102 protein-coding genes, 10 tRNA genes, 1 other RNA gene and 4 pseudogenes are annotated in these 114,609 nt (G+C 69.4%); 57 read left to right on the top strand and 60 right to left on the bottom strand.

The annotated features are described in order from the left end of the window. Positions 1-230: 230 nt before the first annotated feature. The 7 genes from OG953_RS20955 to OG953_RS20925 all read right to left on the bottom strand — a co-directional run bounded on the left by OG953_RS20955 (position 231) and on the right by OG953_RS20925 (position 3,893). Positions 231-1,103 carry an RNA polymerase sigma factor SigF gene (locus OG953_RS20955; protein ID WP_405686070.1) on the bottom strand — a complete coding sequence of 291 codons (873 nt, stop codon included), beginning with the start codon at positions 1,101-1,103 and terminating at the stop codon, positions 231-233. A gap of 197 nt (positions 1,104-1,300) precedes the next feature. Then, complete coding sequence (locus OG953_RS20950) at positions 1,301-1,594, bottom strand: Dabb family protein (RefSeq protein ID WP_405686068.1); 294 nt, start codon at positions 1,592-1,594, stop codon at positions 1,301-1,303. 9 nt (positions 1,595-1,603) lie between these two features. Continuing rightward, entirely contained in the window at positions 1,604-1,768 is a 165-nt protein-coding gene (locus OG953_RS20945; RefSeq protein ID WP_176740478.1) for a hypothetical protein, read from the bottom strand. Positions 1,769-2,226: 458 nt separating this feature from the next. After that, positions 2,227-2,311 (bottom strand) — tRNA-Ser (locus tag OG953_RS20940). Between the two features lie 78 nt (positions 2,312-2,389). After that, positions 2,390-2,911 (bottom strand): tRNA adenosine(34) deaminase TadA, encoded by a 522-nt coding sequence (gene tadA / locus OG953_RS20935; RefSeq protein WP_405686066.1) that lies wholly within the window; start codon positions 2,909-2,911, stop codon positions 2,390-2,392. Positions 2,912-2,920: 9 nt separating this feature from the next. Beyond that, positions 2,921-3,478 carry a hypothetical protein gene (locus OG953_RS20930; RefSeq protein ID WP_405691956.1) on the bottom strand — a complete coding sequence of 186 codons (558 nt, stop codon included), beginning with the start codon at positions 3,476-3,478 and terminating at the stop codon, positions 2,921-2,923. Between the two features lie 187 nt (positions 3,479-3,665). Further along, positions 3,666-3,893: a hypothetical protein gene (locus tag OG953_RS20925; RefSeq protein ID WP_383976996.1), complete on the bottom strand. Its 228-nt coding sequence runs from the start codon at positions 3,891-3,893 to the stop codon at positions 3,666-3,668. A gap of 103 nt (positions 3,894-3,996) precedes the next feature. Here OG953_RS20925 and upp point away from each other — a divergent pair, with 103 nt between their 5' ends. Next, the gene (gene upp, locus OG953_RS20920; protein ID WP_350988165.1) at positions 3,997-4,632 is read left to right on the top strand and encodes a uracil phosphoribosyltransferase; all 636 of its coding nucleotides are present in this window, start codon (positions 3,997-3,999) and stop codon (positions 4,630-4,632) included. Positions 4,633-4,681: 49 nt separating this feature from the next. On the opposite strand, the gene OG953_RS20915 is transcribed toward upp, so the two are convergent. Beyond that, on the bottom strand, positions 4,682-5,275 hold the full coding sequence (locus OG953_RS20915; RefSeq protein WP_405691955.1) for a LytR C-terminal domain-containing protein: 594 nt from the start codon (positions 5,273-5,275) through the stop codon (positions 4,682-4,684). Between the two features lie 164 nt (positions 5,276-5,439). Next, positions 5,440-5,736, bottom strand: a complete 297-nt coding sequence (locus OG953_RS20910; RefSeq protein ID WP_072488263.1) for a type II toxin-antitoxin system VapB family antitoxin — start codon at positions 5,734-5,736, stop codon at positions 5,440-5,442. A gap of 184 nt (positions 5,737-5,920) precedes the next feature. Here OG953_RS20910 and OG953_RS20905 point away from each other — a divergent pair, with 184 nt between their 5' ends. Beyond that, positions 5,921-7,534, top strand: a complete 1,614-nt coding sequence (locus OG953_RS20905; protein WP_405691953.1) for a helicase HerA-like domain-containing protein — start codon at positions 5,921-5,923, stop codon at positions 7,532-7,534. Positions 7,535-7,567: 33 nt separating this feature from the next. Here OG953_RS20905 and OG953_RS20900 read toward each other — a convergent pair whose 3' ends face one another. Continuing rightward, positions 7,568-8,185: an HhH-GPD-type base excision DNA repair protein gene (locus OG953_RS20900; protein ID WP_405686065.1), complete on the bottom strand. Its 618-nt coding sequence runs from the start codon at positions 8,183-8,185 to the stop codon at positions 7,568-7,570. A gap of 143 nt (positions 8,186-8,328) precedes the next feature. On the opposite strand from OG953_RS20900, the gene OG953_RS20895 reads away from it, so the two are divergent. After that, on the top strand, positions 8,329-8,694 hold the full coding sequence (locus tag OG953_RS20895; RefSeq protein WP_405686063.1) for an SMI1/KNR4 family protein: 366 nt from the start codon (positions 8,329-8,331) through the stop codon (positions 8,692-8,694). 190 nt (positions 8,695-8,884) lie between these two features. Beyond that, positions 8,885-9,700 (top strand): DUF4157 domain-containing protein, encoded by an 816-nt coding sequence (locus OG953_RS20890; protein WP_405686061.1) that lies wholly within the window; start codon positions 8,885-8,887, stop codon positions 9,698-9,700. A gap of 34 nt (positions 9,701-9,734) precedes the next feature. Here OG953_RS20890 and OG953_RS20885 read toward each other — a convergent pair whose 3' ends face one another. Then, positions 9,735-11,072 (bottom strand): hypothetical protein, encoded by a 1,338-nt coding sequence (locus tag OG953_RS20885; protein WP_405686059.1) that lies wholly within the window; start codon positions 11,070-11,072, stop codon positions 9,735-9,737. Between the two features lie 211 nt (positions 11,073-11,283). On the opposite strand from OG953_RS20885, the gene OG953_RS20880 reads away from it, so the two are divergent. The 4 genes from OG953_RS20880 to OG953_RS20865 all read left to right on the top strand — a co-directional run bounded on the left by OG953_RS20880 (position 11,284) and on the right by OG953_RS20865 (position 17,071). Beyond that, on the top strand, positions 11,284-11,910 hold the full coding sequence (locus OG953_RS20880; RefSeq protein WP_405686057.1) for a response regulator transcription factor: 627 nt from the start codon (positions 11,284-11,286) through the stop codon (positions 11,908-11,910). Between the two features lie 220 nt (positions 11,911-12,130). After that, positions 12,131-14,179 carry a VWA domain-containing protein gene (locus tag OG953_RS20875; RefSeq protein ID WP_405686055.1) on the top strand — a complete coding sequence of 683 codons (2,049 nt, stop codon included), beginning with the start codon at positions 12,131-12,133 and terminating at the stop codon, positions 14,177-14,179. Positions 14,180-14,207: 28 nt separating this feature from the next. After that, complete coding sequence (locus OG953_RS20870) at positions 14,208-15,029, top strand: DUF4255 domain-containing protein (protein ID WP_405686053.1); 822 nt, start codon at positions 14,208-14,210, stop codon at positions 15,027-15,029. Continuing rightward, a complete protein-coding gene (locus tag OG953_RS20865) occupies positions 15,026-17,071 on the top strand; it encodes an ATP-binding protein (protein WP_405686051.1) in 2,046 nt (681 codons plus the stop codon). Before OG953_RS20870 ends, OG953_RS20865 begins: the two co-directional genes overlap by 4 nt. A gap of 69 nt (positions 17,072-17,140) precedes the next feature. Here the strand turns inward: OG953_RS20865 and OG953_RS20860 are convergent, their stop codons facing one another. Both OG953_RS20860 and OG953_RS20855 read right to left on the bottom strand, forming a co-directional pair. Continuing rightward, positions 17,141-17,458 (bottom strand): helix-turn-helix domain-containing protein, encoded by a 318-nt coding sequence (locus OG953_RS20860; RefSeq protein WP_317864088.1) that lies wholly within the window; start codon positions 17,456-17,458, stop codon positions 17,141-17,143. Then, positions 17,455-17,838 carry a type II toxin-antitoxin system RelE/ParE family toxin gene (locus OG953_RS20855; protein WP_405686049.1) on the bottom strand — a complete coding sequence of 128 codons (384 nt, stop codon included), beginning with the start codon at positions 17,836-17,838 and terminating at the stop codon, positions 17,455-17,457. The genes OG953_RS20860 and OG953_RS20855 overlap by 4 nt, the downstream gene beginning before the upstream one ends. Positions 17,839-18,085: 247 nt before the next feature. Here OG953_RS20855 and OG953_RS20850 point away from each other — a divergent pair, with 247 nt between their 5' ends. Together OG953_RS20850 and OG953_RS20845 are read left to right on the top strand one after the other, a co-directional pair. Beyond that, on the top strand, positions 18,086-18,883 hold the full coding sequence (locus tag OG953_RS20850; RefSeq protein WP_405686047.1) for an alpha/beta fold hydrolase: 798 nt from the start codon (positions 18,086-18,088) through the stop codon (positions 18,881-18,883). Beyond that, positions 18,880-20,148 carry a cytochrome P450 gene (locus OG953_RS20845; protein ID WP_405686045.1) on the top strand — a complete coding sequence of 423 codons (1,269 nt, stop codon included), beginning with the start codon at positions 18,880-18,882 and terminating at the stop codon, positions 20,146-20,148. The genes OG953_RS20850 and OG953_RS20845 overlap by 4 nt, the downstream gene beginning before the upstream one ends. 72 nt (positions 20,149-20,220) lie before the next feature. On the opposite strand, the gene OG953_RS20840 is transcribed toward OG953_RS20845, so the two are convergent. Then, positions 20,221-20,898 carry a hypothetical protein gene (locus OG953_RS20840; RefSeq protein WP_405686043.1) on the bottom strand — a complete coding sequence of 226 codons (678 nt, stop codon included), beginning with the start codon at positions 20,896-20,898 and terminating at the stop codon, positions 20,221-20,223. Positions 20,899-20,903: 5 nt separating this feature from the next. Then, positions 20,904-24,596, bottom strand: a complete 3,693-nt coding sequence (locus OG953_RS20835; protein WP_405686041.1) for a hypothetical protein — start codon at positions 24,594-24,596, stop codon at positions 20,904-20,906. A gap of 232 nt (positions 24,597-24,828) precedes the next feature. Here OG953_RS20835 and OG953_RS20830 point away from each other — a divergent pair, with 232 nt between their 5' ends. From OG953_RS20830 to OG953_RS20770, 13 genes are all read left to right on the top strand, one after another. Beyond that, complete coding sequence (locus OG953_RS20830) at positions 24,829-26,370, top strand: phage tail sheath family protein (RefSeq protein WP_405686039.1); 1,542 nt, start codon at positions 24,829-24,831, stop codon at positions 26,368-26,370. Positions 26,371-26,425: 55 nt separating this feature from the next. After that, positions 26,426-26,869, top strand: coding sequence for a phage tail protein (locus tag OG953_RS20825; RefSeq protein ID WP_072488539.1), 444 nt, complete (start codon positions 26,426-26,428; stop codon positions 26,867-26,869). After that, positions 26,869-27,330: a hypothetical protein gene (locus tag OG953_RS20820; protein WP_405686037.1), complete on the top strand. Its 462-nt coding sequence runs from the start codon at positions 26,869-26,871 to the stop codon at positions 27,328-27,330. The genes OG953_RS20825 and OG953_RS20820 overlap by 1 nt, the downstream gene beginning before the upstream one ends. Beyond that, positions 27,327-27,470 carry a DUF6760 family protein gene (locus tag OG953_RS20815; protein ID WP_093896703.1) on the top strand — a complete coding sequence of 48 codons (144 nt, stop codon included), beginning with the start codon at positions 27,327-27,329 and terminating at the stop codon, positions 27,468-27,470. Before OG953_RS20820 ends, OG953_RS20815 begins: the two co-directional genes overlap by 4 nt. Positions 27,471-27,499: 29 nt before the next feature. After that, positions 27,500-29,263 carry a hypothetical protein gene (locus OG953_RS20810; RefSeq protein ID WP_405686035.1) on the top strand — a complete coding sequence of 588 codons (1,764 nt, stop codon included), beginning with the start codon at positions 27,500-27,502 and terminating at the stop codon, positions 29,261-29,263. Between the two features lie 66 nt (positions 29,264-29,329). After that, positions 29,330-29,767 (top strand): phage tail protein, encoded by a 438-nt coding sequence (locus OG953_RS20805; RefSeq protein WP_072488542.1) that lies wholly within the window; start codon positions 29,330-29,332, stop codon positions 29,765-29,767. A gap of 5 nt (positions 29,768-29,772) precedes the next feature. Continuing rightward, the gene (locus tag OG953_RS20800; RefSeq protein ID WP_405686033.1) at positions 29,773-30,576 is read left to right on the top strand and encodes a peptidase M23; all 804 of its coding nucleotides are present in this window, start codon (positions 29,773-29,775) and stop codon (positions 30,574-30,576) included. Then, positions 30,576-32,618, top strand: a complete 2,043-nt coding sequence (locus tag OG953_RS20795; RefSeq protein WP_405686032.1) for a VgrG-related protein — start codon at positions 30,576-30,578, stop codon at positions 32,616-32,618. The genes OG953_RS20800 and OG953_RS20795 overlap by 1 nt, the downstream gene beginning before the upstream one ends. A gap of 36 nt (positions 32,619-32,654) precedes the next feature. Beyond that, a complete protein-coding gene (locus tag OG953_RS20790) occupies positions 32,655-32,948 on the top strand; it encodes a PAAR domain-containing protein (protein ID WP_405686030.1) in 294 nt (97 codons plus the stop codon). A 6-nt stretch (positions 32,949-32,954) separates the two neighbouring features. Further along, positions 32,955-33,368, top strand: coding sequence for a GPW/gp25 family protein (locus OG953_RS20785; RefSeq protein WP_329839130.1), 414 nt, complete (start codon positions 32,955-32,957; stop codon positions 33,366-33,368). Then, positions 33,365-35,323 (top strand): putative baseplate assembly protein, encoded by a 1,959-nt coding sequence (locus OG953_RS20780; protein WP_405686029.1) that lies wholly within the window; start codon positions 33,365-33,367, stop codon positions 35,321-35,323. Before OG953_RS20785 ends, OG953_RS20780 begins: the two co-directional genes overlap by 4 nt. A gap of 5 nt (positions 35,324-35,328) precedes the next feature. After that, positions 35,329-35,862, top strand: coding sequence for a phage tail protein (locus OG953_RS20775; protein ID WP_093896032.1), 534 nt, complete (start codon positions 35,329-35,331; stop codon positions 35,860-35,862). A gap of 650 nt (positions 35,863-36,512) precedes the next feature. After that, entirely contained in the window at positions 36,513-37,043 is a 531-nt protein-coding gene (locus tag OG953_RS20770; protein WP_405686028.1) for a discoidin domain-containing protein, read from the top strand. Between the two features lie 73 nt (positions 37,044-37,116). On the opposite strand, the gene OG953_RS20765 is transcribed toward OG953_RS20770, so the two are convergent. The 3 genes and pseudogenes from OG953_RS20765 to OG953_RS20755 all read right to left on the bottom strand — a co-directional run. Continuing rightward, the gene (locus tag OG953_RS20765; RefSeq protein WP_405686027.1) at positions 37,117-38,475 is read right to left on the bottom strand and encodes a diaminopimelate decarboxylase; all 1,359 of its coding nucleotides are present in this window, start codon (positions 38,473-38,475) and stop codon (positions 37,117-37,119) included. Between the two features lie 132 nt (positions 38,476-38,607). Next, positions 38,608-40,302: a PucR family transcriptional regulator gene (locus OG953_RS20760; protein WP_405686025.1), complete on the bottom strand. Its 1,695-nt coding sequence runs from the start codon at positions 40,300-40,302 to the stop codon at positions 38,608-38,610. A 51-nt stretch (positions 40,303-40,353) separates the two neighbouring features. Further along, positions 40,354-40,749, bottom strand: a pseudogene (locus OG953_RS20755) (cytochrome P450); the annotation flags it as partial. Between the two features lie 219 nt (positions 40,750-40,968). On the opposite strand from OG953_RS20755, the gene OG953_RS20750 reads away from it, so the two are divergent. Further along, the gene (locus tag OG953_RS20750) at positions 40,969-41,205 is read left to right on the top strand and encodes a hypothetical protein (protein WP_405686023.1); all 237 of its coding nucleotides are present in this window, start codon (positions 40,969-40,971) and stop codon (positions 41,203-41,205) included. Positions 41,206-41,577: 372 nt separating this feature from the next. Here the strand turns inward: OG953_RS20750 and OG953_RS20745 are convergent, their stop codons facing one another. The 3 genes from OG953_RS20745 to OG953_RS20735 all read right to left on the bottom strand — a co-directional run bounded on the left by OG953_RS20745 (position 41,578) and on the right by OG953_RS20735 (position 47,314). After that, positions 41,578-43,524, bottom strand: a complete 1,947-nt coding sequence (locus OG953_RS20745; protein ID WP_405686022.1) for a YncE family protein — start codon at positions 43,522-43,524, stop codon at positions 41,578-41,580. 421 nt (positions 43,525-43,945) lie between these two features. Further along, positions 43,946-46,717: a hypothetical protein gene (locus tag OG953_RS20740; protein WP_405686021.1), complete on the bottom strand. Its 2,772-nt coding sequence runs from the start codon at positions 46,715-46,717 to the stop codon at positions 43,946-43,948. 87 nt (positions 46,718-46,804) lie between these two features. Further along, complete coding sequence (locus OG953_RS20735; RefSeq protein ID WP_405686020.1) at positions 46,805-47,314, bottom strand: hypothetical protein; 510 nt, start codon at positions 47,312-47,314, stop codon at positions 46,805-46,807. Between the two features lie 73 nt (positions 47,315-47,387). On the opposite strand from OG953_RS20735, the gene OG953_RS20730 reads away from it, so the two are divergent. Next, positions 47,388-47,714: a hypothetical protein gene (locus OG953_RS20730; protein WP_405686018.1), complete on the top strand. Its 327-nt coding sequence runs from the start codon at positions 47,388-47,390 to the stop codon at positions 47,712-47,714. A gap of 8 nt (positions 47,715-47,722) precedes the next feature. Next, positions 47,723-48,196, top strand: a complete 474-nt coding sequence (locus OG953_RS20725; RefSeq protein ID WP_405686017.1) for a hypothetical protein — start codon at positions 47,723-47,725, stop codon at positions 48,194-48,196. 288 nt (positions 48,197-48,484) lie between these two features. On the opposite strand, the gene OG953_RS20720 is transcribed toward OG953_RS20725, so the two are convergent. From OG953_RS20720 to OG953_RS20710, 3 genes are all read right to left on the bottom strand, one after another. Then, positions 48,485-48,910 carry a hypothetical protein gene (locus OG953_RS20720; RefSeq protein ID WP_405686016.1) on the bottom strand — a complete coding sequence of 142 codons (426 nt, stop codon included), beginning with the start codon at positions 48,908-48,910 and terminating at the stop codon, positions 48,485-48,487. Next, a complete protein-coding gene (locus tag OG953_RS20715) occupies positions 48,907-49,188 on the bottom strand; it encodes a CopG family transcriptional regulator (RefSeq protein WP_381359860.1) in 282 nt (93 codons plus the stop codon). Before OG953_RS20715 ends, OG953_RS20720 begins: the two co-directional genes overlap by 4 nt. 78 nt (positions 49,189-49,266) lie before the next feature. Next, positions 49,267-50,511: a plasmid pRiA4b ORF-3 family protein gene (locus OG953_RS20710; protein ID WP_405686014.1), complete on the bottom strand. Its 1,245-nt coding sequence runs from the start codon at positions 50,509-50,511 to the stop codon at positions 49,267-49,269. 106 nt (positions 50,512-50,617) lie between these two features. Here OG953_RS20710 and OG953_RS20705 point away from each other — a divergent pair, with 106 nt between their 5' ends. Further along, the gene (locus OG953_RS20705) at positions 50,618-51,346 is read left to right on the top strand and encodes a hypothetical protein (RefSeq protein WP_405686013.1); all 729 of its coding nucleotides are present in this window, start codon (positions 50,618-50,620) and stop codon (positions 51,344-51,346) included. On the opposite strand, the gene OG953_RS20700 is transcribed toward OG953_RS20705, so the two are convergent. Continuing rightward, positions 51,328-52,008 carry a hypothetical protein gene (locus OG953_RS20700; RefSeq protein ID WP_405686012.1) on the bottom strand — a complete coding sequence of 227 codons (681 nt, stop codon included), beginning with the start codon at positions 52,006-52,008 and terminating at the stop codon, positions 51,328-51,330. The genes OG953_RS20705 and OG953_RS20700 overlap by 19 nt on opposite strands. A gap of 106 nt (positions 52,009-52,114) precedes the next feature. Here OG953_RS20700 and OG953_RS20695 point away from each other — a divergent pair, with 106 nt between their 5' ends. Then, positions 52,115-52,714, top strand: coding sequence for a helicase-associated domain-containing protein (locus OG953_RS20695; protein WP_405686011.1), 600 nt, complete (start codon positions 52,115-52,117; stop codon positions 52,712-52,714). 211 nt (positions 52,715-52,925) lie between these two features. Here OG953_RS20695 and OG953_RS20690 read toward each other — a convergent pair. After that, a tRNA-Ser gene (locus tag OG953_RS20690) sits at positions 52,926-53,013 on the bottom strand. 131 nt (positions 53,014-53,144) lie between these two features. Between OG953_RS20690 and ffs the strand changes: the two genes are divergently transcribed. The 6 genes from ffs to OG953_RS20660 all read left to right on the top strand — a co-directional run bounded on the left by ffs (position 53,145) and on the right by OG953_RS20660 (position 61,797). Beyond that, an RNA gene (gene ffs, locus OG953_RS20685) (signal recognition particle sRNA small type) lies at positions 53,145-53,241 on the top strand. 70 nt (positions 53,242-53,311) lie between these two features. Next, on the top strand, positions 53,312-55,504 hold the full coding sequence (locus OG953_RS20680) for a DNA polymerase III subunit gamma and tau (protein WP_405686009.1): 2,193 nt from the start codon (positions 53,312-53,314) through the stop codon (positions 55,502-55,504). 92 nt (positions 55,505-55,596) lie between these two features. After that, complete coding sequence (purD, locus tag OG953_RS20675; protein ID WP_405686007.1) at positions 55,597-56,847, top strand: phosphoribosylamine--glycine ligase; 1,251 nt, start codon at positions 55,597-55,599, stop codon at positions 56,845-56,847. A 391-nt stretch (positions 56,848-57,238) separates the two neighbouring features. Continuing rightward, a complete protein-coding gene (locus OG953_RS20670) occupies positions 57,239-59,005 on the top strand; it encodes a hypothetical protein (protein ID WP_405686005.1) in 1,767 nt (588 codons plus the stop codon). Between the two features lie 303 nt (positions 59,006-59,308). Further along, complete coding sequence (locus OG953_RS20665) at positions 59,309-60,772, top strand: N,N-dimethylformamidase beta subunit family domain-containing protein (protein WP_405686004.1); 1,464 nt, start codon at positions 59,309-59,311, stop codon at positions 60,770-60,772. 110 nt (positions 60,773-60,882) lie between these two features. Beyond that, positions 60,883-61,797, top strand: coding sequence for a phosphoribosylaminoimidazolesuccinocarboxamide synthase (locus OG953_RS20660; RefSeq protein ID WP_405686003.1), 915 nt, complete (start codon positions 60,883-60,885; stop codon positions 61,795-61,797). A gap of 60 nt (positions 61,798-61,857) precedes the next feature. On the opposite strand, the gene OG953_RS20655 is transcribed toward OG953_RS20660, so the two are convergent. The 8 genes from OG953_RS20655 to OG953_RS20620 all read right to left on the bottom strand — a co-directional run bounded on the left by OG953_RS20655 (position 61,858) and on the right by OG953_RS20620 (position 66,558). Further along, positions 61,858-61,930, bottom strand: a tRNA-Gly gene (locus OG953_RS20655). 22 nt (positions 61,931-61,952) lie between these two features. Further along, entirely contained in the window at positions 61,953-62,564 is a 612-nt protein-coding gene (locus tag OG953_RS20650) for a response regulator (RefSeq protein ID WP_405686001.1), read from the bottom strand. After that, a complete protein-coding gene (locus OG953_RS20645) occupies positions 62,561-63,814 on the bottom strand; it encodes a sensor histidine kinase (protein ID WP_405685999.1) in 1,254 nt (417 codons plus the stop codon). The genes OG953_RS20650 and OG953_RS20645 overlap by 4 nt, the downstream gene beginning before the upstream one ends. A 19-nt stretch (positions 63,815-63,833) precedes the next feature. Beyond that, entirely contained in the window at positions 63,834-64,604 is a 771-nt protein-coding gene (locus tag OG953_RS20640; RefSeq protein WP_405685998.1) for an ABC transporter permease, read from the bottom strand. Beyond that, positions 64,601-65,641: an ABC transporter ATP-binding protein gene (locus OG953_RS20635; protein ID WP_405685996.1), complete on the bottom strand. Its 1,041-nt coding sequence runs from the start codon at positions 65,639-65,641 to the stop codon at positions 64,601-64,603. The genes OG953_RS20640 and OG953_RS20635 overlap by 4 nt, the downstream gene beginning before the upstream one ends. Before the next feature lie 154 nt (positions 65,642-65,795). Beyond that, positions 65,796-65,868: transfer RNA gene (locus OG953_RS20630), tRNA-Gly, on the bottom strand. Between the two features lie 98 nt (positions 65,869-65,966). Beyond that, positions 65,967-66,038 (bottom strand) — tRNA-Gly (locus OG953_RS20625). Between the two features lie 184 nt (positions 66,039-66,222). Further along, entirely contained in the window at positions 66,223-66,558 is a 336-nt protein-coding gene (locus OG953_RS20620) for an Lsr2 family protein (RefSeq protein WP_383850435.1), read from the bottom strand. Between the two features lie 392 nt (positions 66,559-66,950). On the opposite strand from OG953_RS20620, the gene purS reads away from it, so the two are divergent. From purS to purL, 3 genes are read left to right on the top strand one after another with little or no spacing between them, the layout of a single operon-like run. Next, positions 66,951-67,211, top strand: a complete 261-nt coding sequence (gene purS, locus OG953_RS20615; RefSeq protein WP_176729353.1) for a phosphoribosylformylglycinamidine synthase subunit PurS — start codon at positions 66,951-66,953, stop codon at positions 67,209-67,211. Then, a complete protein-coding gene (purQ, locus tag OG953_RS20610; RefSeq protein WP_405685994.1) occupies positions 67,208-67,888 on the top strand; it encodes a phosphoribosylformylglycinamidine synthase subunit PurQ in 681 nt (226 codons plus the stop codon). The genes purS and purQ overlap by 4 nt, the downstream gene beginning before the upstream one ends. After that, positions 67,885-70,134 carry a phosphoribosylformylglycinamidine synthase subunit PurL gene (purL, locus tag OG953_RS20605; RefSeq protein WP_405685992.1) on the top strand — a complete coding sequence of 750 codons (2,250 nt, stop codon included), beginning with the start codon at positions 67,885-67,887 and terminating at the stop codon, positions 70,132-70,134. Before purQ ends, purL begins: the two co-directional genes overlap by 4 nt. 34 nt (positions 70,135-70,168) lie before the next feature. Here the strand turns inward: purL and OG953_RS20600 are convergent, their stop codons facing one another. Then, positions 70,169-70,714, bottom strand: a complete 546-nt coding sequence (locus tag OG953_RS20600) for a hypothetical protein (RefSeq protein WP_405685991.1) — start codon at positions 70,712-70,714, stop codon at positions 70,169-70,171. Between the two features lie 181 nt (positions 70,715-70,895). On the opposite strand from OG953_RS20600, the gene OG953_RS20595 reads away from it, so the two are divergent. The 5 genes from OG953_RS20595 to purM all read left to right on the top strand — a co-directional run bounded on the left by OG953_RS20595 (position 70,896) and on the right by purM (position 76,641). Beyond that, positions 70,896-71,534, top strand: coding sequence for a TetR/AcrR family transcriptional regulator (locus tag OG953_RS20595; protein WP_405685990.1), 639 nt, complete (start codon positions 70,896-70,898; stop codon positions 71,532-71,534). Between the two features lie 71 nt (positions 71,535-71,605). Next, positions 71,606-72,406: a sterol carrier family protein gene (locus OG953_RS20590; RefSeq protein ID WP_405685989.1), complete on the top strand. Its 801-nt coding sequence runs from the start codon at positions 71,606-71,608 to the stop codon at positions 72,404-72,406. 37 nt (positions 72,407-72,443) lie between these two features. Continuing rightward, positions 72,444-73,265, top strand: coding sequence for an META domain-containing protein (locus OG953_RS20585; RefSeq protein ID WP_405685987.1), 822 nt, complete (start codon positions 72,444-72,446; stop codon positions 73,263-73,265). Between the two features lie 715 nt (positions 73,266-73,980). Beyond that, a complete protein-coding gene (purF, locus tag OG953_RS20580) occupies positions 73,981-75,507 on the top strand; it encodes an amidophosphoribosyltransferase (RefSeq protein WP_405685986.1) in 1,527 nt (508 codons plus the stop codon). Positions 75,508-75,567: 60 nt separating this feature from the next. Further along, positions 75,568-76,641, top strand: coding sequence for a phosphoribosylformylglycinamidine cyclo-ligase (gene purM / locus OG953_RS20575; protein WP_405685985.1), 1,074 nt, complete (start codon positions 75,568-75,570; stop codon positions 76,639-76,641). Between the two features lie 174 nt (positions 76,642-76,815). On the opposite strand, the gene OG953_RS20570 is transcribed toward purM, so the two are convergent. Then, a complete protein-coding gene (locus tag OG953_RS20570) occupies positions 76,816-77,073 on the bottom strand; it encodes a DUF3073 domain-containing protein (RefSeq protein ID WP_030929682.1) in 258 nt (85 codons plus the stop codon). Between the two features lie 311 nt (positions 77,074-77,384). Then, a complete protein-coding gene (locus OG953_RS20565) occupies positions 77,385-78,467 on the bottom strand; it encodes a Leu/Phe/Val dehydrogenase (RefSeq protein WP_405685984.1) in 1,083 nt (360 codons plus the stop codon). 177 nt (positions 78,468-78,644) lie between these two features. Here OG953_RS20565 and OG953_RS20560 point away from each other — a divergent pair, with 177 nt between their 5' ends. Next, on the top strand, positions 78,645-79,490 hold the full coding sequence (locus tag OG953_RS20560; RefSeq protein WP_405685982.1) for a hypothetical protein: 846 nt from the start codon (positions 78,645-78,647) through the stop codon (positions 79,488-79,490). 523 nt (positions 79,491-80,013) lie between these two features. Further along, positions 80,014-80,220, top strand: a complete 207-nt coding sequence (gene bldC, locus OG953_RS20555; protein WP_003949541.1) for a developmental transcriptional regulator BldC — start codon at positions 80,014-80,016, stop codon at positions 80,218-80,220. 512 nt (positions 80,221-80,732) lie between these two features. Here bldC and OG953_RS20550 read toward each other — a convergent pair. From OG953_RS20550 to hrpA, 3 genes are all read right to left on the bottom strand, one after another. Next, on the bottom strand, positions 80,733-80,975 hold the full coding sequence (locus tag OG953_RS20550) for a DUF6274 family protein (RefSeq protein ID WP_405685981.1): 243 nt from the start codon (positions 80,973-80,975) through the stop codon (positions 80,733-80,735). 137 nt (positions 80,976-81,112) lie between these two features. After that, positions 81,113-81,187: transfer RNA gene (locus OG953_RS20545), tRNA-Asp, on the bottom strand. Between the two features lie 115 nt (positions 81,188-81,302). Next, positions 81,303-85,244, bottom strand: a complete 3,942-nt coding sequence (hrpA, locus tag OG953_RS20540) for an ATP-dependent RNA helicase HrpA (protein WP_405685980.1) — start codon at positions 85,242-85,244, stop codon at positions 81,303-81,305. A 155-nt stretch (positions 85,245-85,399) separates the two neighbouring features. Between hrpA and OG953_RS20535 the strand changes: the two genes are divergently transcribed. From OG953_RS20535 to OG953_RS20525, 3 genes are read left to right on the top strand one after another with little or no spacing between them, the layout of a single operon-like run. Next, on the top strand, positions 85,400-85,834 hold the full coding sequence (locus OG953_RS20535; RefSeq protein WP_405685978.1) for a hypothetical protein: 435 nt from the start codon (positions 85,400-85,402) through the stop codon (positions 85,832-85,834). Between the two features lie 59 nt (positions 85,835-85,893). Then, positions 85,894-86,694, top strand: a complete 801-nt coding sequence (locus OG953_RS20530; protein ID WP_405685977.1) for a DsbA family protein — start codon at positions 85,894-85,896, stop codon at positions 86,692-86,694. Next, positions 86,691-87,539: a cytochrome c biogenesis CcdA family protein gene (locus OG953_RS20525; protein WP_405685975.1), complete on the top strand. Its 849-nt coding sequence runs from the start codon at positions 86,691-86,693 to the stop codon at positions 87,537-87,539. Before OG953_RS20530 ends, OG953_RS20525 begins: the two co-directional genes overlap by 4 nt. A gap of 38 nt (positions 87,540-87,577) precedes the next feature. On the opposite strand, the gene OG953_RS20520 is transcribed toward OG953_RS20525, so the two are convergent. The 3 genes from OG953_RS20520 to OG953_RS20510 all read right to left on the bottom strand — a co-directional run bounded on the left by OG953_RS20520 (position 87,578) and on the right by OG953_RS20510 (position 87,862). Further along, positions 87,578-87,654: transfer RNA gene (locus OG953_RS20520), tRNA-Phe, on the bottom strand. A gap of 22 nt (positions 87,655-87,676) precedes the next feature. Continuing rightward, positions 87,677-87,751: transfer RNA gene (locus tag OG953_RS20515), tRNA-Asp, on the bottom strand. Between the two features lie 38 nt (positions 87,752-87,789). Continuing rightward, positions 87,790-87,862 (bottom strand) — tRNA-Glu (locus OG953_RS20510). Positions 87,863-88,196: 334 nt separating this feature from the next. Here OG953_RS20510 and OG953_RS20505 point away from each other — a divergent pair. The 7 genes from OG953_RS20505 to OG953_RS20475 all read left to right on the top strand — a co-directional run bounded on the left by OG953_RS20505 (position 88,197) and on the right by OG953_RS20475 (position 97,505). Further along, entirely contained in the window at positions 88,197-88,547 is a 351-nt protein-coding gene (locus tag OG953_RS20505; protein ID WP_405685973.1) for a metallopeptidase family protein, read from the top strand. A gap of 160 nt (positions 88,548-88,707) precedes the next feature. Continuing rightward, complete coding sequence (locus OG953_RS20500; protein ID WP_405685971.1) at positions 88,708-89,277, top strand: hypothetical protein; 570 nt, start codon at positions 88,708-88,710, stop codon at positions 89,275-89,277. A gap of 239 nt (positions 89,278-89,516) precedes the next feature. Continuing rightward, complete coding sequence (locus OG953_RS20495) at positions 89,517-91,712, top strand: DEAD/DEAH box helicase (RefSeq protein ID WP_405685970.1); 2,196 nt, start codon at positions 89,517-89,519, stop codon at positions 91,710-91,712. A gap of 326 nt (positions 91,713-92,038) precedes the next feature. Beyond that, positions 92,039-94,090: an FG-GAP repeat domain-containing protein gene (locus OG953_RS20490; protein WP_405691952.1), complete on the top strand. Its 2,052-nt coding sequence runs from the start codon at positions 92,039-92,041 to the stop codon at positions 94,088-94,090. After that, positions 94,090-95,643, top strand: coding sequence for an FG-GAP-like repeat-containing protein (locus OG953_RS20485; RefSeq protein ID WP_405685968.1), 1,554 nt, complete (start codon positions 94,090-94,092; stop codon positions 95,641-95,643). The genes OG953_RS20490 and OG953_RS20485 overlap by 1 nt, the downstream gene beginning before the upstream one ends. Positions 95,644-95,784: 141 nt before the next feature. Next, positions 95,785-97,338 (top strand): amino acid permease, encoded by a 1,554-nt coding sequence (locus OG953_RS20480; protein ID WP_405685967.1) that lies wholly within the window; start codon positions 95,785-95,787, stop codon positions 97,336-97,338. Positions 97,339-97,429: 91 nt separating this feature from the next. Beyond that, positions 97,430-97,505: transfer RNA gene (locus OG953_RS20475), tRNA-Lys, on the top strand. A gap of 31 nt (positions 97,506-97,536) precedes the next feature. Here the strand turns inward: OG953_RS20475 and OG953_RS20470 are convergent. From OG953_RS20470 to OG953_RS20460, 3 genes and pseudogenes are all read right to left on the bottom strand, one after another. After that, a pseudogene (locus OG953_RS20470) lies at positions 97,537-99,044 on the bottom strand (JmjC domain-containing protein). Between the two features lie 13 nt (positions 99,045-99,057). Beyond that, positions 99,058-99,225, bottom strand: coding sequence for a hypothetical protein (locus OG953_RS20465; protein WP_266359515.1), 168 nt, complete (start codon positions 99,223-99,225; stop codon positions 99,058-99,060). Between the two features lie 307 nt (positions 99,226-99,532). Beyond that, complete coding sequence (locus OG953_RS20460; RefSeq protein WP_266359513.1) at positions 99,533-99,925, bottom strand: hypothetical protein; 393 nt, start codon at positions 99,923-99,925, stop codon at positions 99,533-99,535. A gap of 125 nt (positions 99,926-100,050) precedes the next feature. Between OG953_RS20460 and OG953_RS20455 the strand changes: the two genes are divergently transcribed. Beyond that, complete coding sequence (locus OG953_RS20455; RefSeq protein ID WP_405685966.1) at positions 100,051-101,400, top strand: hypothetical protein; 1,350 nt, start codon at positions 100,051-100,053, stop codon at positions 101,398-101,400. Between the two features lie 391 nt (positions 101,401-101,791). Here the strand turns inward: OG953_RS20455 and OG953_RS20450 are convergent, their stop codons facing one another. The 14 genes and pseudogenes from OG953_RS20450 to OG953_RS20385 all read right to left on the bottom strand — a co-directional run bounded on the left by OG953_RS20450 (position 101,792) and on the right by OG953_RS20385 (position 112,802). Beyond that, positions 101,792-101,944 (bottom strand): hypothetical protein, encoded by a 153-nt coding sequence (locus tag OG953_RS20450; protein WP_327278472.1) that lies wholly within the window; start codon positions 101,942-101,944, stop codon positions 101,792-101,794. A 92-nt stretch (positions 101,945-102,036) separates the two neighbouring features. After that, complete coding sequence (locus tag OG953_RS20445; RefSeq protein WP_327368876.1) at positions 102,037-102,348, bottom strand: SCO5918 family protein; 312 nt, start codon at positions 102,346-102,348, stop codon at positions 102,037-102,039. A gap of 54 nt (positions 102,349-102,402) precedes the next feature. Then, the gene (locus OG953_RS20440) at positions 102,403-102,807 is read right to left on the bottom strand and encodes a CBS domain-containing protein (protein ID WP_266359507.1); all 405 of its coding nucleotides are present in this window, start codon (positions 102,805-102,807) and stop codon (positions 102,403-102,405) included. 44 nt (positions 102,808-102,851) lie between these two features. Beyond that, entirely contained in the window at positions 102,852-104,366 is a 1,515-nt protein-coding gene (locus OG953_RS20435; RefSeq protein WP_405685964.1) for a DEAD/DEAH box helicase, read from the bottom strand. 320 nt (positions 104,367-104,686) lie between these two features. Further along, the gene (locus tag OG953_RS20430) at positions 104,687-104,890 is read right to left on the bottom strand and encodes a cold-shock protein (RefSeq protein ID WP_030304224.1); all 204 of its coding nucleotides are present in this window, start codon (positions 104,888-104,890) and stop codon (positions 104,687-104,689) included. 765 nt (positions 104,891-105,655) lie between these two features. Then, on the bottom strand, positions 105,656-105,994 hold the full coding sequence (locus OG953_RS20425) for a MerR family transcriptional regulator (protein ID WP_266359503.1): 339 nt from the start codon (positions 105,992-105,994) through the stop codon (positions 105,656-105,658). A gap of 1,589 nt (positions 105,995-107,583) precedes the next feature. Next, positions 107,584-108,063, bottom strand: a pseudogene (locus tag OG953_RS20420) (tyrosine-type recombinase/integrase); the annotation flags it as partial. Between the two features lie 348 nt (positions 108,064-108,411). After that, positions 108,412-108,780, bottom strand: coding sequence for an ArsR/SmtB family transcription factor (locus tag OG953_RS20415; RefSeq protein WP_405685963.1), 369 nt, complete (start codon positions 108,778-108,780; stop codon positions 108,412-108,414). Between the two features lie 274 nt (positions 108,781-109,054). Further along, positions 109,055-109,411, bottom strand: coding sequence for a zinc ribbon domain-containing protein YjdM (locus tag OG953_RS20410; RefSeq protein WP_405691950.1), 357 nt, complete (start codon positions 109,409-109,411; stop codon positions 109,055-109,057). Positions 109,412-109,459: 48 nt separating this feature from the next. Next, positions 109,460-109,867 carry an anti-sigma factor antagonist gene (locus OG953_RS20405; RefSeq protein ID WP_405685962.1) on the bottom strand — a complete coding sequence of 136 codons (408 nt, stop codon included), beginning with the start codon at positions 109,865-109,867 and terminating at the stop codon, positions 109,460-109,462. Between the two features lie 34 nt (positions 109,868-109,901). Then, a complete protein-coding gene (locus tag OG953_RS20400; RefSeq protein ID WP_405685960.1) occupies positions 109,902-110,327 on the bottom strand; it encodes an ATP-binding protein in 426 nt (141 codons plus the stop codon). Next, positions 110,324-110,740, bottom strand: a complete 417-nt coding sequence (locus tag OG953_RS20395; RefSeq protein WP_405685959.1) for a pyridoxamine 5'-phosphate oxidase family protein — start codon at positions 110,738-110,740, stop codon at positions 110,324-110,326. The genes OG953_RS20400 and OG953_RS20395 overlap by 4 nt, the downstream gene beginning before the upstream one ends. Further along, complete coding sequence (locus tag OG953_RS20390; protein ID WP_405691948.1) at positions 110,737-112,392, bottom strand: SulP family inorganic anion transporter; 1,656 nt, start codon at positions 112,390-112,392, stop codon at positions 110,737-110,739. The genes OG953_RS20395 and OG953_RS20390 overlap by 4 nt, the downstream gene beginning before the upstream one ends. A 68-nt stretch (positions 112,393-112,460) precedes the next feature. Then, entirely contained in the window at positions 112,461-112,802 is a 342-nt protein-coding gene (locus OG953_RS20385) for an ArsR/SmtB family transcription factor (RefSeq protein ID WP_405691946.1), read from the bottom strand. Positions 112,803-113,420: 618 nt separating this feature from the next. Between OG953_RS20385 and OG953_RS20380 the strand changes: the two genes are divergently transcribed. Both OG953_RS20380 and OG953_RS20375 read left to right on the top strand, forming a co-directional pair. Further along, positions 113,421-113,948 carry a GNAT family N-acetyltransferase gene (locus tag OG953_RS20380; RefSeq protein ID WP_405685957.1) on the top strand — a complete coding sequence of 176 codons (528 nt, stop codon included), beginning with the start codon at positions 113,421-113,423 and terminating at the stop codon, positions 113,946-113,948. Positions 113,949-114,086: 138 nt separating this feature from the next. Continuing rightward, positions 114,087-114,561, top strand: a pseudogene (locus tag OG953_RS20375) (IS200/IS605 family accessory protein TnpB-related protein); the annotation flags it as partial. Positions 114,562-114,609 lie beyond the last annotated feature (48 nt).

The raw sequence follows: 114,609 nt of genomic DNA, 5'->3' as shown, positions 1-114,609 counted from the left end.
CCCCTTGAGGTCGCGGACGGTCGCGTTGAGCCGCGACCATCGGAGGAACGCAGCCTCCACCTGAATACCGGCGGCGAGGCCACGCCAAACGCGGTTCCCGCAGAATGTCACATGTCGGCAACACGCTGTAGTGACATGTCGACAAGTCTTTGTGGCGTCTGTGCAGTTAACAGGGGGTGTGTGCCATTTCGGCCGCCCGAACCGGACTTCGAGTGCTCTACCCGTTCCGGTTACGCCTCGATCCTGTTTGCGGATCGAAGTCGGGCGAAACTACGGGCCAGCAGCCTTGACACATGCATCTGGGAGACACCCAGCTCGGCGCTGATCTGCGACTGCGTCAGATTGCTGTAGTAGCGCAGCAGCAGGATGCGCTGCTCGCGCTCGGGCAGCTGTACGAGCAGATGCCGGACCAGGTCGCGGTGCTCGACCCCGGCGAGGGCCGGGTCCTCGTAGCCGAGCCGGTCCAGCAGGCCGGGCAGTCCGTCGCCCTCCTGCGCGGCTTCCAGTGAGGTCGCGTGGTAGGAACGGCCGGCCTCGATGCAGGCCAGCACCTCGTCCTCGGAGATCCTCAGCCGCTCGGCGATCTCCGCGGTTGTGGGAGAGCGGCCGTGAGCGGTCGTCAGATCCTCGGTGGCGCCGGTGACCTGGACCCAGAGCTCGTGCAGCCGGCGCGGGACGTGGACGGTCCGTACGTTGTCCCGGAAGTACCGCTTGATCTCGCCGACGACGGTCGGCATCGCGAAGGTCGGGAACTGGACGCCGCGTTCGGGGTCGAACCGGTCGATGGCGTTGATCAGGCCGATCGTGCCGACCTGGACGACGTCCTCCATCGGCTCGTTGCGGCTCCGGAAGCGCGCCGCGGCGTACCGCACCAGGGGGAGGTTCGCCTCGATCAGCGCCGCCCGTACGCGGCCGTGCTCCGGGGTCCCCGGCTCCAGGTTCTTGAGTTGTCCGAAGAGGACCTGAGTGAGCGCCCTGGTGTCGGCGCCCCTGGTCCTGGTGGGCGGTGTCGTGCTGTCGGGCGTCTCGGTCTGGACCGTCTGGACCGTCTGGGCGGTCTGGGCGGTCTGGGGAGGCACTTGAGGCGCTGCACTGGCCGGCACGGTGACGCCACCCCTTTGCGGTCAACTTCGGTCAACTCATCCGTCAAAAGCGGTCATAGCATCACAAGACATGTCCACTGTGTGCAAGCACCGTATAGCTTCGTGTTGGGGTCAACTTGGTTTAAACACTAAGAAAAGCCCCTCGCCGTGGTGGCGAGGGGCTCAGGGGACCGGCCGGATCAGGCGGACCGGGCGAATCAGAACGGATAGTCGGCGATCACCCAGGTGGCGAACGCGCGCCACTGGCCGGCGGCGGCCTGATGGGCGGGGTGCTCGATGTACCGCTTCAGGGCGTCCTCGTCGGCGACCGCGGAGTTGATGGCGAAGTCGTACGCGATCGGCCGGTCGGTGATGTTCCAGGCGCACTCCCAGAACTCCAGCTCGGGGACCTGCCCCGCCAACTCCTGGAAGGCCTTCGCCCCGGCGACGACCCGCGGGTCGTCCCGCTCGATGCCGTCGTTCAGCTTGAACAGGACCAGATGGCGGATCATGGGGTACTCCTACTTCACGAGCTCGGACATGAAGTCGCCGACGCCCTGTGCGGCACTCGAAACGCCCTCGAACCCTACCTGGACAAGATCCGCCGCCCGGGCCGGAGACGTGATGATCGTGTACAGCACGAAGACGACTATCGCGTAGAGAGCTATCTTCTTCGCTTGCACCATCAGCCCCTGCCTCGCCTTCGATCCCCTGTGCAGTCGGGCGATTCTATCCGCACGGATGGCCGTATCCCTTTGGTGTTTCCGACCACTCACGGGGCCTTTAAGGACCAAGGGCCCGGCGATCGGGGCCCTTTGCCCGCTCGTAAGGCTTCCGCGAGGCCGCAGGATGGACGGTGAGCCCCGCAGATCCGGCAGGAATCCGCGGGGCGAGGAACGGGACCTCACTGTGGGGTTCTCGCCGCGAGCTTCCCCCCTGACTGCGGCGAGGGCTTGAGGGGCCTGTTCTCATCGGGGGGAGCGGCTTGTCCCCCAGATGCCGCTCCCCCCGGCCAACACTTCGCGGGCTGTGGTCCCGGGCGCGACGACCGACGCGCCCGGGACCACAGCCGTGTCCGTATCCGCGCGTGCAGGTGCGGAAAACCCGAAGGGCCCGACGCGATGCGCCGGGCCCTTCACAAGAGCGGTAGCGGAGGGATTTGAACCCTCGGTGAGTTTCCCCACACTCGCTTTCGAGGCGAGCTCCTTCGGCCGCTCGGACACGCTACCGAGAGAGAGCTTAGACCATTTTGGCCGTCCGTCGAAATCCGATTCGCCGCAGCAGGCCGCGGACGAGCGGAAGCCTGGTCAGAGGCCGCGGAAGAACGCCGTCAGCTGATCGGCGCAGACGTCCTCCAGCACTCCGTGGATCACCTCGGGGCGGTGGTTGAGCCGGCGGTCGCGTACGACGTCCCAGAGCGAGCCCGCCGCGCCTGCCTTCTCGTCCCGCGCCCCGTAGACCACCCGGTCCACGCGGGACTGCACCAGCGCGCCCGCGCACATCGTGCAGGGCTCCAGGGTGACCACCAGGGTGCATCCGGACAGCCGCCATTGACCGAGCGCCGCTGCGGCCCGGCGGACGGCGAGGATCTCGGCGTGCGCGGTCGGGTCGCCGGTCGCCTCGCGTTCGTTGTGTCCCGTGGCGAGCAGGGAACCGTCCGGGCCGAGCACGACGGCGCCGACCGGCACATCGCCGGCCCGCGCCGCCAGGTCGGCCTCGGCCAGGGCGCGGCGCATGTGCGCCCGCCACGGGTCTCTCACGGGATCGTGCGGGTCTCTTACGGGTTCGTGCGGTTCCGGCGGTCCTTGCGGGTGCGGTGGTTCGCTCACCCGCGGACCCTAACGGACGGTCTCCAGGACCTCGGCCGCACCCAGCGCGTCCGCGATCTCCACCAGTGCGTCCGTGCGCAGCATCAGCAGCTCCGCCTCGGGGAGCCCGAGGTCGGCCAGGATCCCGGTGTCACCGAGCGGGCCTGCCGGTACTGCGTCGGCATCGTTTTCGTCGTCGTTGTCGTTGTCATCGTCGTTGTCGGGGGTGATGTCCGGCTCGCCGTCCTCCGTACCGTCGAGGCCGACGAGCTCTTCGAGGGCGGCAATCGTGTCCTCGGCCCCGGGTTCGCGGCCGAGCAGTTCATCGGTGAGCAGGATCTCCCCGTACGAGGAGCGGGCTGCGGCGGTGGCGTCCGAGATGAAGATCCGGGGGTCCTCCTCACCGTCCACCCGGACGACGCCGAACCAGGCGTCCTCCTGCTCGATGAAGACGAGCACAGTGTCCTCGTCCACCGAGGCCTCACGGGCCAGATCCGTCAGGTCGGACAGGGTCTCCACATCGTCGAGTTCCGTGTCGCTCGCTTCCCACCCGTCTTCGGTGCGCGCGAGCAGTGCGGCGAAGTACACCGTGACTCTCCCACTGGTCATAGGGGTGTCGGTCCGGCGGGAGGGCAGCCGGTGGCCCGGCTGTCCTGCGTCCCGCCCATCGGAATCGTGGCAGAAACATAGGCCTTGCGAGAGGAGTTCGGCCGTTGCGTCGGCCATCAGTTCTCCTGGACGCCGCCACCAGGGGGACACCGGGCCGCCGTCCGACCTACCAGCGGAAGGTCCGCATCCGCATGGCCTGGCGCATCCGGGCCGCCCTGGCCCGGCGCGGCTGGACCCGATCGCGGAGCGCCTTCGCCTCATGAAGCTCGCGCAGGAACTGGGCGCGCCGCCTGCGGCGTGCCGCGTCGGCCTCCTGCGGGTCCTGTTGGACCTCTGCGTCCTGCGGGGCCGGCGTGTCCGGCCGGCCCCGCTTCCGCTGTTCTCCGTCCGGCATCGGCTCATCACCCCAAGGCTGGGTCCGTATGCCCCCACCTTCCCTCCGAACGTGTGGTTGATGCCAGCGCACGGGTGCGGGAGGCCCGGTTACTGTTGAACCCATGCGGATCCACGTCGTCGACCACCCACTGGTCGCGCACAAACTCACCACCCTGCGCGACAAGCGCACCGACTCCCCGACCTTCCGGCGGCTCGCCGACGAGCTGGTCACCCTGCTCGCCTACGAGGCCACCCGGGATGTGCGCACCGAACAGGTCGACATCGAGACCCCGGTCACACCGACGACCGGTGTCAAGCTGTCGCACCCGCGCCCCCTGGTCGTACCGATCCTGCGGGCCGGTCTCGGCATGCTCGACGGCATGGTCCGGCTGCTGCCGACCGCCGAGGTGGGCTTCCTGGGCATGATCCGCGACGAGGAGACGCTGCAGGCGTCCACGTACGCGACGCGGATGCCGGAGGACCTCTCCGGTCGCCAGGTGTACGTCCTGGACCCGATGCTGGCCACCGGCGGCACGCTGGTCGCGGCCATTCAGGAACTGATCAAGCGCGGTGCGGACGATGTCACCGCGGTCGTGCTGCTCGCGGCGCCCGAGGGCGTCGAGGTGATGGAACGCGAGCTGGCGGGTACGCCGGTGACCGTGGTCACTGCCTCGGTCGACGAGCGGCTCAACGAGAACGGCTACATCGTCCCGGGCCTCGGTGACGCGGGCGACCGGATGTACGGCACGGTCGGCTAGAGCCCCGAGCGGGATGTGCTGACGGCTGCCGGGGTCGACCCGGCAGCCGTCAGCAGGACGGTGAGGGGGCGGGCTTCGCCAGGGCGGCGAGGGCCGCGGCGGCCGACTGGGGCGTACTGAACGCCTTGAACTTCGTACCGAGAATCAGATCGACGTCTGCCGTCTTGCGGGCGTCGGTCTTCGCAACGGCCCCCTGCAGCTGTGTAGCGAGGACCGGGAACGAGCCGTTCGTGGCCGACGGGGCGCCCAGCAGCACCCCCGGACCTGTGACCTTCTTGTCGTACGCGGCCGAGGCGTTCCCCACCTTGCCGATGGTGAAGCCGCGCTTCTTCAGCTCGTCGGCGGCCTTCTTGGCGAGCCCGCTGCGCGGTGTCGCGTTGTAGATGTTGACGGTGATCTTCGCGGGCTTCGGCAGCGCCTTGGCGGGCGCGGACGGCTTTGCTGACGCGCAGTCCGTCGAGTGGTCGGCGGCGCCGGCCTTCCTGTTGCTGCCCGTGAAGACATCGATGAGCTGCAGCGTGCCCCATCCGGCCAGCCCGAGGGCAACCACGGAAGTGGTGGCAGTGAGGATCAGTTTGCCGCGACGCCGGGGGCGGCGCATGCGCGGGTACTTGTCGCCCGTGATGCGGTACTTTCCGCCCATGCCGGGGGGAGTGAGCATGCTCATGGGCGCAGCGTAGTGCGACCCGGTGATGATGCCTACTAAATGATCAATGGATCGCACCCGTCCGGGTGTGAAAGCACCCGAACGAACCCGGAGCGGCCCGCAGGGCTTGCGGGTCCGAGGAGGGAACCCGCCGGGCTCCGTCAGCCGAGTTCGAGTACCCGGGCGTGCAGTACCTGGCGCTGCTGGAGCGCGGCGCGGACCGCGCGGTGCAGTCCATCTTCCAGGTAGAGGTCGCCCTGCCACTTCACGACGTGCGCGAACAGGTCGCCGTAGAACGTCGAGTCCTCGGCGAGGAGGGTCTCCAGGTCCAGATTGCCCTTGGTCGTCACCAGTTGATCGAGGCGGACCGGGCGCGGCGCGACATCCGCCCACTGCCGGGTGCTTTCCCGGCCGTGGTCGGGATATGGCCGCCCATTTCCGATGCGCTTGAAGATCACACGGAAAGCCTACCGGGCAGGAGCCTCCGGGCGCAGCCAAGGGGTGGGACTGCGATGCTGGCAAGAACGCCATAAAAGCGGGCATTTCGGGATAGGGGCCGTGGTGAGTGACAGCGACAGCACGGGCGGAGACGCGGGTTCGGGCACTGGCGGAGGTTCGGACACCGACGAGCCGGACACGGGCGTGGCGTCGGGCGGAGGTGCCGGGGTTCTGCCGCAGCCGGCGCAGGAGATCGCTGCCGGGTACGCCGTCTTTGGGGCCGCCCTCGATCTGGGCGCGTTGCTCTGGGACGGTGTGTGCCTGCCGGATGCGCAGATCCGGATTCCGCTGGCGATGCTCAACCGGCACGGACTCGTCGCGGGCGCCACCGGCACCGGCAAGACCAAGACGCTCCAGCTGATCGCCGAACAGCTCTCGGCCAACGGTGTTCCGGTCTTCCTCGCAGACATCAAGGGCGATGTCTCGGGCATTGCCGCTCCCGGCGCGCCGGGCGACAAGGTCACCGAGCGGGCCGGGCAGGCCGGACAGGAGTGGGAGGCCAAGAGCTTCCCGTGCGAGTTCTACGCGCTCGGTGGCATCGGGCCCGGCATTCCGCTGCGGGCGACGGTCACCAGCTTCGGTCCCGTACTCCTGTCCAAGGTGCTGCAACTCAACCGGACACAAGAGCAGTCGCTCGGCCTGATCTTCCACTACGCCGATGCCAAGGGCCTGGAGCTGGTCGATCTCAAGGATCTGCGGGCCGTCGTCGCGTTTCTCGTCTCGGACACGGGCAGGGCCGAACTCAAGGAGATCGGCGGGCTCTCCACGGCGACGGCCGGAGTGATCCTGCGGTCGGTCACCGCCTTCGAGCAGCAGGGCGCGAGCGACTTCTTCGGCGAACCGGAGTTCGATACGGCCGAGTTCCTGCGGCAAGCGCCGGACGGGCGTGGGCTGGTCTCCGTACTGGAACTGGCGGCCGTGCAGGACAAACCCCAGCTCTTCTCAACGTTCCTGATGTGGCTGCTCGCCGATCTCTTCCACGATCTGCCGGAGGTCGGCGACCTCGACCGGCCGAAGCTCGTCTTCTTCTTCGACGAGGCGCATCTGCTCTTCAGTGGGGCTTCGAAGGCATTCCTGGAGTCGATCACCCAGACGGTGCGGCTGATCCGCTCAAAAGGCGTGGGCATCTTCTTCGTCACGCAGACGCCGCGCGACGTGCCCGGCGATGTGCTGGCCCAGCTGGGCAACCGGGTGCAGCACGCGCTGCGCGTCTTCACTCCCGACGATGCGAAGGCGCTGCGGTCGACGGTGAAGACGTTTCCGAACTCGTCCTACGACCTGGAGGAGTTGCTGACCCAGCTGGGTATCGGCGAGGCCGCGATCACGGTGCTGAGCGAGAAGGGCGCGCCGACTCCGGTCGCCGCGACCCGGCTGCGGGCGCCGCAGTCGCTGATGGGGCCGTATCCCTCCGCCGAGCTGGACGCGGCTGTGAAGGGCTCGTCGCTGTACGGGCGTTACGCGCAGGCGGTGGACCGGGAATCGGCGTACGAGAAGCTGAGCGCCGAACAGGAGGCGAAGCAGCGGGCCGAGGCGGAGGCTGCGGACAGGGCGGCGGTGGAGGAGGCGGTGAGGGGAGGGGAACGGGCCGGGGGCAGGGCTTCCTCGGGTGGGGCCGGGAAGGCGTCCAAGGAGGATGCCTCGCTGGTCGAGCAGGTGGTGGCGAGCGGGATGTTCCGGTCGCTGGCACGGTCCGTCGGGACACAGTTGGGGCGGGAGATCTCGCGGTCGCTCTTCGGTACGGCCCGCCGCAGGCGGTAGTTCTCGGCGGCGGGCGGCGCTGTTGTTCGTCGGCTACTTCTCGACTGCGCGTTTGGTCGCCCTGGCCGCCTGTTTGGCCTGCTGCTTGAACGCGCGGACCTCGGCGAGTGATTCCGGGCCGGTGATGTCGGCGACCGACCGGCGCGAATCCGCCGCGCCGTACGGCCCGGCCGCCTCCCGCCAGCCCGAAGGCCGGACCCCGAACTGCTTGCCCAGCAGCGCCAGGAAGATCTGCGCCTTCTGGGTGCCGAACCCCGGCAGGGCGTTCAGCCGTTTCCGCAGCTCGGCCCCGCTGGAGACATCGCTCCACACTGCGCTCGCGTCGCCGTCGTACTCCGCCACCAGGTACTGGCACAACTGCTGTACCCGCTTGGCCATGGAGCCCGGATAGCGGTGCAGGGCCGGTTTTGCGGTGAAGAGTTCGGCGAAGGCCTCCGGGTCGTACGCGGCGATCCCATGGGCGTCCAGGTCGTCTCCGCCCATCCGCCCGGCCAGGGTGTACGGGCCGGAGAAGGCCCATTCCATCGGCACCTGCTGGTCCAGCAGCATGCCGACCAGAGCGGCGAGCGGGCTGCGCGCGAGGAGCTCGTCCGCCTCCGGCTGCTGGGCGATCCGCAGGGTGATGTCCTGGTCCTTGTTGCTCTTGGTCATGTCTTCGATCATCCCGACGGCGGCGCGGCCCGGCCACCCCACTCCCGCCGATGCAGCCGTTTGCCGCTGGATTCCGTTCGAGGAGGCGACGCGACGGCGGCTACCGAGTGTGACTGTCAGTGACGGCTGGCAGTCTCGGAAATGTGGACATCGACAACTGGAGGTTCTTTCCGGAGTGTTGGAGCAGGTACTGGATCGCCGCCCGGGACCTGGTCGATCCCGAGGAGGCCGATGAGGAGGCCGACGACGAGGCGGTGGTGGTGGGATCGCTGGGTCTTCCGGCCGCCGGTGAGGAGCAGATAGCCGCGCTGGAGCAGCGGGTGGGGCTGGTGCTGCCGCCGTCGTACCGGACGTTCCTCCAGGTCTCCGACGGCCGGCGACACGCGAGCCGTTCGGTCTGCCTGCCGGGTGTCGCGGAGCGCGTCGAGGCGCTCGTCCGGCAGGCCACCTTCAGTGACCCCTCCTGTCGCGCTCATGGTCAGAGAGTGGCCGGCGGACCCGGAGTGTGACATCCGGGGCGGCTGCGGGGCCGACGTGATTCGCGGGACCGTACGAACGGTCCGGATGCCCGAAGGGGCAGCGCCGGCTGCCCCTGGCCGGCGGGGTCCGGGCTGGACGAGGCAGTGACACGTCGTGAAGGTGGAGTGGTGGGGCCATCACGACGCGCCTTCGACCGGGGCGCGGTCAGGGGAGATGACGATGCACGCACAGGAATGGGACCAGGAACACGACCACGAGCGGGATCACGGGCACGGGCAGGAGCACGACGAAGCCCTGCACGCGTCCAGGGCGACCGAGGGCCGGGAAGCGGCGGACACCCCGCACCTCTACCGTGCGGCCGTCGCCGGGCGGGCCGATGTGGTCGGGGCCGGCGGCATGAGCGTGCTCCAACGGGCGGTCGGCAACAGCGCCGTGGGGTCGATGCTCCAGAGGCGGGAGGAGGAAGAGCGCTCCCCCGTGCACGACGTGGTCTCGTCCGGCGGCGGGCAGCCCCTGGACACCGATACCCGCACCGATCTGGAGGGGCGGATGGGTGCGGACTTCTCCGACGTACGCATCCACACCGGTTCCGCCGCGCACGAGTCGGCGAAGGGCGTGGGCGCCCATGCGTACACGGTCGGCAACAACGTGGTCTTCCAGCGGGACGCGTACGATCCGTCCTCGCCGCAGGGCCGCACCACGCTGGCCCATGAGCTCACCCATGTGATCCAGCAGCGCAACGGCCCGGTGGAGGGTACGGAGGCGCCGGGCGGTATCAGGGTGAGCGATCCGTCCGACCGGTTCGAGCGGGAGGCCGTCGCGAACGCCGACCGGGTGCTGTCGGACCCGGCCCCTGCCCCGGTTTCGGCGGCTGCGACAGGGGCGCCCGGTCATGACTCGTCCCCCATCGCGAGGCCTGCTGTGCAAAGGGCGGCGACGGAGGACGAGGACGAGCAACCTGCCGATGTGCAGGGCTCCTTCGTCCAACGGGCGGAGGAAGGGGCCGAGGAGGAGGAAGAGGCTCCGCCTGCTTGACGGGTCCGCGGACCGGCCGGCCCGATCCGCGCTGTCAGCCCGCGGTGTCCGTCCGCATCGTGCCGCCGAGGAACAGCGACTCCGCACACCGCGAAGGCGTCGGCGCGTTCACCGGCTTGCCCACCTTCCGGCAGTCGACGGTCATCGTGACCTTGCCGCCCGCGGGCACCAGGATCGGCGTGACGAAGTGGTAGTCGGAGTCCCGGAAGTTCTCCAGCGCGAGTCGGAGCACGGGCGCGTTACGCCCGGAGGAGACCATGAGCGTTCCCGCGTCGCCCTGCGGGTTCTGGACCACGATGTCCGTCAGCTGGAAGGTGTGCCCGGTGGGCACCTGAAGGGCCGTCGAGGTGTTCGACCCACCGCCCACCGAGTCCCTGACCTGCACCTGCGCACTGGTCGGGGCGGCGGCGGCCGCGGCGGCCGCGCCGTCGGATGCGCCGGGGCTCGGTGAGGGGCTGGGCTTCGGCGAGCCCCCGTTCGCACCGGAGGAGTCGCCTCCGCCCGATCCCGGTCCGGCCGTCGAGCCGTTGTCCGGGGCCTTGCTCTTGTCGGCCGCGGCCGCGGCGGCGGACCGGACCGCGTCCGGCGTGATCGCCTCCCGGGCCGCCGACTTCACGGCCGGTCGCAGCAGCGCGTACCAGAGCCCGACCAGCGCGATCAGCAGCACAGCCGCGGTGATGAGGGCCCGGGGAAGCCAGCGCGGCAGGATCGGCTCCTGCTGGTACGAGCCGTCCAGGACCACCGGTGCGACCGGGTCCTGACCCTCCGCCACAACCGGTGTGGCGACCACCTGGAAGGGATGCGTGACCGGCGTACCGCGCCACACGCGCTTCGCCGGCCGGATCCGCAGCTTTCCGAACTCCGCCCGGCCGGGCGCGATCTGCAACGTGTCCGCCGCGAACGTGACCCGGGCCCGCTCCGTACCCGACTGGGCCCCCAGCCGCACGGTCGCGGGGGTGTTTCCCCGGTTGTCGACGGCGAGTTGGTGCCTGCCGCGCCACGCACCGTGCGAGCTGCGCGGTACCAGCTCGGCGGTCGTCTCGGTGAAGGGGAGTACGGTCACCCGCCCTTCGGGCACCACCGTGTCGCCCTGCTCGCTGGTGGGCACCACCCGGATCCCGAAGGGCGTCTCACCCGCGAGTACGGTCGAGTCCCGGGGCGGACGCAGGACGAGAGAAACGGCCTGGGTGTCGCCCGGATACAGCGACAGGCTCGCCGGTTCCACGGTCGACCAGGCGGCACAGGCACCGACCACCTCGAAGCGGTATTCCTCGACGGTGTTGCCGGAGTTGAGGATCCGCAGGGGGAGGGCCGTCTCCTCGCCCGGTGCGGCAGTGACGGACGAATCGTCGAGGCTTGCCGTGAGACTCATAGGGCGCACCGTAGGGTCGGCGCCAAACGTCGACATCGGCCGTGAAGGAACACTTCCGGGCAGATCCTGTGCCCGGATCGGCTTTTTTGTTTCCCTGTAGGTATACGCGGGAATCGTTTGACCGCCTCAAGACGAATGAGGCACACAAGAACAGCCGTGATGGTTGTGTTCAGTGTGATGCCATCGGCTGTTGCCCAGGGGGAGCATTGCCATGGAGCGCACCACTGTCGCATTAAGGGCCCAGGATCCGATCTCGCAGGCGGGCGTGGCCAGTCAGTTACGAGCCCGGCCGGAGGTCAGCGTGACGGACTGGGGGGAGGGCGACTCCTCACCCCAGATCGTGGTCGTCGTCGTGGACGCGGTCGATGACGAGGTGCTGACGATGCTGCGCCACATTCAGCGCACCAGCACCTCACGAACCGTCCTCGTCACCACGGACATCGACGAGCAGAAGCTGGTGAGCGCCGCGGAGTGCGGCGTCGCCGGTGTGGTCAGGCGCTCCGAGTCGACCCCGGAGCATCTGGTGCAGGTCATAGGGACGGTGGCGCGGGGCGAGGGCCATCTGCCCTCCGACCTGCTGGGAAGGCTGCTCGAGGAGGTGGGTCGCCTCCAGGGACAGGTGCTCGGTCCGCGCGGCCTGCACTTCACCGGTCTCGCGGCGCGTGAGGTGGATGTGCTGCGCCTGGTCGCGGAGGGGTACGACACCGCGGACATCGCGACGAAGCTGGCCTACTCCGAGCGCACGATAAAGAACGTGCTGCATTCGGTGATGACCCGGCTGCAACTGCGGAACCGGTCGCACGCGGTGGCGTACGCGATGCGGCAAGGGCTGATCTAGCCGTCCGGTACGGGTGCATCCGGCAGATACAGCAAGCCCCCGCTGCCCGAAAGGGCAGCGGGGGCTTCCCGGGGGTGTGACTCCCGCACCGCTGCGGGCCGGCTGCGCGTACGGGACCGTGGGGTCCGGTACGCCGAACGGCCGAGGGTGGGGGAGGACTTCCGTGCGCTGGTTCCAGCCGCATCAGCGGTCGCCGCGGTCAGGGTCGCGGACGGGTCCGGTGGCCACGTCCCGGTTGTCCGCCCCGCGCAGGCCCTTCGCCGTGCTCCGTGTCCCGGCGCTGGCCCTTCTCCTCGTGGCCACCGGTGTCGCCCCCGGCTCGGCCGTCACTTCCGGGGCGCCGGCGGTGGGGGTACCCGAGCCCTGGGTCACCCCTGCCGAGTTCACCGACGCGGTCGACCCCGGCGGCTCCACCGGCGTGGACAAGCAGGTGCGTACGCCCGCGATTCCGCCGAGGCCCGATGTGGTGCTGCTGGTGGACGGAACGAAGAGCATGAAGGACCCGATTACTAGCGTGCGGGAAAACCTGACCCAGATCACCGACGCGATCCGGGCCGAGCAGTCGGACTCCCGGTTCGCCGTAGCCACCTTCGGGGACCAGGAAGGCGATGCGAACGCCGGATTCCAGGTGCTGACCGAGCTCACGACCGACGACACCAAGATCAGAGAGGGTGTCGGCGGCCTCGACATCGGACTGGGCGGCGAGAGCCGCGGTCCGTCCGAGGACTGGATCAACGGGCTGTGGCAGATCGCCAACGGCGCAGGCGGGAAGACCGTGTTCCGCGAAGGGGCCAGCCCCGTCATCGTGGTGGTCAGCGACGCGTCCAGCCACTCGCCCAGCAACGGCCACTCCATCGACGACACGATCTTCGCCCTTCAGGACAAGAACGTCCGGGTGATCGGTGTGGACGTGGAGAGCAAGGTCGGCGACGGGATGAACGGCAACGGTGACGCACACAACCCCGACAACCCCGACTACGTCGAGGACCCGCCCACCACACCCGGTCAGGCGACGCGCATCGTTGGCGCCACCAACGGCCGACTGCTGGAAGGCATCGACGGGAAACAGGTGGCGGACGCGATCATCGAGGGCTTCAACAACCTCCCCACCTCCGTCGGCTACCGCCTCGACAACTGCGACCCTCACCTGTCCGTCAGCCTCGACCCGCCAACCCGGCAGCTCACCAGCGGAGAAACCGCGCACTTCGCGGAGAACATCGACGTCTCCGCGGACGCGCCCCAGGGCACCCGGCTGAGCTGCACCGTCCAGTTCCTGATGGGCACCCAGGTCCCGGGTACGGACACGATCGGGCCGGCCGCGGCGGCCGATCCCGACTTCCAGGAGCAGATCCACATTGATGTGAACGACATCGACGCGCCCGTCGTCACCGTGGACGATCTGACCGTCCGGGCCAAGGACAAGAAGGGCGCGCGCGTGACGTACGACGCCACCGGCCAGGACGCCACCGACGGCACGCTTCCGGTGACCTGCGCCCCTGCCTCCGGTTCGCTCTTCCCGGTCGGCCGCACCACGGTGACCTGCTCGGCGACCGACTCGGCGGGCAACACGGGGACGGACACGGCGGAGATCGAGGTACTGGAGGCCCCCGTCCCGCCCTCGGCGGATGTGGCGATGAAGGCCGACGTCAGCCCGGACCGTACGTACACCGGCCGCCCGGCCCGTGCCCGCTTCGTCGTCACCAATGCCGGTCCGGACCCGGCGACCGGCGTGGTCATCGGCTCCACCTGGCCGAAGCCGTCCAAGGGGAAGGACCGCAGCCTGCCCGCCCTGACCCGTTGCACAGCGGCGAAACCGTGCACCATTCCGGCCGGTGGCCGCATCGAGGTGACCCAGACCGGTACGTACCGCGCGGCGATCACCGGGGACGTACGGGCCACCGTGCGCGGCACGCTGCCGGACCGCCGCAAGGCCAACAACCAGGACACCGACCGGCTGCGCGTCCTGAAACCCTCGCTGACCGTCACCCCGCAGGTCGCCAAACCGGGCCAGCCGGTGCTGGCCCGCGGCAAGGACTACCCGCCGGGCGCGACCGTACGTTTCACGTGGAACACCGGGATCACCCCCGGGGGAGCGACGGTCACGGTGGGCCGCGACGGCACCTTCGAGGTCCAGGTCCTGGTCCTGCGCAAGGACAAGCTGGGCCCGCGCGAGCTGCGGGCGGACTCGCGCGACCTCGTCCGGCTGAAGAAACCGGTCCTTGTGGTGCAGCGGAATCTGCAGCCACCGGACTTCGCGGGCCGCGCATGAGCGCCGGTGACCATATGGGAGTGATCGGGTGATCCACGAGGTCGACGACGTACTGCGGGCGTTGATCAGGGCGGAGGTACTCGAAGGCGGCCAGATCGCGGTGGTCTTCGACGCCCCGACCCGGGAATGGGCGGCGAAGGTCAACGCGCCCATGGTCAACCTGTATCTCTACGACATCCGCGAGGACATGCGCAGGCGCGAACGGGGTCTGCACAACGACTACGACGAGCGGGGCACGATCATCGCCCGCCGCCGCCCGCCCCGGTTCTTCAAGCTGTCGTACCTGATCACGGCATGGACGAAGCGCCCGGAGGACGAACACCGGCTGCTCTCGTCGCTGCTCGGCTGTCTGCTGCGTTACGAGGCGCTGCCCCCGGAGCGGCTGGCGGGCACCCTGGCCGAGATCGGGGCGCCGGTACCGATGTCGATCGCGCTGCCGCCGCCGGAGGACCGCTCGTTCGCCGACGTGTGGAGCGCACTGGGTGGCGAGTTGAAACCCTCGCTGGACCTGGTGATCAGCGTGCCGGTGACGGCGTCGCCGAGCTATGTGGTCGGGCCGCCGGTGGGGGACGAGGGGTTGCAGGCCCGCTTCGGGGACGTACCCGAGGGGGCCGAGCCGGTGTCGGAACCGATGCCGGGGCGCGGGGGCCTCCCGGTGTATGGAGGCCGCCCGGGGCGGCCGGGCGGGGGCGCAGCCTCGCGCATCCCCGACGCGGAACGGCGACGCGGTCTGTCCCTCCGCATCGTGGAGACCCGGAAGGCCCGTACGGGGACCGGGCGGGCTCGCACGGAGGCCGGGGACGCCCGCGCGGAGTCCCGGAAGGCCCGTACGGAGGATGGCGCCGAATGACCACCGCTGGTGATCCGAACCTGAGCCATCTCCTCGCCCGCGCGGTGGCGGTGGAGCAGCGCATCCGACGGGCGGTCGAGGCCCGGCAGCGCACCGATCCGGACCCGGACGACGCCTTCCGCGGTCTCTATCTCACGGACGAGAACATTGCCCGCCTGCTGGACGAGAACGAGGCCCGCGCCTTCCCGTACCCCGTACCGTCCGCTGCCCCCGACTTCGACGGGGAGTCGGCGGAACACTCCAGACTGGCTTCCCTGGCGGGCGAGTTCGGCCTCACCGACCTCGATGTCGAGATGCTCCTCATCTCGCTCGTACCGGATCTCGACGACCGCTTCGAGGCGTTCTACGGCTACCTGAACGACGATGTCACCCGCCGCCGTCCGTCCATCGGCCTGGCGCTGGGCCTGTGCGGGCTGTCCCCCGCCGACCAGGTGGCGCGCGGCCGGCTGTCGGCCCGTGCCCCGCTCCGTGAGGGCCGCCTCCTCCTGGTCGAGGACCTGGACCGGCCGTTCCTGACCCGGGCGCTGCGCATCCCCGACCGGGTCACCGCACACCTCCTGGGCGACGACACCCCCGACCCGCGGCTGGCCGATCTCCTCGCCCCCTGGCACGCCGTACCGGGCGTCGGAGACCCGGCGCCGCTCGCCGGGGCCCTCGCCCACGGCGCCTCGCTGGCCTACCTCCGCGAGGACCAGGGCGGTGCGGGCACCGCCCTCGCAGCCTCCGCGCTGACCCGCGCGGGCCACCGGGTCCTGGGCCTGGACCTGGCGCGACTGGCCGAGGACCCGTCACCCGCCGAGGCGGTCCGCTCCCTGGTCCGCGAGGCCAGGCTGACCGGCGCGGGCGTGGTCTGCGCCCCGCTCGACGCGGTCTCCCGCGAACACCCGGAGCTCCTCCGGCTGCTCACCGGCACCCCGGTCCCCACGATCCTGGTGGGCCGGGCCCCCTGGGACGCGGCCTGGTCCGCCGCCCCGCCCCTCCTCCTGCACGCCCCACGCGTGGAACCCTCGACCAGAGCGGCCCTCTGGACCGACGCGTACGACGCCCCCGTCCCCGAGACCATCGATGTGGACCGGCTGCTCTCGCCGTTCCTCCTCACCCCGGAACAGATCACCCGCGCGGCCCGGGGCGCCGCCCAGACCACCCACCTGGACGGCGGCACCCTCACCCCCGACCACGTCCGCCAGGGCGCCCGCGCCCAGAACGCGGCGGGCCTGGACCGCCTGGCCCGCCGCATCGAACCCACCGTCACCTGGAACGACCTGGTCCTCCCGCCGGACACCCATGCCCAGCTCCGCGAACTCACGGCCCGCGCGAGACATCGCGACCGGGTCCTGGGGGAGTGGGGCATGCGCCCCGGCGGCGGCCGGGGACGGGGCGTGTCCGCCCTCTTCGCGGGCGACTCCGGCACCGGCAAGACGATGTCGGCGGAGGTCATCGCCGCGGACCTGGGCCTGGACCTCTACACGGTGGACCTGGCGACGGTGATCGACAAGTACGTGGGCGAGACGGAAAAGAACCTGGAACGCATCTTCTCGGAGGCCGCAGGCGTGAATGGCGTCCTCCTCTTCGACGAGGCCGACGCGATCTTCGGCAAGCGCTCGGACGTGAAGGACGCCCACGACCGCTACGCGAACGTCGAGAGCGCGTACCTCCTCCAGCGCATGGAGTCCTTCGACGGCCTGGCCATCCTGGCCACCAACCTCCGGGCCAACCTGGACGACGCGTTCACCCGCCGTCTGGACCTCGTCATCGACTTCCCGGTCCCCGACCCCGAACAGCGCCTCGTCCTCTGGGAGCGCTGCCTGGGCCCCGTACTCCCCCGGGGCAAGGACCTGGACCTCGCCTTCTGCGCGGAGAACTTCGAGCTGGCGGGCGGCAACATCCGCTCGATCGCGGTGACGTCCGCGTACCTGGCGGCGGACACGGACGAGCCGGTGACGATGCCGACGCTGATCCACGCGATCCAGCGCGAGTACCAGAAGCTGGGCCGGCTGACCCTGGCGTCGGAGTTCGGCCCGTACCTGGAGCTGCTGGCGTGAGCGCCCGACATCTGTCGACCGCCTGGAAGATCCGCTTGCTGTGCCCGGACGAGCCGGTCGGGCACAGCGTCAGACGATCACGACACGGGAGCCGTTGAAGTTGGCAACGATCTCCAACTGCCCGCCGAGCGCGGCAATGTACGCGGCGATGGTTCCGACTTCCGTGGCTGTTGTCTTCCCACGTTCAATGGCCGACACCCGCTCCTGCCGCACGTGCATACGATCAGCGATCTCGCTCTGGGTCAGACCCAGCTGTTTCCGCATTTCGACCAGTCGATGCGCTCGCGCCTCGGCCACCATGCGATGGGCTCCGCGCTCGATCTCCTCAAGATCCTCGGCATCGAAGACCTCATTCTTCACTTCGTCCCAGGAATGGAAAGTAGTCATTTCGACGTGCCCTTCTGCCGCTGAGCCAAGTGTGCCAACCAGTCGTCGTACCGCCCCTCGGCTACGGGGATCGACTGGCTGTACCACTCACGCCACCTTCCCGACTTGTTGCCGGCTACCAAGAGAACCGCATTGCGGTCAGGGTCGAAGACGAACAGGATGCGAATTTCGCTCCTCCCGCCAGAGCCCGGCCGCAGTTCTTTGAGGTTGTGCATCGACGACCCTTTGATCCTGTCCACCAGAGGGCGTCCAAGGTCGGGCCCTTCCTCGACAAGCGCTTGGAGCGCCTGCCCCACAAGCCGAGCCGTGCCCCGATCATCCTTTCGCAAGCCGAGCAGCCACTCGCGAACCTCACCCACCATTTCAAGGCTCCAGGACATATGCCCTCGCCATGTAGTATGTATGCATACTAGTACGTTGGCATGCTGCGGGCGAGGCGAGGCCGAAACGTGTCAGTTGTCCCTCGAACGGGTGGCGCGCCGAGCCCAGCAGGAGCTGGCACGGTCTCTGTTCCCTGGTATCGCGCCTGCACGTCGCGAGCCTTGCGCGAAATCGGGGTTGTCGCCACCGTGGTCAGGGCCGGTCGGTGACCGGCCGGTTCCTCTCCGTATGGCGACGGGAGTCAGCGTGACTGCATTGCCTGTTCTGCCCCACGAACTGCACGGCGACGGCCCGCACAAGGTGATCGCGGTGCACGGCTGGCTCGCCGACCGCTCCGCGTACGCCCCCGTGCTGCCGGACCTCGACCTCGGTTCGTTCCAGTACGCGGTGGTGGACCTGCGGGGATACGGCGAGGCGCGGGACGCGGGCGGCTCGTACACCACGGCCGAGGGAGCCGAGGACGTGCTCGCGCTGGCCGACCGGCTCGGCTGGGAGAGGTTATCTCTGGTCGGTCACTCGATGGGCGGCTCCGTCGTCCAGCGGACGCTGGCCGCCGCGCCGGAGCGGGTGCGCAGGATCGTCGGGGTCTCGCCCGTCCCCGCGTCCGGCCTGCCCCTCCCGCCCGACCAGTGGGAACTCTTCGCCGCAGCAGCGCACACCCCGCAGAACCGGCGGATCATCCTCGACACCACCACCGGAGGCCGGCGCCCCGCGGGCTGGCTGGACCGCATGGTGCGCCGCTCGGTCGAACGCAGCGACGCCAAGGCGTTCCGGGCCTGGCTGGACTCCTGGGCGGGCGAGGACTTCCACGACCGGATCGAGGGTTCGCCCGTGCCCGCCCTCGCCGTCGTGGGCGCGCTGGACCCGGCCCTCTCCGCCGAGTTGCAGCGCGCCACCTGGATGCGCTGGTTCCCCAGGGCCGAACTGGTGGAGTTGCCGTCGTGCGGCCACTACGCGATGGACGAGGCTCCGCTCGACCTGATCCGCGTGGTGGAGGACTTCCTGCGGGCGGACGCGGAGGAGGACGGCGAGGCGAAGGCATGACCGGGCCCGGGTCCGTGCCGGACGTCTTCGACCCCAGGCAGTACGGGCAGGCCATCCCCCACGCCCACTACCGCCACCTGCGCGACCACCACCCCGTGGCATGGCAGGAGGAGCCGGAGGTACTCGGCTGGCCGGCGGGCCCCGGCTTCTGGGCGGTCACCCGGCACGAGGACGTGGTCCGGGTCCTGAAGGACTGCGCGACGTACTCCTCGTACGTGGGCGCCACCCAGATCCGCGACCCGGACCCCGCCGACCTGCCGTTCATCCGCCGCATGATGCTCAACCAGGACCCGCCGCACCACCGACGCCTGCGCGTACTCGTCAGCCGCGCCTTCACCCCGAAGCGCATCGACCGCTTCGAGACCGTCGTCCGCGAACGTGCCCGCTCCCTGCTCACCCGCGCGGTCACCGAGGCACGGGCCGACGACGGCATCTGCGACCTCGTCACCCAGGTCACCGACGACTACGCCCTGCTCAACCTCACCGACCTGCTCGGCGTACCGGACACCGACCGCGCGCTCCTCCTCCACTGGACCCGGCGCGTCATCGGCTACCAGGACCCCGACGAGGCCGGAACCCCGGAACTCGGCCCGGACGGCAAACCGCTCAACCCCCGTTCCCCGTCCGCCCTGCGCGACATGTTCGACTACGCCCACGCCCTGGCCGCCCACAAGCGCCGCCACCCCGCCGACGACGTCATGACGTCCCTGGCCACGGACCCCGAACTGACCGCTCCCGAACTGGAGATGTTCTTCTTCCTGCTGGTGATCGCCGGCAACGACACCGTACGCAGCGCAGCCCCCGGCGGCCTGCACCTCCTGGCGGAGAACCCCGAGGCCTACCGCCGCCTGTGCAACGGCGAGGTGGGGTTCGCGGCGGCCGTGGACGAACTCCTCCGCCGCCACCCCCCGGTCCTCACCTTCCGCCGCACGGCCACCCAGGACACGGAGCTGGCGGGCACCCGCATCCGCACCGACGACAAGGTGGTCGTCTTCCACGCCTCCGCCAACCACGACGAACGCGTCTTCCCCGCCCCCTTCACCCTGGACCTCGCCCGCACCCCCAACCCCCACGTCTCCTTCGGCGACGGCCCGCACGTCTGCTTGGGCGCCCACTTCGCGCGCCTGCAACTGCGGGCGCTGTACGAGGAGGTATGCCGCGCTCTGCCGCCCGGTCGACTCCAACCCGTGGCCCCGCCACGCCGATTGGTGTCCAACTTCATCAATGGGGTGAAGTCGCTGCCGGTGCGAGTGGGCGGTTCCTGACAGCTGGGCGCTCTTGGCGGTCCTCGACGAGTCGATTGCTTGCGCTTCATCGAGTCCCAGGAATGTGGGCAATCACTCGGCGACCCCCGCGTCGCGAAGACCTTGAAGAATTTCCAGGAGACTCTGGAATTGGCGGGATCGCTTGGGGGCAACTGCAACAATTGAGTTGAATGGAGTTCCTTCAAATCGATTGAGGAAAATACCCGATCCTTCAGGAAGTTTGCGGCGATCCAGTCTCGCCAGGCTTTCGCGCCGCAAGAGGAACTGAGTTTCCGGGTCGCGCCTGATAAGGTCTCCAGGCACATAGTAGAACCCTGCATCGGTGAACTCGGCCTCGGAGATATCAAGTGCCCAGTCCACTTCCTTGTACGCATCGGCGATCGCCTGGTCGGCATCGGGGCTCAGCTCTTGGCCCGGCTTCGGCTCTGGCGGAATCACCATAAGTGGGCCGATCCTGCCACTTAGCTTCACACGGGAGAATACGCATCCAGTCAGATAGAGCATGCCCCCCTTGATCGTTAGGTGGTCAACCGTGATGTTTTCGAATCGGGTTCCGATGGCCGCAGCGTTGTCGAGGGTGCACCTGGTTGCTGCGATCCGGCGAACTACGAGACTCGGATTCGGGTCGTCCCACTGAACCGTTGCGGGACCCACAAACGTGCATCGATCGAGCTCGATGTCCTCGATGACTTTTCCGGAGCCGATAGCTCGGATGTCATCGAACCGTTGTTTCACAAATTGCTTAGTCACGCTACCTAACTCCTATAGGGTTTTTCGAACACCTTTTCGAGAATGTCTGTGCTGATGGTCGTGTACGTGATGAGCTGCGGTTCGCGACTTACGTAGGAGCGTTGCATGTGTTCCGCAATGGAGGTGCGACTCGACCCGGTGATGTCTATCGGTATGGACCTCTCGCCGTCAAGGATAAGGAAGTCCGGAACGCTGTCTCCCGGTCGTGATGAGCCTAGAGTTTTAATGTTTTCATCGTCTCGAACCATGCCGGCGATTCGTTTTTCAATGACAGTTCCGACAAACCGTGAACGCAGCGATGGGTTGAAGTGTCCAGCCCGGAGCATTCCGTCGGACATGCGGTTTGTTAAGTCTGATGCCGACGTGCTTCCGGCCTGCGCTGTCGATTGCTGCAGTAGTTGGAAGCTTGCGAGCGCCTTGCTGCTGACCAGGTTTTGATCGCCAATCAGTATGTTGTATTTGCTGCCGGAATCCGCTCCGTATTTGTGGACGAGATGGTAGGAGGCACGGTCGACGATGTCCCTTCCATCCCATTTCGGATAGTCCTTGGTGGTGGGGGCGCTGCGGGGCGAGCCAGGAGCGACGTATGCTGTGTACTTCTTGATCTTTGCTTTCTTCTTAATCTCGGAAATAACTTCTTCTATTACGTCCTCGTAGGGGCCCTCCTTGTCGTGGCGTCGCGCCACAGCGATGATGTCATCTCGAATCTCCTTTTCAAGCTTTTCGCGGTCGAGGAGGTCGTTTTCTGTGAGATCCTTGGCGTCGAATTCGGTTCCGTAATTTACGATCCTGTTCTTGAGGTCTCGGAAGGCTGCCGGGAAGCCTGGGTATTCAAGCAACTTCTTGGCCTTCTTGCCTTTCTGCTCCTCTGCCTCCTCGGTGAGGGATTCGACTTTCTTGGCGGATTTTACGATTTTGGTTAGGGTTGCGATCTTATCCTCTTTTTGTGGATCGGCTTTTTTCTTGCTCTTCAATTTAGAGATAAGGAGTTCGGCCTTCTCGGATACTTTCTTCTTTCGGCTTGCGATTTCGACACCTGAACCGGGTGTCGCCGTGAGTGTGTGCCCTTCGCCGTCCATCGACAACTGTGTGTCGGCGGGCTCAGGCTTGGAGGAAGAAGGTCCCTCATCCTTCTTGTCCTGGTTGGGGTCCTTCCTGTCCTTGCCGTCTTCTCCTTTGAGTTTGTTCCAGAGGGCTTTGCCTTTTTTGGCGATGAAGTTGACGATTTTGTCGATGGCGCGGTTTACGGGTTTGGCGACGGCGTGGAAGACGCTCTTGACCTTGTTGGCCAGGCTGCCGATTCCGAGGAGTGAGGCGAGGAAGCCGATGAGGAGGGGGACGCTGGCGGCGAGTGCCGCTTCGACCATCTTCGGGACGCCTGCTGAGCCGCCGTTGGCGATGGCGATGACCGCGTCCAGGACGGCGTTGACGAACTCCACGATCTGGGCGCCCTGGTTCACGATGAACGTGACGATGTCGATGATTCCCTTGACCGCGCGGACGAAGGCGGAGGCGGGGTTGAGGAGGGAGATGATCCAGGTGATCCCGGCGATGATGACGGTGGGGATCAGGTAGCTGGTGAGTTTTTCGAGGATGGTGGCTTTGAGGTCGCCGGCCTCGGACTCGATTTCCTTGACGGCGCCTGCGGGGCCTTCCGTCGCGAGTTTCTTTGCGACGGGGACGGAGGACTCGACGGCGGTCATCGCCTGGTCGGGGATGCCCTTGCGGGTGATGCGGGCGCGGATGTTGTCCCAGGTCAGGCCGAGGAGGGAGGCGATGAGCTGGATGATGCCCTTGAGGTCGAACTTCTGCGGGAGTTCGAGACCCGCCTTGACCGCGGTGCCCAGCAGCCAGGACACGACGCCGGTCTTGAGGTGCTCGGCGATGTTGGTGACGAAGAGCTGAAGCCCGGCGCCGACTGCCTTGACGAGGTTGCCGAGGAACCCGATGGGGTCCTTGATGATCTTCATGATGGCGGAGGCGGCCTTGGCGAGGATGCCGAGGAGGAGGTTCTTGAGTTCGTTGATCGTCTTGATGACGCCGACGATCGCGTCCTTCGCCTTGTCGACCAGGCCCTTGTTGGCCTCCTGGAGCTTCTTGATCTCCTCGTCGACCTTGTTCAGGGCGGCGGTGTACTTCTGGGCGAGATCCTGGACGAGCTGCTCGGACTTCTCGTTGACCGTGGCTTCCAGGTCGTCGAACTTGCCCGCGAAGTCGGTGGCGGCTTCCTGGCCGAACTCGCGCAGGTCTGCGGGGAGTTTGTCGACCTCGGCCTTCAGCTCCGTTCGGCCCTTGGCTATGCGGGCCTTGGCCTTGCCCAGCTCGGTGCCGATGATGTCGGCGACGGACGAGATGACCGTCTGCATCTGGGAGACGTAGAGCTTGCGGGCCTCCTGGAAGAGGTCGTTGGCCTCCTTCGGCATGCCCATCAGCTTGTCCTTGGCCCACTTCGCAGGGCCGAACATGCCTGAGTAGCGCTTGTCCTTGTACTTCTTCATGCGGCGCTTGTGGTCGGCGGTGAACGCGTCGCGGGCCGCCTTCTCGCCCGAGGTGAATGCCTCGTCGACCTTCTTGTCGAGGCCGGACAGGGTCTCCTCGACGTCCTTCTTCGTTCCGTCGTAGACCTTCTGGAGCTTGGCGGTGACCTCGGCGCGCTTCTTCTCGTCCTTGGACTTCGTTTCGCCCTTGCCGCCGTCTACCTGTTTGCCTGCCGAGGTCCTGGTCGCGGTCAACGCGTTCATGGCCTGCGCCCCGGAGGCCGCCGCTCCGGCCTTTGCGGTGCTCAGTTGCTGGGCCTCGGCAGCCTTGCCCTTGGCGGGGGCCTTTGCGGAGTCGGCTTCCGCTGTCTTCTTCGTGGACAGGGCCTGGTCGAATTCGGGCTCGTTGCCCTTGGCCAGTTGGTCCTCGGTGACTTCGGCGTCCGCCATCGCCTGGTCGTTGGCGGCCGGGCCTTCGGAGAAGTCCGTGACCGAGGCCGGCTGCTTGTCCGGGACCGCGTCTGCGGCGGACGGGGCGCCGGGGTTGGCGGGGGGCTGGTCGGGGGTTAGCGGGGTGACGGGTTTGTCCTTGGCCGCCGAGGTGTCCGGTGGGGCCTTGGTGGCCGTGTCGATGTCCTTGGCGGAGGAGTCCTTGCCGTCCTTGACCTTGCCGTCGACCTCGTCCTTGATCTTGTCGGCCTTGCCGGACTTGGAGAACTTGTCGGCCTGGTCGAGGTTCTTCGGGGCCTGGGCGTCGATGGCCTTGTTCACCGCGTCGATGAACGCCTGCTTGTTGAACTCGCCGGGCTTCGCGGCATTCATCTTCTCCGCGTTCGCCGCCTTGCCCTGGGCCTCCTTGTCGTCGGGGGGTGCGACGGCCGCGTCCTGTGCCGACTTCGACTCGGTGGCGGCGGGGGCGTGGTGGGCCAGGCGGAGTTTCTTCGCGGCTACGTCGGACTTGACCTTGCGGAAGCCGGGGGCCTGGGCGGGGGACGGCTTCACCGGGGCCGTGTAGCGCTGGGCGACCAGGCGGGAGACAGCCCTGTTGCCCGCCGCGCGTTGCAGGCGTTGCAGGCTGCGGCGGTCGGGGGCGGGCCGGTCGCCCGGTGGGCGCTCCGGTGCGGTCGTCGTACGGGAGACATCCGTACGCGGGCCATCTGTGCGAGGGGAAGCGCCGCCGGTACGGCCAGAGGCGGGGTCCTTCTCCGGAACCGCCTTCATCCGCCCTCCCGGCCGTACATGTCCCTGTCGGCATCCCAGGGTGTGCGCAGTGCCCGCGCGGTACGCAGGGCAGGCGCACCGCAGTCGGGGCAGCGCCCGGCGGTACGTACAGCGCGGGGGCATTGCCTGATCGGGCAGCGGCCGGTGCACGGGTGGGCGGCCGAGTGTCCGTTCCCGGTGATCGCCGCTCTCGCAAGAATTGCGGGCGTTCCCCGGCCAAGGAGAGACTCACATGCCGTCGTACCTGTCCCCGGGCGTCTACGTCGAAGAGATCGAGTCCGGGTCCCGGCCGATCGAAGGGGTGGGCACCTCGGTCGCCGCCTTCGTCGGCTTCGCCCGGAAGGGCCCGTTCGACGAGCCGACGCTGATCACCAACTGGAGCCAGTTCGCCGGCACGTTCGGTGACTTCGTCGACGGCACGTATCTGGCGTCCGCCGTGTACGGGTTCTTTGCCAACGGTGGCGGCGTCTGTTACGTGGTGCGCATCGGTGACGGCACCGAGCCCCCGGCGGACGGGGACGACGAACGGAGCGCCGGGCAGCTGCCCGCGGGGTCGGAGACGCAGCTCGGGCCGTACGCGGTGAAGCCGCGCCCCGGTGTGACGGGAGAGGTCACCGTCGAGGTGACCGAGGTGGAGGGGGACGATCCGCCCTCCGACGTCTTCCAGCTGATCGTGAAGCGGGACGGGCAGGTCGCGGAGACGTACCCGAGCGTCACGACCAAGCGCAGCAAGGAGAACGTCGCCACCCGGGTCAACGCCAAGTCGGAGCTCATCGAGATACGCGAGACGGCCCGCGGCGCCGCTCCGGCCAAACCCGAGCCGCAGAGCGTGACCCTGGCCCCCGCCGCGCCCGCTGCCGGGGCGCTGACTCCCGAGCTGTACGTCGGCGACCCCGACCGCCGGACCGGGTTCGGCGGGCTCGAAGCGGTCGAAGAGGTCACGACCATCGCCGTGCCGGACCTGATGAGCGCGTACGAACGCGGGCTGCTGGACCTGGAGTCGGTCATCGCCGTGCAGCAGGGGCTGATCAGTCACTGCGAGTTGATGGGCGACCGCGTCGCCATTCTCGACCCGCCGCCCGGACTGAGCCCGCAGCAGATCCGCGCCTGGCGCACCGACCGCGCCAACTTCGACTCCAAGTACGCCACGCTCTACTACCCCTGGATCCGGGTTCCCGACCCCTCGTCCGAGCGCGCCCGACTCGTACCGCCGAGCGGCCACATCGCCGGGGTCTGGGCACGCAACGACGAGTCGCGCGGGGTGCACAAGGCCCCGGCCAACGAGGTCGTGCGCGGGGCGGTCGCCCTGCAGACCCAGCTGACCAAGGGCGAACACGATCTGCTCAACCCGATCGGGCTGAACTGCATCCGGTCCTTCCCCGGTCGCGGCATCCGGGTCTGGGGCGCGCGCACGCTGGCCTCCGACCCCGCCTGGCGCTATCTGAACGTCCGGCGCCTCTTCAACTACCTGGAGGAGTCGATCCTCGCCGGTACGCAGTGGGTCGTCTTCGAACCGAACGACGACGCCCTGTGGGCCCGTATCCGGCGCACGGTATCGGCATTCCTGGTCAACGAGTGGCGCAAGGGGGCGCTGTTCGGGCTCACCCCGGAAGAGGCGTTCTACGTCAAGTGCGACCGTGAGACCAACCCGCCGGAAAGCATCGACGCAGGTCAGGTCATCTGCGAGATCGGGGTGGCACCGGTCAGGCCGGCCGAGTTCGTCGTCTTCCGCCTCTCCCAGCTGACCGGGGGCACCGGCGGCGTCGACGAGTAGCGCGGCCTGGTCCCCCTAGGTCCACCAAGCGGTAAGAGCCGTAAAGGAGCCTGTTGTGCCACTTCCCGATCTCGACAGCACCGTCGGGGCCTCCTTCGGCCTCGAATTCGACAGCGTCGTCATCAAGCAGATCACCGAGGTCAGTGGTCTGAAGATGGAGCAGGACGTCATCGAGCTGAAGCAGAACACCGCCGACGGCCGCTACGCCATCAAGAAGCTTCCCGGCAGACCGAAGGCCGGTGAGGTGACCGTCACCCGCGGCCTCACCGAGGACAACAGCTTCGAACGGTGGATCAAGGACTCCCGGTTCGGCCGGATGACCGCGGCCCGCCGCAACGGTGCGGTCATCGTGTACGACCACGAGGGCATCGCCATCAAGCGCTACAAGCTCATCAACGCCTGGCCGAAGTCCCTGGAGATCGGGACCCTCAAGGCCGGTGACACCTCGGTCCTGACGGAGAAGCTCGCGATCACCTACGAGAGCATGGAACTCGACTGATGCGGCGTACGACACAGGCGACCGCTCCGGCCCCGGCTTCGGGCTCGGATCCGGTGGAGGGAACGGAACGGCGGTCCGGTCAACGGGAGCCGCTCCGTACCGAGTTCACCTTCGAGCTGCCGCGCGGATACGTCGACGAGACGGGCGCCGTGCACCACACGGGCGTCATGCGGCTCGCGACCGCGCGCGACGAACTCGTGCCGTTGCGGGACGACCGGGTGCGCGAGAACTCCGCGTACCTCTCGGTCGTGCTCATCGCCCGGGTCGTCACCCGGATCGGCACGATCGACGACATCCACCCCGGCATCATCGAGGACCTCTTCGCCTCCGACCTGGCCTTCCTCCAGGACTTCTACCGGCGGATCAACGCCGAGGGACACACCCGCGCCGCAGTCTCCTGCCCGGCCTGCAAGGAGGAGTTCGCGGTGAATCTCGCCGGTGGCCGCCTGGGGGAATCGTGACGTACGCGGCCGACCTGCTCTACGAGGAGGTCGCGTACCTCGCCTATCACTTCCACTGGCCGCTCGATGAGCTGCTGGACCTGGAGCACCCGGAACGACTGAGGTTCGTCGCACAGATCGCTCGCCTCAACGGGCAGTAGCGAACAGCGCAGGGAGGGCGGGAAAATCCATGGGCCTGATGTCCTGGCTGCGCGGTGGCGGGCGCACGGAGACGAGTACGGGCGCGGAGGCGGGCAGCGCGGGCGCTGCTCCGCCGGCGCCGCCGCGAGAGCGGGTCGATCTGTCCCAACTGCCGCCGATCCAGCGGACCCTGGGGGCTCAGGACCTGGTCATCGACCCCTCCGGATTCCAGGGGTCGCTCTCCACCCGGCAGGACACCTCGCTCGGGACACCCCTCGGGCATCTGGTCAGCCCGGACGCGCCCACCGGGCTGCTGCACGGGATCACCGCCCCGGCTCCCGCGGAGCGCCCGTCGCCGGTGCAGCGGTCCGCGGAGCGTGCGGGGGAGCCGCCGGTCCGGGCCGCCGGGTACGTAACCCTGTCCGCGCCTGTGCAACGTGCTGCCGCAAGTGGTGTGCCCGCGATGACGTCGGCCGGGGAGGCAGCCGTGGCGGAGCTGCCGGTACGCCGGCTGGTGGGCGAGCAGCCCCTCGTAACGGCCTCGGTTCCTGAGCCGGCGCCCGAGTCCTCCGCCCCGCCGTTGCTCCCGTCCCCGGCCCCGCCGCTCCCGTCCCCGGCCCCGCCCGTTCAGCGTTCGGTGCTGCCTCCGGCCTCGGACCGGCCCCGGCGGGCGCCCGGTCTCGGCGCGCCCATGTCCGCACTGCCGCCCACGGTGCAGCGGCAGGCCGCCCACGACGGTCCGGAGACGGTGGGGTCGGGCGGGGAAGCCGGTGAGGTTCCCGGGGGCGCCGAGGCCCCTGAGGCCGCTGTGTTCTCCGGGGAGTCCGGAGTCCCGGAGCCGGCCCCCGACTCCGGCGCGCCCACCGCGCCGCTGCTCGGTGACTCCCCTCTGCTCCCCGCCGCGTCGGAGCCCGTACCGGCGGATTCCGCACCGGCGGATTCCGCACCGGCGGTGCAGCGGACGCCCGCCGTGCCCGCGCAGGCACCCCTCTCGCCGCCCCCGCCCACCGACCCGGTCGCGCCGCTGCTCGCCGACCGGCCCGTGACGCTTCAGGCGGGGCCGCGCGGCGGTGTCGGCGCGGTACAGCGTTCCGCCGAGTACGGGGCGGCAGCGGTTCCGCCGGCCGGTACGGGGCCGACGTCCGGGCCGTCGGCCTCGCCACCGTCCCCTTCGTCGTCCTCCCCGTTCTCTGCGCCGGACTCCGTTCCGGTGCGCTGGACGTCCGACCGGGAGGGCGTGCCCTCGGTGACGCCGACCGCATCCCTTCCGGCGGCGCTGCAACGTACGGGGGAGGCCGCGCGTACGCCCTCCTCCCCGACGCTTCCCGCTCTGCAACGTCAGGTAGCCGGAGGGCCGCCGGTGCCGCGTTCGTTGCCGGCTTCCGGTGGCCGGGCCACGCCGTCCACCGCCCCCGCTCCGTCCGCGACCTCCTTCACCACGGCCGGTTCGGCCGCCGTGGCCGCCGGAGTCGCCCAGCGGGTGGCGGACGGAAGCGTCGTGTTCGGGTCGCCGCCCCCGCCGTACGCGCCGCCCGTCGTCCAGCGCGAGACCGGGACCGAGGAGCCACCGCCACCGGATCCGCCCCAGGAGACCGCGCCCGAACCCGACCCGGAGCCCCGACCGGAACCCGGACCCGCGGCCGAGGGCCACGGCGCGCCCGGCGCTCCCGGCCACGGCGCCGCCCCAGGAGGTGCGCCCGTCGTCACCGACGAGTTGGTACGCGCCCTGTACCCGCCGCTCAGCAGGCTCTTCAAGGCGGATCTGCGGCTGGAACGCGAACGAGCGGGATTTCTCATCAACACCAGGCACTGAAGCACCAGGCACTGAAGCACCAGGCACTGAGATTCACACCAGGCACTGAATCGAGAGGTACGCGCCATGGCCACCGCCCAGGAAAACGATCCCGCCGTCAGTGTCTGCTTCGTCGTCACGATCGACGACATCGAGCTCGGATCGTTCAACACATGTGACGGGCTGGGCTGTGAAGTGGTGCTCGAAACAAGGGAGGAGGGCGGCAACAACGGGCATCTGTGGCAGCTGCCGACCCGCCTGAAGTACTCGAACGTCAAGCTGTCCAGGCCGCTGACCAAGGAGACCGAGAAGGTGGCGCGCTGGTTCGCCACCATGACGACCGGGTTCAGCCGCAAGACGGCGCACATCGAGGCGCGAACCGGGGACGGGCAGAAGGTGGCCCAGTGGGGGCTGCTGGAGGTCGTGCCCGTCCGTTGGACCGGCCCCTCCTTCACCCCGGAATCGCCCAAGGTCGCGATGGAGACGATCGAGATCGCCCATCACGGCTATGTGATGGAGGGCTGACCGTCGTGAGCGGTGCGGGTCCCATCGCCTTCAGTGCCGCCGGTACGTCCGGGGCGTCGGCCGCGAAGGCGGGCAAGGGAGGTTCGGCCAGGCCCAAGCTGGAACACGCCTATCTGGAACTGCGGACCCCGCCGACCGGCGGCGGCCTCACCCCCGGCGGCCCGTGCGGGCGGATCGACTTCCAGTTCAATCCCAAGGAGCTGAGCCTCACCAAGGCCGCTTCCTGGAAGCGGAGTCCGGCCAAGGGGGCGAAGAGCTCCGGCCCGCCGGAGTACCAGGGCTCGCAGCCCAGCAAGCTGACCGTGGAGATGTTCTTCGACGCCAGCGACACCCAGGACACCCGGGTGGTGACCTCCGTGGAGCAGCTCTTCGCGTGCTGTGTGCCGACGAACGAGACCCGTCAGCAGCAGCGTTCGTCGCCGCCGTGGGTGGTCTTCCACTGGGGCGGGCTGACCGGGTTCCCCGGCTACGTCAGTCAAGTACAGGCGAAGTACACCCTGTTCACCACCTCGGGCGTGCCGATCCGGGCCGTCTGCCAGGTGACGATGGAGGAGATCAGCGGCGACACCCCGGGCCAGAACCCGACCTCGGGCGCCCTCGCCGCCCGCCGGGTGCACCGGCTGGACGCCGGGGACTCGCTGCCGTCGCTCGCCCAGCGCGAGTACGGCGACCCGGCGGCCTGGCGGGTGATCGCGGAGGCGAACGGTATCGACGACCCGCTGCGGCTGGCCCCCGGACGGCAGCTGCTGCTCCCCGCGCTCGACGAGCTGAGCCGGCTCGAAGAGGGCCGGGACGGAGGGCGGTCCTGATGGCGCAGCCGGGCGTCGCGACGGCGCTGGTGGTGGAGTTCGGCGGCAGTCCGCTGCCGCCCAAGTTCGTGAACACGCTGGTCGAGGGGTACGTCGACGACAGCCGGACGCTCCCCGACCTGTTTCTCCTGCGCTTTCGCGATCCGGACCGGGTACTGCTGGAGCAGACCGGGCTGAAGATCGGCAGCGAGGCCCGGCTGCTGGCCCGCGCGAGCGGGGACACGGCACCGAAGCCGTTACTGAAAGGGGTCGTCACCGCCCTGGAGGTGGAGCTCGACGAGACCGGCACCTTCACCGTCGTACGCGGGCTCGACGAGTCGCACCGGCTGTTCCGGGGACGTCGGGTGGCCAGCTACCAGAACATGACGCTCGCCGACATCTGCGCCCAGGTGGCCCAGCGCGCCGGGCTGAAGCCGGGGACGGTGGACGTGTCCGGCCCCGTACTCGAACACATCGCCCAGCCCAACGTCACGGACTGGGAGTTCGTGCGCGATCTGGCGGAGGAGGCGGGCGCGCAGGCGTACGTACTCGACGGACAGCTGCACATCACCAGACCCGCGGAGGCGAGCGGCGCACCCGATGGTTCGGCACGGGCCGACCGGAATCCGCTGGTCCTGGAGATGGGCAGCAATCTGCTGCGCTGCCGGGCCGGGGTGTCCTCCGCGGAGCAGGTCTCCGAGGTCGAGGTGCGCGGCTGGGACATCAAGACCAAGCAGCCGCTCGTCGGGCGGGCGCCCGCGGGGAAGTCGGCGACGCTGGAGCTGGGGGTGAGCGCGGCCGAGGTGTCCGCACCCTTCGGCGAGGCGCGTTTCGTGGTCACGGACACGGCGTACGGGGCACAGGCGCAGGTGGACCAGGCGGCGAAGGCCCTGGCGGAGCGGATCGCCGGATCGTTCGCGGAGCTGGAGGCGGTGATCCGGGGGAACCCGGAGGTGCGGGCGGGCAGTGCGGTGGCGCTCAACGCGGTCGGGGCGCCGTTCGAGGGGCGGTACACGGTCACGTCGTCGCGGCATGTCTTCGACCCGGTACGCGGGTACGAGACCTGGCTCACCGTCTCCGGTCAGCAGGAGCGTTCGCTGTTCGGGCTGACCGGCGGAGGGCCGGGGGCCGGCGGGTCCGGAGCCGGTGGCGGGGGCGGGTCGCGCTGCGCGGGGCTGGTCAGCGGGACGGTCACGGACACCCAGGACCCGGAGGGCTCGGGCCGGGTCAAGGTGCGGTTTCCCTGGCTGTCGGACGAGTACGCGAGCGACTGGGCGCGTACGGCGCAGTCGGGCGGGACGAGTGGCGGTGAGGCGTTCATCCCCGAGGTCGGGGACGAGGTCCTGGTGGGATTCGAGCACGGGCATCTGGATCGTCCGTACGTCCTCGCCGGTCTGTACAACGGGAAGGACCGGCCGTCGCAGGGCAGCGGCGGCGGCGGGTCGGGAGGGAGTGCTGGTGGCGCGTCCGGGCCGGGTGGCCCCGAGGCGGGTGCCTCCGGGGCGGGCGCCGGACCCGGCCCGTCCACAGGCCCGTCCGCCGGTGCGCCGCCCGCCGGTTCACCCGCAGCAACGCCCGCCGCACCCCCCGCCCCAGGAGGTGAGCTGGTCGACCCGACCACCGGGGCGGTCAACCGGCGTTCGATCGCCTCCAAGAGCGGCAACCAGCTGGAGCTCCTGGACGGCGCCAACGGGCCGCAGGGCGTACGTCTGCTCACCGGCGACGGAAAACTGAAGATCGATCTCGACCGCAGGGGCACCGTGATCGTGATCAACAGCGACGGCAGCGTGAACATCGAGGCCAAGCAACAGGTGTCCATCAAGGCGGCGCAAGGGGTCGCGCTGGACGGCGGGCAGGGAACGCTCGAACTGAGCGGCGACAGCGTCACGTTGACGTCCCGCAGCGGAGTTCGGGTCGACGGCGGAAACGGCGAGGTCAAGCTCTCCACCGGCGGCACGGTGGACGTCCGGGGCGCCCAGGTCGCGGTCAACGGAACACAGCGGACCGACATCAAGGGCGGCAGTTCCCTGGCCATCAACGCACCCCTGGTGAAGATCAATTGACGGCGCGGACGCGCCGATCGAGAGGAACGGGCTTTCATGTCAGCAGCCGCGGCGGCAGCCGCACGGGTCGGCGACCCCACCGGACACCCCGGCACGGTCGGGCCGCCCGGTGTCCCGTCCGTGCTCATCGGCGGCCTCCCCGCCGCGACGGTCGGCACTCCGCACCTGTGCGCGATGCCACCGCCCGCGGTGCATCCGCCGTCCGCGATCGCGCCGCCCGGCAGCGCCACGGTGCTGATCGGCGGGCGGCCCGCCGCACGCGTCGGGGACCTGGCCGCCTGCGGATCGCCCGTCGTGTCCGGGTGCCCGACGGTGCTGATCGGAGGCTGAGCGTCCATGGGGCAGCAGTTCATCGGCGCGGGCTGGGCCTTCCCGCCGCGTACGGACGCCACCGGTTCCATCGCCCTGGTGCGTGGCGAGCACGAGCTGGAGGAGTCGATCCGGCTGATCCTGGCCACGTCGCCGGGCGAGCGGCCCATGCGCCCGGAGTTCGGTTGCGCGATCAACGACTACGTGTTCGCCCCGGCGGACGCGGGCACGGCCGGGCAGCTCGCGTACGAGGTACGTCTGGCGCTGGACCGGTGGGAGCCCCGGATCGAGGTCACCGAGGTCGTCGTCCGGTTCGACGAGGTCGACCACGGAGTCCTGTACATCGACATCGGCTACACCGTACGGGGCGCCAACGACCCCCGGAACCTGGTCTTTCCGTTCTATGTGATCCCGCAGCACGAGGAGGTGGACGGCGCGTGACGCTGCCCAGTCCGCATCTGGACGACCGTCGCTTCCAGGGCCTGGTCGACGAGGCGAAACGGCTCGTCCAGCAGCGCTGCCCCGAGTGGACCGACCACAATGTGTCGGATCCCGGCGTGACCCTCATCGAGGCCTTCGCGACCATGGTCGACCAGCTCGTCTACCGGGTGAACCGGGTCCCGGAGAAGAGCTATCTGACCTTCCTCGACCTGATCGGGGTCCGGCTCCACCCGCCCACGGCCGCCCACACCGATGTGACGTTCAGGCTCTCCGCGCCGCAGCCCGAACCGGTACGGGTGAGGGCCGGTACGGAGGTGGCGACCGTCCGTACGGAGACCGAGGAAGCGGTCGTGTTCACGACCGGCCGTGAACTGTCGATCGCGCCGTGCGAGTTCGCCCATCTCGCCACCTGGCCGACGTCCGGCGACGCCGTCGACCGTACCGAGGAACTCACGCTCGGCCGGGCCGTCCCCTGCTTCGACACCACGCCCGCGCCCGGCGACGCCCTCTATGTGGGCCTGTCGGCCGCCGTCCCGTCGGGAGTCGTCGTGCTGCGGCTGGACTGCGCGGTCGAGGGCGTCGGCGTGGATCCGCTGCGGCCGCCGTTGCTCTGGGAGGCCTGGGACGGCAGTGCCTGGACGGTCTGCGAGGTCGAGAAGGACGACACCGGCGGCTTCAACCGGTCCGGAGAGCTGATCCTGCACCTTCCTGAGGGACATACCCCGGCCGTCGTCGTGCGCCGGACCGGCGGCTGGCTGCGCTGCCGCCTGGTGGAGGCCACCCCAGGGCAGCCCACCTACATGGCGTCTCCGGTGGTGCGCCGGATCACGGCGTTCACGATCGGCGCGACCGTCGGGGCGGTCCACGCCGAGACCGTGACCGACGAGGTGCTCGGCCCGGCCGAAGGCGTACCCGGACAGACCTTCACGGTGAGCCGCCCGCCGGTGGTGCCCGGCGATTTCGTCGTCGACGTCGCGGATCCGGCGGGGGGCCCGCAGGGCACGGAGTGGACCCGCGTCGACGACTTCGCGCACTCCGGACCCGACGACCGGCACATCACGCTCGACCCCAACTCGGGTCGGGTCGAATTCGGTCCGGCGGTACGGGAACGGGACGGCTCCATCCGCTACTACGGCGCGGTACCGCCGAAGGGCGCCGCCGTACGTGTGCGTTCGTACCGCACCGGCGGTGGACTGCGTGGCAATGTCGCCCGCTCCACGCTCCGGGTGCTGCGCAGCGCGATCCCGTACGTGGCCCGGGTGGAGAACCGGCGCCCCGCGCTCGGCGGAGTCGACGGCGAGACGGTGGACAGCGCACGGGTACGCGGGCCGATGACCCTGCGGACCCTGCACCGGGCCGTCGTACCGCACGACTACGAACTGCTGGCCCGCGAGGTCGCACCCGACGCGTCCAGGGTGCAGTGCATTCCGGCCGGCGGGGACTCGGACGTCGAGGCGGGCGGGGTGCGGCTGCTCGTCGTACCGGCCGGACGCAGCGACGAGCAGGGCCGGATCCAGTTCAACGAGCTCATCCCGCCGCAGCACACCCTCGCCCTGATCGCGGGCCATCTGGACGAACGGCGGCCCATCGGCGCCCGGTTGGTTGTCGAACCGCCCTACTACCAGGGGGTCACCGTGGTCGCCTCGGTCCAGGCCCGCAGAGGTGCCGTGCTGGAACGGGTACGCGAGGAGGCGCTGGCAGCCCTCTACAGCTACTTCAACCCGCTGAGCGGCGGACCCGGCGGCGAGGGCTGGCCGTTCGGCCGGCCGATCCAGTCGGGCGAGGCGTTCGCCGTACTGCAACAGGTGCCGGGGGTGGATCTGGTGGAGGACGTACGCCTCTTTCCCGCGGACCCCGTGACCGGGCAGCGCGGCGAACCCACCACCAAGATCGCACTGGACCGGCACGCACTGGTCTTCAGTTACGAGCACCAGCTCCGGGTACGGGAGGCCTGACCGCCATGCGCACAGCCGTGACCGGCCTGCCGACACCGCACCCGCTGATCGAGCAGCTCCCGGCGGTCTATCTGGAGCAGGACTTCCTGCAACGGTTCCTCGCGGCGCTCGACGACGTACTCGCCCCGGTCCTGCTCTCCATCGACAATCTGCCTGCCCACCTCGACCCCCGCAGCGCGCCGGAGGACTTCCTGGCCTGGCTGGCCCAGTGGGTGGCCGTCGACACCCGCGCGGACCACCCGGTCGAGCAGCGGCGCGCGGCGGTACAGGGCGCGGTCGAGCGGCACAGCAGGCGCGGTACCAGGCGTGGGCTGGCGGAGGCGGTGTTCCTGGAGACCGGGATCGAGCCGGACATCGTCGAGAGCGGCGGCACGGCGTGGTCGTCGACGCCGCACACACAGTTCCCGGGCGGCCCGCGGCCGTGGGTGACGGTCCGGGTCCGGGCCTCGCAGCCGTACCAAGTCGACCGGGTGCGGCTGGAGGAGCTGATCCGTATGGAGATACCGGCGCATGTGGGCTTCGACCTGGAGGTCTCGTGATCTGTGAGGCGTGCGGGCAGAGCAATGCGCCGGGGACGCAGTTCTGTACGTCGTGCCAGGCGTTCCTGGAGTGGGAGGGGGCGGACGGGGGTTCCTCGGCGTCCTCTGCGGGCCCTTCTCCCGCGCCACAGCCATCACCACAGCCCCAGCCGTCACCCCAACAACAGCCCCGACAACAGCCACAGCCACAGCCCCAGCCGTCACCCCAACAACAGCCCCGACAACAGCCACAGCCACAGCCCCAGCCGTCACCCCAACAACAGCCCCGACAACAGCCACAGCCACAGCCGCAACCCCAGCCCGCGCCCCCACCCCCCGTTGCCGCGGCCGCCCCGCGTCGCCCCGGTGACGAGCCGGACGAGTCGGTGCCGGGGCCCGAGGCGCTGCCCGACGTACCGCCGGGACCCACGAACACACCCCCGGGTCCACCTGCCGCCCCACCCATTCGCTGCCCCAACTGCCGCGCGGAGAACGCCCCGGACCGCACCCTGTGCATCCGCTGTGCCCTGCTCCTGGACCCGGGTCCGCCTCCCGAGGTCCGGCCCCCCTGGTGGCGTCGGATCCTCCGAAGGCGACCGCGTCAGGCGCCCACCGCCGGTACCCGGCCGCGGCGTCGGTTGTGGCGCCGCCCCGGTCTGGCGCTTCCGATCGTGCTGATCGTGGTGGCGTGCGGCGTCTGGTTCGCCCTGCCGCATGTGTCCGGCTGGTTCGGCTTCGCCAAGGACGAGACCGGGACGCCGGAGGCGGTGCCGCCCACCCGGTTCCGGGCCTCCAGCAGGGCTCCGGGCCACCCGGCGGGTGCGGCGTTCGACGGTTTCAACAATCGTTACTGGGCGCCCTCGGCCGCAGGTCCCGACGCCGGTGTGGGCCAGTACCTGGAGTGCGACTTCGAGCAGCCGGTACGCGTGCTGAAGCTGGTCGTCTTCTCCGGTACGTCGGCCAAGAAGGACGAGTTCCTCACCCAGGCCCGCCCGGCCAGGATCACCGTACTGCTCACCTCCGCCGACGGAAGCCGGGTAGCCAAGGAGATCCGGGTCAAGGACCAGCCAGGTCAGCAGACCTTCGACGTCCGCGGTTCGGAGATCGTCCGGGCCCGCCTCACGACGGACGCCACCCATGGAGCGGGCCCCGGCCGTCGACTGGCCGTCGCCGAGGTCGAGTTCTTCGGCCGAAGGCCCTGACCCGGCAAGGACCGCCGACGCTCGAAGGACCGCCCCGGATGAGCGACGCCGGCCCCGCCGAACACGGAGACGATCAGTCCGCGCGCAGGGCCACCAGTGCGCCCGCCTGCGCGAGGCCGCTCTCCTCGACGACCTCGCGCACGCTCTGCGCCTCGCGTACGAGCGCGAAGTGCACCCGCCCGTCGGCACCCGTCCGGTAGCCGTACACGGCAGGCCGCGGCAGCGAGTTGTACGAGAAGTGCGACGAGAAGTAGTACGCCCCGGTGTCATGGAGCGCCACCACGTCGCCGGGCTCGATGACCGGGAGCTCGCGCCCGGTCGCGGTCAGGTCCCCCGCGAAACAGCACGGGCCCGCGATGTCGACGATCTCGGTCGGGCCCTGCTTGGGGCGGCCCGCGGCGTCGAACACCCCGACGCGGAGCGGCCACGCACCGGGCATGAACACCGTACGGGTGGCCACCTGGGCCCCCGCGTGCGTTACCGCGATCTGCCGCCCCCCGGCGGACTTGGTGTATTCCACGACCGTTGCGACTGTTCCGCTCTTGGCCAGCAGGGAACGGCCGAACTCCGTGATCAGGGTGTAGCGCCCGTCGAACAGACCGGGTACGGCGCCGCGGAGCTCGGTGACGTAGTCGGCGTACGTAGGGCGGTCGTCCTCGCTGTCGAAGTTGACGGGCAGGCCGCCGCCGATGTCGAGCCCGGTGATCTGCGCGCGGCCCAGCTGTGCGTTGATGCGCTCGGCCAGTTCGTACGCGACGCGGATGCCCTCGGCGATGAGCGGCAGCGGGCAGCCCTGGGAGCCGACGTGTGCGTGCAGGCGGTTGAGCCACGGACGGCGCGCGAAGGCGTCGATCACCTCGTCGACCGCCCCGGGATCGCGCAGTGCGACGCCGAATTTCGAGGTCGCGGTCGCGGTGCTCATCGCATCGATGGCACCCGCCCCCACCTGGGGGTTCACCCGCAGCCCGATCGGTCCGGCGGCCGGTCGCCCGGCCAGCAGACGGTCGACGCGGGCCATCTCCTGGAAGTTGTCCAGGTTGATCGCGATGCCATGGGTGAGGGCGAACTCCAGCTCCTCGACCGTCTTCGCGGGGCTGTCGAAGACCAGCCGGTCGTACGGGAACCCGGCCGCCAGCGCCTGTTCCAGTTCACCGGGCGAGGCCACCTCGCAGCCCATCCCGGCCTCGGCGAGCAGCCGCAGCACGGGCACCAGGCCGCACGCCTTGGCCGCGAACGTGTGCCGTACCGGGGCGGGTCCTTGGAACGCCTCGTTCAGCGCGTCGACGGCGGCGAGCACACCGTCCACGTCGAGCAGGCCGACCACGGGCGAGCGCGGACCGAGCAGCCCGTCCTCGACGGCACGCGCCAGCGCCGCCGCACGCCGGGTACCGCGCTGCTCGACTGCTGAGCGGGCTGCCGAACCGGAAGTCATGTGAACCACAACAACAACCCTCCATCTGTCGCGTCGGCTGTACGTACAGCTTCGACGCGGAGGGGAAGGCGCGTCTTCGACCGACACGACGATGCCTGCCCGATTCCTTTGTCGCACCGGACAGCTCGACGATCAACGGCTGCTCGACCCGTGCGCTCTGCGAGCCGCGATGCGCAGCCCGATGTCCGCGAGGAGCCGCACGGTCGGGTCGGCCAGATCGACGCCGAACAGCTCCCGGGCCCGGCGCAACCGGTACCGCAAGGTGTTGGGGTGCACATTCAGGCGCCGCGCGGCCGTGCCCGTATCGCCGAACGCGTCGAGGTAGGCGGCGACCGACGCGCCGTACTCCGAACCGTGCGCGCGGTCGTGCTCCACCATCGCGTGCACGGGCCCCGACAGCGACTTCCACAACGGCTCGACCCGGTCGAGCACCCGGAGCACCGACGTGTCGGCGACCACCTCGCCGAACGCCGCCACCGCCGACACCACCTCCGCGACCGGCAGCCCCGCAGCCCGTTCCCGCAGCACCCGCACCACCAGCTCCGCGGCCTCCCGCGACGCGGGCAGCCCCGACAGGTCCGCTGCCAATGGCCCGACGCCCGCGAACACCACACTGCGCGGCACCGAGCGGGCCGTCGCCAGCAGGGTGCGCGCCGGATCGGCCTCACCGTTGCTCGCAGGGACCAGGACGTACAGCCGCCGCCCGGACCGCGCGGTCACGCACCCCGGCCGGTACGCGGCGGCCTGCAACGCGAGCACATCCAGAACCCGCTGCTCGGCGCCGCCCACGGACGCGGCGCCGCCCGCCAGGCTGTCGTACGCCTCCGCCACCATCACCGCGTACGGCCGGTCCGCCGCGATCCCGGCATCGTGCGCGGCCTGCGACGGGTGCGCGGTCCCGTCCAGGAGCGCGTGCACCGACTCCTCCCGCGCCCTGGCCGCCGCCCGGCCCCACGTCCGATGGTGGGACAGATGCGGTACGGCGGCCCGGGCAGCCGTGCGCAGCGCCGCTGCCGCACCCTCGGTGAGCGGCCGACCGTCGGCGGCGGCCCAGATGGACCCGAGCACCTCGGACCCGTGGCGCACGGCGATGGCCAGCCGCTCGGCGGACCGGTCGTCGGCGGGCCGGCGCACCACGTCGTCGGTGCTCCACAGCGCCTGGAAGAAGCCGCTCTCGCGCAGTTCGTCGACCCGCCAGCGAGGGACCTCCTGCCCGAGGATCGTCAGCCGGCGCATCGGATCGGGTTCGTGGTCCATCCGCGAGTAGGCCAGCACCCGCGACTGCGGATCCTCGATCGTGATGGCACCGCCGACCAGGTCCGCCACCGTATTGGCCAGCCCCGACAGATCGCCGAGCCGGAGCCCGCCCACCCCGTCGGTGCCGACCGATTCGGTGGCGGAAAAGGCCGGGGCGCTGTGCACCAGAGCGGTCCGCAACCGACCGAGCACCTCCGTCCACCCATGCCCCGGCCGCCGGGTCAGCAACGCCGTACGTCCCTGACCGGCCGCCTCCACCAGTGCCGCCCGCGGCCCGCGACCGCCCCGCCGCATGACCACGGCCGCGGCTCCGGCCCGGTCGGCGTCGCGCAGCACGTCGATCGCCTCGGGCGAGGCGACCTCCACACCGACGGCGAGCAGGATCAGCCCGGACGCCGCTCGGGCATCGGCGTCCCGTTCCTCACCGGGATCGTGCAGCACCACATCGGCCACCGGCACGCCGGTACCGCGCGGCGCCACGACGACATCGAGCATTCCGGGGGCGATCAGCCCGAGGATCTGCTCCAGCGAGGGCCCGGTGTCGCGCCGGTCCGGTTCATGCGTCGGCATCCACCCATCATGGTCGGCGGTTCCCGGCGGGAGCCATGGGCCGGACACCCGCTATGCGTGGAATCCGTCGAACGCGATGTTCAGGTGGCGGGGGCCGCGCAGCACGGCGTTCCGGCGGTACGGAGGCGGGTCCTCGACCAGGCGGGGGCTGTTGAGCCTGCGGGCGAGCTCGGTCAGGGCGAGCTGCGCCTCCAGACGGGCGAGCGGCGCGCCGAAGCAGTTGTGGATGCCGCTGCCGAAACCGAGGTTCTGGTTGTCCTTCCGGTCCGGGTCGAAGCGGTCGGGGTCGGGGAACCGTTGCGGGTCCCGGTTGCCGGAGGCCAGGAGGAGCCAGACGGATGCGCCCTTGGGGATGGTGACGCCGCAGATGTCGATGTCCGCGAGCGTGGTGCGCTGCGGAAGCAACTGCACGGGAGGCTCGAAGCGCAGGAGTTCCTCCACAGGCGGCGAGGCCGAGGGCGCCTCATGCGCCTCAGCGTGCGAGGTCGGCCAGGCCGCGCAGCCCTTGGAGCACTTCGGCGGCGGAGGGCACGGTGGCCGGGTCGCTGAAGTGCTGGATCATCACGCCGGACATCAGCGCGAGCTGGACGCTGCCGAGGCTTCGGACGGAAGACTCCTTGGTTCAACGGCTACCCGGCACCGAGCTTCGACCAGCGCGCCCAGCACATGTCCGAGCTGGCCTACCTGTTCGACCTGGCCCTGTTCCAGGACGTGAAGGAGGAGCAGGCCCGGTTTTGCGACCGGATGATCAGCACCTGGGTGGACTTCGCCCGCACGGGCCGGACGGACTGGCCGGGCTTCCGCGGCGCAGACGGTCACGTACAGACGCCGGCCTCGGACGCCTGGCAGCGCGCGGACTTCGCGAGGGATCACAACTGCCTGTTCTGGAAGAACCACCGCTGACCGGCCGCGGTCCTGGGCGTCGAAACCTGAAATTTTGTCCGTAATAGTCAGAAAAACTCTTGACCCGGGAGAAATAGGGAGGAGAATCTTCTATACACCAGAAAACCAGAGCGAGCCGCACCGACGGCGGAGACGTCCGTCGATCCGAGTGACCCACTCGTTGGCTCTGGCCAGGCCCCCGGCAGATCCTCTCGATCCCGGAATTTTCAGCGACGGTTGAAAGCTCGTGGAACCAAGAAGGACTACCGGGGACTGCATGTCCCGCACCCACGAACGGAATGTCGAAGGGCCCCACCGCGAGCGGTGGGGCCCTTCGACGTGTCACCGGCATCCTCATCCGGTCCGCGATCCGGCCGATCCGGACGAATCGGCCTAGCTGGAGAAGTACAGGTACTTCCAGGGCCCGTACGTCGTCGTGTTCACGGTGTCGCCGGACGACCCGTTGACGTAGACCGACCGCATACGCGCCTTGATCCCGGACTTCCCCGGCGCCTCCAGACGTACGGCCGACTTTCCGTTCGTGCCGAGCGGGAAGTACTGCGAGCCGGCGGAGTACCACTTTCCGCCCGAGTAGACCTGTAGGTCGAAGCGCTGGTCACGGCCCTGGTAGTAGGTCATGGTCGTCGTGAGCACCGGGTCGGTGCTCTTGTGGAACCAGTAGTACGACGTCGAGCCGATCTTGGCCGTCTTGTAGTGCTTGGAGACGGAGGTGGAAATCTTGACCCTGGCGTACGCCGTGGACTTCACCGTCCTGGGCTCGGTGCGGGTGTCCCCCTTGAAGACGGCGGTGACGTCCGTGTCCCGCGTCATGTCCACCGTCGCGGAGATGTTGCCGCTGGAGTTGACCGTCCCGGTCTTCAGCAGCTTGTTGGGCTTGTCGCTGCCGAAGGGGTTCGCCCAGATCTCGACCGTGCGGTTCTTGTACGTCGAGCCGAGGTGCGCGGTGAAGGAGACGTCGGCGCCGTAGTTGTAGACGTTGCCGTTCTTGTTGAGGGTCAGCGTCGGCTTCGTACGGGAGACCGTGACCTTGTCGGACGCCTTGGCCGCCGTGTGCTCGGCGTCACCCGCGTAGGTGGCCCGGTACGTGACGGTGCCGCCGGCCGGCGGGGTGTCGGTGAAGGCGTAGGAGCCGTCCGCCTTCACCGTGACGGCGGGCAGCGCCTTGCCGCTGGGGCTCTCCAGATCGGTGCGGGTGACCTGCAGCTTGGCACCGGTCGGCAGCGGCACCGTCGCCGTCAGCTTCCCGGTCACGGTGAGCGGCTTGCCGCGTGTGGCGGTCGACGGCGCGTTCACCGTCAGGCTCGGGACACTGAGCGCCGGGTCGGTGAGTACCTTGAGGGTGTAGCCGCCGGGCGAGGTCACGAGCGCGAAGATCCGGGAGGCGTCGGGGGCCCAGGCGAGGGCGGACGTGTCGGCGGCGTATGTGCGGATGGGCTTGGTCGCGCCGGGCCGGTAGACCGCCACGTTCGCGTCGTTGATCTGGGCGACCAGACCGTTGGGGGCGATGTCCGCGCGCTGCCCGGCCGGGTAGGCGCCGGCGGCGGTGAACTTCCCGTCCGCGTAGGCGTGCCGGTCCGTGCCGTCGACCAGCACCTGCGGGGCGCCGGGGACGAGGTCGATGTCGCTGACGTGGTTCAGCGAGTAGTCGCCGTTGTGCCAGGCGGTCACCTGGGGCGTGGCGCCGGAGACGTCGACGACGGCCATCAGGTCCTTGGTCATGTCGAAGAAGTCGGTCGCGCCGACGGCCAGCAGTCCGGGCGCGGACGGGTCGGTGTCGAGGAGCGCCGGGCTCCCGACTCCGGAATCCCCCGGGAGCTGCCCGAGCGTCACCGGGTCGGTCCCGCCGGCCGGGTCCACCGCCGGGTCGACCGAGCCCAGGTTGCCGTCGCCGTCCGACTGGTCTTCGTAGGTGAACCAGGCCTTGCCGCCGGCGAATTCGACGTACAGCGGGCCGATTCCGGTGGCCACCGGGTACCGGGCCTTGACGTCGAGGGTGGCCGCGTCGAGGGCCACGATCTCGTGGCTGACCCGCGCGGCCGCGTACAGGGTGGTGCCGTCGTCGGACAGGGCCAGGTCGAAGATCCCGTCGATGCCGCTCACCGAGTCGACAACGTTGCCGTTGTAGGAAGCGGCGATGATCCTGTCGTTCGTGTCGTCGCCGACGAAGACCCGCCCGCGGGCGCCGTCGACGACGATGCCCGCGGGCGAGCCGACGGTCGCGGTGACCGCCGACGCGGGACCGGCTGCGACGACGCTCAGCGCCGCCGAACTGAAGAGGACCGCGAGCGCTGTCGCGGTCGAGATGCTGCGCGTGCGCACAGTGATTTTCCCCCCACAAGGAAACCCGGTGGATGACCGGGAGCTCAGAACGCCGCGCAACACCTGGACGTGACCGCCAACATGGGGTGACGCGCGGGGCGCGGCTGCTGTCGAGCAGCGTATGGCATGACAGCGACAGACACAGAGGGAGTTTCCCGTACGGGAACCGGCGCGAGCACAAGTCGACCAGCTTCCGGGCCGGACGTCGCACGGTCGGTCGCATGATGCGCGCCACGGTCCCGGCGCCGTTCTTGCCCGTCGCTCCGGCGGGAGCCGCAGTGGCCGTCGAGGGGGAAGCGGGTTTCCGTGGCCCCCGCGTGGCTCCCTCACGCCGATGGCACCGGCCCCCCGTGGCGGGGCCGGTGCCATCTTCCAGGTGGTGCGCTCAGGCACCGTCAGCGCGGGACGTGGACCCTGGGCGTCAGCCCTGGCGCGCGTCCGTGACCTTCCCCGTGAGGAGGGGGCCCTCCATCCACTCGTCCTCCTTGAGGATGTACACCTGCATCCGCAGGGACTCCTCCGACTCGGTCAGCGCGTCGGTGACCGTGGGCACGGACACTTCGGTGCTCGTCTCGCCCTTGGGGACGGACACCCAGAGGGAGGGACTGTCCGTGGACAGGGGCCGCTCCGGGTCGGCGGCCTCGCCGAGCTCGGAGAGCCATTCCTTGTCGACGTCCTTCGTGGACAGCTCCGTGCCCTCGCGCACCGGCAGGAGGTCGAACCGCGTCTCGATGTTGGTGTCGGCGGGCTCTGAGAGCCCCACCTTCCAGGTGAGCTTCTGGCCCTCGGTGACCGAGTCGGCGACCGGGGTCACGGTGACCGTGGGCATGGGGTCGTCGTTCTCGACGAGCACGCCCCCGAAGGCGCCGCCGACCGCCGTGCCGCGCACGGCCTTGGCCGCGACCTCGTGGCGGAGGTCGTAGTCGTAGCGGGAGTTGCCCTTGACCGTGATCGACACGCCCACGGAGCCACCGGCCTCCACCGTCACGGTGCGGACGGTGGACTTGTAGGTCTCCGGGTCGAAGACGGCGAGCTTGATCACGCCGGTGCCCTTGCCGGTGACCCGGACGGGCACGCGGTAGGTGCGGGTGCCGGAGTCGCCCTCCTTGACCGTCAGCCTGCCGATGTCGACACGCGGGAGCGCGACGGGGCGTACCGCCGGGGTGCCGGGGCGCCAGCCCCAGGCGTCCATCAGCCAGAGCTCGCCGGAGCTGCTGCGCGGGGTGAGTTCCAGCGACTGCGTCCGCTTCAGGTCGACACCGGCGCTGACGGCGGCCTTCAGCGGGACGCGGACCTCACGCGCCCAGTGCGCGGCTGTCGAGTCGGAGTCGGGAAGGCCGTCGACGGTGACCTGACCGAGCCTCACCCGCTTGCCGGAGGTGTCGGTGAGGGCGACGTCGAGCCGGGTGCCCCGGGTGTTCGGCGGCACCATCACCCGCAGGGCGAGCGCGTCGGAGCCCGCCAGCGAGAAGGCGCGCTCCGGCGTCAGCCGGACCGGGGTGCCCGGCTTCGTCCAGCGGGCCGTGACCGCGTTGCGGCCCGGCTCACTGGTGGTGTCCGCCCAGGACGCGAAGTGCGGCGACTTACCGGGGTCGGAGTCCGGCCTACAGGCCCGGGTGGTGCTCGTCGTGATCTGCCGGCACACGCGCCCGTTCGTCACCGAGAGCGGAGCGTCGGGCCGGATCGCCGGGGTGCGGTTGCCGCCGACGGCGTGGGTCAGCACCTGGGCGGGGCCGGCCGAGGGCGCGCGCCGGTCGGAGCCGTCGAGCAGCGGGCGGACCCGGTCGTCGCCCGCGAGGAAGAGCCGCGCGGCGGCGGCGATGTAGGTGGTGCCCGCCGTCTGCTGCTGCTTGGCGCTCAGCCGGGTCTTGGCCCGTGCCGAGCAGACCGGGTCCGGGTTGTCCTCGTCGTCCCAGAAGTCGTCGGCGGCCGGGGCCTCGGCTTGGCCGGGCGTCCACTCCGTGTTGAAGAAGTTGTGGTTGGCGCCGACCATGTACACCGCGCTGTGCAGCGCTGTGCCCCGGCCGATGCCCCGGGTGCCGTCGAGGTAGATCTGGCCCTGAAGATCGCTCACATCGCCGTCACAGCCCGGCAGGATGGTCATGGAGGGCACGTCGGGCGTGGGGTTCTGGCCGAAGATGGTGGGGCCGATCAGGACGGTGCCGCGGATCCGCCAGCCCACCGGCCCCCGGTAGCCGTCCTCGGCGGGCGGCGGCGGGGAGACGCTGTCGAGGGCCGCCCGGTTGACGCCCTCGCCGCCCCGGGAGTGGCCGACCAGGAGCACCTTCGAGAGGTCCGCGGGCTCCGTCGCGCGCACGGCCTCGGGGGCCTTCGCGGGGTTCGCGCCCCACTCCGCCCAGCGGGCGAGGTGCCGGCGCACCAGGGACGAACGGGCTTGCGCCCCGAAGTCGGCCGCGCGCCCGTCCTGCGCGTTGACACCGTTCGCGGAGATGGAAACCGTCACATAGCCCTGGGACGCCAGGCGCTTCTGGTCGTGCAGAAAGCCGCGGTAGCTCGGGACCGCCTTGTGGCCCGGCTTGCACGGCCACTGCATGCCCGCGCTGTTCTTGCCGGGCTCGTAGCAGGTGGCGCTGCGGCCGTGGAGGAAGAGCGCCAGCGGTCGCTTCCCCGGCGCGTCCGTCGGGCCGACGACCGTGGCGCGCATCTCCACGGGCTCGGCGTAGCCCGGCAGCCTCACCGACTTCAGGACGTACTCACCGCTGATGGTGCGGTACTTACCGGCGACACCGGGGTCGACCGGGTTGGCGGGGAACGGGTCCTGGGGCGCCGCCGCGGCCGACGAGCGCCGCTGACCGGGTGCCTGGTCAGCCCCTGCGGCGTCCAGCCGCCGCGAACCGGCGACCACCTGGAGTTCGCTCACCGGTCCGACCCTCGCCCCGTCGAGGCGGAGCCGGAAGGTGCGTTGGTCGGGGGAGGGCTTCGGGACGCCGAGGGTCCGCTCCCCCGAGCGGAACTCGACCAGGGCGCCGCCCATGCCCACGGGCTCGGGCGAGCTCCAGATCAGCTCCCCGCTCTCGACACGCCACCCCTCCGGCAGCCGCTCCCCGGAGGAGCCCGGCGGCGCGCCGGGTATGGACTCGGCGGCCGGCTCTGCGTGCGCCGGCCCTGGCGCACCCGCCGCCAGCGCCACGGCCGCCAAGGCAGCCGTCAGCGCGCGTGAGACCTGTCTCACGATGGTGTCTCCTCGTCGTTGGTCGTGCTTCAGCGCCCCAGGAATCCCAGGAGCACCCCCCCGCACCGGGGAGAGGGTGACGTGTCGTCACCGGTTGTCCACCTCGGGAAATCTGACAGGAATCTGACAGGAGCCGAACAGGAGCCGAACAAGGACCTCGCCGGCGGCCGCGATCTGCCCGGCTGACGCACCGTCGTCGCCTTGGTCGAGGACGACGACGGCCGCCCATGCGGCGTGCGTGGCGGTGCGCCTGGCAGCGGCCGGTCCGGATTGCCGCGGCGGATGGTTCTTGCGGCCGCTGCCGTCCGGTGGCGACGCGATGACAGTCGTGTCGAACCGGGCCTGGATTCGGGGCAGGGACAGGTCGGGGGCGAGTATCGAGCCGGAGTGGAAGACCGGTTCGCGGTCCTTGTTGCGATCGTCGGGCAGGGCGACGGTGTAGCCGCGCAGGTCGCCGGAGGGCAGGACACGAGTGCGTACGAGGAGCCCGGCGTCCTTGAGCCGGTCGAAGAACTTCTGCCGTACAGCGGTGAATGAGACCAGAACTGAGACCGCGAACCTTGTCGGACAGAGCTCGGGCGGCCGTGGTCGAGTCATGGCAGCCTGAGTCGCCAGCCTTTGTCGGGAGGAACGTTTGGCGGGGTCGTAATACGCGTCATACACTTCCGGTATGCCGAAGACGAGGATCAGCATCAGCCTGGACAGTGATCATGCCGAGCGCATCCGGACTCACGCGGAGCGGGCCGGCATGGATGTTTCCGCTTATCTCGTCAACGCTGCGACCCGGCAGATGGCCGAGGTGGAAGCGGCCGAGGCGCAGTTCGCCCGACTTGACGCGGTGATCGCGGCAGCTGAGGCGGAGGCTGCCGCACTGGCACCGCTGCCTGAAGTCGCCGACGACGATCTCACGGAGCAGGAGCGGCAGGAGGTGCAGGAGGCCTTGGGGCTCGTCTATGGCGCAGACGGTCCTGCTACCCGATCCGGTAACGCGGCGTGACTGCCCGGGTGCCGGTCTACGACACCGGCATGCTGATTGCGCTCGCGGATCGCAAGGCGAAGGCCGTGCGTCTGCACGCCGGCCTCCGGGACACGCCGCATCGGGCGCTCGTGCTCGGACCGGTACTGGCACAAGTCTGGCGGCCCAGCCCTGCCACGGTGCATGCCCTGGCCGGGGTGATGAAGGACTGCACGGTGCCGCAGGCTCGGGGTTCGGCCCCAGCCATGCGCCCCACCAGCGTGGGGCAGACGGCCTGCATCATGTGCGCCACCGGCCCGGACATCACCGAATGGCAGCGCATCGGAAGCGCCCTCGGTGCGGCAGAGCTGCCACCGAAGAAGCGGCCGGACGCCGTGGATGCCCTGGTGGCTCTGACGGCGGCCCGACATGGCAGTGCCGTGGTCTTCACCAGCGATCCGGCCGACCTCGATGCCTATCTGAAGGCACTGGACGCCAAGGACGTGCACGTGGTGCAGATCTGAGAAGTCGGTCGGCGATCGTGTCCCCGGTGCGAGGGTACGGAGGAACGCAGAAGGCCCCGGCCGGTTTCCCGGTCGGGGCCTTCGACGTATTGCCCGGTGAGAGCAATGGCGGAGGATACGAGATTCGAACTCGTGAGGGGTTGCCCCCAACACGCTTTCCAAATGTTCGTCCGGGGGTCCGGGGAGGGCCGGGTCTGTCCTGACCTGGGGTCTCGCGAGTCGTCGGGTGGGTGCTGGACGGCGCTGAACGCGGGTGAATGAGACCAGAACTGAGACCAGAGCCCCGGGTCACACCTTCCTGACGACGATCGAGTCTGGAACCAGCCTCTCCAGGTCGTCCACGTCCGAGGTGAAGACGGTGACCTGCCCCTTCTGCTGCCTCGCGATGACGGCGAGGACCGCGTCGATCGCGTACTTGTGGCCGTGCAGCTTGGCGTCGGCCAGGAGCCGGCGGGCCTGGCGGGCCTCGTCCTTTCCGATGCCGGCGACCTCGAGCCGGGAGAGTACCCAGTCCCAACGCTGCTCGGTGGTTCTGCCGTCGTACGCCTCGACCAGCGTCATCGGTGACGTCACCACCTCGGCCTCGCCCTGGGCTGCGAGGTCGAGCCAGGCGATCATCTTCCGGTCGCCGCGCACGGCCAGGGACAGGGCTTCGCAGTCGAGTACGAAGATGCGCAGCGGTCGCTGCCCGTGCTCACCGGCCCGCTTCTTCACGCGGCCTCTCCAGCGCTGTGCTTTCCGGTGGCGCGGCGACGCTTGTGTTCGGCGTCGAGGTCCTCCAGCTCCCCGAACGCTGCCGCGCGCTCGTCTTCGGTGACGGGGCCGTGTTCCTCCTGCAGCCAGTCCACCAGTTCCCGCAGCCGATCCCGGTCGCGCTTGAAGCGCAGCGCCTCGGCGACGTACGCCGACAGGCCCCGTTCCGCCGCCTCTGCGCGGATCTCGTCAAGGAGATCCTCGGGGATCGTCACCGTTACCTTCTTGGTCGTCGCCATACAAGAGACCATACTCTCGGTATTGACCCCCTTACCAGCGCGTGCCGCGAACGGTGGCGTGGCCGGACGGCTCGTCCTTCATGGTGCCGTGAGGCGCAGCAGCCGCGCGTTGGCCTCGTCCGGCGCGAAACGGTCCGGGGCGAATTCCGTGGCGGACCGAAGTCCGAGCCACACCAGCATGGCGTGGTGTTCCTCATGTGCCGGGTCGGCGAGGATCACTTTGAGATCGCTGTAGCCGGGGGTGCCGCCGCAGTCCTCGGGCGGGCACGTCCCGGCACCGTCCATGCAGTACGGATAGTGAAGCCCGGCTGAGGCTGTCTGGACCTGCTCAACGGTGATGAGGTGCTCCCAGGAGTCCCCGAAGTCGTACGTGTACACGAAGTGGGCGCCCGGTTTGAGCAGGGCGGCCAGTGTGGCGGTGCGCTCGTCGCGGAATCCGAGTTCGCCGCCGGAACGGCCGTACTGGACACCGTCGATGGTGAACGCGTGCATGTGGCAGTTCTGCCAGCCCATCGCGTCCTGGATCACGGAATGAAGCCGGTCCAGGCGGATCGCGGCGGGCACCAGCAACTGCCGCCAAACCGGGGGGTCGTCTACGTCGGCGAGCTCGACGAGGATCCGCAACACCGCGTCGCCGGGCTCGGGCTCGCCGCGCATCCGGGCCGTCTCGGTACGGCCGTCCGCCGTCAACTCGGCGCATTCATCGGCGAGATGGACAGCGCCCAGGGAGACCAGGGCCTTCAGGACCCGTTGGATGTCGTGGTCGTTGGCGGTACGCAGATGCCCCAGACGGTCGGGAGACAGATCGTCGAGCACGTACAGCGGGCTGACCGCCTGCCACACCACCTCGTACAGGTCGCTGAGTGGCACCGGGACGGTGGTCGCGTACAGCCGCTGCAGCAAAGCCCGCAGACCCCGGCCGTACTCGTGCGAAAGTAGGGATTCCAGCCAGCCGGAGACCGTCACGGCCGGGCCGATGAGCGGCAGTGCGGCGAACAGCGCGCCACGCAGCTCGTCGGGGCGGTCCAGCAGCCTGGCGTTCTTCTTCACCGGTAGCAGGCGCCCGCCCGCGGTCCGCAGCAGTCGTGCCGCCTTCGCCCACTCGACCAGCAGTGTGAGGTGGTACAGCTCCTCGCTGGATTTCGTCTTGAACGTACGGTCCCCGATCACCGGGTCCATCCGGTCGTCGGTGTCCAGAACCTCCACCAGTGCTCGCGCGTCGGCAAGCGTCACACGGCCGGTCTGGGTCAGCTTGCGGCCCGCGCCGACCCAACCGACCAGCGCTCGCACCTGCTCGACGGTTCCGCCCACTGTCGCACCCATGCCGACCTGCCTGTTCCGGTTTGTATCCCGTATCACCCGAACCCAGGATGGCAGCACCGCCGGCGCACCCTGTGCTTCGCATGGGGCGACACGGAGGTGCCAGACTGTGACGGTGACAACACGCGACGAGGAACTGCTGGCCCGGGTCCGGGAGATGAGGGAGCGCGGCAGCGCGCCGAAGCAGATCGCGAAGGCGCTGGGGCTGCGCCCGGCCCAGGCCACCGCGCTGGTCAGACGGGTCGCCGAGGCGGCACTGGCGAATATCGCGCCGGATGAGCGGCCGGTGGTGGGCTGTTGGGTCAACGCGGGCTGGAGCGCGGGACTGGACATGGCCAAAGCCCCGGACTGGGCGGCGGCCGACCCCCTCGGCCAGGAGCCGGACCCGGGCACGGGCGGCTTCGCCCAGATTCTCCTGGCCCGCCAGGAACGTGCCAGCAGGGTGACAGTCACCGGGTTCCTGGTGGACGTCTACTGCCTGGGAGTCAAGAACGTCACCGACCCCGAGGTGATGGGGTCCGGATCCCTGACCACCTACGTACCGATGTACTACTCGGCCTTCGATCATCGGCCGCTGCCGATCGGCGTGGAGCAGGCGCAGACGATCGTGCACGATGCGGTCGCCTACGCCCGCGGTCTTGGCTTCGAGCCCGCGGGCGGCCTCGCCGACGCAGCAGTGCACCTGGGTGCCCCGCCCGGCGACCGGCCCGTCATCGGCTTCGGCAGGGACGGCAAGCCGTTCTACTTCTCCGGCCCCTACGACAACCCGCGCAAGATGGTCCAGATCCTCGAGCGCACCTGCGGTCCGGGCAACTACGACTACGTTGCCCATCTGTAGGAACGGGACGCGAGCGGCACGAAGCGGGGAGCACGAGCAGCGATACCGGTCGTACAGCAACAGGAGCCCAGCGGCGCTCCACGGGTCCGGCGCACCGAGCACGAGGCGCCGGTCAACCTGCTGACGGTGCTGGTGATATGACGCAGAAGCTGTGGTGCAGCGAAAAGACCCGCCGCCCCAGCACGGCCACCGTCTCGGCGGTCGCCGACGTCCTGGACGGCGGCGACTTCTATCCGCACGAGGCCATCGCGGCCTTCGCCTGGCCGATGCTGCTCCAGGCAGGCGGCCTCGCCCAGCTCACCGGCGGTCGGCTCGTGCTGACCACGCGCGGACGGGCCGCGCTGACCCGGCCACCGCACCTGACCATTCCTCAGCTGTGGCAACGCTGGCTGAACAACGGCCTCTTGGACGAGTTCTCCCGCGTCGAGGAGATCAAGGGCCAGCGCTCGGCGAACGTCCTGAGTGCCGCCAAACCGCGCCGCAAGCTCGTCGGCCAAGCACTGGTCGGCCTCACCCCGGGCGAGTGGATGTCCATCGACGGCCTGTTCACAGACATGCGCGCGGCCGGTCTGGATCCAGTCGTCCACCGCAGTGAACGCGCCCTGTGGAAGCTGTACCTGGAGGATCCGCAATACGGCAGCCTCGGCTACGACGGCCACCACGGCTGGTCCCTCCTCCAGGGCCGGTACACCCTGGCGGTGCTCTTCGAGTACGCCGCCACGTTCGGCCTCATCGACGTCGAGTACGTCCCCCCGGCGGGCGCCCGCGATGACTCACCGGGACAACTGGGGTGGCGACTACCTCGACCAGCTCAGCCGCTACGACGGCCTGTCCGCACTCCGCCTCAATCCCCTGGGCGCCCACGCCGCCGGCCTCACGGGCGACTACGCCCCTGCCCAAGACCCCGGCTCGGCCGTCCCGACGGGCAGCGTCACCGTCCTGGCGAACTTCGACATCGTCGCCCTCGACGGGCTGTCCTCCGCCGACACACTTCTCCTGGACGCCTTCTCCGACCGGAAAACCGAACGGGTCTGGACGCTCACCACCGCTTCTCTTCTGCACGCCCTCGACCGCGGGCACGCCCTCGACGAGCTCCGTGGCTACCTGGACCAGGCCGCCTCGCACCCCGTGCCCCAGACCGTCACCACCCTGCTCGATGACACTGTCCGTCGCACCGGCCGACTCCGTGATGCAGGTCAGACCCATCTCATCGAATGCGCGGACGAGACACTGGCAGCCCTCATCGTCAGCGACCGCCGCCTGCGCGTGCTGTGTACCCGAATCGGCGAGCGCCACCTTGCGGTCTCCCCCGACCGTCTGCCAGCGTTCCGCAAGGCCGCCCTGGCCCTGGGCTACCCGCTGGCCTGATGGCACGAGGAGAGCCGCTTCGGGGCCCCTCTGACCGAGGCCGGGCCGCACGTCGTTGCGTGACCACTGATTGTCGGCAGAGGGCGCGTTCGCCGTATGGGCGAAATGTCTTGAATGTCGGAAATAACTGAGATCAAGGCTGAGACCATCAACGTCGAAGGCCCCCGCTGCGAGCAGCGGGGGCCTTCGACGTATTGCCCGGTGAGAGCAATGGCGGAGGATACGAGATTCGAACTCGTGAGGGGTTGCCCCCAACACGCTTTCCAAGCGTGCGCCCTAGGCCACTAGGCGAATCCTCCGCGGCAAACAATACAAGACGTTGAGGAGTGCTCGCGAACCCGTTCCCCTCCGGCTCGCCTCGGGCTCGTCCGGGGAGGTTCCGGAAGGTGGGGCAGTGGACTGGCAGGGGTGGGGATCGGCTAAGGTGGGGTCCAGCCCCTCACGTGGCGCTATCTGACTGAACTCCCCCAGGGCCGGAAGGCAGCAAGGGTAGGTTGGCTCTGGCGGGTGCGTGGGGGGCCCTTGTGTTTTCAGGGGGTGTGCGGCGCTTCGCCGGTCCGGGGCCGGTTGTCAGTCCGCCCGGATAACCTCGTATGTGTGTCGTCCCTTGCGCTGTACCGCCGCTATCGCCCCGAGTCGTTCGCCGAGGTCATCGGGCAGGAGCATGTCACTGACCCGCTGCAGCAGGCCCTGCGGAACAACCGGGTCAATCACGCGTACCTGTTCAGCGGTCCGCGCGGCTGCGGCAAGACGACCAGCGCGCGCATCCTCGCCCGCTGTCTGAACTGCGAGCAGGGGCCGACGCCCACGCCTTGCGGAGAGTGCCAGTCCTGCCGGGACCTCGCGCGCAACGGGCCGGGATCTATCGATGTCATCGAGATCGACGCCGCATCGCACGGTGGCGTGGACGACGCCCGTGATCTGCGGGAGAAGGCGTTCTTCGGGCCCGCGTCGAGTCGTTACAAGATCTACATCATCGACGAGGCGCACATGGTCACATCGGCGGGGTTCAACGCCCTGCTGAAGGTGGTCGAGGAGCCGCCGGAGCACCTCAAGTTCATCTTCGCGACCACCGAGCCCGAGAAGGTCATCGGCACGATCCGGTCGCGTACGCACCACTACCCGTTCCGCCTCGTGCCGCCGGGGACGCTGCGCGAATATCTCGCCGAGGTCTGTGGCAAGGAGAACAGCTACGTCGAGGACGGCGTGCTGCCGCTGGTCGTGCGGGCCGGGGCCGGGTCCGTGCGTGACTCGATGTCGGTGATGGACCAGCTGCTGGCCGGCGCGGGTGACGACGGTGTGACATACGCCATGGCGACCTCGCTGCTCGGTTATACGGACGGCTCGCTGCTCGACTCGATCGTGGACGCCTTCGCGGCGGGCGACGGGGCCGCGGCCTTCGAGGTCGTGGACCGGGTGATCGAGGGCGGTAACGACCCGCGCCGCTTTGTCGCCGACCTCTTGGAGCGACTGCGTGACCTGGTGATCCTCGCCGCCGTGCCGGACGCCGGGGAGAAGGGTCTGATCGATGCACCCGCCGATGTCGTCGAGCGGATGCAGGCCCAGGCGTCCGTCTTCGGTGCCGCCGAGCTGAGCCGCGCCGCCGATCTGGTCAACGAGGGGCTGACGGAGATGCGCGGGGCGACCTCGCCGCGCCTCCAGGTCGAGCTGATCTGCGCCCGGGTGCTGCTGCCCGCGGCCTTCGACGACGAGCGTTCGCTGCAGGCCCGACTCGACCGGCTGGAGCGCGGTGCGTCCTTCGCGACCGCCGGTACGGGGCCCGCCATGGGGTACGTACCCGGGCCGGAGGCTCTGGCCCATGCCCATGCCCCCGTCCCCGGTGCCCCGGCCGTGCAGCCCGGTGCCGGACCCGCCGCCGCGCGTGCGGCGGTACGGGGGGAGGCACCCGCCCCCGCGGCGCCGCCCGCACCCGCCGCAGCGCCCCCGGCACCCGCGCAGCCCACGGCTCCCGTCGCTCCGGCCGCTCCGGCCGCTCCGCAGCCGTCGGTCGAGGCCCCGGCTCCCGCGGGCGGTCAGCGTCCCGGTGCCTGGCCCACCGCTGCCGCCCCGGAATCGGGCCGCCGTCCCGGTGGCTGGCCGACCGCTTCCGCCCCCGGCCAGTCGCCTGTCCCGCAGGCAGCCCCGGCCGCCGCCCCGGCCCAGGCCGCGCCCGCCGCACCGGTGCCCGCCGCCGAACCGGGCCCGGGAATGACACAGGGCGCCGGCCAGGTACGGAACATGTGGCCGGACATCCTGGAGGCCGTGAAGAACCGCCGCCGGTTCACCTGGATCCTGCTCAGCCAGAATGCCCAGGTCACCGGCTTCGACGGCACCACCCTGCAGATCGGCTTCCTGAACGCGGGCGCGCGCGACAACTTCACGAGCAGCGGCAGCGAGGACGTGCTGAAGCAGGCTCTCGCCGAGCGGTTCAACGCACAGTGGAAGATCGAGGCGATCGTCGACCCGTCGGGCGGTGCGGGCGCACCCCCGCAGACCGGTGGCGGCCGCCCCTCCGCCGTCGCGCCCGCGCCGCAGCGTCCGGCCCCCGCGCCCCAGCAGAGTTACGAACCCCGGCCCGCACCCGCCCCGCATCAGCAGCCGAGCGCCGCACCCGCCGCGGAGCCCGTACCGCAGTCGTACTCCTCGCCCGAACCCCCGCGATCGGTCGCTCCCGAGGACGACACCCCGGAGGCGGACGACCCGGACCTCGTCGACTCGGCGCTCTCCGGGCACGACCTGATCGTCCGCGAGCTGGGCGCCACGGTCGTCGAGGAGTTCACCAACGAGTAGCGCGGCCGGGCGGGGTCGCGGTACACCTCACGGGCTGTCCACGGAGCGGCGTCCGTCAAGGCCGTCGCGCCCCGGCGGCTAGGCTGCACCCCGTGAAGGTCCTCGTCATCGGCGGCGGCGCCCGCGAACACGCCCTGTGCCGCTCTCTCTCCCTCGACCCCGACGTCACCGCTCTGTACTGCGCTCCCGGCAACGCCGGCATCGCGGAGGTGGCCGAACTGCACCCGGTCGACGCACTCGACGGCGATGCCGTCGCGCGCCTCGCCACTGATCTGGGCGCCGAGCTGGTGGTCGTCGGCCCGGAGGCACCGCTCGTCGCCGGCGTCGCCGACGCCGTGCGCGCCGCGGGCATCCCCTGCTTCGGCCCGTCCGGTGAGGCGGCCCAGCTGGAGGGCTCCAAGGCGTTCGCCAAGGACGTGATGGCCGGGGCAGGCGTCCCGACCGCCCGCAGCTACGTCTGCACCACCCCCGCCGAGATCGACGCCGCCCTCGATGCATTCGGTGCCCCGTACGTCGTCAAGGACGACGGTCTCGCCGCCGGCAAGGGCGTCGTCGTCACCGACGACGTCGAGGTGGCCCGCGCCCACGCTCTGGCCTGCGACCGCGTGGTCATCGAGGAGTTTCTCGACGGCCCCGAGGTCAGCCTCTTCGCGATCACGGACGGCATCACAGTGCTGCCGCTCCAGCCCGCGCAGGACTTCAAGCGTGCCCTGGACAACGACGAGGGCCCGAACACCGGCGGCATGGGCGCGTACTCCCCGCTCCCGTGGGCCGACCCCAAGCTGGTCGACGAGGTCATGCAGTCGGTGCTCCAGCCGACGGTCGACGAACTCCGCCGCCGCGGCACCCCGTTCTCCGGGCTGCTGTACGCGGGCCTCGCGATCACCTCGCGCGGAGTCAGGGTGATCGAGTTCAACGCCCGTTTCGGCGACCCCGAGACCCAGGTGGTCCTGGCCCGTCTGAAGACTCCGCTGGCCGGTGTCCTGCTGGGCTCCGCCAACGGCACCCTGGACGAGCTGCCCCCGCTCAAGTGGCGCGACGAGGCCGCCGTCACCGTGGTCATCGCCTCGCACAACTACCCGGGTACGCCGCGCACGGGTGACCCGATCCACGGCCTCGACGACGTGGCGGCGCAGGATGCCCCGCATGCGTACGTCCTGCATGCCGGGACCAGGCGCGACGGCGACGAGATCGTCAGCGCGGGCGGGCGGGTGTTGTCCGTGACCGCGACCGGCAAGGACCTCGCCGGCGCCCGTGAGCGCGCCTACACGGCGGCGGCCCGGATCCGGCTCGACGGATCGCAGTTCCGTACGGACATCGCCCAGAAGGCCGCGGAGGCCTGAGACCGGAACGGTACGGAACGGACTGCCGGAACGGAACGGACTGGACGGGAGTCCCCCGGATCGTACGGGCGCGCCCCGGACCGGGGCGCGGAGCCGGGTACGTCACCCGATCTGCCCGCCCCCGGCTGCGGCTCAAGTCCGCCCCCCGAACCCCCGTCGACACCCACTGACGCGCCGCTGCCCCAAGGACTGCGGCGTGTCAGCACCTTTGCCCAAAGCCATTCCATCGAGTGACGGCTGAGCTATCCGGATGACGCCCGCCGAGGCCCCAACTAGGGTGCGGCGCAAGCATTCCGGCACTTGGCCCACTGGCATTGCGATGTCAGTGACGGGTGCCACAGTGGGGGAGTGAACAACACCGCCGCGGGGGCAGAGGGGGTGACGTCCGGCCGTGTCCGGTACCGGTACAAGTGAGGAGCTGGGTGCGCAGAGTGCGCGCGCCCGCGCTCTCGCTCTGCTGCGCATCCGCAGCAGAGCGGCCGCCGCAGCCACCCTGCCGGCAGCGGTGGCCGTCGTGCTGCTCGTCGCGGGCGCACAGGGCCATGCCGTCGGCAGCGGCTGGGACACGGCGCGCTGGGCCGTGACGGCCTGCGCGGCCGTCGTGCTCCTGCTCGCCGCAGCGGTCGCGGTCGCGATCGTACGGGCGAGGCCGGCGGTCAGCCCGACCGTCCCGCTCCCGGAGGACGCCGCCCCCGATCTCTACCGCCTGGTCAGGGACCTCGCCGACCGGCTCGGGGTTCCCGCGCCCTCGGCGATAGCACTCACGCCCGACTGCGACAGCTGGCTGGAGGACCGCACACACCCCTCGGCGCAGCCCGCAGCAGGCCCCGGAGCGGATCAGGGAACGAGTTCCGCGGTCCGGACCCGCCGTCGGGTCCAGGCGGCGCCCGTGCTGGTCATCGGTTCGCCGTTCCTGTGGTGGATGCGGGTCGCGGAGCTACGGGCGGTGCTCGCCCCGGTCGTCGCGGGCACGGGCCCCTCCGCGCATCCCGACATAGCCGCGGCGCGTCGTTTCGTACGAGGGCTGGACGGAGCGATCGCCGACGCGGCCGCGCCCGTTTCCGGGCCGCTGTCCAGGGTGCGCAGAGTGCCGCGGGCCTTCGTCGGCTGGGTCGCCCTGTTTCTGCTGCGCAGCTGTCGCACCCACGCCACGGAGATGGAGCGGGGCGTCGCCGCCGCCGCGTCGGTTTGTGCACAGGGTGTGGATTACGGGCTGCGGATCGTCGCCCAGGAGCAGGTCGGCCTCGCCTACGCGGGCTGGGACCGGCTGCTCACCCGCGTCGCGCTGCCCGCCTGGCAGATGGGCCGCTGGCCGTCCCGACTGGACGCGGGTGTCGTGTCCGCCCTCACCGAGCTCTCCCGTCGCGACCGGCTTGCCGACGGGTTCACCTCACGGCTCGGCGAGCGCCCTGCCTGTGACCTCCTGGAGGAGCCGGGCGCGGCCGACGAGGCGGCATCGCTGCTGGCGGCACGGCTCTTCCACGGCGGCCCGGCGGAGACCGGTCCCGACTGGTCGCCGGTCGACTGGCAGCAGTATCCGGAAGAGGTGGTCGACCGGAAGTGGCGCACCGAGGCCGCACGCCTGCACCGTGTCCTCGACTCGATGGGTACGGCACCCGCGTCGCCTGACGACGGCTCCTCGGACGATCCCGGCTGTCCGCTATTTCCCATCGACGCCACAGTGCCCACGCTGGCCCGTGTCGTCGAGCATCTGGCAGGCCGGTGCGGGAGCGGCGAGGAGCTCGCGGCCGGGATCAGCGCCGCGGTGGCCCGTGAGGAGGTGGCGGCCCAACAGCCCCTGGCCGGCGGCACATCGGGCCCGGCGGGCGCCCGGAGCGCCGCTCGCTCGGGCGTGGACGTCCTGGATTTCTGGGGCCCCGACCCCCTTCCGCTCTTCCCGCTCCAGCCACCCCGTACGGGTACGGAACTGCTCGCCGACCATGTTGCGGCGATGGTCTGCTGCGCCGCCGTCGACACGGCGGGTGCGGCGCCCGGACTCGACTGGCTCGACGGTCCCGCGCTGTTGGTCGGTGGCGAGCGCCGGGCGGATCTGGGCAGTCCCGTCCTCAGCCTGGTCGAGGACGGTGACGCGGGGCCACTGTGTTCCTGGCTCGCCTCGGTCGGCGTACGCACCGACAAGCCCGTCCGTCTCGTCTGAACCACGGACCTCGACGGCTTCGACCACAGAGCTGAACCGCAGCGTCCCCACCCTGCTCAGAGACAACACCGCCAGGGGCACCGCACCCTCAATACCAGGAAGGAAGCGTTCCGTTCACGTCAATTAGCGACGAACGGTGACGGAGTGCATGCGTTATGTGATGTGCTGGGGATCGACGCTGACAGTCGTCGCATCACTGTTGGCGCACCGATGACGCACGGCCGGTGACGATCGCCGTTGATCAACGGTGACGATCAACTTTGTCTCACTGTGTCTCGGGGGGACTAGAGGGAGGGAAGCGGTATGGGGGCGGAGCAGATTCGTCGATGGGAGTCGGGTGCCCTTGCGCACGCCGTCTCCGACCCCTTCGGGCAGGGCCCGCTGCCCTGGCTGCGCGGCAGTGAGAACTACTTCGACGACACAGGGCATGTCGTCCCCTGGTACGTGGACCCCACCCTGGCCCGCAGCTCCACCGACGGCGGCACCCGTACGGCCGACGATGTGCACCGCCAGATCAAGGGCTACACCTCCACGGGCGCCGCGGCCCCCGGAGAGGCGATCGACTTCCACATCACCGTGGACCCGCCCCAGCAGTTCTCCGTGGACATCTACCGCATCGGTCACTACGGGGGCGACGGCGCCGCCAAGATCACCACGAGCCCCCGGCTCTCCGGCATCGTCCAGCCGGCCCCGCTCACCGCCGACCGCACGGTCTCCTGCCACCACTGGTGGCAGTCCTGGCGGCTGCAGATCCCCACCTACTGGTCGATCGGCGCATACGTCGCCGTGCTCACCACGGTCGACGGATACCGCTCCCACATCCCGTTCACGGTCCGCGACGACCACCCGGCCGATCTCCTGCTGGTCCTGCCGGACATCACCTGGCAGGCGTACAACCTCTACCCGGAGGACGGCCGCACCGGCGCCAGCCTCTACCACGCCTGGGACGAGCAGGGCCGCCTCCTGGGCGAGGAGGACGCCGCGGTCACCGTCTCCTTCGACCGCCCGTACGCGGGCGCCGGTCTGCCGCTCCATGTCGGTCATGCCTACGACTTCATCCGCTGGGCCGAACAGTACGGCTACGACATCGCGTACGCCGACACACGAGATCTGCACGCGGGCCGGATCGACCCGGGCCGCTACCGGGGCCTGGTCTTCCCCGGCCACGACGAGTACTGGTCGGTGCCCATGCGCCGTACCGCCGAACTCGCCCGTGACGACGGCACCTCGCTCGTCTTCCTCTCCGCCAACACCATGTACTGGCAGGTCAGCCTCTCCCCGTCGCCGTCCGGCGTCCCGGACCGGCTGCTCACCTGCCGCAAGCGTCGTGGCCCGGGCAAGCCCGCGCTCTGGCGCGAGATCGACCGTCCCGAGCAGCAGCTTCTCGGCATCCAGTACGCGGGCCGGGTCCCCGATCCGCATCCCCTGGTCGTACGGAACGCCGAGCACTGGCTGTGGGACGCGACGGGCGCCTGCGAGGGCGACGAGATCGGTGGCCTGGTCGCGGGCGAGGCCGACCGCTACTTCCCGCGCACCGCACTCCCCGAGCACGAGAGCCGCATCCTGCTCGCCCACTCCCCGTACCAGGACAGCGAAGGAGTCAAGCGTCACCAGGAGACCTCCCTGTACCGGGCCCCGTCCGGCGCACTCGTCTTCGCCTCCGGCACCTTCGCCTGGTCTCCGGCGCTGGACCGCCCCGGCCATGTGGACCCCCGCATCCAGCGGGCCACCGCCAATCTCCTCGACCGCATCTGCAAACGCGCCTGAAACGCCTCCGGGGCCACGGCACTCGGCGCCACGGACGCCCCGCTCCGCCCCACCGCACCCCGATACGGGAGAATCGATACGACTCCTGGATCAACCTACGCGGAGGCAGCGTGTCCGGATTTGTAGAAAAGCCCGAGCCAGTGCAGGTCCCGGGGCTCACCCACCTCCACACCGGCAAGGTGCGCGACCTGTACCGGAACGAGGCGGGCGACCTCGTCATGGTCGCCAGCGACCGTATGTCCGCGTACGACTGGGTCCTGCCCACCGAGATCCCCGACAAGGGCCGGGTGCTCACCCGGCTCTCTCTGTGGTGGTTCGACCAGCTCGCCGATCTCGTACCGAACCACGTCCTGTCCACGGAGCTCCCCGCCGGAGCCCCCGCGGACTGGGCCGGCCGGACGCTGATCTGCAAGTCGCTGCGGATGGTCCCGGTCGAGTGCGTCGCCCGCGGCTACCTCACCGGCTCGGGCCTCGTCGAGTACAAGGAGTCCCGCACGGTCTGCGGCCTCGCGCTGCCCGAGGGCCTCGTCGACGGCTCCGAACTCCCGGCGCCGATCTTCACCCCCGCCACCAAGGCGGCCGTCGGCGACCACGACGAGAACGTGAGTTACGAGGAGGTGGCCCGCCAGGTCGGCGCGGAGACCGCCGCCCAGCTGCGCCGCACCACACTGGACGTGTACGGCAGGGCCCGTGACATCGCGCGAGTACGTGGGATCATCCTCGCCGACACGAAGTTCGAGTTCGGTTTCGCTCCTACGGCCGACGGCGGCGAGGAGCTGATCATCGCGGACGAGGTGCTGACCCCGGACTCCTCCCGCTTCTGGCCCGCGGCCACCTGGGAGCCGGGCAGGGCCCAGCCCAGTTACGACAAGCAGTTCGTGCGCGACTGGCTGACCTCGCCGGCCTCCGGCTGGGACCGCAAGAGCGAGCAGCCGCCCCCGGCGCTGCCCCAGGAGATCGTGGACGCGACCCGGGCGAAGTACCTGGAGGCGTACGAACTCCTCACCGGCACGCCCTGGCAGTAAGCAGCTCCCGGAACACGAAGAAGCCCCCGGCCGAAAGACCGGGGGCTTCTTGCTGAACCGAGCGGACGACCAGGTTCGAACTGGCGACCTCAACCTTGGCAAGGTTGCGCTCTACCAACTGAGCTACGTCCGCAAGCGCCGAAGCGCGATGACCACTATACCCATCCGCGCTCGCGTGCGAGACGCACTGCCGCATGTCGGTTCTCCGCCCCGAGCTTCGAGGCGGCCGCCGAGAGGTAGTTCCGCACGGTTCCCTGCGACAGTGACGCCCGCTCCGCGATCTCCGCGACCGGCGCCCCGTCGGCCGCCAACTCCAGCACTTCGGCCTCGCGCACGGTCAGCGGCGAGTCCCCGGCGGAGATCGCATCGGCCGCCAACTCCGGGTCCACGTAACGGTTTCCGGTATGCACGGTACGGATGATCCCCGCCAGCTGCCGGGCACTGACGGTCTTCGGCACGAAGGCCCGCACGCCCGCCGCGAGTGCCCGTTTCAGATGTCCCGGCCGGCCGTGACTCGTCACGATCATCGTCCGGCAGCCGGGCAGTTCGGCCCGCAGGGATGTGGCGACGTTCACACCGTCGGCGCCTGGCATCTGTAGATCGAGGATCGCCACATCGGGGCGATGGGCCCGCGCCATGGCCAGCGCCTCCGGGCCGGTCGCCGCCTCCGCGACCACCACGAGGTCGTCCTCCAGGGCGAGCAGCGCGGCCAGTGCGCCCCGGATCAGATGCTCGTCGTCGGCGAGCAGTACCCGTACAGCCGTCATCGTCGCTCCTCCTGAAGAGCCGGGGTGAGGTCCGGGGCTGTGCGCGGCAGCGGGATCGTGGCCGTCAGCCGGAACAGCCCGTTCCCCGCCGGACCTGCGTCCAGCGAACCGTCGAGTGCGTGAAGCCGCTCCCGCAGCCCGGCCAGCCCGGAGCCGCCCGGCCCGGCGGCGGCCTGCGGCGCCCCGTCGTTCTCCATGTCCAGCACCGCCGCGTCCGCCGAAGCGTGCAGCCGGATCGTGCAGTGCCGCGGATCGCCGTGCCGCAGCACATTGGTCGCCGCCTCCCGCACCACCCAGCCGAGCGCCGACTGCACGGGCGCGGGCAGCGGACCGCCCTCATGGCCCTCCACCGCGCACTCGATTCCGGCTGCCTGCAACACGCTCTGAGCGCCCATGAGTTCGGTACTCAGATCGGCCTCCCGGTATCCACGTACGACATCGCGCACCTCCTGCTGGGAGGCGCGGGCGATGCGCATCACCTCGACCATCTGGTCCACGGCCGTCGGCTTGCCGCGCTGGGCGAGCTCCACCGCCAGCTCGCTCTTCAGCGCGATCACGGCCAGATTCCGGCCCAGGACGTCGTGCATGTCCCGGCCGAACCGCAGCCGTTCCTCGGCGACCGCCAGTCGCGTCTCCACGTCCTGCGCCTCGCGGATCTTCCACATCACGCCCAGCGACCAGGCGGACATCCGCGTGGTGACGGACATCATCCCGCTGCCGAACGCCGTCGCGAGGAGCGCGGAGGCCATCAGCGCACGGCCGCCGCCGAGCAGCCCCACCACGGCGCACACCCCGGCCGAGACGGCGGCCTGCTGCACCATCGACACCCACTTCGGCACGATGAGCACGAAAGCGCAGGAGAACGGCACCACACAGGCGCTGAGCACATATCCCGGCTCCGGGAACTCGCGCATGCCCGTGCACCGGGCGAGAGCCAGCATCGCCGCCACGTTCGCCACCAGCGACACGGCTCCGACAGCGACCAGCCGCCGGTCCGCGGTCCCCCGGCCCAGATACCTCTCCAGCCCCCTGGCGGTGAGCACCGTCCCGCAGACCCCCTGCGCGATGGCGAGCAGGATCGCCAGGGCGATCAGCGCAGCGGGCGCCGCACCGCGTACGGGCCGGGTCACCGCCATCAGGATCTGGATCACCACCGCGAGCCACGCCAGCCCGTACAGCGTGCCGCGCGTATACAGGTCGACCTTGTCGAACCCGCTGCGGCCGCGCCAGCCCCGCGTTCGCCACCGCACCCGCACGGCACACCCCTTCTCAGCGTCGAGGTTCCCAGCGAAACCACCGCTGCACAGCAAACACGGCGAGCACCGTCCAGGCCAGCGCGGTCAGCCCCGCCCCGAGCAGGTCATACCCGTCCGCCCCGCCGAGCCAGCCCGCCCGTACGAGCGTCATCACCCCGGTCACCGGCAGCAGTTCGCACACGGACGCCACCCGGTCGGGCAGGATCTCCAGCGGTACGAAGAGCCCTGAGCCCATCATCGAGACGAGGAACAGCGGCAGCGTGGTGATCTGCGCCGTCTGTACGGTCCGGGTCACCGCGGAGGTGGCGGCGGCCAGCGCCGCCAGCAGCACCACACCCAACAGCAGTCCCGCGACGAGCAGTTCGGGCCGCTCGGGCGCACCGAGACCGAAGAGCACCGCACCGGCCAGGACCACCAGCACCGTCTGCGCCAGCGCCAGCGCGACCGACGGCAGCGCGGTCCCGGCGAGGATCTCCCGGTCGGTGATCTCGCCGGTACGCAGCCGTTTCAGGACCAGTTCCTCGCGCCGCGCCACATAGGCGGCGACCAGGTTCATGTACACGACCTGCATCAGCACCATGCCGATGCCGCCGCTGAGCGCCGCCCCGGCCACGGTCAGCCCGGTCCCGCCCAGATCGACCTGTTCCAGCGTCGACTTCATGGCCGCGACCATGGCCAGGGGTACCAGCAGCGCGACGAAGACCGCCGTTCTGTTCCGGGCGAGCAGGGTCAGCTCGGCCCGCCCGAGAGCGTTCAGCCGCCCGGACATCGTTGTGCTCGTCATGCGACAGCCACCCTCTCCGACTCCGACGCGCTCTGCGCGATTTCGAGAAACGCCTCTTCGAGCGAGGCCGACCGGGCATCGAGCCCGAGCAACGTCACGTCCGACTCCTGGGCCCAGAGCAGCAGTTCACCCAGCGACTCCTGCAGCCGATGGGTACGGATCTCGACCCTTCGTCCCTCGGCGGCCGCCCGCAGCGACAGCGGAAGCCGCGCCGCCGGGACTCCTTCGGGCAGCTCGAACCGGATGCGGGCGGGCCGGGCCGCCGTCACCTCGGCAGTGGTGCCCGCCGTCACGATCCGCCCCCGATGCATGATCGCCAGCCGGTCGGCGAGCGCCTCGGCCTCCTCCAGGTAGTGCGTGGTGAGCAGGACGGTGATGCCGCCGTCCCGCAGCCCCCGTACCAATTCCCAGGTGTCGCGCCGCCCCTCGGCGTCGAGTCCGGTGGTCGGCTCGTCCAGGAAGAGCACCTCGGGCCGGCCGAGCAGGGCCAGTGCGAGGTCGAGGCGACGTCGCTCGCCGCCGGAGAGCTGCTTGACCCGTACGCGCGCCCGGTGGGTGAGCCCGACCAGGTCCAGCGCCTCACCGGTCGGCCGGGCGCCACTGGTGCACCCCGCCCACATCCGTACGGTCTCGGTGACCGTCAGTTCGGACGGGAAGCCGCCCTCCTGGAGCATTACCCCGATCCGCGGCCGTACCGCGGCGCGCTCGCGGTGCGGGTCGTGGCCGAGCACCCGCACCGTGCCGGCGTCGGGCCGAGCCAGGCCTTCCAGCAGTTCGACGGTGGAGGTCTTTCCCGCGCCGTTCGTACCGAGCAGGGCGAAGAGTTCGCCGCGCGCCACAGAGAAGGAGACACCGGTCACGGCCTCGAAGCCGCCGGCGTAGCGCCGCCGCACACCACTTGCCTCGATCACGGGATCGATCACGGAGCCGGTTGCCGAAACGACCACGGCGTCCGTCGCGAAACCGGTCGCGGGTTCGTCTGTGATGTCCGCCACGGCGCCGCCCGCACGGTCGCTGGGAATGTCGTCGCTGGTCATGCCTACAGATTTCCGCCGGATCGTCGCCGCGGGCAGTGCGAGCTGTCACCACCGCTCATGACAAACGTCATGAGCATGAGGCAAGGAGTGCGGACGGGAATACGGCGAAGGCCCTGGTCGATATCGACCAGGGCCTTCGAATAAACCGATCAAGAGCGGACGACGAGATTCGAACTCGCGACCCTCACCTTGGCAAGGTGATGCTCTACCAACTGAGCCACGTCCGCATTGCTGCCGCTCATTGTACTCCCCTTGAGGAGATCCATCGGGCGGTGCGAGCACTACTCTACCCGATTCACCTGAGTGGTCGGTAAGAGTGATGCAGAGCGGGTGACAGGAATTGCACACTGCGCCTTCCCCCTGGAAGGGGGATGTTCTGCTACTGAACTACACCCGCACGCTGCGTGAGGTTCGGCTTTGCGGCCTTGCCCCTCGGCGTGCTCCAGACTTTAGCCGACCTGCAGGGGTGTAGCGCAAGTCGGTGGCCACGGGGTGTCGCCGAGAGGTGCGCCGAAGCGTGGGCGAGCGTTCACCGGCCGGCCCAGTGACCGGTCCGGGCGATCCGGCCGCGGGCCGGGTTCTCAACTGGCTTCGCGGAACGCCTCGTAGACCTTCTTGGGGATCCGGCCGCGGGCCGGAACCTCCATCCGGTGGGAGCGGGCCCAGGCGCGGACGGCCGCCGGGTCGGGTGCGAGTGAGGTGTGCCGGTACGACACAGGAGTCTTGCCGCGCTTACCGGCATTTGTCTGCTTTCGACCGGCCGCCATGTACGGTGCCAGGACCTTGCGCAGTTTCTTTGCATTGGACGGATTGAGGTCGATCTCGTACGACTTCCCGTCCAGGGCGAAGGTGACCGTTTCCGCCGCTGCTCCCCCGTCGATGTCGTCGAAGAGCGTGACCACTACTCGCTGAGCCACGGATATCGGTCCTTTCCTACGGCGTCGGCGCGTCTGACATGCGCTGATGCCGGCCTTCCGGCTGTTAGGCGGATGTGAGTCGACCGGTGTCGACTGTTTAGGGGCAATGCTGCATTCCCCGGTAATCATTTGTACAGCGGTGGGTGCCGCATTGTGAAGCCCGACCAATTACCTCCGCGTGTCAGCCTTCTATGTGTGCTGTGTGTGCTGTCGGTGAGGATTTTTTTTGCAGGACTTTCCCTATGTGTTGTCGCGGTCGATATCTGGGTGTGATCAAGGGCGCTCGATATCTACCCGCGTAGAATTTCTGGCCAGGTAGGCTGAGGGGACCTGCGGGGGTCTGGGGAGCCCCCCGGAGAAACAGCCGCACCACACCACCACCGGGAGTGCCAGTGGCACGCGTCGTAGTCGACGTCATGCTCAAGCCCGAGATCCTCGACCCGCAGGGACAGGCGGTGCAGCGCGCACTGCCCCGTCTCGGCTTCGAGGGAATCGCGGACGTACGTCAGGGGAAGCGTTTCGAGCTCGAGGTCGAGGGGCCGGTCGACGACGCCGCCCTCAGCCGTATTCACGAGATGGCCGAGACTTTCCTCGCCAACACCGTCATCGAGGACTTCACCGTGAAGGTGGAGAAGGCCGAGGAGTCGAAGTGACTGCTCGTATCGGAGTCGTCACCTTTCCCGGCACGCTCGACGACAAGGACAGCCTGAGGGCCGTACGGGTCGCGGGCGCCGAACCCGTATCGCTGTGGCACCGCGACAGGGACCTGCATCAGGTCGACGCGGTCATCCTGGCGGGCGGCTTCTCCTACGGCGACTATCTGCGGGCCGGAGCCATCTCCCGCTTCTCGCCGGTCATGGAGACGATCATTGAGAACGCGAGGGCCGGGATGCCGGTCCTCGGTATCTGCAACGGCTTCCAGATCCTGACCGAGGCGCATCTGCTGCCCGGTGCGATGCTGCGGAACAACCACCTGCACTTCATCTGCCGCGACCAGAAGCTGCGCGTCGAGAACGCGGAGACCGCCTGGACCTCGGACTACTCCGCGGGCCAGGAGATCTCCGTACCGCTCAAGAACATGGACGGGCGTTACGTCGCCGACGAGCGCGTCCTCGACGAGCTGGAGGCGGAGGGCCGCGTCGCCTTCCGCTACCTGGACGTGAACCCCAACGGTTCGCTGCGCGACATCGCCGGCATCACCAACGCCGCAGGCAATGTCGTCGGTCTGATGCCGCACCCGGAGCACGCCGTCGAGCCGCTGATCGGAACCGGTCGTACCGACGGCCTCGGTTTCTTCACCTCGATCATCAAGAAGCTGGTCAACGCATGAGCCTGGATACGGTCAAGCACGCGGCCGAGACCCCGGACGTCGCGCAGCCCTGGAAGGACCTCGGCCTCAAGGAGGACGAGTACGCCCGGATCCGCGAGATCCTGGGCCGCCGTCCCACCGGCGCCGAGCTCGCCATGTACTCCGTGATGTGGTCCGAGCACTGCTCGTACAAGAGCAGCAAGGTCCACCTCAAGCAGTTCGGCGAGAAGGTCCCCGTCAACGACGCGATGCTCGTCGGCATCGGCGAGAACGCCGGTGTGGTCGACGTCGGTCAGGGTTACGCGGTCACCTTCAAGGTCGAGTCGCACAACCACCCCTCGTACATCGAGCCCTACCAGGGCGCGGCGACCGGCGTCGGCGGCATCGTCCGCGACATCCTCGCCATGGGTGCCCGCCCCGTCGCGGTCGTCGACCCGCTGCGGTTCGGCGCGGCCGACCACCCCGACACCAAGCGCGTACTGCCGGGCGTCGTCGCCGGCATCGGCGGCTACGGCAACTGCCTGGGTCTGCCGAACATCGGTGGCGAGGTCGTCTTCGACGCCTGCTACCAGGGCAACCCGCTGGTCAACGCCGGCTGTATCGGCGTGATGAAGCACGAGGACATCCACCTGGCCAAGGCCTCCGGCCCCGGCAACAAGGTGATCCTGTACGGCGCCCGCACGGGCGGCGACGGCATCGGCGGCGTCTCGGTGCTGGCTTCGGAGACCTTCGAGTCGACCGGCCCGGCCAAGCGTCCGGCCGTCCAGGTCGGCGACCCGTTCCAGGAGAAGCTCCTCATCGAGTGCACCCTGGAGATCTTCGGCGAGAAGCTCGTCGCCGGTATCCAGGACCTCGGCGGTGCGGGCCTTTCCTGTGCCACCTCGGAGCTGGCCTCCGCAGGCTCCGGCGGCATGCGCGTCGAGCTGGACACCGTGCCGCTGCGCGACTCCTCCCTCTCGCCCGAGGAAATCCTCATGAGCGAGTCGCAGGAGCGCATGTGCGCGATCGTCGAGCCGCAGCACGTCGAGCGCTTCCTGGAGATCTGCGAGAAGTGGGACGTCATCGCCACCGTCATCGGTGAGGTGACCGAGGGCTCGCAGCTGGAGATCTTCTGGCACGGCGAGCAGATCGTGGACGTGCCGCCGCGGTCCGTCGCCCACGAGGGTCCGACGTACCACCGCCCGTTCGCCCGTCCGTCCTGGCAGGACGCGCTGCAGGCCGACGACGCGGGCAAGTTGGCCCGTCCGGCGGACGGCGCCGAGCTGCGCGAGCAGGTCCTCAAGCTGGTCGCTTCGCCGAACCAGGCGTCGAAGTCCTGGATCACGGACCAGTACGACCGGTTCGTGCAGGGCAACACCGTGCTCGCGATGCCCGAGGACGCCGGCATGGTCCGGATCGACGAGAAGTCGAACCTGGGCGTGGCCATGGCGACCGACGGCAACGGCCGGTACGCCAAGCTCGACCCGTACACCGGTGCGCAGCTGGCGCTGGCGGAGTCGTACCGCAATGTCGCCGCCTCCGGTGCCAAGCCGCTCGCGATCTCGGACTGCCTGAACTTCGGTTCGCCCGAGGACCCGGACGTCATGTGGCAGTTCGCCGAGGCCACCCGTGGTCTCGCGGACGGCTGCCTGGAGCTGGGCACCCCGGTCACCGGCGGCAACGTGTCGCTGTACAACCAGACCGGTGAGACGGCGATCCACCCGACCCCGGTCGTGGCCGTGCTCGGTGTGATCGACGATGTCACCCGGCGTACACCGGTCGCCTTCGCGGAAGAGGGCCAGCTTCTCTACCTGCTGGGCGACACGCGTGAGGAGTTCGGCGGCTCGGCCTGGTCCGAGGTCATCCACGGCCACCTGGGCGGCATGCCGCCCAAGGTCGACCTGGGCCGCGAGAAGCTGCTCGGCGAGATCCTGATCTCGGCCTCCCGCGACGGCATGATCGACGCGGCGCACGACCTCTCCGACGGCGGTCTGATCCAGGCTGTCACCGAGTCCTGCCTCCGTGGCGGGAAGGGTGCCCGGCTGGTCGTGCCGGAGGGTCTGGACGCGTTCACCTTCCTCTTCTCCGAGTCGGCGGGGCGCGCGGTCGTCTCCGTTCCGCGCAGCGAGGAGCTCCGCTTCAACGACATGTGCGGGGCGCGGGGTCTGCCCGTCACCCGTATCGGTGTCGTGGACGGCGAGGAGATCGAGATCCAGGGCGAGTTCGGCATTCCGCTGAGCGAGCTGCGCACGGCACACGAGGAGACCATTCCGGGTCTGCTCGCCTGACGCCTGATCCTGTTCGAGGACGGCCCCGCCCGGTTCATGGGCGGGGCCGTCCTCGTTCCGTCAGGTTCGGCGGATCCGGAGCCCTGGGAATTCCGTCGAGCCGCATGCGCATTTCCTGCTGGTGGACTATCGGGGTGCGGATGCGGACAGCCCGCGGAATTCCGTTCGGCCGGTGGGGCGGCGGTGTTCCGGTGAGTCGACAGGCATTCCCCTTCGGCGGTACGGGCAGGGCGCAGACCGGGGCCGCCACCGGCGCGGGCGGCTGTTGCTGGTCCTCCCGGTCCTCCCGATCCGCCCGATCCGCCCGATCCGCCCGGTCCGGCTCGCGGCGTGCGGGCAGCCGGGTCGCCGGGACGGTTGCCAGAAGCATCACGCCGGTCGCGGACCAGAAGACCACGTTCGTCGAGGTGACGAAGGCGTCCATCGCCTGCTGGTGGGCGCGGCCGGTCAGCCGGCCGATGGTGCTTGTCGTGCCGCCCGGCCCGTGGGCCGCGTACACCCGGCTGAGTACGGTGCCGAAGGCGGCCGCGCCCAGTGCACTGCCGAGGGTCCGGAAGAACCGGACCCCGGTGGTGGCCACGCCCAATTGGCGGGCCGGGGCATGAAGCCGGTGATCCGTTGCCGGCCGGTCACGGCTGTGGACATGACGGGACTCCCCTCCGGAGCAGCGCGGTGCTGCTGGCGTCGCACCACCATGCCGTGAAAATGTGCCGGGTCAATATTTGATCCGAGCGTAATCTTCATCCTTGTACAGTGCTGCCATGACTGAGGGGATGAGCCTGCGCGAGCGCAAGAAGCTCCAGACGCGACACCGTCTGCTGACCGCGGCCACCGCACTCTTCGCCGAGCGCGGCTTCGACAAGGTCTCGGTCGCCGAGATCGCCGAGGCGGCCGAGGTGTCGAAGATGACCGTCTTCAACTACTTCGCCGGCAAGGAGGACTTGGTCCTCGCTCCCATGGAGGAGCACATCGGTGATGTCGCGCGGGTGGTACGGGACCGGGGCCCCGGCGAGTCTGCGGCGGCCGCCGTGCGGCGTCAGTTCCTGGCCGCCATCGAGGCCCGTGACCCCTCTGCCGGGCTGAGCGACGCGCCGGTGGTGCTCGGGCTGCGCCGGCTGATCCAGGAGACCCCGGCGCTGCTCATCCGGGCCCACGCGTTCTCCATGCGCTCCTTCGACCTGCTCGCCGAAGTCCTGGTCGAGGAGGGGGAGGAGCCGTCCACCGCCCGGATCGCGGCCGCCCAGCTGATCGCCACCCGCAACGCCCTCATCTCCGCGAATCAGACGCGGCTGCTGGCGGGGGAGTCGGCGGACGCGGTGGCGCCGGATGCCGTCGCGCTCGCCGAGCACGGTTTCGATCTGCTCGACAAGGGACTGGGCGACTTCGCGACCAGGTCCTGAGGCAGCCGGTCCGGCAGGGCTCAGGGCCTGTCCGGCCCTGAGCCGCCGGACACCCCTTAGGCTCCTGGACCATGCCGCCGTCCCAGAAACGAGCCCGCCGCTACGATCCGGTCAGGACCCGCACCGCGGTTCTGGCGCAGTTCGCCCATGTCCATGAAGCCGTCCGCGCCCTGACGCCCGAACAGCTCGCGCTGCCGACCCGGCTCGGGGACTGGACCGTGCGCGAACTGGCCGTCCATCTGACCATGGCGCTCTCGCACGTCACGCGGAATCCGGAGCTGCCCGAACCCGCCTCGCCCGAGCCCGATCTGACGCTCCTCGAATGGCCGTTCTCGACCGCGGACCGGGCCGGGCGCATCGCCGACGACACCAAGGAGCTCGCCGCGGACCGTCCGGACCTGGACGCGTTGTACGGGGAGGTCGCCGGGCGGTTCGAGGAGCTGGTGTCCGACGCCCCGGAGGACCGGCTGCTGCCGACCCGGGTCGGCGCGATGCGGCTGGCCGACTTCCTGGTCACCCGTACCGTCGAACTCGTCGTGCACACCGACGATCTGAACGAGGCGGCCGGCCTCGGTATCCCGTACGACCGGCAGGCGCTCGCCGCCTGCACCCGGCTGCTCGCCGACGCCCTCGCGGAGAAGGCGCCGGGCGGCTCGGTCGAGGTGCGCGTCCCGCCGTTCGCCGTCGTCCAGTGCGTCCAGGGCCCCAGGCACACGCGCGGTACGCCGCCCAATGTCGTCGAGACCGATCCGCTCACCTGGATCCGGCTCGCCACCGGGCGTACGGAGTGGGCCCAGGAGCTCGACGTGGCGAAGGTCAGCGCCAGCGGTGAGCGGGCCGATCTCGCCGCGCTGCTGCCCCTGATGGGGTGAGGGGGAACCGGACGACTGCCCGGACCGTCCCAGGGCCATGCGGATACGAGGTACGGCCGTCGGAGTCCTGGCCCTCCTCGCCCTGGCCGCCTGCGGTGCGGAGACGGGCGCCGGGGCCGGTTCGGGGGCCGGTTCCGGCGGTGGCGCAGTGCGGACCGATCTGCCCGTCACCGGTGTCCGCTGGGGCGTCGAATCGGTGACGGTCGACGGGAAGCGGACCGCCGCCCCCTCCGGCGCCCATGTCGAGATCGACTCCAAGGGCCGGGCCACCGGGAACTACGGCTGCAACCACTTCACCGCCGATGTCCGCATCGACGGCGAGACGATCACGGTCGGGCCGGGCGCGAGCACCTCAATGGCCTGCGAGAAGGACGTCCAGCGGTTCGAGGCGGCCATGTCCGGCGCGTTCAGCGGCGAACTCACCGCGGCCGTGGCGAAGAAGACCCTCACCCTGACCGCGGAGAACGGCGACTCCATCACCCTCACGGGGCAACAGCCGGCCCCGCTCACCGGCACCACCTGGACGGTCACCACCCTGGTCTCCGGCACGGTCGCCTCGTCGCTGCCCGCGGGTGCGCAGGAGAAGGCGCAACTGAGCTTCGGCAAGGACGGCTCCGTACAGGGCACTCTCGGCTGCAATCGGTTCCGCGGCACCGCGGCGGTCTCCGGTTCCACCATCACGTTCGGCCGGATCGCCGGCACCAAGATGATGTGCCCGGCCCCCCGGATGAAGCTGGAGCGCGAACTGCTCGCGATCCTGGACGGCCGGACGACGTACCGGACCGATCACCGCACCCTGTCCCTCACCGCGGAGAACGGCAAGGGACTCGGCGCATCGGCCACCGGGACAAGGGGCTGACTCAGGAACCCGTCGGGTACGGCAGCAGGTCGGCGTTCGTCCGTCCCCAGGACGCCCGCAGCTCGGCCGGCAGCTCCGGCTCCGATGCGGCCCGTCCAGCGGATGGGCCGGGTCCGGACGGGCGCCGATTCCGACGGCGGCGGTGGTGGCCGTGGCACCGACGACGGTCCCGAAGGCACGCCGGGTCGGTGAATTACTGGCGCTGATGTTTGAATCACGAGACGACGTGACGGGCTCCGGGGCAGGGCCCGGCCGCGCGCGGCGGCGCAGGCGGGCAGGGCTGTCAACGGTGGTCTCGTACTGCGGACTCCCCGGCTCGGCGCCCGTAACTCACCGCGGGCTTCCCGGTGCCGCCTCGGCCGAGGCCCCCGAGAAGCCGCATACCGGGCTCCCGGGTGTGAGGCTCGCCACGAAACGGGCGTTCGGCCGGACTCCGCGCCAGAGCATCAGTCGGCTCACCGAGCGCCACCTTCCGGACCGGCCGGCCCCCGTGCCCCGAGTGGCCGGAACTAGCCGGTAACCGGCCGCTGGTCCGGGCGACGGCCGCTCTGTGGCCGGTCCGCACCCCGTCCGGCAACTCACCGAGACCCCGAAACGATCACTCCGAGTGACTGCCGGAACCGGCCCGCGAACCGCCCCTGGGCGCGCTTCCCCGGTGCTCGGGCCCGGTATCCCGAATTCGGACCAGTGGTCGATCTCGCCTACACTCGGTGGCGTGCCCCGTGGTGATGGACGACTCAACCACGACCTGCTCCCCGGAGAGAAAGGCCCCCAGGACGCTTGTGGCGTCTTCGGTGTCTGGGCTCCGGGTGAAGAGGTCGCCAAGCTCACCTATTTCGGACTGTATGCCCTGCAGCACCGTGGACAGGAGTCCGCGGGCATCGCAGTGAGCAATGGGTCCCAGATCCTGGTCTTCAAGGACATGGGACTGGTCTCGCAGGTCTTCGACGAAACGTCTCTGGGATCCCTCCAGGGCCATATCGCGGTCGGTCATGCCCGCTACTCCACCACCGGTGCCTCGGTGTGGGAGAACGCGCAGCCGACGTTCCGTGCGACCGCGCACGGCTCGATCGCCCTGGGTCACAACGGCAACCTGGTCAATACGGCCCAGCTCGCCGAGATGGTCGCCGCCCTTCCCCGCAAGGAGGGCCGCGCCACCCAGGTCGCCGCGACGAACGACACCGATCTGGTGACCGCGCTGCTCGCCGGCCAGACCGACGAGGACGGCAAGCCGCTCACCATCGAGGAGGCCGCCGCAAAGGTGCTCCCCGATGTGAAGGGCGCCTTCTCCCTCGTCTTCATGGACGAGCACACCCTTTACGCCGCCCGCGACCCGCAGGGCATCCGCCCGCTGGTTCTCGGCCGTCTCGAGCGCGGCTGGGTGGTGGCCTCCGAGTCCGCCGCCCTCGACATCTGCGGCGCCAGCTTCGTCCGCGAGATCGAGCCGGGCGAGCTCGTCGCCATCGACGAGAACGGCCTGCGCACCTCGCGGTTCGCGGAAGCGAAGCCCAAGGGCTGCATCTTCGAGTACGTCTATCTGGCCCGCCCCGACACCGACATCGCCGGGCGGAATGTGTACCTCTCCCGCGTGGAGATGGGCCGCAAGCTGGCCGCCGAGGCCCCGGTCGAGGCTGATCTGGTCATAGCGACCCCGGAGTCCGGCACCCCCGCCGCCATCGGTTACGCGGAGGCCAGCGGCATCCCGTTCGGCGCCGGACTGGTGAAGAACGCCTATGTCGGCCGGACCTTCATCCAGCCGTCCCAGACCATTCGCCAGCTGGGTATCCGCCTCAAGCTGAACCCGCTCAAGGAAGTCATCAAGGGCAAGCGCCTCGTGGTCGTCGACGACTCGATCGTCCGCGGCAACACCCAGCGCGCACTGGTCCGGATGCTCCGCGAGGCCGGCGCCGCCGAGATCCACATCCGGATCTCGTCCCCGCCGGTGAAGTGGCCCTGCTTCTTCGGCATCGACTTCGCGACCCGCGCCGAGCTGATCGCCAACGGCATGACGGTCGACGAGATCTGCACGTCGATGGGTGCCGACTCGCTCTCGTACATCTCGCTCGACGCGATGGTCGAGGCGACGACGATCGCCAAGCCGAACCTGTGCCGCGCCTGCTTCGACGGTGAGTACCCGATGGAGCTGCCGGACCCGGAGCTGCTCGGCAAGCAGCTGCTGGAGACCGAGCTGGCGGCAGGCCCTGCGGCAACTGCCGCGTCCGACGCACTGCGTCGTCCGTGACGGCCCAGCCGTACACCTCTGGCCACCAGCCCCGTATTTCCACACGAAAGATCCCAGGCAATGTCTGAGACAACAGGTGCTTCCTACGCGGCAGCGGGCGTCGACATCGAGGCCGGCGACCGTGCCGTCGAGCTGATGAAGGAGTGGGTGAAGAAGACGCAGCGCGCAGAGGTCGCGGGCCTTGGCGGCCTCGGCGGTTTCGCCGGACTCTTCGACGCCTCGGCCCTCAAGCGTTACGAGCGTCCGCTGCTCGCCTCCGCCACCGACGGCGTCGGTACGAAGGTCGACCTCGCCCGCAAGATGGGCGTGTACGACACCATCGGCCACGACCTCGTCGGCATGGTCGTCGACGACCTGGTCGTCTGTGGTGCCGAGCCGCTCTTCATGACCGACTACATCTGCGTCGGCAAGGTGCACCCCGAGCGTGTCGCGTCCATCGTGAAGGGCATCGCCGAAGGCTGTGTCCTGGCCGGCTGCGCCCTGGTCGGCGGCGAGACCGCCGAGCACCCGGGTCTCCTCGGTCCGGACGACTTCGATGTTGCGGGCGCCGGTACGGGCGTGGTCGAGGCCGACCATCTGCTCGGCCCGGAACGTATCCGTAAGGGTGACGTCGTGATCGCCATGGCGTCGTCCGGTCTTCACTCCAACGGGTACTCGCTCGTCCGTCACGTGGTCTTCGACCGGGCCGGCTGGGCGCTGGACCGCGAGGTCGAGGAGTTCGGGCGGACGCTCGGCGAGGAGCTCCTGGAGCCCACCAAGATCTACTCGCTGGACTGCCTGGCCCTCACCCGTACAACTGAGGTGCACGGCTTCAGCCACGTCACCGGCGGCGGCCTCGCCAACAACCTGGCCCGGGTCATCCCGGACGGACTGCACGCCAGGGTCGACCGCTCCACCTGGATGCCCGGCGCGGTCTTCGACCTGGTCGGCAAGGCGGGCCAGGTCGAGCAGCTGGAGCTGGAGAAGACGCTGAACATGGGCGTCGGCATGATCGCGATCGTCCCGGAGCAGTCCGTGGACGTCGCCCTGACGGCGCTGGCCGACCGCGGGGTCGATTCCTGGGTCGCGGGCGAGATCACGGAGCGCGGGGCTCACACCTCGGGTGCCGAGCTGGTGGGCAGCTACGCGCGATAGGCATGGGCGGGCACACCGGGGGCACCCGGTGACCGCTTCGTCCTCGGTCGCCGGGTTTCCGACCCGTCCGGCGATCGAGGACACCGAAGCCCGCCTGAGCAGCCGGACCGGATCGGGGTAGCACAGAACCCGGTCCGGGACAGGCCCGGACCGGGTTGATGTGTCAGCGCGAGGTCAAGCGCCGCGGCGCTGTGACGACGGACCGGACTGATCGTCCTCGTCCTCGTCCTCGTCGTCGTTGTACAGATCCGCGTACTGTGCGTACGGGTCATCTTCCTCGTCGTCGTCCTCGAACGGCTCTGCGTTCGGTGGTTGACTCGAAGGCGATGCGCCCAGCTCATTGGCCAGACGCGACAGGTCAGTCCCGCCGCTGCTGTACTTCAGCTGGCGGGCGACCTTTGTCTGCTTGGCCTTTGCCCGGCCGCGCCCCATGGCTCGACCCCCTCGGTGACGGGGCTCGACGGCCCCAGAGTCTTGACACGCGTTCATGTTTCAGGACGGACTCTCGGCAGAGAGACCGTGCCCGTAGGGCTTTAACGGTACCTGCTTCCGCGGCCATACGGTACGCCGCCCGCATCACGTGCCCCGGAAGAGGACCGGCGAGAAGCCCCGTCCTCGCTGGTCAACTGCGATTTTAACCTCTTCTTGGCATGCGACCCGCCGACCGGCGTGAGTCTTGTCTCGCCGGTCGGCGGGTCGCAGACAGGAAGGGGCGCAAACGCCGGGTGATGCCCCCGCGACCGTCAGCTACGGCGTGCTTCGGCCATCCGCTGTTCGGCGATCCGGTCGGCCGCGGCAGCCGGCGGAATGCCGTCATCCTTCGCACGTGCGAATATGGCGAGCGTGGTGTCGAAGATCTTCGACGCCTTGGCCTTGCACCGGTCGAAGTCGAACCCGTGCAGCTCGTCGGCGACCTGGATGACACCGCCCGCGTTCACCACATAGTCGGGTGCGTACAGGATCGACCGGTCCGCGAGGTCCTTCTCGATGCCGGGGTGCGCGAGCTGGTTGTTGGCCGCGCCGCACACCACCTTGGCGGTGAGCACCGGAACGGTGTCGTCGTTCAGCGCGCCGCCGAGCGCGCACGGGGCGTAGATGTCGAGGCCCTCGGTACGGATCAGCGCCTCGGTGTTCGCGGCGACGGCGACCTCGGGGTGCTCATCGGTGATGCGGCGGACGGACTCCTCCCGCACATCCGTGATCACGACCTCCGCGCCGTCCGACAGTAGATGCTCGACCAGGTGGTGACCGACCTTGCCGACCCCGGCGACCCCCACTTTTCGGCCACGCAGCGTCGGGTCGCCCCAGAGGTGCTGGGCGGAGGCCCGCATGCCCTGGAAGACACCGAACGCGGTGAGGACCGAGGAGTCGCCGGCGCCACCGCTCGAAGGGGAGCGGCCGGTGGTCCACCGGCACTCGCGGGCGACGACGTCCATGTCGGCGACATACGTGCCGACGTCGCAGGCGGTCACGTAGCGCCCGCCGAGCGAGGCCACGAACCGGCCGTACGCCAGCAGCAGTTCCTCGCTCTTGATCTTCTCCGGGTCACCGATGATGACGGCCTTGCCGCCGCCGTGGTCGAGACCGGCCATGGCGTTCTTGTACGACATACCGCGCGAGAGGTTCAGCGCATCCGCGACGGCCTCCTCCTCGGAGGCGTACGGATAGAAGCGGGTGCCGCCGAGGGCCGGGCCCAGAGCGGTGGAGTGGATGGCGATGACGGCCTTGAGGCCGCTGGCACGGTCCTGGCAGAGCACGACTTGCTCGTGGCCCCCCTGATCCGAGTGGAACAGGGTGTGCAGGACGCCGTCGGTCACATCGGTCACTGTGGTGACTCCCAAGTACGAAGCGGCGGAAGACCCTCCTGAAGGTGGGGAGGGCCGCGGTCCGGCCGGCGCGGCCGGTCCGACTGGGCAAGAGCGTAAGTCCTACGCGGACGTAGATCTGTGCCAGTGCCGAGGATCACCCCCCCGGCGGAGTACGGGCATGACACGATTTGCTGCATGTCGGTGGTGTCTTCAGTGCTCGTCCCTTACGCGTCCTACCTCCGGGTGTACGAGCCGCTGGCCGCCTTCCCGGAGCCCGAACGCGGTCACTGGGCCCGTTACGCAAGGCGCTCCCGTATCCCCACGGCCCAGGACGAACTGCGCCGTTCGCTCGCCGACTTGGTGGCCACGCCGCCGGTCGGCGTGCCGGTGCACGAGAGCGGGGACGCGTTCGTCGCCGAGATGGACGGCGTGGTGTGCGTCTGCCCGTGGCGGACCAGGCTGCGCGGCTGGCTGGCGCTGGACGAGCTGATGGAGATGTTCCCCGGGCCGGTGCTCGACGCGGTGCTGCCGCCGGTGGTGCGCGGGCAGGCCGTCGCGGACCACGAGCGGTGGGCGGAGCGCAATCCGGACGCCAGGCCCTGGATCCTCACCTCGGTGTGGCAGGTCCCGGTGCGCTGGTTCGTGCTCTTCTCCGACGGGGAGCGGGAGTACGCGGAGGCGGGCGAGGACGGTGAGCCGCCCGTGCTGCGCTACCGGACGCCGATGGTCCAGGCCCGGCGCCGGCTGGCCCGGGCGCTGAAGACACTGCGGGAGGCCGTGGACGAAGGGCCTCTGACCGAGGGGCTCGTGGACGTGGGGCGCTGGCTGGAGGAGTTCCATCCGCGCGCACTGGTCGAACTGGACTACGCGGGTCTGGTGCACGCACTACCGGCGACGCAGCTCGCCGGGGACCGCTCGGCCGCCGATGTGGCCGAGGGCATCGCGGCTCTGCAGGCCGGCGACGCCGAAGGGGCGAGTGAGGCGTACAGGCGGCTGGCGGAGCGCTGGCGGGCGGTAAGGGATCGTCAATTCGCGAACTGACAGGGCCTCATCCGCGTCTGAACCTGTGACCCGTGTGACACGTGAGGATGAAGAGACGGAAGCGTGCCTCAGTGGTCCTAGGACCTACGTCCCGAACCGGGCCTTTGCCTCAAGCGTGATGGATAGCACTAACGGGGCCCTTGCGTCCTTCCCTACCCCTCGTGCCAAAATAGGACAAGGGGTCCGGGGAGGGCTCCTTCCGTCCAACTGGGGGCGGATTGCTCAGCATTGCACGCTATGGGGGGTCTGTTGGCTCCTGATCGCTCTGTGACTGATCGTCACGGTGGCGTGACTGTCCGCTATGGCATGGTCCATCGGCTTCCGTCGCTGATGAACACCTGGGAGGGCAATTCCATCGGTTTGGCCGACGTGGCTGGACGGATGGTGTAGTTGTAGTGCCGAGGACAAGCCGTTCGTCCTATAACCGACTCGGCCCGCGTCCGCCATTTCGGGCAACGCGGGTCAAGGTGCAGAATTTAGAGGAAAGAACCGAGATGGTTCGGTTCTCCCGAGGAGGCCGCTCATGACCGCTCGCACCCCTGATGCCGAGCCGCTGCTGACCCCGGCTGAGGTTGCCACGATGTTCCGCGTGGACCCGAAGACGGTTACCCGCTGGGCCAAGGCGGGCAAGCTCACGTCCATCCGCACGCTCGGTGGACATCGCCGGTACCGCGAGGCAGAGGTCCGCGCACTGCTTGCGGGTATTCCGCAGCAGCGCAGCGAGGCCTGACACACCCCTGTCGCCGCGCCACAACTGGGCTTCCGGGTCCCCCAACCCGTACAGGCCCACCCATAGCTCCAAATGACGGGCGCCCGCCCCAACGGGCGCCATACCTGTGCAATACGGGTGCGTCGTTCGATCGCGCTGGACTCCGCCGGGTCCAGCGCGATCTTTTTTGTGCTCTCGCAGGCCGGGGCCTTCCCCGATCGCGCCGCCCCGGGCGGCTCGGGCGCCGCAGGAAACCGGGCGTCCGGTTGGCTCCGGCGAGGGCGCCGTGCGGGCTTGTGCGGGTCTGTGCGGGACTGTTCCCGACCGCCCCGGGGAAGCCGGGCCGGGGTGGTTCGGAAGGTCCCGTGGCGCTCCCGTCCGAGTGGTGCAATTGCACATATTAAATTCGCCAGTTGTAGGAAGGGTGTAAAGTCACTCCTTCTCAAAACTCGTTCGGTGACTCCCGTCACACTGCATGAGTCTTGCCAAGTGCGAGCCTGCCACCTTCGGGAAGCGGAATGCCGCGCCATTGGTCACCCGGTCGAAGGACTTTCGTCCTGGGGCTCCTGGCCTTCCAGGGCGCCGTCCTGGCGCCCCGCGCACAGGACCGGCGGCTCGGGCGGGGAAGCGGTCCGGGAGGCCGTCACGGGCTCCATGGCGAGCCGCAGGAGCCGATGGCAGATCGGGCGGTGGCGAGTGAGGTGGCGGTAGCCGGAAGCGGCGGCCAGGTGGGCGCGCAGGAGTGCGCGGCTCTCGTGCCCAGTGGACGCCGCCATACGTGCCACCTCCCGGTGGGCTGCCGCCCCGCGCCGGGGAACAGGGGCAGCTCCTGCTGTCTGAGTACTCGTCGGCAGTTGCCGGAGTCAAGACACGCGAAAGCCCGGATCCAGAAGGATCCGGGCTTTCGTTACTGCGGTCCTGACGGGATTTGAACCCGCGGCCTCCACCTTGACAGGGTGGCGAGCACTCCAAACTGCTCCACAGGACCAGGTTTTCGCTGCTGCCTTGCGGCTGGCTACGAAGACAGACTGTACAGCAGGTCAGAGGGTCTGGTCGACCTCACCGAAGGTGGTGGTTCCGTTACGGCTCCGACCGGGGCTGTCTCACGGGGCCGCCGCGTCGATCGCCTTCATGATCCGCTTGTCGGAGACGGGGTAGGCCGTCCCCAGGGCGTGCGCGAAATAGCTGACCCGGAGCTCCTCGATCATCCAGCGGATGTTCAGGACCTCCTGCGGAACGGGCCTGCCCCGCGGCATCTGTTCGAGCAGCCAGGCGTACTCGTCCTGCATCTCGCGGACCTTCTCCATGCGCGTGGTGTCGCGCTGGACGGCCGTCGGCATCTGCTGGAGCCGGCGGTCCACGGCGACCAGATAGCGCATCAGGTCGGGCAGTCGGCGCAGCCCGGTCGCGGTGACGAAGCCCGGCGGCACGAGGGCCGCGAGCTGGGCCCGTGCGTCGGTGACGTTGTTGACCAGGACGAGGCTGTTGGTGGCCTTCAGACGCCGCTCGCAGGCCTGCCAGGCGGCCAGTACCTGCTGTACCTGCTTGACCGTGTGCTCGGTCAGCGCCACGAGGTCGGAGCGCACCTTGTCGTACAGCTTGCGGAACGACTCCTCGTCCCAGGCCGGGCCGCCGTGCGCGCCGATCAGCCGGTCGGCGGCCGCAGTCGCGCAGTCCTCGAAGAGCGCCTGGATGGAGCCGTGCGGATTGCGGGACAGAGCCAGCTTCTGCTGGTTCGTCAGCTTGTCCGAGGCGAACTTCGCCGGGTTCACCGGGATGTTCAGCAGGATCAGCTTCCGGGTGCCGCGCCACATCGCCTGCTGCTGCTCGGCCTCGGTGTCGAAGAGCCGTACGGCCACTGTGCCCGCCGCGGCTCCCTCCTGGTCGACGAGGGCCGGGTACGCCTTGACCGGCTGGCCGGCCCGGCGGGTCTCGAAGACGCGGTTCAGGGTGCCGATCGTCCAGTCCGTGAGGCCCGAACGCTCGATGGACTCACCCGAGGGCCCCGCAGTGGCCGCAGCGGCCTTGGAGAGGGCCTGACGGGCCTTGGGGCGCAGCTGGAGCTTCAGCGCCTCCAGGTCCTTGTCCTCGGCCACCTTGCGGCGCCGCTCGTCGACGATCCGGAAAGTGATCTTCAGGTGGTCCGGAATGCGGGTCAGGTCGAAGTCGTCGGCGCCGACCGGGACGCCGACCATGCGCTGGAGCTCCCGGGCCAGTGTGACCGGCAGCGGCTCCTGGAGGGGGACCGCCCGGTCCAGGAACTTGTCCGCGTAGTTCGGCGCGGGGACGTAGTGCCGGCGGATCGGCTTGGGCAGCGAGCGGATCAGCTCGGTGACCACATCCTCGCGCAGGCCCGGGATCTGCCAGTCGAAGCCCTCGGCGGTGACCTGGTTGAGCACCTGGAGCGGGACGTGGACGGTCACACCGTCCGCGTCCGCACCGGGCTCGAACTGGTAGGTCACCCTGAACTTGAGCTTCCCCTGCCGCCAGGAGTCGGGGTAGTCGTCCTTGGTGACGGCCCCGGCCTTCTCGTTGATGAGCATCGAGCGCTCGAAGTCCAGCGCGTCCGGCACGTCGCGGCGCTTGTGCTTCCACCAGGAGTCGAAGTGTGCCCCGGAGACCACATGATCGGGGATGCGCTGGTCGTAGAAGTCGAAGAGTGTCTCGTCGTCCACGAGGATGTCGCGGCGCCGCGCGCGGTGCTCAAGCTCCTCGACCTCGCCGAGGAGCTTGCGGTTGTCGTGGAAGAACTGATGGTGCGTCCGCCAGTCGCCCTCGACCAGGGCGTTGCGGATGAACAGGTCGCGGGAGGTCTCGGCGTCGATACGGCCGAAATTGATCTTGCGTTGGGCGACGATCGGTACTCCGTACAGCGTGACCCGCTCGTACGCCATCACCGCCGCCTGGTCCTTCTCCCAGTGCGGTTCGCTGTAGGTACGCTTCAGCAGATGCTGGGCCAGCGGCTCGATCCACTCCGGCTCGACCTTGGCGTTGACCCGCGCCCACAGCCGGGACGTCTCGACCAGCTCGGCCGACATCACGAACCGCGGCTGCTTCTTGAAGAGCGCAGATCCGGGGAAGACCGCGAACTTGGCGCTGCGGGCCCCCAGGTACTCGTTCTTCTCGGTGTCCTTCAGCCCGATGTGCGAGAGCAGCCCGGCCAGCAGCGAGGTGTGCACCGATTGCTCGGGAGCGTCCTCCTCGTTCAGGTGGATGCCCATCTGCTTGGCGACGGTACGCAGCTGCGCGTAGATGTCCTGCCATTCGCGGATGCGCAGGAAGTTCAGATACTCCTGCTTGCACATCCGGCGGAAGCTGGACGAGCCGCGCTCCTTCTGCTGCTCGCGGATGTACCGCCACAGATTCAGGAACGCCAGGAAGTCGGAGGTCTCGTCCTTGAAGCGGGCGTGCTGCTGATCGGCCTGTGTCTGCTTGTCCGAGGGCCGCTCGCGCGGGTCCTGGATGGAGAGCGCGGCGGCGATCACCATGACCTCGCGGGCACAGCCGTTGCGCTCGGCCTCGATGACCATGCGGGCCAGGCGCGGGTCGACGGGCAGCTGCGAGAGCTTCCGGCCGAGCTGGGTGAGCCGCTTCTTCGGATCCTTTTCGTCCGGGTCGAGCGCACCGAGTTCCTGGAGGAGCTGGATGCCGTCGCGGATGTTGCGGTGGTCCGGCGGGTCGATGAAGGGGAACTTCTCGATGTCGCCGAGGCCGGCCGCGGTCATCTGGAGGATGACGGAGGCCAGGTTCGTACGCAGGATCTCGGGGTCGGTGAACTCCGGACGGGTCAGGAAGTCGTCCTCGGAGTACAGCCGGATGCAGATGCCGTCCGACGTACGCCCGCAGCGGCCCTTGCGCTGGTTGGCGCTGGCCTGCGAGATCCGTTCGATCGGCAGTCGCTGGACCTTGGTGCGGTGGCTGTAGCGGGAGATCCGGGCGTTGCCCGGGTCGATCACGTACTTGATGCCGGGGACGGTCAGCGAGGTCTCGGCGACGTTCGTCGCCAGGACGATCCTGCGGACGATGCCGTTGGGGGGCCGCTGGAACACCCGGTGCTGCTCGGCGTGCGACAGACGCGCGTAGAGGGGGAGCACCTCGGTGTGGCGGAGGTTCTTCTTGTTCAGCGCGTCCGCGGTGTCGCGGATCTCGCGCTCGCCGGAGAGGAAGACCAGGACATCGCCGGGGCCCTCCGACTGGAGCTCGTCGACGGCGTCGCAGATCGCGGTGATCTGGTCGCGGTCGGAGTCGTCGCCCTCCTCTTCGAGGAGCGGGCGGTAGCGCACCTCGACCGGGTACGTACGCCCGCTGACCTCGACGATCGGCGCCTCGCCGAAGTGGCGCGCGAACCGCGCGGGGTCGATCGTCGCCGACGTGATGACGACCTTCAGATCCGGGCGCTCGGGCAGCAGCCTGGCCAGATAGCCGAGCAGGAAGTCGATGTTCAGCGACCGCTCGTGGGCCTCGTCGATGATGATCGTGTCGTACGCGCGCAGCTCACGGTCCGTCTGGATCTCGGCGAGCAGGATGCCGTCCGTCATCAGCTTGACGAACGTCGCGTCGGGGTTCACCTGGTCGGTGAAGCGGACCTTCCAGCCGACCGTCTCGCCCAGCGGGGTCTTCAGCTCGTCGGCGACACGCTCGGCGACCGTACGGGCCGCGATCCGGCGCGGCTGGGTGTGCCCGATCATGCCCCGGACACCGCGCCCCAGCTCCATACAGATCTTCGGGATCTGAGTGGTCTTGCCGGAGCCGGTCTCCCCGGCGACGATCACAACCTGGTGGTCGCGTATCGCCTCCAGGATCTCGTCCTTCTTCTGGCTGACCGGGAGCTGTTCCGGGTACGACAGGGCGGGCATCCGTGTGGCACGCAGCGCGAGCCGCTCGGCTGCCTTTCCGGCCTCGGTGGCGATCTCGTCCAGCACGGTCTGCCGGGCCTCGGGCTTACGGATACGGCGCGCCCCTTCGAGACGGCGGCCGAGCCGGTGTGCATCGCGGAGCGAGAGCTGTCCGAGCCGGTACTGGAGATCAGCGAAGGAAGTAGACATACGGAGCCCAGGATCTCACCCGGGCCCGAAGAACGGCGAACGTATTTCGTGCGGTCCGGGTCACCACGTCGGCACTGCGCGGAGGCGCGGGATCACAGCACGTACCATTTCCGGCAGCTGACCACCCGTTGCCCCGTCCGGAAAGGCCGGTCGCCGTGTCCCGTACGCAGTGGTGCTGCCTGGTGGCGGTGCTCGCGGTCGCGCTGGGGCTGTTCTGCGGTCCGGTGACGGGTACCGCGGGTGATGCAGGACGTACGGCGGTCGCGGCCGCTGAGGCCGGCGCCGAAAAGGCGGCCGCCCCGGCCGACCTCGGCAGGGATGTCACGTCCACCGACCCCGCCCCGGTCGCCGCGTCGGCCGTGGACCGGCACGGGGCCCCGGGGTGCGGCAAGAGCCGGAAGCACGAGGACGGCGAGCCCGCTCTGCCGGGCCGGGCCCGTGCGGTGTACGACCAGGCGCCCGGCCTCGCCGAGTGGGGCCTGCCCGCCGCCACCGGGCAGGGACCCGTCCGCCCGCCCCTACGGATAAAGCTGCGCGGCCCCGCGGCTGCCGCGCCCACTCCGGTCGAGCTCTCCGTACTGAGGGTGTAGACGGCCGCTCTCCGACCGGCCGCCCCTTTTCCTCCCGAATCACCAGCACGGAGTCCCGCATGCCCAAGTCCACGTCCTCACGTACGCCGTCGTCCAGGAAGCCGCTGATCTACGGCGCCGGAGTCGTAGTCGCCGCAACCCTGCTCGGCTTCGTCTCCTACCGGGCCACCGCCCCCGACCACTCGGCTTCTTCCTCTTCCTCCTCGCCGGTCGCCGATGTCACCGCGGACCCGGATGCCGGCGTCTATCCGGAGCTGGCGAAGCTCGCCCGGCGCGACGCCGACGACAAGCTCGCGCAGGGCAGGGTGGACGCGCCCGTCGTCCTCATCGAGTACGCCGACTTCAAGTGCGGCTACTGCGGCAAATTCGCCCGCGACACCGAACCGGTCCTGGTGAAGAAGTACGTCGACAACGGCACGCTGCGCATCGAGTGGCGCAACTTCCCGATCTTCGGCGCCGAGTCCGAGGCGGCCGCCCGCGCCGCCTGGGCCGCCGGGCAGCAAGGCCGCTTCTGGCAGTTCCACCGTGCCGCGTACGCCGAAGGGGCCAAGGAGCAGGGATTCGGCAAGGACCGACTGAAGGCGCTCGCCCAGCAGGCCGGGGTCGCGGACCTCGACCGGTTCGCGCGTGACGTCGACAGCTCCGCCGCCTCCGCCGCGGTGGGCAAGGACCAGGAACAGGGGTACGGGATCGGTGCGACCTCCACCCCGTCGTTCCTGATCAACGGCCGTCCGATCGCCGGAGCCCAGCCGGTGGAGACCTTCACCCGGGCCATCGAGGCGGCGGCCGAGAAGGCCCGCAACACCGAGGACGCCAAGGGTGGAGAGGACGCCGAAGGCGCCGAGGGCGGCGCGAAATGACGGCTGACATCGGCTACTTCGCGGCCTTCCTCGGCGGGTTGCTCGCCCTGGTCAGCCCGTGCAGCGCGCTGCTGCTGCCCGCCTTCTTCGCGTACTCCATCGACTCCACCTCGCGGCTCCTGGCCCGCACCGGCATCTTCTACGCCGGTCTGGCCACCACCCTCGTCCCGCTCGGCGCCGCGGGCTCGTACGCCGGACGGCTCTTCTACAGCCACCGCGACGCGCTCGTCCTCGGCGCCGGGTGGCTGATCATCGTGCTCGGCATCGCGCAGATCGTGGGTCTGGGCTTCGCCTCGCGCCGGATCGCCGCACTCAGCGGCCGGATCCGCCCGACCACCGCCGTATCCGTCTATGCGCTGGGCGCCGTATACGGACTGGCCGGTTTCTGCGCGGGCCCGATCCTCGGCAGCGTCCTCACCGTCGCGGCGGTCAGCGGCAGCCCGGTCTACGGCGGACTGCTGCTCGCCGTCTACGCCCTCGGCATGGCGGTCCCGCTCTTTCTGCTCGCGCTGCTCTGGGAACGCTTCGACCTGGGCCGACGGGCCTGGCTGCGCGGTCGTACCTTCCGGCTCGGCCGCTTCGAGCTGCACACCACGACACTGCTGTCGGGGCTTTTCTTCATCGGTCTCGGCGCGCTGTTCCTCGCGTACGACGGGACGACGGCGCTGCCCGGACTGCTGGACGTGGACGAGTCGTTCGCCGTCGAGCAGTGGGCCCAGCGCATCGGAGAGCATGTGCCGGACGCAATGGCGCTGGTGGCCGTGGTCGCGGCGGTGCTGCTGGTTCTGGCGGTACGGGCGTGGCGCGGCCGCAGCGTGAACTCGGCGGACCGCGAAGAGGCCTGACACGGCGAAGGCCCCGTCCATCGGACGGGGCCTTCGGGTGGTGGCTGGGGCCGGGATCGAACCGGCGACCTATCGCTTTTCAGGCGATCGCTCGTACCAACTGAGCTACCCAGCCACGCAGCCCATAAAGGCTGCAGCGGTCCTGACGGGATTTGAACCCGCGGCCTCCACCTTGACAGGGTGGCGAGCACTCCAAACTGCTCCACAGGACCAAGCTTTTGTGCGACTAAGTGTCGCACAAGGTGGTGCGTGCCCCCAACGGGATTCGAACCCGTGCTACCGCCTTGAAAGGGCGGCGTCCTGGGCCACTAGACGATGAGGGCAGAACTACTAGTGCTGCTGCTTCTGCGTCTGTCGCCCGAGGGGACGTGAGAAGCATGTGACTCCGCTTTCCCTCGAGAGGTTCCGCTTCTCCTTCAACCTCTAGGGTCTCAGAACGGCCAAGTCCTGACCGGCGCCCTTGGGCACGTCGGAGACTGTACTACGGCGTTTCGGCGTCAGCCAAACCGAATAGGCGAAGGGGTCGCTCCGGCCGGGTTCTCCTCCGGCAGATGGCGGCTGACCTCGGCCGTCGTCGGGCCAGGGCCGCCCGGGGCGATCTCGGTCCGGGCGGTTCGGTCCGGGGCGCGTCGAGCGGCCGTACGGGACAATGGCGGGGTGCTGGAGATGACGCGCGAAGAGTTCGAAGAGCTGGTCGCCGAGGCGCTGGACCTGATCCCGCCGGAGCTGACGCGGCTGATGGACAACGTCGCGGTGTTTGTCGAGGACGAACCCGCCCCGGGCGATCCGGAGCTGCTCGGGCTCTACGAGGGGACGCCGCTGACCGATCGCGGCGAGTGGTACGCGGGGGTGCTGCCGGACCGGATCACCATCTACCGCGGGCCGACGCTGCGGATGTGCGAGTCGCGCGAGGACGTCGTCGCCGAGACCGAGATCACGGTCGTCCATGAGATCGCCCATCACTTCGGCATCGATGACGAGAGGCTGCACGCGCTCGGCTACGGATGAGCGTGCGAGCGCCGTGCGGGTGGCGCGCAGGAGGCGTGCGGGAGGTGTGCGGGTCGGGCGCGGGGCGTGTCCCCGGCGGGGCAACGGGAGTTGGGCACGACGCCCCCCGCTTCTTCCCGTACCGCTCCGCCCCCTCTTCGTACCCCCGGAGGTGCCTCCCGTGCGCCAGTTGTCCGCCCCCGTCCGATGGGCGGCCGTCATCGCAGTGACGGTCGCCGCGTCCACAGGTTGTATGAGCGTCGGCGACGACGGAGGGAAACCGGCGCCGTCGCCGTCCTCCGAGCCGAAGGGGAGAGCGGCGGGGCCGGAGGGCGCCGCCGGTGCGGGCGCCGCCGGCGCCCGCACCGGCGGTGGCCGTGCCGAGGCGCATTCCGAACGGGAGGCGGCCGAACCGGCGGAGCCGAGCGGCTCCGCCGGCCCTTCGGGCTCGCCCGGCGGAGTACGCCCCGGCGCGAAGCCGGGTGATCCGGGGCCGGTGAGGGGTGGTGGGCTGCCGGTGCCCTCGGTCTCGCAGCCGGGGCCCGGAGTGCCGCATCAGCCCGAATCCCCGCCGCCGTCCGAGCCGGCCACCCCCGAGCCGCCCGCCTCCCCGGAGCCGGAGCCCTCGGAGCCGTTGCCGCAGCCGTCCGCCTCCTCGGCGGCTCAGCTCCGCAAGCACGCGATGCGTGCGCTGGAGGAGCCGGCGTTGCTGCGGACGCCGGATGTGTCGCCGCAGGTGGGGCCGATGTAGCAGAGGGTCGAGGGAGGGCGGTTTGCGCAATGTGGGGGGGAGTGCGTATGGTAGTAGATCGTTTGATCCCATTGCCCGGCGCCGAAACAGAAGCGCGCCGTGTGGCGCGTACTCTCCCTTGCCGTGGCTGGACCGCATTGAGGCGGTCGAAATTGCGAATCACGGAGTTACGGGCGCGTGCCGAGACTCCGGAAGGTTTCGCATTTCGCATGTCAATTTCCAGTTCTGACCACACCGTCATGCCCGAGAACATCGAGAACGACGAGCTCGTCGAGGCCGCAGAGGCCGTCGTCGCCGAGTCCGCCGACTCCATCGAGGCAGACGCCGCCCAGGCCGAGCAGGCCGACACCGACTCCGCCGTCGACGCGGATGACGACGCGGACACCGAGCCGACCGTCACCTTCGGCGACCTGGGCCTGCCCGAGGGCATCGTTCGCAAGCTCGCGCAGAACGGTGTGACCGCGCCCTTCCCGATCCAGGCCGCGACCATTCCGGACGCCCTGGCCGGCAAGGACATCCTGGGCCGTGGCCGTACCGGCTCCGGCAAGACCCTCTCCTTCGGTCTGCCGACCCTGGCCACGCTGGCCGGCGGCCACACCGAGAAGAAGAAGCCCCGCGCGGTCATCCTCACCCCGACCCGTGAGCTCGCGATGCAGGTCGCGGACGCGCTTCAGCCGTACGGCGATGTGCTCGGCCTGAAGATGAAGGTCGTCTGCGGCGGTACGTCGATGGGCAACCAGATCTACGCGCTGGAGCGCGGTGTCGACATCCTCGTCGCCACCCCGGGCCGGCTGCGCGACATCATCAACCGGGGCGCCTGCTCCCTGGAGAACGTCCAGGTCGCCGTCCTCGACGAGGCCGACCAGATGTCCGACCTGGGCTTCCTGCCCGAGGTCACCGAGCTGCTCGACCAGGTTCCGGTCGGCGGTCAGCGCATGCTCTTCTCCGCCACGATGGAGAACGAGATCGGCACGCTGGTCAAGCGCTACCTGAACAACCCGGTGAGCCACGAGGTCGACAGCGCCCAGGGCAACGTCACGACCATGACGCACCACGTCCTCGTCGTGAAGCCGAAGGACAAGGCGCCGGTCACCTCCGCCATCGCCGCCCGTAAGGGCCGCACCATCATCTTCGTCCGCACCCAGCTGGGCGCCGACCGCATCGCCGAGCAGCTTGTCGAGGCGGGCGTCAAGGCGGACGCACTCCACGGCGGCATGACGCAGGGTGCCCGTACCCGCGTGCTCGCCGACTTCAAGGACGGTTACGTCAACGCGCTCGTCGCGACCGACGTCGCCGCCCGCGGTATCCACGTCGACGGCATCGACCTGGTGCTGAACGTGGACCCGGCCGGTGACCACAAGGACTACCTGCACCGCTCGGGCCGTACCGCCCGTGCCGGCAAGTCCGGTGTCGTCGTCTCGCTGGCGCTGCCGCACCAGCGCCGCCAGATCTTCCGCCTCATGGAGGACGCGGGCGTCGACGCCTCGCGTCACATCGTGGGCGGCGCGGGTGCCTTCGACCCGGAGGTCGCCGAGATCACCGGTGCCCGTTCGCTGACCGAGGTCCAGGCCGACTCCGCGAACAACGCCGCCAAGCAGGCGGAGCGCGAGGTCGCCGACCTGACCAAGCAGCTGGAGCGCGTCCAGCGCCGCGCCGGTGAGCTGCGCGAGGAGGCCGACCGCCTGGTCGCCCGTGCCGCGCGCGAGCGGGGCGACGACCCCGAGGCCGCGGTGGCCGAGGCCGCCGCCGAGGCGGAGGCCGCGATCGAGGCCGCCGTCTCCGTACCGGAGCAGGCCTCCGCCCGTGACGACCGTCGCGACGACCGCGGCAACTTCGACCGCCGGGACAGCCGCGGCGGCGACCGCGGCGGCGACCGCGGCGGCTACCGCGGTGGCAACGACCGTCGTGACGACCGCGGTGGCGACCGTGGTGGTTTCCAGCGTCGTGACGACCGTCCGTCGGGTGGCTTCCGCCGCGACAACGACCGTCCGTCGTCCAGCCGGGACCGTCGTGACGACCGCGGTGGCGACCGTGGTGGTTTCCAGCGTCGTGACGACCGTCCGTCGGGTGGCTTCCGCCGCGACAACGACCGTCCGTCGTTCAACCGCGACCGTCGTGACGACCGCCCCTCGGGCGGCTTCCGCTCGAACGACCGTCGTGACGACCGTGGTGGCCGTTCCTTCGACCGCCGCGACAACGACCGTCCGTCGTTCAACCGCGACCGTCGTGACGACCGCCCCTCGGGCGGCTTCCGCTCCGGTGGCAGCGACCGTCCGTTCAACCGCGACCGTCGTGACGACCGTCCCTCCGGTGGCTTCCGCTCCGGTGGCACCGACCGTCCGACCGGCCGCCGCGACGACCACCGTGGCACCGGCACCAACACCGGTTCCTTCGGCCGCCGTGACGACAAGCCGCGCTGGAAGCGCAACGGCTGAACGCCGTGAGGACCTGCTGAAGGTCCGCTGAAAGGTCCACGGAAAGCGGGCCCGCTCTTTACGAGCGGGCCCGCTTTTCTTTTCACTTCCATCACATGAGTAACCGCTGTTAATATCCGGCGACTTGCACAGGGGTGCGGCCGGGGGGCTTGCGTGATTCCTTTGCGGCAGTCCGCCGTTTGATCACCTGTGCCCTTCATGCCTTTCAGGCATTTCGGGGAGGACTGACCCTTTTGGCTCGCTTTGCTTCTCCATGCAGTCGTTCCATCGGGCGCCGTCGTGCCGCCTTTGCTGCTCTCACCGTGGTCGCGGCCGGTCTCGGCACGATGCCGAGCGCCAGGGCCGCGGACGCGCCGACCCCCGTGCAGACGGACGGGGTCTGGGGCATCGACTTCGCCGGCGGAACGCTGAACACGGTGGAAGTCGCGGCGAACGGCCAGCAGCACGCCTACGCGCGCCGGATCGCCCCGGACGGGACCACGGCCGGTGACCGGACCCCGATGGGGTTCGTCGGCACCTACGCGACCGGCGACCACACCAAGCGCGTTCCCTGCGACGCCGGTTCCTGCGTACCGCTGCGCGCCACCGGAAACGGTCATCTGGGCCGCTTCGGCGTCGACAACGGCCTGGAGTACGCCCAGATCTGGCTGACGGCGAACAGCTACCACTCGTCCGACGAGCCCGGCGTGACGGGTGGTCGGTTCGTGGACGCCACCGGACGCTACTTCGTCTACAACGCGGAGTCGACCGGCAAGCAGTACATCGACGACGTCTCCGAATACCACACGACGAATGTTCGGATGACCCGGTCCATAACCGCCGCCTCGGTCTGGGGTTCTGTTCTGTGGACGGCGAGTTCCACCACCGGAGCCGTCACCGCGACCGACCTCGAACGGAAGAAGGTCGTCGAGACGGTCGCCACCGGTGCGCCCTGTGTGGTCAAGGAACTTCAGACCGTCGGCCGCTGGATCTACTGGAACTGCGGTACGGGCGGTGCGGCCGGTGTGTACGACCGTACGGCGAAAAGGAGCCTCACCGTGCCGTCCGGTGCCGCGCTCGTCGGCGACGGCTATCTCGTGCGGCACGACCGGTCCGCCGGGAAGCTGGTACTCACCGACTTCCACACCGGGAAGTCCGCGGCGCCCCGGGAGATCGCGGATCTGCCCGCGGGCAGCACCGTCGACCAGCGCAGGCTGACCTGGGCCGTGGACAAGTTCGGCGGCGACATCGCGTACGTCGGACCGGACAAGGCGATCCACATCGTGCCGAGCGAGGTGCCTTCGCAGCCGTTGGCGGCCATCGAGTCGGATCTCGGCGACGGTTCCATCGACATCAAGGGCGTCGACAACGGCCACTCCCCGGCCTGGAACAGCACCTGGCAGTTCAGCAAACCCGGGACCTGGAAGTTCGTGGCGAAGGACATCCGCGGGCGCACGGTCCGTACCTTCTCCGGCGGGCCCGGCACCGAGGCCGAGGTCAACTGGGACGGCCGGACGGACAAGGGCGGCTACCCGACCAACGGGGTCCACACCTGGACGCTGACCGCCAGGGCCGCAGAGGGCGACGGCACGTACACCACCAGCGGAATGATCTCGGTCGGCGGTGGCCTCCCGGGCCACCACGACCAGGGCGGCAACGACTTCGGCGAGCTGGTCACGCTCAACTCCGCAGGTGCCCTGACCCTCCACTACACCGAAGGCAAGGGCAAGTTCGACTGGAAGCGCTCCGGCTCCGGCTGGCCCAAGGGCGCGATGGCTGTCCCGTTCGGGGACATGGGCAGCGACCGGTGCTCCGAGATGCTCGTACGGATGCCGAACGGGGAACTGCGCCGGTACGCCGGAAAGTGCGGCAGCCCGTACACCCCGAACAGCAGCCACACCTCGCTCGGCACGGGCTGGAACGCGTACAACGTCCTGACCGTGCCCGGCGATCTGACCGGTGACGGACGCGCCGATCTGCTCGCGCGCAAGGCGTCGACCAGCGACATCCACCTCTTCGCCGACGACGGCCGCGGCAAGCTGAAGGCCGGCGTCAAGATCCGTTCGTCCTGGACCGTCTACACGAAGATCGTCGGCGCCGGAGACCTCAACGGCGATGGGTACGGCGATGTGCTGGCCCGTCACAAGGACGGCACGCTCTACCGCTACGACGGCACCGCCACCGGGAAGCTGAAGGAACGGGTGAAGGTCTTCTCCGCGTGGGGCGCCTCGTACAACGCCATCGTCGGGGTGGGAGACATCACCGGTGACGGGAAGGCCGACCTCGTCGAGCGGGACAGCTCCGGCAATCTCTACCGCAACAACGGCAACGGCAAGGGGTCGTTCGGCTCGCGCACGAAGATTGCCACGGGGTGGCAGGTCTACAAGGGGGTCTTCTGATGCGTATGAGGAAGCGGATACGACCGGGGACCGGCCGGGCTCTCACCACCATGGCGGCGGTCGGCACCGTGCTGGCCGGGCTGCTGGTCTCCGCGCCGCAGGCCCGGGCGGCCACGACGGTCCCGTCGTGGCTCATCCCGCTCTACTACGCCGACGACGCGGACGGTTCCCACCGGGCCTGCACGGGCATCACGCTGTCCCGGACCCGGACTCTGGCCACGCCCGACTGCTTCACCGGCCGCAGCAGTACGGACATGGAGTGGGAATACGACCTGAAGAGCGGTCAGCTCCGGGGCGGCAGCAGCGATCCGCGCTATCGCAGCCACCCGGCGTACGACGCGGCCACGCGCCGCGGCGCGGTCTCGGTGGCGATCCGGGCGACACCGGCCTCGTACGGCAAGCCGGTGCTGGCGTCGTCGAGCGACACGGCGTTGTACGCCACGGGCGCCAAGGCGACGTTCTACTCGTGGTCGGGCCTGGATCTGGACGACGCCCCGCGGGTCCGCCACACCGAGCAGGTCGTGCTCAAGTCGACGGCGTCATGCGCCACTCTGCTCGGCCGCACGCTGCCGAGCGGCACGCTCTGCACCGTACCGGCGCCCGGCGCGCCCCCCGTCGCGGACGAGGACCAGTGCTTCGGCGACGCGGGCGGAGCACTCGTCGGCGGGGGCAAGCTCATCGCCGTATCGGCAACCAGGGCGACCGGCTGTGTCCAGGGAGGGGTACGCCTCTACACCCGGATCTCGTCCTACCGGTCCACGATCACCGACTGGACCCGTGACGTCGACCTCGACGAACGGATCAGCGGCTCGGTCCTGGCGCGGGAACCGGGCGACCTCATCGACCTCTGCACCACGAACCAGCAGGGCAGACTCGAGGGCTGCTACGTCGACAGCGTGGGCTCGATGCTCGACTGGGAGGACGACTTCAACTTCCTGACGGAGCTGGGCGACCTGGGCGGTGACGGCAAGGGTGACCTGCTCGCCCGTACACCGGGCGGCACGCTCTACCGCATTCCCAACCCGCTCGCATACGGGGAGGTCGGCGACGCTCCGAAGGTGAAACTGGGCACCGGCTGGTCCAAATACAACAAGATCGTGGCCGCCCGAGACCTCAGCGGCGACGGCCTTCCCGACATCCTTGCCCGTGACACCTCGGGCGTGGTCTGGCTCTACCGCGGAAGGAGCGACGGCTTCCTGGCGGGCCGTACGAAGGTCACCACCTGGAAGAGCTACACCGCCATCGCCGGACGCGGCGACCTGTCGGGGGACGGCCGCGCGGACATCGTGGCGCGGGACGGCGCCGGGGTGCTCTGGCTCTACCGGGGCAACGGCAAGGGCGGCTTCGCTCCACGTACGGAGATCGGCTCGGGCTGGGGCAAGTACAACGCGATCGTCGGCAGCGGAGACATGGACCACAACGGGCGGCAGGACATCCTCGCGCGGACGCCCGCGGGTGCGGTGTACCTCTACAACGCGAACCACGCGGGGGGCTTCTCGGCGCCGAGGAAGCTGGCCGATACGCGCTGGAAGAAGTACACAAGGATCAGCTGAGCGATGAGCTGAGGCTCGGGAAGGGCGCGGCCCTCGGGCCGCGCCCTTCCCGTTGCTGTGTGGCGTGTCGCGTGGCATGTTTTCCCAGTCGTAACCATGGCGACCGCATGTGTACTCCGAGGCGAGGGCATCGCTGGGGGCATGACAACAGACACCGGCGAGGACAGGCCACCACCGGGCGTTTCCGACGAGGAGCGTCTTGCACAGCTCGGGTACACGCAGACGCTGGCCCGGCGCATGTCGGCATTCTCCAACTACGCCGTCTCGTTCACGATCATCTCGGTGCTCTCCGGATGCCTCACGCTCTACCTCTTCGGCATGAACACCGGCGGCCCCGCCGTCATCACCTGGGGCTGGGTCGGCGTCGGCCTGATGACGCTGTTCGTCGGCCTGGCGATGGCCGAGATCTGTTCGGCGTACCCGACCTCCGCCGGCCTCTACTTCTGGGCCCACCGGCTGGCCCCGCCGCGCTCGGCGGCGGCCTGGGCCTGGTTCACGGGCTGGTTCAACGTCCTCGGCCAGGTCGCCGTCACGGCCGGGATCGACTTCGGGGCGGCGTCCTTCCTGGGCGCGTATCTGAACCTCCAGTTCGACTTCGCGGTCACGCCCACCCGTACGATCCTGCTCTTCGCCGCGATCCTGCTGCTGCACGGACTGCTCAACACCTTCGGCGTACGGATCGTCGCGATCCTGAACAGCGTGAGCGTGTGGTGGCACGTCCTCGGGGTCGCGGTCATCGTCGGCGCCCTGACCTTCGTGCCGGACAAGCATCAGTCGGCGTCCTTCGTCTTCACCGAATTCGTGAACAACACCGGCTGGGGCAGCGGCTTCTACGTCGTGATGATCGGCCTGCTGATGGCGCAGTACACCTTCACCGGCTACGACGCCTCCGCCCATATGACGGAGGAGACCCACGACGCGGCCACGGCAGGCCCGCGCGGCATCGTCCGGTCGATCTGGACCTCCTGGATCGCCGGCTTCGTTCTCCTCCTCGGCTTCACGTTCGCCATCCAGTCGTACGACGAAGCGCTGAACTCCCCGACCGGCGCCCCACCCGCCCAGATCCTCCTGGACGCACTCGGCGCCACCACCGGCAAGCTCCTGCTGCTGGTCGTGATCGGCGCGCAGCTCTTCTGCGGGATGGCGTCCGTGACCGCCAACAGCCGCATGATCTACGCCTTCTCCCGGGACGGGGCCCTGCCCTTCTCCCGCGTCTGGCACACGGTCAGCCCCCGCACCCGCACCCCCGTCGCCGCGGTCTGGCTCGCCGCCCTCGGCGCCCTGGCCCTGGGCCTCCCGTACCTGATCAACGTCACGGCGTACGCGGCGGTGACCTCGATCGCCGTGATCGGCCTGTACATCGCCTACGTCATCCCCACTCTGCTCCGCCTGCTCCGGGGCGACGACTTCACCCCGGGCCCCTGGCACCTGGGCCGCTGGTCCCGCCCGATCGGCGTGGTCGCGGTGGCCTGGGTCCTGATCATCACAGTGCTCTTCATGCTGCCGCAGGTCTCGCCGGTCACCTGGGAGACGTTCAACTACGCCCCCATCGCAGTCCTGGTGGTCCTCGGCTTCGCCGCGACGTGGTGGCTGGCCTCTGCCCGGCACTGGTTCCTCAACCCGAATCACAAACGCACTACCGCCTCTGACGAACCTCGCGGAAGCTCCGCCGACACCCCGGTGAAGCCCCTCTGAAGCCCCCTGATCCCGTCGCGACGGGGCCCGGCAACCGATACCCGATCGGCGGCGGGGCCCCGGCGGGCTATGCTCAGGGGTGATTCGCCGAGGGCCGTTAGCTCAATTGGCAGAGCAGCGGACTTTTAATCCGTTGGTTGTGGGTTCGAGTCCCACACGGCCTACCACCGGCAGGGAGGGGAAAGTCCCTCTGACCTGCTACTTAGCGCCTCGATCGGCTTCGTCCGGTCGGGGCGCTTCGTCGTTCCCGGCCTCTTGCGTGAGCGGACGGTCCGACAGCAGGCGCTATGGAGGGGGCCTTACGGGCACGTGGCACCAGCGCGGCGGCGGCTTCTGCCGCGGCTTTGTCGACCTCGGGCAGCAGGCTCGTGTACGTGTCCGACGTGAGCGTGATGGTGGAGTGGCGCAGTGTCTCCTTGATCGTGTGGAGATCACCACCCCCATCGTGCTGGCGCTGCCGTCGGTCTTGGGGGCGGACTCGTAGGTGTCCCAGCCGTCGACGACGATTTCCTTGGCCGGGGTGATGAGGCCGGCGTTCAGGTCGACATCGGTCCAGCTCTGGCCAACGGCCTCGCCCCTGCGAAGGCCACGGGTGCCGACGAGGTGGAAGAGAGCGTAGAGCCGATCGGATTCGGCCGCGTCCAGGAACGTGCCGAACTGCGCCGGCGTCCAGACCATCACCGGTGACGGCAGCTCACCGGTGGCACGCCAGCGTTCCACCCGCTGGGTCGTCCAGAGCAGGGGCTTAGGACGCTTGCCGGACTCTAGCTCGACGTGGGAGGCCGGGTTGAAGGTGATGTACTGCTGGGCGATCGCCGCGTTCAGAGCCGCTCGCAGCGTGCGCCGGATGCTCTGCTGCGTCGCTGGGCCGGTGATCTTCCGGAACGGCTTCATCTCGGCGAGCTTCGCCCGTTCGACAGCGAGCCGTGCCCGCTCGGTGGCGATGGGGCGGCCGGGCTTGCTGGGCTTGCACCTGGCGATCTGCTCGCGGCGTTCGAGGTCTCCGCCTGGATCACCTCGTTGGCGTCGGCTATGCCGTCGTACATCTCCACCAGGTGGCCGACATTGAGACGGTCGAGGCGGACATGGCCGATGCGCGGCTTCAGGTGCATGTCCCCCGGTGTGAGGACGAACTCTGCGACGGGCTCGTCGGGCGGCGGGGCGGTCTCGGTCACGTCGCGGTACATGGGGGCGACGCGGGTCGGTCCGTAGATCTTCCAGCGTTTCCGGCCGTCCACTGGGACGACTACCACGTCGTGGTCGTCCCAGTGCACCCCGAAGCCCTCGCGCGGCTTCCAGGAGGCGTACAGGTTCACCTGGACCTTGGAGCGGAGCCTGGCCTCAAGAGCATGGGCAAGGCCATGTACGCGTGGGTGCAGTTCATCGAATGCGTCGATCACCATGGTGGCGCCCTGGGCGAGCTGTTCGTGCAGGGAGGCGGGGTGGATTCGATGCCACACGGTTCGGCGCCTGGCCACTTCACGCACGGTGTAGGCGTCGAGGGGAACGACCACGCCGTCGGCGGAGAGACGGAGTCGCGGTGGTTCCAGGCGGTGCCGGGCGATGATCTCGTTGAGGTCGTCCCAGTCGAGGAGTCCGGCAATGCACTGGGCATCGCCAGGAATGACGCGGAAGGTGCGGCCGAACGCCTCGGCGAGGAAGTCCTCGCCGAGGCGTTCGACGACCGCGTGGGGCTGAGCGGTCATGTGTCCGGTCCCGTCAGGAATCGTTGCTGTCGGACCGGCCGCCGGTGTTGTCCGACGGGATGAACGCACGCTCCCGCGCCGCCTTCACCTGCGCACGGGCGACGAGCAGGCTGTCACCCGTGATGGGCGCCGTCAGGGCTGTGTGCGCCGAGTCCGCCTGCGTTTCGTGCTGGATCTCCATCGCTGACTCCTCTTCTTCTCTTGCACTTGCCGGTCGAGTACGGAGCGGTCCTCCGCACTCGTCGTACGCCCGCCCGACTGCCGACCCTCACGAGAACAGCCGGGCAGGGTTCTTCCCGCCTCTGCGGCGTCAGGCCGTTGGGGAAGCCATGAGTCGTCGCTCGGAGGCGGAGTCTGTGGGGCTAGTGGTCGCCGAAATACCAGATCAGAAGGCCGAGGGGGGCGGTGACAAGCAAGGGGAGGAGAGCGCCCGCCCACTCACGCCAGTCGTGCAGCCGCCGCTTGTCGGTCACCGGCGTCTCCGGTGGCTACCCATCGTTGGTGCCCTCCGGATGGCGCTCGCGGTAGAGACTGACGAAACGTCTCGTCAGTCGGCCGAGTTCACGCGTGTACTCGAAGGCAACGAACTGCGGAGTCTCAGCCGTCGGCCGGGCGTTCAGCTCCGTCAGGCGGTAAGCGTCCCTGTACATCTGCCGAACGACCGGGTCCTCGTCGAAGCCCAGCTCTTCCGTCACGAACAGGTTCAGCGCTCCACGCAACTGGGTGGCTGTCAGGTCGATTTCCTGCCGATCAGGCATGGACAGCGTGATGGCCAAAGCCTTCGTCACGACATCGCTGATGGCTTCGACGTCGATCGGCAGTGCCTCCGGATCGGCAGCGTCGACGCTCGGGGATCGGTCCTTGTCTGTCACGGCGGTCATCACGCGCTCCTCCCGTGTCCGCTTTTGGTTGCGGCGTGTGAAGAGCTAACTGCGAGATGTGCCCATCCGGGTACCTTAGGAGGGAGGCGTGACCGTGAAAGCCGTGAAACCTACGGGAGTTGGCAATGGCCAAAGCACCCCAGGACGACCGCAATACGGGACTCGAAACCCTGCTTGAGCAGGCGCAATGGTCGCGTACCCAGCTCGCCAATGCGGTGAACCGCACCGGTGTCCAGGTCAGTATGACCCTGAAGTACGACCACTCCGCCGTTTCGCACTGGCTGAGCGGGACACAGCCAAGGGAGCAGGTCAGGCCGATCATCATCGAGGTACTCGAACGCAAGATCGGCCGCCCCGTGACCTATGCGGAAGCGGGTCTGCAGCCTCCGAAGGGCGGAGAGGACTCCGGCAGCGGAGACACTGTCGAGTCCCTCTTGGATCTGGGCAGGGCTGATATGGACCCCTCACGACGCGGCGTGCTCGCCGCCGGCTTGTACTCGGCTGCTCTCGTCGTGCCCCTCTTCGCAGGCGAGGCGCACGCAGAGGAACGCGAACGCGCCACGAAACCCACAGGCCGTATCGGGCCGGGCGAAGTCGCGACCGTACGGACCATGACCGACCGCATCGCAGACATCCTCGACGAGCTGGGCGGCGGCCACGCCCGCCCAATGGCCGCGGCATTCCTCGTCAACACCGTCGCGCCCTACCTGCGAGCCCAAGCAACCGAGCCGGTCAGAAACGACATGCTCTCCGCCGCCTCCGACCTGACCTACCTGACCGGGTGGATGGCGATGTACGAACGAGAGCACGGCCTCGGACAGCAGTACTACGTAAAGGCGTTGAACCTCGCCAAGGCTGCTGCTGACCACGTCACCTACTGCCGCACTCTGCGCGGCATGAGCCTTCAGGCATCACATCTGCGCCATGGGCAGATGGCCTTGAAGCTCGCGGACTCAGCTGCCGAAGCTGCACCCAAGGCCGGCCCGCGGCTGGTGGCGTTCCTTCGAGGTCAGCAGGCACACTCGGCAGCCATGGTCGGCGACCGGAAGCAGGCATTCACTCGCCTGCGTGAAGCCGAAGTAGCACTCTCGAAAGCCGACTCACGGCGAGATGCTGTCGGCGGGTACGACCAGTCTGCCTACCAGTTCCACGTCGCCCACGTCCTCTACGAGACGAAAGACCTGGCGGGCTCGATCGCGGCTCTGAAGAGCTCGGTCCGGGCACAACCCAAACAGGAACGGCAGGGCCGACTCCACGCCAACGGCGTGATGGCCCAACGCCAGTACGAACTGGGACACATCGAGGAGGCGTGCAGCACCTGGAATACGTTCCTCGACGACTACGTGGGCTTGTCAACCGCTCGCGGCGACGAGCACTTCGAGACGATGCGGAAGCGGCTCGCTCCCCACCGGAAGGTCCGGGCCGTAAGAGAACTCGGCGAACGCGCTCGCCAGGTCGCGACGCTGAAGGGGTAGTGACCCTGGAGAGGGCGATGAGGCGGGCGCCGCACCGCCCTCCCCGTCTGGGCGGCGCGCGGGTCAGGCAAGCAGGATCTGGCCGGCAGGGCGGTCAGGCTTCCAGTTACGGACCCGTCTCGTTTCCGCCGGCGCCCTGCTCTTCCAGCACTTGATTAACCGCGACAGCGGCTTCGTGTGCGTCTGCTGATTCACCGGCGTTGAGTGCCGCGAGGTAGCGCTCGCCGTGCTTTTCAGAGCGGCCCCGAGGACGACACGCCGCACGTGGTAACCCAAGCGGCCCAGTCGGCCAGGGGGCCGCTCTCCTGCGGCCTCGTCGGGGGCGAACGGTTGTCCGCCGAGAGGCGAGACGCTGACCAGACGACCCCAACCGACAGGCTGGATCTCCCCCTCACCGAAGGAGCGTCGAAGCCTCGACGGCTTCCTCGCCGCTCACCGCGTTCGCGGCCCGTCGCCGTTCGAGGCGGCTGACTCCCGAAGCAGTCTGGAGGCAGCGGGTGTCGGAGGTCTTGGTGGCGATCGATGACGTCAGCGCTTGGACCATGGGCGACTTCAGCTACTCCGACCACTGAATCCACTGCTGCGCGCTGAGGACCCTCACTGTTGTTTTGGTGGCGGCTTGCGCCTGCGCGTCGGTCAGACGGCGGCAGGGGCGCCGAGCATCGCGGAAGCCTGTTGGAACGGGTTGAGGACGCGCGTGGGCGCGGCGGTGTGGGGAAGGCCGGGGCAGGTGAAGCCGAGTTGGGTCATGGCCCGGAGGATTTCGCCGGCGCTGAAATCGCGGCGGTCCTGGCGTGTGATGACCTGCCCGACCTGCTTGACGGGGTAGGTGCGGCGGCCGATGATCACGGACTCGCCGATGACCTGTTCGGGCTTGATGCCCTTCATGGATTCCAGGACGCCGCTCTTGGTGAGGTCGAACGGGAAGCGGGCGATGACACAGCGCATGATGCCTCACAGGGAGAAGAATGAAGGGGAATGGTTTCGCCGCGGTGAGGCGGTTCAGTGGGCAAGGGCGAGGACGCCCGGAGCGCTGCCCTGCTCGTCGACGACCGGCAGGGCACCGGGCCGGCGGCCGCGCATCGCGTGCTGGGCTTCGGCGATCGTGGTAGCGGGTGAGGTGAACGGCCCGCGGTTGTCGAGAATGTCGCGTAGCTGGACCCGGTCCGTGTACGCGGGGCTGTCACGGACCGCGGCGAGCTGGGCCTGGGTGACCAGTTGGGTGCACAGGCCGTCGTTGTCGCAGACGAGCAGGTGCTCGGTGCGGGCACTGGTCATGACGGCCAGGGCGACTTCGATGGTCATGTCGTCGCAGACCTGCGGTCCGGCCGTGTCCATGGTGTCGGCCACTGTCCTGTGCGCGGGGGTGGCGCTCGCCGGGCGGGGTTGCATCTGAACCAGTGCCAAGATGTGCCTCCTGCAGAGATGGGCCAGTTTTCTGATCAAGGGTTCTAGGCCGCCGCGTCGAAGGAGGACTGCCGCACGATCGTGCGCCGGGCAGTCGAAGCGGGGCTGCGTCGACCGCGGGAGGCCGCGCTGCGGCTGCGCTGACGTCGCTCGGCCACCGGCGTGGTGATCGTCACGGGAATGCCGGAGGGGGTCTGGGCGCCGGTGATCCGGCTGAGCGCCTCCTCGCCCGAGCGGACCTGAGTGGTCTGCGGCACGATGCCGGCGGCTGCCATGAGGCGGCTCATGTCGCGGCGCTGGTTGGGGGTGACCAGAGTGACGACGCTGCCGGACTCGCCGGCCCGCGCGGTACGGCCGCCGCGGTGGAGGTAGTCCTTGTGGTCGGTCGGCGGGTCGACGTTGACAACGAGGTCGAGATTGTCGACGTGAATACCGCGCGCCGCGACGTTCGTCGCGACGAGCACAGTGACATGCCCGGTCTTGAACTGGGCCAGGGTCCGGGTGCGCTGCGGCTGCGACTTCCCGCCGTGCAGGGCGACGGCCCGCACCCCGCTGCTCAGCAGATTCTGCGTCAGCCGGTCGACAGCGTGCTTGGTGTCCAGGAACATGATCACCCGGCCCTCGCGCGCCGCGATCTCCGTCGTCATCCGGTGCTTGTCGGCGCCGTGGACATGCAGTACGTGGTGCTCCATCGTGGTGACCGCCCCTGCGGACGGGTCGACGGAGTGGACGACCGGGTCGGTGAGGTAGCGGCGGACCAGGAGGTCGACGTTGCGGTCGAGTGTGGCGGAGAACAGCATCCGCTGGCCCTCGGGGCGGACCTGGTCCAGGAGCGCGGTGACCTGTGGCATGAAGCCCATGTCGGCCATCTGGTCGGCCTCGTCCAGGACGGTGATCGCGACCTGGTTCAGCCGGCAGTCACCCCGGTCGATGAGGTCCTTGAGGCGGCCCGGCGTCGCGACGACGACTTCGGCACCACGGCGCAGCGCGCTGACCTGCCTGCCGATCGGCATTCCGCCGACGACAGTGGCCAGGCGCAGCCTCACCGAGCGTGCGTGGGGGGTAAGAGCGTCGGTCACCTGCTGTGACAGTTCACGCGTCGGCACGAGGATCAGGGCCAGCGGCTGGCCGGGCTCGGCGCGCTGCCCGGCGGTGCGGGCCAGCAGGGCCAGGCCGAAGGCGAGGGTCTTGCCGGAGCCGGTGCGCCCGCGACCGAGGACGTCGCGGCCCGCGAGGGTATTGGGCAGGGTCGCGCCCTGGATCGGGAACGGGACGCTCATGCCTTGCGCGGTGAGCGAGGCCAGCAACTGCTCGGGCATGTCGAGGTCGGCGAACGCCTCGACGGCGGGCAGCGCGGGAGTGATCGTCTTGGGCAGGGCGAACTCGCCCGAGGCCGCCGCGGGCCGCCGGCCGCGGCCGCCTGGGCGGCTCGGCCCTCCGGAACGGCTCGGGGCGGGCGTGCCGAAGCGGTTGCCCCGGTGCGAACCGGCGCCGGAGCCGAAGGCGGGACCGCCGGTACGGCTGCGGGAGGAGCGGTTGTTCGTACGTGAGGGGTTCATTCAGAACCTTCCTTGATACGGCACGTATCAAGGAATTCTCGCAGCAGAAGAACAGCGCGGGGAATCACAAGAACGAGCCGAACGAAATGCGAAAGCAGATCTGGCCCGCGGTGAATCCGGTGCAAGTGCAGGCGATGAAATGGGTGACGTCATGCGGACGTGAGATCCCGGACGTCTACGGGTGCATCTTCAAAGAGGTCCGCATTCCTGGAGAGGGATCTGCGGGCGTCGTTGCCCCACAGGGAAGCCCCGGGGAATGCCCGTAGCTGGGGCCCGCACCCCGAGGGATGCGGGCCCCAGCTACGAAGTGCGCGTCAGCGTCAGGCAGGAACGATGTTCTCAGCCGTCGGGCCCTTCTGGCCCTGCGCGATGTCGAAGGTGACCTTCTGACCTTCGAGCAGCTCACGGAAGCCCTGAGCGGCGATGTTCGAGAAGTGGGCGAACACGTCAGCGCCGCCACCGTCCTGCTCGATGAAGCCGAAACCCTTGGCCGCGTTGAACCACTTCACAGTGCCAGACGCCATGTCATATCTCCTTGTGGGGCAGTACGCCGGAACCCGCAATCCACGGATACCGGGTCGCCGCGATGATGCCCCGCCCGGAGATGACCGGAAATACAAAACGCTCCCCGCGGCTAAAAATGCCGACGAAAGGCGTTGAGGTTTTTGGGAACCACGACTGCAACTGAGATCGACAGTAGCATGCGGTAGCGGCCTGCGTACGGTCAATAATTCCGCTCTGCCCGTTGCAGTAAACACACTGTCCGCGCGGCACATTAAACTCTCGTCTCGCGGTCATAGATATTGATCCACCCGGAACACAGCGTTCCAGGAAGAGCGGTCGTCGTTTACGGCGGCCCATCAGCCCGTATACGGGTCCCGACGCAGATCAGCGCAGCGCTGCTGCGCGGCGCTCTCACGAGTGCCCCAGATCCCACCACCATGGACTGAGACTGAAGGCGGCCGACGCCCACCGTTCGTGCGAACCAGTCGGACAGCAGGACCTGCCCGGGGCAGCAGTACGCTCCGCGCGCGGGCTGATCGCCGTACGGTGGGCGAACCCGTCCGAGCCGCCACTGTCCGGGCGGTGAAGCCGCAGCCGTTCTGCGCGTCAAACCACTTCACAGTTCCCGCGGCCCTTGCCTCACACCTTCCTGCCGATGAAGCGTCCTACGACATGCGGCAGACGGAGGCGGTCACCCTGGCTCCTCCGCCGCAGCAGAACGCCCACGACGAAGATGTGGGCGAAGGGAACATCCTGGTCAAGGCAGTTGACCCAGAAGCCACGCGTCAGCCCGCGGTCGTCGGGTTCTCTGATTCGGCGGCGTGGCGGTATTCGGCGTTGATGCGCTGGGCTTCTTCGAGCTGGTCCTCGAGGATGATGATGCGGCAGGCGGCCTCGATGGGGGTGCCCTGGTCGACGAGTTCGCGGGCGCGTGCGGCGATGCGCAGCTGGTAGCGGGAGTAGCGCCGGTGGCCGCCCTCGGAACGCAGCGGGGTGATCAGGCGGGCTTCTCCGATGGCGCGGAGGAAACCTTGTGTGGTACCGAGCATCTCGGCGGCCCGGCCCATCGTGTAGGCAGGGTAGTCGTCGTCGTTGAGACGGCCGAACGAGTCGTCTGCTGTCATTTGCACCTCTCTGTGGAACGCGTGGAGGGGCTCGGGTGCCGTACGGCACCCGAGCCCCGAAGGAACTGCTACACCATCTGCCGACCCTGATACTGCGCCGGCCTTCTATTTCCGCTGACCCGACCTGGAAGTTGTCGGGGGTGCGGGGATCGCGGTTGCTTGACCGGAGACCACCTCGCTATCGATGTCCTGCGGTACCCGGGCTCAAAACTTCCACCCGGGCGATCCTGATGGCGCCTGGCTCCTCCGTTCTTCCCTCTGGGATCATCACTTACCTACTGCTGGTACTGCTCTCCTGCGTACTGCTCTGTGGCCTGTGCCAGCGCCACTTTTCGACAGCCAGCCCCGTCGCCCGTCCTGCATCTGCTCTGGCTTAGAACCCCACTGCCGAACCTCCCGGTGCGCGCGTCCGCAGCCGACGCCTTCACCGAGGTGCTGCTCACTGACTTCACTGCTGCGTACTGCACTTGCGGGTACTGCTCACGGCGGCCCCTGATCACTGCGGGCCACCCGGTCCGGTCGCCAGTCCCGTCGCCGTCCTGCAACAACCCTGGCTTCGGAACTCCACCACCGCACCGTCCTGCGAACTGCAACTGCGGTTACTGCTGCCCGGCAGTTCGTCTCTGCCGGGCCCTGCTGTCTCTCTGGGCTACGAGAGAAACCATAACCACACCACCACCCAATGTCTACTCTGGCCGACATAGATTTCCGTTACCCGGGCGGAGAGATAGTCGGCCTCGGTCACGGAACGGGTGTGCGGCAGCCCCGCTCCAGCCAGGCTCGCCCGCTCCGACCAGCGCCGTTACGTGCAGCCTCGACGCCGCGAACACCGCAGTCGCCACGTCTGGCCATGCGGATGATCGCTCAGGACACGCGCGGGCTCGTGCGGTTGACACACCGCAGGCCGGGCACAAGCGCCGCCAGATAGGACCTGCGTGACGATCCAGAGACCAGGGTGGCCTGATGAACACAATGAGCGTCAACGTGGCAACTGCCCTCTCCACGGCATGCATTGCCAGCGCGCGCGCCGGAGCGCCCGGGATTTCCTCGCAGGTCACGATCTTCGCCGAACCTCATTTGGGACAAAGGGGCCGCTGGTTCAAACTCGAACCCGCCACGGCTGACTGCTGTCTGCTCTTGACCGGCAAGGCTCCGGCCGCGCCGCGGTCTCAGTTCTGGTCCCATCCACCGGTGTCCGGGATCGTTGAGGAACCCACCTGCCGACCTCTCCGCTCCAGGCCGGCACGCCCACCACCCACCTCGGATCCCTGATGAACATTTGGAAGGTGTGTTGGCTCGGTCGTCTTCAACGGGGCCTGGATGCGTGAGCGATGCGTGAGCGGACGTGCTGACATGGCGCACACAACCTTGGACCGGCCAGCATGCGACATGCCTCTGACTAGGCATTTCTGGACCAGCGTGGAAGCTGGCGGAAGTCCCGGCAGGACCCTGCCGGGACTTTTAATCCGTTGGTTGTGGGTTCGAGTCCCACACGGCCTACGCGATGCAGGGAGGGGAAACCCCCTCTGACCTGCTACTTAGCGCCTCGATCGGTTTCGGCCGGTCGAGGTGCTTCGTCTTTCCCGGCCTCATGCGTGAGCGGACGGTCCGACAGCAGGCGCTATGGAGGGGGCCTTACGAGCACGTGGCACCAGAGCAGCGGCGGCTTCTGCGGCAGCTTTGTCGACCTCGGGCAGCAGGCTCGTGTACGTGTCCGAGGTCAGGGTGATCGTGGAGTGGCGCAGCGTCTCCTTGATCGTGTGCAGATCGCCGCCCCCGCCGTGGGTGAGGGTGGCCGCGACGTGACGCAGATCGCGCAGGGTGATGGGCGGCAGGTCGGTGGTGGCGAGGATGCGTCGGAAGGTCTCGGAGACCGTCTCAGGGTGCAGCCAGGAGCCGTCTTCGCGAGTGAAGACCTTGCCGGTCTCGTTCCAGGCGTCGCCCCAATTTTCCCGGGCGTTCAGCATGGTCGTGTGGTGCTCTCGCAGGAGCGCGATATTGACGCTGCCCAGGGCGATCGTGCCGGCGCTGCCGTCCGTCTTGGGGGCGGACTCGTAAGGATCCCAGCCGACTCACCCGTGACACGCCGGCGTTCCACTCGCTGTTCGGTCCAGAGCAGCGGCTTCGGGCGCTTGCCGGACCAGTGGACCAGGTGTGGACCACAGGTGGCTGCCAGCGGCGTGCGAGGACACGAGCGCATCCTGAGCGGCTACGAGCAGAGCCTGGACCCTGAGCGCCGGACGGCGGGACCGGTCTGGCCTATGGAGTCGGCCCTTCTCTTCACCGGCCTGAAGGCCATAGCCCTGCCCCGCGCCCTCCACCACGCCTGGCGGGACGACTGGCTGAAACTCACTGGGCGCGGCAGGGAGCGGACGTCTCTCCGTTGCCCAGAGCGCAGAAAGGATTCTGGCCGCCGATCACTGAGCCGCTGACCTGCGCCGCTGGGGCACGGTGTCAGGTTCGGCGGCCTGAAGATCGGCCAGCAGTTCGGCCTGGCCCGTCAGCACGCCGGACAGGATGGTTCGCGCGACCCGCAACAGCTCCGCCACGTGTGGGTTGGTCAGCGAGTAATAGACGGCGGAGCCCTCGCGGCGGGGGACGACCAGGTTGGCCCGGCGCAGGACGGCCAGTTGCTGGGAGAGGTGGGCCGCTTCGACGCCGATCTCGGACAGCATCTCGGAGACCGCGTGCTCGCGCCGGCTGAGGAGTTCCAGCACGCGGATGCGCACCGGGTGTCCGAGGGTTTTGAAGAACTCCGCTTTCAGCTGGTACAGCGGCGCGCTCACCGACCAGTCCCCGCTGCACGCCGGGCCGCCGGACGGCCGGGCGGCCGGACGGTCGCTGTCGTGCGAGTACCGTGCATCGCATCCACCTCAGAAGTCTTCGCCATGGGGACATCCTCGCGCCCTCACGCCGAGGTCGTGACCTCGGGAATTGCCAAGATTAGCAATGCCGAAAGGCGCGAAAGGGAGGTTCGGTGCCCGGCTCCGGGCTGCCCGGATCCCACGGAGCAGCGCGGCGGCGCATCGCTTGTCCGCCGCCGCGTGCCGAGGCGCCCGGTCAGGCTTTCTTGACCACGCTGGACTTGAGCTGCATGGGGCCGAACCCGTCGATCCTGCAGTCGATGTCGTGGCCGTCCACACCGTCCACCAGGCGGATGTTGCGTACCTTGGTGCCGGCCTTGATTCCGCTCGGGCTGCCCTTGACCTTCAAGGTCTTGGTCACCGTTACCGTGTCACCGTCGGCGAGTACGTTGCCGACCGCGTCCCTGATCGCCCCGTCGTCCCCGGTGCCGCCCGCGGGTTCGGCGGACGCGGGTGACCACTCATGGCCGCATTCGGGACAGACCAGGAGTGCGCCCATCTCGTAGGTGTACACGCTGGCGCATGAAGGGCACGGGGGCAGCGTCTCGGTCACATCGCTCATGGTGATTCCTTGCTTGATCGTTCCTGTACATCACTTACATCAGGCCCCTGGGGTGCCGGACTGCTCGCTGGGCCACTCGTCGCTGCGCCACTGCCGCTGCTCCCCAGTCACCGTCCGGTGAGTGGCGAGGGCGGCAGGCAGATCTGCGTGTACGGGGATCGACGGCTGCGCGGGGTCGGGGACGAGGGAACCGTCCGCAGGGATCGCGGCAAGCTCCAGACTCCGGCCGACGTCGGCGAGCCGGCTGGCGGCCTGGGCGACCGCCAGCTGTCCGCCCGTCGACCAGCCGCGCAGTTCGGTCAGGTCCAGGATGACAGGACCGGTGCCACGGGCCAGCACCCAGCCGACCGCACCGGTGAACCGGGCGACGGCCTCGGGGCCCAGGTATCCGGCCAGGGAGAGAACGCCCAGGTCGGGCTGGGTGGTGTAGCGCCACTCTATGGTCATCGGCTACTGCCTCGGTCTTTCGCGCGGGGATCTTTCATAGCGGGAGGGTGATCCAGATGCTTTTGCCCTTGCCGTCCGCGTCGCTCCTGATGACGGCGGTGCCGCCCAGCCCGAGGGTGAGTTCCATGACGGTGTCCAGCCCGCCGCCGCTCGTGTTGGTGATCGCCGAGAAGATCTGAGGCTGGTAGGGGTGCCGGTCGTGCACGGCGAACGCGAACGTGTCCGGACCGGCCGCGTAGATCACGGTGACGGTCGGGGACAGCACGGCGGCGTGCTGGACGCTGTTGGTGACCAGCTCGGAAAGGATCAGCAGCGCCGGATCGACCGTGGGGTGACGTCTGCTGACGCCCCACTCGGTCAGGACCTGTTCGGTGGTCTCACGCGCGATCCGCACCGCGGAGCCCATCGCGGGCAGGGTCAGTACGTGCCGCAACGGGAGAGCTTCGAGTTGACTGCTCACCGGGCGGCCTCGGCGCGGGCCAGGCGGAAACCCGTGACGGTCTGCGGGCGGATGCGTACCAGGGCGTCGTGCGGCCCGTGCGCCCAGCCGTGCAGGGCGCGGCGGTAGTGGCCCGCCTCGTCCGGATCGGTGACGACCTCGGCCGGGCCGGTCACAGTCACCGTCCAGCCGATACCGCCTGCCACCTTGATCTCGTGTGCGTGATAGGTGAGCGACGAACGGGAGGCCAGGGCCGCGGCCTGAGCCGGCGTACGGACAATCAGGCGCCCGTACTCAAAAACGTGGACAGCCGGGCGGAGCACGGGAACCTCGTCCCGGACGTACACCAGCTGTCCCTGGGCCGCGCTTTCGAGCAGCCACAGCGCCTCGGTACCGGGCAGCTCGATCATGCGGCGGGAGACGGGGGTGGTCATCGGGAGACCTCTTCAGTGACGAGTACGGTGACAGGTGCGGCGGGCAGGAGCCCGGCCTGGTGCAGGTGGGCGCGGGCCCCGGCGATCGCCTCCGGTGTGGTGGCGTACTCACGGCCCTCCAGGCGCAGCAGGTCCAGCGCGCCGACCGATTCGAGGGCGCGTCGCTGGCCGGGGCGTATCCCGGAGGTCAGTACGGCGATGCCGCGCCGGTTCAGCTTCTCCACGGCGTCCTTGAGGACCAGGGCCCCGGTGGCGTCCATCGTTGTGATCCGCGACATCCGCAGGATCACGACGCGGACGTCGGCGACCTCGGAGAGCTCCAGGAGGAAGCGGTGGGCACCGGCGAAGAACACCGGCCCGTCGATGCGGTAGGCGACGATGTGCTCGGCCAACAGCGCGTGTTCTTCCTCGCCGTGCTCGCCCGGCAGATCAGCCGTGAAGTCGACCTGGTCCATCCGGGCCTGGTTGGCAACCGCCCTCAGGGCCAGGGCGCCCGCGACGACCAGGCCGATGACGACCGCGTAGACGAGGTCCAGGGCAAGCGTGGCGACGGCGGTCAGCACCAGCACGATCGCGTCCGAGCGGGTCGCTCGGACCATCGCCCGCAGTGCGCCGACCTCGACCATGCGGATCGCGGTGGCCAGCAGCACTCCGGCGAGCGCGGCCAGCGGGATCTTGGAGACGAGCGGGGCGGCGGCGAACACGATCACCGCGAGGACGGCGGCGTGGGTCAGGGCGGCGAGGCGGGAGCCCGCGCCGCTACGGACGTTGACGGCGGTACGGGCGATCGCCGCGGTGGCGGGCACGCCGCCGAACAGCGGGGCGGCCAGGTTCGCGATGCCCTGTCCGAAGAGTTCCTTGTCCGGGTCGTGCTTCTGGCCCACCGTCATGCCGTCCGCGACCGTGGCCGACAGCAGCGATTCCAGCGCTGCGAGCGCGGCGACCGCCACGGCCGGGGCGAGCAGTGAGCCCAGTGCGGACAGATCGAGGAAGGCGAGCGACGGCGCGGGCAGCCCGGGCGGCAGGTCGCCGATCGGGGCCGCCGCGTCCAGGTGGAAGAGCTGGGTGGCCGACGTCGCGGCGACGACCCCGACGATCGAGAACGGGATGGTGGGCCGCCACCGGGCACCGAGCAGCATCACGGCCGCCACAGCGAGGGTCAGGGCAGCCGCGGTCCAGTTCGGGGTGCGTACGAACTCCTCGACGGCACGCCAGGTCACCACCAGGACCGTGTCGCCGTCGGGTGTGGCGACCCCGAGGGCGTTCGGGACCTGCTGCAAGCCGATCACGCACGCGATGCCGAGGGTGAAGCCCTCCACCACCGGCGCCGGGATGTACCGCATGTACCGGCCGGCCTTCAGCAGGGCCAGCGCGATCAGCAGCACGCCGGCCATCAGCCCGACCGTCAGCACCCCGCCCGGCCCGTACTGGGCAACGATCGGCACCAGCACCACCGTCATCGCGCCGGTCGGCCCGGATACCTGGAGGTTGGAGCCGCCGAACAGCGCTGCGAGCGCACCGGCGACGACGGCGGTGGCCAGTCCGGCCTCGGCGCCCAGGCCGGAGGAAACCCCGAAGCCGAGCGCGAGCGGCAACGCCACGATCGCCACGGTGAGGCCGGCCAACAGGTCACGGCGCGGACTGCGGGCCATGACAGCGAAGTCCGCACGGGCAGGCAGCAGAGACCGCACCCGGTCCCACGACCGGGCAAGCAACACGCTCACCGCGCCGAAACCTCGGCTTCCCGCAGCTCCACGAGAAGCTCGTTCTGCCCAGCCAACATCTCGGTCAGGATCCGCCGCGCCGCCCGCATCAGCTCTGCCACGTCCCCGCCCGCCAGCTCGTACACCACCGTCGAACCCTCCCGCACGGAGGAGACGATGCCCGAGCGGCGCAGCACCGCCAGCTGCTGAGACAGCGCCGAGGGTTCCACCTCAATCGCCGCCAGCAAGTCACGGACCGCCATCGGGCCGTCCTGCAGCAGCTCCAGAACCCGTATCCGCACGGGGTGCCCGAGCATCCGGAAGAACTCGGCCTTGGCCTGATACAGCGGAACCGGCACGGTCACGGACCCCCTTCGCCACCCCGACGGCCCGGGGCTTCGCTCGGCGCTGCGCCCGCGGCTACCTGCCGGCACAGCCAACACAGCATGTATCGAATTGCCGAATTTCGCAATTCGTGGATTCATTGGGAGAGCTCGGCTACGCGAGGAAGGGACCGCTGATGTAGCGCCACGCAGTGTGGCGTACCTGAAGGAACTGGGCATGCCGAAGCTCCAGCCTCGGGGCACCCTGTTTACCGAGCTCGCCCGACCTGACCGCGCTCTCGATCTGAGCCGGGCGGGGTCGCCGGACCTTTGCACGCGTGGTTGCAGTTCTGGTTGCGTTCGCCTCCGTCCCGGCCCGTTCGGACGGAGGCATCCAAACCATTCCGCCGCAGGTCAGGATGGGTACGACCTCCGGCGGACGGGCGTACGAACATTTGGGAAGCGTGTTGGTCCGCAGCGGTCGTCGCGGCTGTGGCGTCGACTGATGGTTGGCCATTTCGATTCCTGGTTGGCCACAGCTGGCAAACGATCACCCGACTGTGGCTGGAGGGAGGACCGTGGGCGGTCGGCGTCCCCGTTCGGTCGGTAGGCACAGCGTCGAGCGCCCGTGCGGGCCCGTGCGAGGATCGCGGCGTGAACGATCTGCACTTCCGCCTCGCCGACGACGCAGACCTCGCCACTCTCGTTCGCCTGCGCGACGACGCTGCCCGCTGGATGATCGCCCAGGGCATTACCGGCCAGTGGCAGCCCGGCGAGCTGGACGAGGACCACTTCCGCCGGGCCATGGCGAGTGGCGAGGTCTGGCTCGCCGAGGTCGACGGCCGCGCGGCCGGGGCCTGGGAACTGTGGTGGGCGGACGAGAACGCCTGGGGACCGCAGCCGCCAGTGGCCGGCTATGTGCACCGGCTGATGGTGGACCGCAGCAGCGCCCGGCCGGGGACGGGGCGACTGCTGCTGCGAGCTGCGGAGCACCGCGTAGCTGCGGCGGGGCGGGCATTCATACGTCTGGACTGCCTGGCCGGCAACGCGCGCCTGAACGCCTACTACTTGGACGACGGCTACCGGCTCGTCGGCCACAAGGCGGGCAAGCCGCAGCCGGGCGGTGCACCCAAGTCGTTCACGCTCCTTGAGAAGACCCTGCGGGCCGGCCGCGAGGGCTGAGCAACCTCGGCCAGTGCGGCGAACCCGCTGAGGACGACCGTGGCGCACTGGAGGCCACGCCCCTATGAACCACGCTGCTCGCGGCGTCCGTGGCCAAATACCGGCCGACGGACTGGCCTGGTGGGAGGGGGTGACGTGGTGGGTGGTTTGCGGGAGTTGGCGGCGCCCTTCGTGGTCCCGGGGCCTTGCCGGGTGGCGGTCCGGGACCGTCTCGAGGACCTCACGCCCCAGGACGAGAGTGTTCTGCGCGCGGTCGGTGTGCATCAGGGGCGTCTGGCTTCGCGTGATCTCAAGGTTCGTTGTGCGGATGGTCGGAGCACGGTGCCGACAGCTGGACGTCGCGTAAGCGGGACCTGACGCCGCTGTCGTCGTCGCGGATCGCGGGTGCGATCACCAAGGCCACGCACGATCAGTGGGCGCTCGCGCGCCGTTGCCGGGCAGCGCACATCCAGACGCTGAAGGCCGGGATCAGGACGCTGCGGCACCGCCTGTCCCCCTCCCGATCGGTGAGCGAGGAACGAAGCGGGTTGCGGGCGGCTACCGCTCCAGGGGTGAGTGGTTTCGCAAGTCCCGACGCCTCGCTGCACTGGAGGCACGACATGCGGCCGTGCGCCCTCGGGAACTCAGCATCGAGATCCTGGAAGAGACGTCTCGGAGTGCC

The sequence above is a fragment of the Streptomyces sp. NBC_00057 genome, assembly GCF_045041165.1.
Taxonomy (GTDB): domain Bacteria; phylum Actinomycetota; class Actinomycetes; order Streptomycetales; family Streptomycetaceae; genus Streptomyces.
Note: the sequence above shows the minus strand (reverse complement) of the source record. Positions and strands in the feature narration are given on the sequence as shown.

Excerpts from the sequence above, each read along its gene's own strand:
- upp (WP_350988165.1), top strand. The coding sequence starts at position 3,997 with ATGCGGATCCACGTCGTCGACCACCCACTGGTCGCGCACAAACTCACC.
- OG953_RS20560 (WP_405685982.1), top strand. The coding sequence starts at position 78,645 with ATGTCGGTGGTGTCTTCAGTGCTCGTCCCTTACGCGTCCTACCTCCGG.
- OG953_RS20890 (WP_405686061.1), top strand. The coding sequence starts at position 8,885 with ATGCACGCACAGGAATGGGACCAGGAACACGACCACGAGCGGGATCAC.
- OG953_RS20490 (WP_405691952.1), top strand. The coding sequence starts at position 92,039 with ATGCCGAGCGCCAGGGCCGCGGACGCGCCGACCCCCGTGCAGACGGAC.
- purM (WP_405685985.1), top strand. The coding sequence starts at position 75,568 with ATGTCTGAGACAACAGGTGCTTCCTACGCGGCAGCGGGCGTCGACATC.
- OG953_RS20635 (WP_405685996.1), bottom strand. The coding sequence starts at position 65,641 with ATGACCAGCGACGACATTCCCAGCGACCGTGCGGGCGGCGCCGTGGCG.
- OG953_RS20730 (WP_405686018.1), top strand. The coding sequence starts at position 47,388 with ATGCCGAAGACGAGGATCAGCATCAGCCTGGACAGTGATCATGCCGAG.
- OG953_RS20710 (WP_405686014.1), bottom strand. The coding sequence starts at position 50,511 with ATGGGTGCGACAGTGGGCGGAACCGTCGAGCAGGTGCGAGCGCTGGTC.
- OG953_RS20715 (WP_381359860.1), bottom strand. The coding sequence starts at position 49,188 with ATGGCGACGACCAAGAAGGTAACGGTGACGATCCCCGAGGATCTCCTT.
- purL (WP_405685992.1), top strand. The coding sequence starts at position 67,885 with ATGAGCCTGGATACGGTCAAGCACGCGGCCGAGACCCCGGACGTCGCG.
- OG953_RS20945 (WP_176740478.1), bottom strand. The coding sequence starts at position 1,768 with ATGGTGCAAGCGAAGAAGATAGCTCTCTACGCGATAGTCGTCTTCGTG.
- OG953_RS20765 (WP_405686027.1), bottom strand. The coding sequence starts at position 38,475 with ATGACTTCCGGTTCGGCAGCCCGCTCAGCAGTCGAGCAGCGCGGTACC.
- OG953_RS20805 (WP_072488542.1), top strand. The coding sequence starts at position 29,330 with ATGGCCACCGCCCAGGAAAACGATCCCGCCGTCAGTGTCTGCTTCGTC.
- OG953_RS20570 (WP_030929682.1), bottom strand. The coding sequence starts at position 77,073 with ATGGGGCGCGGCCGGGCAAAGGCCAAGCAGACAAAGGTCGCCCGCCAG.
- OG953_RS20485 (WP_405685968.1), top strand. The coding sequence starts at position 94,090 with ATGCGTATGAGGAAGCGGATACGACCGGGGACCGGCCGGGCTCTCACC.
- OG953_RS20445 (WP_327368876.1), bottom strand. The coding sequence starts at position 102,348 with ATGCGCTGTGTCATCGCCCGCTTCCCGTTCGACCTCACCAAGAGCGGC.
- OG953_RS20915 (WP_405691955.1), bottom strand. The coding sequence starts at position 5,275 with ATGGGCGGAAAGTACCGCATCACGGGCGACAAGTACCCGCGCATGCGC.
- OG953_RS20595 (WP_405685990.1), top strand. The coding sequence starts at position 70,896 with ATGACTGAGGGGATGAGCCTGCGCGAGCGCAAGAAGCTCCAGACGCGA.
- OG953_RS20810 (WP_405686035.1), top strand. The coding sequence starts at position 27,500 with ATGGGCCTGATGTCCTGGCTGCGCGGTGGCGGGCGCACGGAGACGAGT.
- OG953_RS20495 (WP_405685970.1), top strand. The coding sequence starts at position 89,517 with ATGCCCGAGAACATCGAGAACGACGAGCTCGTCGAGGCCGCAGAGGCC.
- OG953_RS20665 (WP_405686004.1), top strand. The coding sequence starts at position 59,309 with ATGGGGGCGGAGCAGATTCGTCGATGGGAGTCGGGTGCCCTTGCGCAC.
- OG953_RS20790 (WP_405686030.1), top strand. The coding sequence starts at position 32,655 with ATGTCAGCAGCCGCGGCGGCAGCCGCACGGGTCGGCGACCCCACCGGA.
- OG953_RS20590 (WP_405685989.1), top strand. The coding sequence starts at position 71,606 with ATGCCGCCGTCCCAGAAACGAGCCCGCCGCTACGATCCGGTCAGGACC.
- hrpA (WP_405685980.1), bottom strand. The coding sequence starts at position 85,244 with ATGTCTACTTCCTTCGCTGATCTCCAGTACCGGCTCGGACAGCTCTCG.
- OG953_RS20460 (WP_266359513.1), bottom strand. The coding sequence starts at position 99,925 with ATGACCGCCGTGACAGACAAGGACCGATCCCCGAGCGTCGACGCTGCC.
- OG953_RS20455 (WP_405685966.1), top strand. The coding sequence starts at position 100,051 with ATGGCCAAAGCACCCCAGGACGACCGCAATACGGGACTCGAAACCCTG.
- OG953_RS20480 (WP_405685967.1), top strand. The coding sequence starts at position 95,785 with ATGACAACAGACACCGGCGAGGACAGGCCACCACCGGGCGTTTCCGAC.
- OG953_RS20405 (WP_405685962.1), bottom strand. The coding sequence starts at position 109,867 with ATGACCATAGAGTGGCGCTACACCACCCAGCCCGACCTGGGCGTTCTC.
- OG953_RS20585 (WP_405685987.1), top strand. The coding sequence starts at position 72,444 with ATGCGGATACGAGGTACGGCCGTCGGAGTCCTGGCCCTCCTCGCCCTG.
- OG953_RS20395 (WP_405685959.1), bottom strand. The coding sequence starts at position 110,740 with ATGACCACCCCCGTCTCCCGCCGCATGATCGAGCTGCCCGGTACCGAG.
- OG953_RS20845 (WP_405686045.1), top strand. The coding sequence starts at position 18,880 with ATGACCGGGCCCGGGTCCGTGCCGGACGTCTTCGACCCCAGGCAGTAC.
- OG953_RS20550 (WP_405685981.1), bottom strand. The coding sequence starts at position 80,975 with ATGGCGGCGTCCACTGGGCACGAGAGCCGCGCACTCCTGCGCGCCCAC.
- OG953_RS20775 (WP_093896032.1), top strand. The coding sequence starts at position 35,329 with ATGCGCACAGCCGTGACCGGCCTGCCGACACCGCACCCGCTGATCGAG.
- OG953_RS20425 (WP_266359503.1), bottom strand. The coding sequence starts at position 105,994 with ATGACAGCAGACGACTCGTTCGGCCGTCTCAACGACGACGACTACCCT.
- OG953_RS20760 (WP_405686025.1), bottom strand. The coding sequence starts at position 40,302 with ATGCCGACGCATGAACCGGACCGGCGCGACACCGGGCCCTCGCTGGAG.
- OG953_RS20820 (WP_405686037.1), top strand. The coding sequence starts at position 26,869 with ATGCGGCGTACGACACAGGCGACCGCTCCGGCCCCGGCTTCGGGCTCG.
- OG953_RS20865 (WP_405686051.1), top strand. The coding sequence starts at position 15,026 with ATGACCACCGCTGGTGATCCGAACCTGAGCCATCTCCTCGCCCGCGCG.
- OG953_RS20880 (WP_405686057.1), top strand. The coding sequence starts at position 11,284 with ATGGAGCGCACCACTGTCGCATTAAGGGCCCAGGATCCGATCTCGCAG.
- OG953_RS20925 (WP_383976996.1), bottom strand. The coding sequence starts at position 3,893 with ATGCCGGACGGAGAACAGCGGAAGCGGGGCCGGCCGGACACGCCGGCC.
- OG953_RS20900 (WP_405686065.1), bottom strand. The coding sequence starts at position 8,185 with ATGACCAAGAGCAACAAGGACCAGGACATCACCCTGCGGATCGCCCAG.
- OG953_RS20435 (WP_405685964.1), bottom strand. The coding sequence starts at position 104,366 with ATGAACCCCTCACGTACGAACAACCGCTCCTCCCGCAGCCGTACCGGC.
- OG953_RS20640 (WP_405685998.1), bottom strand. The coding sequence starts at position 64,604 with ATGACGAGCACAACGATGTCCGGGCGGCTGAACGCTCTCGGGCGGGCC.
- OG953_RS20855 (WP_405686049.1), bottom strand. The coding sequence starts at position 17,838 with ATGTCCTGGAGCCTTGAAATGGTGGGTGAGGTTCGCGAGTGGCTGCTC.
- OG953_RS20525 (WP_405685975.1), top strand. The coding sequence starts at position 86,691 with ATGACGGCTGACATCGGCTACTTCGCGGCCTTCCTCGGCGGGTTGCTC.
- OG953_RS20885 (WP_405686059.1), bottom strand. The coding sequence starts at position 11,072 with ATGAGTCTCACGGCAAGCCTCGACGATTCGTCCGTCACTGCCGCACCG.
- OG953_RS20830 (WP_405686039.1), top strand. The coding sequence starts at position 24,829 with ATGCCGTCGTACCTGTCCCCGGGCGTCTACGTCGAAGAGATCGAGTCC.
- OG953_RS20530 (WP_405685977.1), top strand. The coding sequence starts at position 85,894 with ATGCCCAAGTCCACGTCCTCACGTACGCCGTCGTCCAGGAAGCCGCTG.
- OG953_RS20785 (WP_329839130.1), top strand. The coding sequence starts at position 32,955 with ATGGGGCAGCAGTTCATCGGCGCGGGCTGGGCCTTCCCGCCGCGTACG.
- OG953_RS20390 (WP_405691948.1), bottom strand. The coding sequence starts at position 112,392 with ATGGCCCGCAGTCCGCGCCGTGACCTGTTGGCCGGCCTCACCGTGGCG.
- bldC (WP_003949541.1), top strand. The coding sequence starts at position 80,014 with ATGACCGCTCGCACCCCTGATGCCGAGCCGCTGCTGACCCCGGCTGAG.
- OG953_RS20735 (WP_405686020.1), bottom strand. The coding sequence starts at position 47,314 with ATGACTCGACCACGGCCGCCCGAGCTCTGTCCGACAAGGTTCGCGGTC.
- OG953_RS20695 (WP_405686011.1), top strand. The coding sequence starts at position 52,115 with ATGACTCACCGGGACAACTGGGGTGGCGACTACCTCGACCAGCTCAGC.
- OG953_RS20430 (WP_030304224.1), bottom strand. The coding sequence starts at position 104,890 with ATGGCGTCTGGCACTGTGAAGTGGTTCAACGCGGCCAAGGGTTTCGGC.
- OG953_RS20835 (WP_405686041.1), bottom strand. The coding sequence starts at position 24,596 with ATGAAGGCGGTTCCGGAGAAGGACCCCGCCTCTGGCCGTACCGGCGGC.
- OG953_RS20950 (WP_405686068.1), bottom strand. The coding sequence starts at position 1,594 with ATGATCCGCCATCTGGTCCTGTTCAAGCTGAACGACGGCATCGAGCGG.
- OG953_RS20465 (WP_266359515.1), bottom strand. The coding sequence starts at position 99,225 with ATGGAGATCCAGCACGAAACGCAGGCGGACTCGGCGCACACAGCCCTG.
- OG953_RS20860 (WP_317864088.1), bottom strand. The coding sequence starts at position 17,458 with ATGACTACTTTCCATTCCTGGGACGAAGTGAAGAATGAGGTCTTCGAT.
- OG953_RS20795 (WP_405686032.1), top strand. The coding sequence starts at position 30,576 with ATGGCGCAGCCGGGCGTCGCGACGGCGCTGGTGGTGGAGTTCGGCGGC.
- OG953_RS20750 (WP_405686023.1), top strand. The coding sequence starts at position 40,969 with ATGTCCGAGCTGGCCTACCTGTTCGACCTGGCCCTGTTCCAGGACGTG.
- OG953_RS20450 (WP_327278472.1), bottom strand. The coding sequence starts at position 101,944 with ATGGTCCAAGCGCTGACGTCATCGATCGCCACCAAGACCTCCGACACC.
- OG953_RS20650 (WP_405686001.1), bottom strand. The coding sequence starts at position 62,564 with ATGACGGCTGTACGGGTACTGCTCGCCGACGACGAGCATCTGATCCGG.